The sequence below is a fragment of the Nostoc sp. genome (genome assembly GCF_036918015.1).
GTDB lineage: Bacteria > Cyanobacteriota > Cyanobacteriia > Cyanobacteriales > Nostocaceae > Nostoc.
Window position 1 is genome coordinate 57,672 of the sequence record NZ_JBALEO010000085.1, and the last position, 115,343, is coordinate 173,014.

A 115,343-nucleotide genomic window follows, 5' to 3' on the forward strand; every position below is an offset into this window, starting at 1 on the left:
TTACCTTTCCAAATCAGGAAAGTGGATTCGGTAGGGTCAAGGGAAGAACGAGTTTTAACCCAGTGCTGCGCTTCAAGTTCTTGAATTTGGGCAACCATCTAAAGCATCCTTAGTATTTGGATAACAAAAGGATAAGCTAACCAGCATTCAAGTTGCATCTTTGTTATTAGTCATTTGTCATTTGTCATTTGTCATTTGTCAAAAACTAATGCCCCATTACCAATACCTTCATCAATTAAACTGGTTCAGAAAGTTGCTCATCCAGACGACGAAACAAAAACAGCCAAAGCGGTAGAGAACTATTAATCGCAATTAGTCGCACCAAATGACCAGTTGTAACAATTTCAACATTATGATTCAATGTTAGGGAAACTAGGATCATTTCTGCCGATCCTCCTGGTGCTGTGACTAAAAGACAGGTTAACCAGTCCCAAGAGGTTAATTGCATCGCAAGTATAGCAGCGATCGCTCCGGCTACGAGAGTCATACCCACAGACATCAAAGCATAGGCGACAGTCCGCTTTCTAAAGTTGGGTTTGTCTCCCCAATATTCACCAATCGTAATTCCCAGGAGCATTTGGCCCAATAAGTTTATTATTGGCGGCGGACTAAAGCTAATATCACCCACAAAGGGCAGCCAATGTAGCAAAGGATTAAACCCGATACCAATCAACAATGCACCAAAGAAATCGCCAGCGGGTATTTTAAACAATATAGCTGGATAAACTACTAATCCAGTAATTAGGAGTACTAATAAGAGTAATTCTAGTTGAGATGGATCGAGATTGAGCCAAGCGGCGTTGATTGGGAGTGTTTGCGGATAATCATTACCAGCCGATGTCCTAGCGATGAAGGGAATTAGAACAACTACACAGGTAACGCGAATCGCCTGAACTAGGGCAACCAAGCTAACATTTTTATTGTAATCGGCTGCGATCGCTGCCATAATTCCTACACCACCAGGAACTGTAGCCAGCATTGCTGTAAATAGGTTGGTTTTGCTAACGCGAGAGTAAATGTAACCGATACAGCCTCCACTCAGTAGCAGAAATAAGGTAAGAAAAATAAATATAGGAATACCGGAAGCAACACTAGCTAGATTAGCGTGGGCATTGGAAGCGCCGACAGTTAAGCCGACAAGTGCCATTCCCACTTTTCTAGCAGTGCGGTTAGGTTGGGGAGAATATTGATAAAAAATCCGGCACCCTTGGAGAACCACTGTACCAGCGGCAATCCCGCCAAATATCCAGGCAATCCTGCCAATTTGGAACTTTGCCAGGAGTAAACCCAGAGGTAATGCCAGAAGCATTTCCAAGACAAGGACAATTAGTTGCTTCCCAAATAGCTGTTGTTTGGTAGCAACAAGATTTTCATGAGTGTGTTCTTCCAGGCTGGGAGTAGCACTTAGACTTTGATTCATCGATACTAAGCTTTTTTTTAAGTCTAAGCTATAGGCGTAAAAGTGGATCTCCAGTGGTGCGATCGGACATTACCAGAAACAAGCAAAATGATACAAGTGAAGGGTTTTAGTTCTAGTGGTGAGTTTATTTTAGATTTAGATTTAAGTCAGGTTTGGTAGCTCACCTCTTGCACCAGACAATTAAAATAGTGCCAGAGATATTCCACATCTACAGACAAAATTAAATATATGAACACAACTCCCTCTAAAAGAGAAACAGATGAAATACTCAAGTGGTTAAATCGTAACCGCCAGATGTTATTAGATTTATATAAAAATCAATATATCGCTTACAATGCGAATGGAATAATTGCTCGCAGCGAAAATTTGCGCGAAGTTTTAGCATTAGCTAATGCTGCGAAACAGCCTTTTTTAATTTACCTAGTTCCCCGTCGCACTGCTTCTATAGAAATAAATTTTACCAATTCGCTTCCGCACCGTGACTCGCCATGATTGGCAACCAAATTATAGAGTTATTTTAAAACACGGAGATATAGAATCTAATACAAAGATGTTAGTTGGATCTGGTGCTGAATTAAGTTTAATTTCATTAATTTAATTGCGTTGTGAGAGAGATAAATAGCAAGTTTTGTAAGAGAACATGGAACAGTGTAAAGTACAAACACTTATATTTATCGATATAGAATTGAATACTTTACAAAACTTTCGGTAAATTACCCAAAAATTAATTATAACCACTATTTTACCTAAACATACAAAATTTTGGTGCAAGTTCAGTGTTTATACAATTAAGTTTGTATGACGTTTTTTATATAGTTAGAAAACTAGGTCAAAACAAATAATTTATTTAGTTTTAGGTATTAACAAATCAATGTTTAAAAGAACATACAGGAAAGAGGCTCAACAGAGGCTACGCAGTGCAGTAGATAAATACGAAAACGCCTGTAAGTGTTTACAAGATGCGGCTGCAAGTCTTTATCAAAACCGAGTCAAGCGTGGGGTTGAGACTATTAAACTTTGCGAAAGTTACATAAACACACTGGCAAATTCACCAAAAGAATTTAGCAAAGTTATTGCTGAACTTAAATTTCAGCTTAAAGAAATTACAGGTAAAGACTGGCAGCTAATTGATGCAAACACCAACAAAAACTTTGTAGCAGGTTCTACTGCTGGTGCTGGCTTAGTCGCTGGAGCAGGAGTTGCCTTTCTTGGCCCGACAGCTGCAATGGCATTTGCAACTACTTTCGGTACAGCATCAACAGGTGTTGCAATATCTTCTCTTTCTGGTGCTGCGGCTACTAATGCTGCTTTAGCCTTATTAGGAGGTGGTGCGCTTACTGCTGGAGGTACTGGCATGGCAGGTGGAAGTGCATTATTAGCAATGGCTGGGCCTGTTGGCTGGGCTATTGGAGGTGCAGCTTTAGCTACTAGTGGATTATTTTTAGAGCATGAAAATAAGAAAATTGGCAAAGAAGCCAATAGCCGCGCCTTTGAAATTGAAGGTTTGATACCTAAAGTCAACGCATCAAAACAAGAAGTAGAACTTATTGAGAAGGAAACGATCAGATTAGCTGATCTCATTTATAGCGAAATCCAATACTTCCAAAAGAATGCTCCTAAAGATTACCCACAATTCAGTCAGCCTTTCAAAGAAAGACTGGCAGTTTTAATTAATTCTATCCATGTGCTGAGTCAGTCACTCAAAAAAACAGTAGACCTCAAGCTGTAGAAATAATTCGTAAGTTTATAGTGAGCTACTAACCTTGTTCCGTTGGTAGCTCAATTATTTTGCTAGGTCAACACATGAAAGGTTTGGTATATGGATAAATTGGAAAATAGACATCAGACAAATCAGTTTATTGCTGCAATTGTAGCAGAAGATAATCTGTATCAAGCAGAACAACTAGCTGCGGAACTCAGTAAACAAGATCAAGCCTTTTTTGCGGCTATTCAAGAAGTTGATAAAGTCCGTGATTTTTTAGCTACTCCTGAAAATATTTTGGGAAATACAAGCACAAAACACGGTGAAATAGCTGAACAAGTAGAAGTTGGTATTCGTAATGCTAAATCGCTCTTGAACTCTTCGACTCCTAGCGCCACATTTGAGGGAGTTGGAAGAACAGCACCAGAAGATTATTTAATTAACGGGGTTCAGGTACAGTCTAAATTTATCAATGGTACGGGAAATACTCTGGATCATGTTCTCGACCACATGAAAAAATATGACAATTTTGGAAGAGATGGGTCTTTTTACCATATACCTAAAGACCAGTATGAGACTATTCAAAAGATTTTGAATGGTGAAAATGTAGAAGGAATAACAACTCGTACTGCTCAAAAATTACAAGAAAAAGTTCAAGAAATAGAGCAAATGTCTGGTCATTCATTTAGCCAAACTGTTAGACCAGGATTATCTAATTATTCAGATGTACAAATAGGTAAAGTCGATGATACGCTAGCTCGCCATGACAAAGAATTAAAGAGAGATAACGTAGAAATTAAAGACAGAATACGTACCGAAGCTCAACCTAACATAACTGATTTTGGTCGGGTTGCCGTTAAAGGTGCAGTTATAGGAGGTAGCATTAGATTTGCTACTAAAATTTATGGAAAATATAAGGAAGGAAAAAATGTTTTTAAAGGTGAGTTAACACTTGAAGATTGGAAAGAAATTGGTATAGATACAGCTACAGGTGCAACACTTAGTAGTATATCAGCGACGGCAATTTATGGGTTAACTAATTTCGCCGATATGTCTGCACCCTTAGCTGGTGCATTTGTCAGTGCTGGTATGGAAGTTGCCAGTTTGGTAAAAAGTTGGAATCGCGGAGAAATTTCTTCAGAAGAATTTGTAGAATTGAGTTTATTTGCTTGTGCAGATTCTGCAATAGTGGCGACTGGAGCAGCTATAGGACAAGCATTGATACCTGTTCCTGTTATTGGTGCGGTTATTGGTTCAATTGCTGGTCGTATTGTTTCCGATTTCTGCAAAAATTTATTAGGAGAAAATACAAAACTGTGTAAGCAAGTAGAGCAGCATTATCAAAAGTTACTTGCTCAAATTGATCAGGATTACAAGACTACTGTCGCTAATATTATTGCTACTTATGAAAAATTGGGTAACTTAGCTCAAGCAGCTTTTAACCCTAGTTTAAATGTAGAATTGAGGCTGCAAGCTAGTATTAAACTAGCAGTGTCATATAATGTTCCTGATTCCAATATTATTCACAATGTAGATGAGCTAGACTTATTTATGTTTAGCTGAGTGCGACTGAAGGATAAAATTTTATAAAAATCAGGACTGAGAAATCAATCTCAGTCCCGATAAAAAAGCGGGCTAACCGCTATTTATATGGTTAACCCGTGCAGCTTTGGGAACGCGCAGAGAAATTGTTATTGCAATACCAATTTCACATTGGCGTTTTGCAAACCGCGCTGTTTCACTTCAGCCAAAGTTTTGTTAACGGCATACTTTTGGTTGATTGAGTTGATCAACTCGGTTTGGTTGTGCTTCTTAGCAACGCCCCACAAGTCAGCGATTAGGTCAAAAGAACCATCGCCATTGCGAGACCAGCCGAGATCATATTCGCCTTCCAACACGGCAACGATGTCAGAACGGACACGCTGACCGTTATAACCACGGACATCAGCTTCAGTCTTTACGCTGATACCGAGGTCGCGCAAGGAAGCCTTGAGGATTTCGGCATCGGTGATTTTGGTACGCAGGGTGCTAAAGTGAGACATTTGGGTTTCCTCCAATGAGAAGATTGAGAAAAACGACAACGGTTTGTTTTGGGCGAAGCCGCGCTTAACAGGATGCGGCTTTTTTTATAACTGCTAGCATTTTCAGCTAGCCTTTCCCCCTGGGATGGCAGAGGAAAGCTTTTAAAACTCCATTCGCTGATATTCAGCTACGGAGGATGCTGCGGGGCGTGCGCGCTGTCTGGCCCAATCTCTCAGAGCCGTTACTTGTTCTTGCATCGTTCGAGACAGCGGCAATGTTGCCTTTAGTGCAGCAATAATATCTAGTTGGGTGAACTCCCGATCTTGGGCAAAAGCTTCATACATTGCCGCAACGATCGCTTGCTCAACTTCTGCCCCAGAAAAGCCATCAGACATCTTGGCTAGTTGCTCAAGATCGAATCGAGAGATGTCTTCACGGCGTTTCGTCAGGTGAATATTAAAAATCTGTTGCCGTTCTTCCGGTGTTGGCAGATCGACAAAGAAAATTTCATCAAAGCGTCCTTTCCTCAGAAACTCGCCAGGTAAACGTTCGACTCGGTTGGCTGTTGCCATCACGAACACTGGTGATTTCTTATCTTGCATCCATGTGAGGAAAGAGCCGAAGATTCTACTGGAAGTCCCCCCATCAGAATCAGATGAACCTCCACTACCAGCAAAGGATTTATCTAACTCATCGATAAACAAAATCGCTGGGGAAATAGATTCTGCTGTTTTCAGGGCGTTTCGCAGATTTGCCTCACTTCGTCCCACCATTGAGCCGTCGTAGACTCGCCCCATATCCAACCGCAACAGTGGTAAACCCCACAGCCGGGAAGTAGTTTTAGCAATTAATGACTTACCGCAACCAGGAACTCCTAAAATTAACATCCCCTTTGGTTGAGGCAAACCATACTCTCTCGCTCTTTCTGTGAAAGCGTTAGAGCGTTGCTTGAGCCATCTTTTTAACTCTTCTAAGCCACCTACAGCATCAATGGTTTCATCTTCTTCGATATATTCTAAGATTCCATTGCGCCGAATTAGTTGCTTTTTCTCAGATAAAACGATATCTACTTCATCTTCCGTCAAACGCCCTGTAGTTACCTGTGCCTTACGGTAGACTTTTTCAGCTTCGTCTTTAGTTAGACCTAAAGCGGCTCTAAGAAGTTTTTCTCTGGCTTCTGTTGTCAGTCGGCGACCACGATTTTGGTCTATATGGTGAGTTAAGACTTTGTTCAACTCAGCCATATCTGGCAATGTAAAGTCGAGAACAACAACTTCTTTTTCCAGTTCTATAGGTACTTGTTGCATTGGAGACATCAATATGATGTTCTTCTGCATACCTTTGAAACTAGCGATCGCATCACGTAACGATCTGTTAGTCGCAGGCGCATCTATAAAGGGGTGTAAATCTTTAAGAATAAATATACTTGGTTCTTTCTGCCGAATTATCCACTCAATCGCCGCCTCTGGAGACACGGTATTATGTTGGGTGACATTCCGGGGTTGACCATACTCGACAATCCCGTGTGTTACTGTCCAAATAAATACTCGGCGCTGGGGCTTTAACAACTGGGCGATTGTGGAAACTGCTAGCTCGGCCCGCTCTTCCTCGGAGGTCACAAGGTAGATTAAAGGGTATTGAGCTTGAATTAGGATATTGAGCTCTTCTTTCATACTTCGACCTACTTGAGACCTTATAGAGACAGTAGAGACATTGCTTCTGGTAAAGACAACCAAATCATGAATATCTATTTAGCAAGGAACTAACTCTTCCTCGCCCTTGGGATTGGTTTCATCTTCATCCATCTCATCAATAGAAAGATGCTCTTGACCAACTACTCCTGGTTGATTGCCTAAAGTAACCAGTTCCCCATCACGTAATACTAGTGAGCTATCACAAGTCGGACATGAATAAACTCTATGAGTCCGCCCATAACTAGAATCTTCTAACTCGTCAACTAATTCTTGATTAGATAGGTAAAAACCAAGGGCACGCTCGGCAAGTTCTGACATTGGCTCGGAATCGATTGCTGAACGAATCTTCAGTTTTCTGTGCAACTCTGACGATAAATACAAAGTGACCTTTTGCTTAGTTTGCGTTTGCATATAACTCTTTAACGGTCTTACCCGGGTATGTATATCAAGTTATCGGTTCTTTTCTTGCTTGTCAAGACAGTAAAACGTTTTAACGTCATTTTCGTTACATTTATTTACATTTGCGTTACTTGCACCATAATATTTGATGGTTTATGGTTCATCACTAGTGGCTCTAGCCCTTGAAGTTGAGCGATTTATCGCTCACTACGAATCTCTGAAAATTGATGTGGCAGACGACTAGTTGGCTGACTGAGAATGGTGCAATATCGGAGTTTCTGGTATTTCTATAAAATCAGTAACTTTGGCAAAATGTGTGATGTAAATGGCTACTGCTAATAAAATCTCTAGTTTGGGGCGAAGAATTTATCGGTTTGCCGCCAGCATTAGCGGAGTCATTGCCCTGTTAATCATGCTGTGGGGTTGTACTGCAAATGATTTTAACGCTGGAGCGATCGCCTGGAAAACTTATAGCAACTCTCGTTATGGCTTTGAATTTCTATATCCGAGTAATTGGACTTCTTTAGTAGCCTCAGAAAATGGTGATGGAATTGCGTTTATTTCACCACAGGATAACTCAGTGGAAATTCGCGGGTGGGCAAGTCATCAGCTGCCAAACGATCCAGAGTCCATGAAAAAGATAAAATCCAACTTTCAGACCGCTCAAGGAGTAGCTGGGGTAATGCTTGTAGAAGTCGAACGAGGAGTAAGTTCGATGACACTAACGCTAACTCAGAGTCAAGTGAAATACCATTTACAGGGACGGAGTAAGAGCCAAGAATTTCAAAATTACTATCGTTTGTTTTATTACATTGCCCAGCAGTATCGGATTTCAAAGTTTTAATGGGCGTTAGGAGTTAGGAGTTAGGAGTTTTGTTTATCTCCTTCATCTCCCTCCAAAATCCACATCTCCCCCAGAATAATAATTAAGAGGGTACAGAAACCTGATAGATTTAGCTATCAGCGAGTAAAAACTGGTGAAGATGAAAGTCCTGGTTATTGGTGGTGATGGATATTGCGGTTGGGCAACTGCTCTTTACCTTTCCAATCGAGGTTATGAAGTTGGAATTCTAGATAGTTTGGTGCGGCGGCATTGGGATAATGAACTTGGTGTCGAAACTCTCACTCCGATCGCACTAATTCAACAACGTCTCCAGCGCTGGCAAGATTTGACAGGTAAATCGATCGACTTGTTCATCGGCGATATTACGAATTACGAGTTTCTCCATAAAACATTACAGCAATTTCAGCCAAATGCTCTGGTGCATTTTGGCGAACAGCGTTCGGCCCCATTTTCCATGATTGACCGAGAACACGCAGTTCTCACCCAGGTCAATAATGTAGTTGGGACGTTGAACTTACTGTACGCCATGCGGGAAGACTTCCCCGACTGTCATTTGGTGAAGCTGGGAACGATGGGCGAATACGGTACACCCAACATTGATATCGAAGAAGGGTATATCACCATTGAACACAATGGACGCAAGGATACCCTACCTTATCCCAAGCAGCCCGGTTCGATGTACCACTTAAGCAAAGTCCATGATAGTCATAACATCCACTTTGCTTGCCGGATTTGGGGATTGCGGGCAACGGATTTAAATCAAGGTGTAGTTTATGGCGTTTTAACCGAAGAAACGGGGATAGACGAACTATTGATTAATCGGCTGGATTACGATGGTGTGTTTGGTACTGCACTGAACCGCTTTTGTATTCAAGCAGCAATTGGACATCCGTTAACTGTCTACGGTAAAGGTGGACAAACTCGCGGATTTTTGGATATTCGGGATACAGTCAGATGTGTGGAATTAGCGATCGCTAACCCTGCCGAAGCTGGAGAATTCCGTGTATTTAATCAATTTACCGAACAATTCAGCGTTGGCGAATTGGCATTGATGGTGAAAAAAGCTGGTAATGCTATCGGATTGAACGTAGAAATCAATCATTTAGATAATCCCAGAGTTGAAAAAGAAGAACATTACTTCAACGCTAAAAATACAAAATTGCTTGATTTAGGTTTGCAGCCTCACCTGCTCTCTGATTCTCTCCTCGATTCTCTGTTAAACTTTGCCATCAAGTATCAGGAACGAGTTGATCACAAACAAATTCTGCCTAAAGTCTCTTGGCACAGAAATTAAAATAAACCCCAGTAAATCGTGGGTCTAAAAATGGTCGTCATATTTTAGCACAATATGACGACTAACTATTTATTATTTATCAGGCGTATCTTCCAGCTACTACTAAATTTAACGTGAGTTCGATAAACCTCTCCCTCCCAGCCTCCCTCTCCGAAACGGAAAGGGAGGAGCAACGAAAAATTCAGCTTTTTGCTCCCCTCTCCGTGTCGGAGAGGGGTTGGGGGAGAGGTCAAATAAGACTTGTCGAACTCACGTTAAATTTACTGTTTACTACAGTTATTTTGATTGTGGAGAGTTGATTACACCACGCGAGAGAGTTTACTCTGTGTTTGATACCGAAATGCAAGCAAAGCTGAGATTATCTGCCTGGACTGTATAGTTTTATATGAGAATTGCCCTATTTACCGAAACCTTTTTACCCAAGGTTGACGGCATTGTAACGCGCCTACGCCATACTGTTGACCATCTACAGCGCAGTGGTAATCAGGTGTTGGTGATTGCCCCTGATGGAGGCATCACAGAACACAAAGGCGCTAAAGTTTACGGCGTTACTGGCTTTCCTCTGCCATTGTATCCAGAGTTGAAAATGGCATTACCCCGCCCAGCCATTGGTTATGTTTTAGAAAAATTTAAGCCAGATATTATTCATGTCGTGAATCCAGCAGTTTTGGGTTTATCTGGCATATTTTATAGCAAAATCCTCAAAATCCCCTTGGTCGCTTCTTATCATACCCATTTACCCCAATATCTCCAGCATTACGGCTTAGGGATGCTGGAAGGTTTTCTTTGGGAACTGCTCAAAGGCGCTCATAATCAAGCAGCTTTAAATCTGTGTACTTCAACAGCAATGGTGGAGGAACTGACAGCACACGGTATTGAACGTGTAGATTTATGGCAGCGCGGGGTGGATACAGAATTATTTCACCCCAATTTAGCTAGTGTAGAGATGCGATCGCGTCTATCACAAAATAATCCAGAAAGCCCATTGCTACTTTATGTTGGGCGACTTTCCGCTGAAAAAGAAATTGAGCGCATTAAACCAATTTTAGAAGCAATTCCCCAAGCGCGGTTAGCATTGGTTGGCGATGGGCCGCACCGTCAAGCATTGCAAAAACACTTTGCTGGTACAAACACTTATTTTGTTGGCTATCTTATGGGGCAAGAGTTAGGTTCTGCTTTTGCGAGTGCTGATGCCTTCATCTTTCCTTCCCGTACAGAAACACTAGGCTTAGTGCTACTAGAAGCGATGGCTGCTGGCTGTCCCGTAGTAGCAGCCCGTTCCGGGGGAATTCCTGATATTGTCACAGACGGGGTAAATGGATATCTTTTTGAGCCAACAGCAGATGTTCAAGGAGCGTTAGCTGCTACTGTTCGACTCTTAGAACAAAAACAACAACGAGACATCATCCGTCAAAATGCCCGCCAGGAAGCAGAAAGTTGGGGTTGGGCAGCTGCCACTAGGCAGCTACAAGATTACTATCAAAAGGTGATATTTTCTGAACAGTTGGCAAAATAAAAGGTAGGGAGTGGGGAGATGAGGTAGCAGGGGAGGCAGGGGAAGAAGAATTAATAACCATGCCTTATGCCCAAAATCTAAAATCTAAAATCTAAAATTCCCATGACCGAAACAGACTCATGATACAAGCCCATTTATTTATGGGGATTATTAATTTTGAATTTTGAATTTTTAATTCGGAGCAAAGCGACGTGACACTCCCCAACTCTGGCAGCGTCTTGGCTACATTAACTGAACTGACTCAAGTTAATCGTGCTCACGCCTTACTGCGTCGCGTCAAAGACTTATCTGTTAATGAATTTGTTTGCTTACTCGACTTTATAACTGCTGAGTTCCAGCAATTTCTGAGAGCTATTGAACTAATCAATAATGAAGCTCTAGAAACTATGTTGGAGAAAGTATTAGAAGCTATCACACTCAAAATTGGTCAAATTCTCCAAGCAGAACATACAGCCATTTTTTTAGTTGATTATGACAAAGGTCAACTGTGGTCAAAAGTTCCTCAAGATAATACCCAAAAATTCTTAGAAATTCGTACTCCCATTACAGTGGGTATCCCTGGCCATGTTGCTAGTACAGGTCAATATCTCAATATATCTGAAACTTATACTCACCCCCTATTTAGCCCAGAACTTGAAAAACAAATGGGCTATAAAATCCGTAATATTTTATGTATGCCCGTTATCAGTAGCAAAAACCAGACTGTAGCGGTAGTGCAACTAGCTAATAAAACCGGGAATGTTCCGTTTAATCATGATGATGAAGAACGTTTTCGAGACTTTGCGGCTTCAATTGGGATTATCCTGGAAAGCTGCCAATCTTTTTATGTAGCGGCTCGTAATCAAAGAGGCGCAACGGCTTTGTTGCGGGCAACTCAGACACTGGGGCAAAGTTTAGATTTAGAAGCAACTTTGCAGATAGTCATGGAACAAGCTCGAATTTTAATGCAAGCAGACCGCAGCACACTGTTTTTATATCGTAAAGAGTTAAACGAACTCTCGACGAAAGTTGCAGTGGCAGCAGATGGCACAAACTTGATAGAAATTCGCATTCCTGCTAACCGTGGCATAGCGGGATATGTAGCTTCCACTGGTGAAGCCTTAAATATTTCTGATGCTTATAAAGACCCCCGCTTTGACCCGACTATAGATAAAAAAACTGGTTATGTAACTCGCAATATCTTATGTTTACCAGTATTTAATTCTGCAAATGAATTGATTGGTGTTACACAATTAATTAATAAGCAACAAAACAATTTTACTGCTTCTGATGAAGAGTTTATGCGGGCTTTTAATAATCAGGCAGGAATTGCCTTAGAAAATGCTCGGCTGTTTGAAAATGTGCTGTTAGAAAAACAGTATCAAAAAGATATTTTACAAAGTCTGTCAGATGCTGTGATATCTACAGATATGGCAGGACAGATTGTCACGATTAATGATGCAGCCCTAGAGTTGCTGGGTTGTCCGATAGTAGACGCTAATAGTAAAAACAACAAGATTTTGTGGGAACAAAATTTGATTGGTCGCCTAGTTTGGGAAGTTGTGCCAATTGAAAATCTCCAAATGCGACTAGAAGATAGTCTCAAAACTGGAGCTAAACATTATGTGCCAGAGCAAAGTTTGATGCTGGGAGTGCATCAAGTTATGAGTGAGGAGTTAGGAGTTAAAAGTGAAACTCAATACTTAGCATTCAGTACTTATCACTCGATTTTAGCATTGCGCGATCGCACGAACCCCGATATTTTTATTCCCTGGAATCAACCTCTGACTCCCCAATCTGAGTTTCTCACTTCTAATCAGGTACAAACATTAGAACGCAATATCAATCTTACTGTTAATCCCCTGACTAACCCAGAAGGCAGTGTACGCGGTGGTTTGGTGGTCTTAGAAGACATTACTCAGGAAAAACGGATGAAAACTACCATGTCCCGCTACCTGACGCCCCATGTCGCTGAACAAGTTATGGCACTAGGGGAAGATGCTTTAATGGTAGGCGAACGGAAGGAAGTAACTATCTTGTTTTCTGATATCCGGGGCTACACAACACTTACGGAAAATCTCGGTGCAGCTGAGGTGGTATTGCTGCTCAATCAGTATTTTGAAACGATGGTAGAGGCGGTTTTTAACCACGAAGGCACTCTCGATAAATTTATTGGTGATGCCTTAATGGCGGTATTTGGTGCGCCGCTACCATTGACAGAAAATCATGCTTGGAGGGCTGTGCAGTCAGCGTTAGATATGAGACGCCGCTTAGAGGAATTTAACCAACGGCGAATTATCCAGTCCCAGCCGCAAATTCGTATTGGCATTGGGATTAGTTCTGGGGATGTGGTTTCGGGTAATATTGGTTCCCGCAAACGGATGGATTACACCGTCATTGGAGATGGTGTAAATTTAAGTTCGCGCTTGGAAGCGGTAACTAAAGATTACGGTTGTGATATTCTTTTGAGTGAATTTACTTACCAATTGTGCAGCGATCGCATTTGGGTGCGCCAGTTAGATAAAATCCGAGTCAAAGGGAAACACCAGGCAGTTAATATCTACGAGTTAATTGGCGATCGCACTACTGAGTTAGATGCCAACACTCAAGAGTTTTTGTTTCACTATCATACTGGACGCACTGCTTATTTATCGCGCAACTTCTCACAAGCGATCGCTTGTTTCGAGTCCGCCAAATATATCCAACCCCAAGACCAAGCTGTTGATATGCACCTAGAGCGTGCGCGTAATTATCAACAAACGCCGCCTCCAGAGTCCTGGGATGGTATTTGGACAACGCTTACTAAGTAGTCATTGGTCATTTGTCATTTGTCAGTTCCCAATGTCCCCTACCCCATCTCCCCTTCAATCTTTAGTCTCTCCCTGGTCATCTTGAAACGGTTCTTCGCCAATTCCTAGCTCTTTTTTTGAGCGTTTCAACTGTTTCCACAGATCCTTTATTTGTTCGTAAGCTGCACCTGGAGGCACTTTTCCGCCTGTTTCTAAGTTGCAAATGTAACTTACCCGTTGAGCAAATTCCTGGAGATTTGCATTAAAAACCAAGTTTTCTGGCTTAACTTGACCGTAGTAGCGACCGCGAGGGAAGAGAAAATCATCCTTGTTCACTATTTTTTTCTCCATTTATTCAATTCACCTTGTGTTTGGGTTTATGAAGCTGAATTACTAGCTAACCTAATCTTTACTTTTGTCAGATTGGGGTAAATCAGGAATTGGTTAATTCAGATTTTGAGAGTAGATGATAAAGCTTGAAATGTTTTATGTGTTAAATGTTACAAGTAATTTCTCGCTAAAGTAACTAGAGAGAATATTTGATTTTCCTCACGGTTGTCAATTTATCTCATCTTAATTTATGAAGTTCAAATTGTAATTAGCTTAAATAGAAACCTTAAGGTATAAATTATTATGACATATCAGTATGTCTTGGTAACTTATTCTCTCAAAACTAATTAAAATCCTGATAGTAAAAATACTTAGGTGAGGATACTAGATACGAAAGCTAATTGTCCTCTGTTAAAAGTTAGAGATTTAGTTCTACATATTTGGCAATTAACTATTAAGCAGCGATCCAGAAGAGAAAATTGGGCTAGGTATTTGGTTATTAATTATTTTAACCTGCCCCTGCTTCCTCTTAAATAATCACCAATGGCTAATAGTTAATAACTAAAGATAAAATGGTGAAGCCTCAAAGGACAATTTTTGTCCATCGCCTAAAACACTACCTGCCACCATGTCTGTTAATTCCAAGTTATACGAAGGGAAAGCAAAAATTCTTTATACAACGGACGATCCAGAAGTCTTGTTGGCTGATTTTAAGGACGATGCCACGGCGTTTAACGCCCAAAAGCGCGGCAACATCGAAGGTAAAGGAAAAATTAATTGTAGCATTTCCAGCCAGCTTTTTAAACAGTTGGAGGCTTATGGTATAAAGACTCACTTTATCGATAGCCCTGCCCCGAATCAAATGCGGGTGAGGGCTGTAAAGATTTTACCCTTAGAAGTGGTGATCAGAAATATTGCTGCTGGCAGTTTGTGTCAGCAAACAGGTTTACCAGTGGGTACAATTCTGAAACAGCCTTTGGTTGAGTTCTATTATAAAAACGATCAATTAGGAGATCCTTTGTTGACACGCGATCGCCTGTACCTGCTAGAACTAGCGACTGCGGAACAAGTAGACGCAATTACCCATCTAGCATTGCAAATCAACGAATTTCTCAATAACTTTTGGCAGCGGTGTGGCATTACCCTAGTAGACTTCAAACTAGAGTTTGGTTTGGACTCACAACAGCAGTTGCTCTTGGCAGATGAAATTAGCCCCGACACTTGCCGTTTGTGGGATACCGCAGAAAAGGACTCAAACCGCCGGGTAATGGACAAAGATCGCTTTCGCCGAGACTTAGGAAATGTAGAGGATGCCTACCAGGAGGTCTTACAAAGAGTGCTAAAAGCAGTAGAAACTACAAGTTAACCAGGTAAAAACCAAAAGGTGAGAAGGAATTATATTTAACTTTTGCCTTTTGCCTTTTGCCTTGTAAAGTAAAAAAGCAAAAGAAAAAAATTATGTTTTGAGTTTTACCTTTGAGATAAGGGCATTATTGCCTTGTGATGGTGTGTGTGTGGTCGTGAAGAGGAATAATAAGTAAAATGCGTTTATCTCCCGTATTGCTGGCAGCAGTAGCAATTGCAGCGCCTTTGGGTGGCTCATTGAGTGCAAATGCAGAAACCGCCAACAGTTCAAAACAGACAACAGAAGTTTTGACACTAGAAACAAATCAGCAGCCAGAAAAGGACACTGGTCAGGTTAACTCTAGTAAAAGTCTAGAATCTAAACCTAAATCTACAGCAACTATAGAGGCAGAGCGTCCCCAATCCCGCGTCGTCGCAATTTACCCTGCCAACCCAGCAGCGAGCGCGAATCCAGAGGTAATTGTGCCAACCTCCACAACGCCAACAACTGCACAAACCCCTGAAATCAATCCCAGCCCTACTCAACAGCCGTCTCCGGCTCCAGAAATTCCAGCGCCAGAAATTCAACAACCAACGCCTTCCCCAACTCCTGAGACCACTCCAGTCCCAGAAAATGTCAATCCACCGACAACTGAACCTTTATTACCCACAACTCCAGAACCATCAACTGCTCCAGAAATTCCCCCCCCAGCTAGTCAAGAAAGAACACCTGCGCCATTCCCAGGCGTTACTCCCAGTCCACAGAATGTTAATCCACCGACAACTCCGGGCAATACTCCATTCCCAGGTACTACTCCAAGTCCCCAGAATGTTAACCCATCGACAACTCCGGGAAATACTCAACCCAACACAGCCCCAGAAGCCAATGACCCCCGCGTACTAGTATCAGAAGTAGTAGTTAGATCCCAAGCTGGGCAACTATCACCAGAACTGGAAAGCCAAGTTTACAGAGTAATTCGTACCCAACCAGGACAAACAACCACCCGCAGCCAACTGCAAGAAGATATTAACGCCATCTTTGGTACTGGCTTCTTCTCCAACGTCCAAGCAGCGCCAGAAGATACCCCCTTGGGAGTGCGGGTGAGCTTTGTTGTCCAGCCTAACCCCGTTCTCAGTAAAGTAGAAGTGCAAGCCAATCCTGGAACTGGTGTCGCTTCTGTACTCCCACCTACTACTGTAGATGAAGTATTTAAGGAGCAGTATGGCAAAATCCTCAATTTGCGTGACTTGCAAGAAGGTATCAAGCAGTTAAACAAGCGGTATCAAGACCAAGGTTACGTCCTAGCCAACGTGATTGGAGCGCCACAAGTCTCTGAAAGCGGAGTTGTTACCTTACAAGTAGCAGAAGGGGTAGTAGAAAACATTAGAGTCCGGTTCCGCAATAAAGATGGTCAGGAAACAGACGAAAAAGGACAACCAATTCGCGGACGGACACAGGAGTACATCATTACCAGAGAAGTGGAGTTGAAGCCAGGACAAGTATTCAATCGCAACACAGTACAAAAAGACCTACAGCGCGTGTATGGATTAGGACTGTTTGAAGATGTGAATGTGTCCCTTGACCCTGGTACTGACCCCAGCAAGGTGGATGTAGTAGTGAATGTAGCTGAACGCAGCAGCGGTTCTATTGCCGCTGGGGCAGGGATTAGTTCTGCTAGCGGACTTTTTGGAACAGTTAGCTATCAACAGCAAAACCTGAACGGTAGGAACCAAAAACTGGGGACAGAAATACAGGTAGGAGAACGGGAACTGCTGTTTGACGTGCGGTTTACCGACCCTTGGATCGCAGGAGATCCTTACCGGACTTCCTACACAACCAATATTTTCCGTCGCAGTTCTATTTCATTGATTTTTGATGGTAAAGATGAAGATATTAGGACGTTTAATCCTGGTAATCCCACCGATGTAGATTCTCAGGATCGTCCCCGCATTCTCCGTGTAGGTGGTGGTGTCACCTTTACCCGTCCTCTGTCTGCCAATCCTTATAAAACTTCTGTCTGGACTGCCTCAGCGGGCTTACAGTATCAACGAGTTTCCGCCCGTGATGCTGATGGCAATCTGAGAAAAACAGGAGCGGTATTTGATGATGATACTGGAAACCGCCTGAGTGATGAAATTCCACTGACCCTCTCTAGCAGCGGTCAAGACGATTTACTACTGTTGCAAGTGGGGGCACAGCGCGATCTCCGTAATAACCCCCTGCAACCCACTAGTGGTTCTTATCTCCGCTTTGGAGTCGATCAGTCAGTCCCTGTGGGGCTAGGCAACATCTTCCTGACCAGATTGCGGGGTAGCTACAGCCAATATTTACCCATTAAGCTGATTAGCCTCAGCAAAGGGGCACAAACCTTAGCATTTAACCTGCAAGCAGGAACCATCTTCGGTGACTTGCCTCCCTACGAAGCTTTTACCCTTGGGGGTAGCAACTCCGTTCGGGGTTATGAAGAAGGAGCATTAGGTAGTGGACGCTCTTATGTGCAAGCATCAGTTGAGTATCGGTTTCCAGTTTTTTCAGTAGTTAGTGGGGCACTATTTTTTGATCTCGGTAGTGACCTGGGAACTAGTACTAGGGCTGCTGAAGTGTTGAACAAAAATGGCAGTGGCTTCGGCTATGGTCTTGGCGTTCGCGTCCAATCTCCACTGGGGCCGATTCGGATTGACTACGGTATCAACGATGATGGTGACAGTCGGATTAATTTCGGTATTGGCGAAAGATTTTAACCAGTTAGGAGTTAGAAGTTAGGAGTTATGAGTTTTAATTCCTCACTTTTCACTGTTAACTCATAACTTTTCTGGATTAGCTTGCTAATTGTTACATTTACCTCAATACTGTTCCGATAAAGGGATTAATGACATTTTTCAGGGAATATCAGGGATTTTACCAAAACAGATGATGAACAATACTAAAGGAAATATATTAACTTTTCGGCTATGCGACAGCACACTCTAGCTGCCCAAATCACCCAAATAGGGGTGGGACTGCATAGCGGTGTGAATACCCAGGTGCGGATATTACCAGCTGAGGCGGGAAGTGGACGCTACTTTGTGCGGGTGGATTTACCGGATTTGCCAATAATTCCAGCCCAAGTTGCAGCAGTTAGTCACACTGTTCTCTCAACTCAGTTGGGTAAGGGTGAGGTATATGTTCGCACGGTAGAGCATTTGTTGGCAGCACTTTCGAGTATGGGTGTGGATAATGCCCGAATTGAAATTGATGGTTCAGAAGTTCCACTTTTAGATGGTTCAGCAAGTGTGTGGACAGCTAATATTGCCCAAGTTGGCTTAGTCTCACAACCCGTTAACAACCAAGTTCCCTTGGCTATTACAGAACCAATATGGGTCTATCAAGGGGATGCCTTTGTATGTGCCCTCCCAGCACCAGAAACCCGCTTTAGTTACGGTATTGATTTTGACCTGCCTGCTATTGGTAATCAATGGCATAGTTGGTTGCTAACTGCTGAACTAGAAAACGCTTCTGCTAGCTTTGCTACGGAAATTGCTCCTGCGCGTACTTTTGGGTTACTGCATCAAATTGAACACTTACAAAAAACAGGGTTAATTAAAGGTGGCAGTTTGGATAATGCACTCGTTTGTGGGCCAGAAGGCTGGCTAAATCCACCATTGAGATTTGCAAATGAGCCAGTCCGTCATAAAATCTTGGATTTAGTAGGAGATTTGAGTTTACTAGGAACTTTTCCTCGTGCTCATTTTTTAGCGTATAAAGCCAGTCATAATTTACACATTCAACTGGCTCAGAAAATTTTAGATTTTGGACTTCGGCTTCGCTCAGTCGAACGATTTTAGATTTTAGATTTGATCTAAAGTTTACATCCAGGATTATTAAGGCTTTGGATATACGCCTGCCTACTCAACTTTTAGATAAAAAATCAACTACACGCCCAATGTCAATCCTCACTGAAGTGAATACCATCGATACGACTACACCTACATCTACCGAACCACAGGGTATAAATGAGATTACAATCAGTTCTGAGATAAAAACAACTTTCACATCTGAAGAAATTCAGAAATTGCTACCCCATCGCTACCCATTTTTACTTGTAGACAAAATAATTGACTACGTGCCAGGTAAAAAAGCTGTTGGGGTTAAAAATGTCACTATCAACGAACCCCATTTTCAAGGACATTTCCCTGAACGTCCACTGATGCCAGGGGTGCTAATTGTCGAAGCAATGGCACAAGTTGGGGGCATTGTCCTAACTCAAATGTCTTCGGTAAAAGGCGGTCTGTTCGTCTTCGCTGGTATCGATAAAGTTCGCTTTCGCCGCCAGGTCGTACCGGGGGATCAACTAGTAATGACGGTGGAACTGTTATGGGTAAAACAACGTCGTTTCGGTAAGATGCAAGGTCGTGCCGAAGTTGATGGTCAACTTGCTTGTGAAGGGGAATTAATGTTTTCTTTAGTTAGCTAAAAGTTTGCTTTCGTGGTACGGGCATAGCCGTGAAATGCCCCTACTGAATCCTGTTTCAGGATAACAGTTAAAAAAAATCCACAACAGCATCTGATAATTTCTTGATTTTCGACGCCCTCTCTACGAGACGCACTCACAAACACACTTAACTTGCTTTGCCCGACACTTTCGTTCACTGAAATACTTCACGCTCAACAACGCCAGTCGCCTCAATGGGACGGCAGTCGGTACAACTCTCTTAACCAGAGTAACGCGCTGCCTCAAAAACCCCGCCTGGCGCTGGATTATTAAGACAGTTCTGGAGATTCACCCTTGAAAACGCTAATTCATCCAACTGCTGTAATTCATCCGAAATCGGAACTCCACCATACAGTGCAAGTCGGTGCCTATGCTGTGATTGGAGCGCATGTCAAAGTGGGCCCTGAAACAATAATCGGTGCTCATGCAGTGCTAGAGGGACCTTGTGAAATTGGGGCGCAAAATCAGATTTTTACAGGTGCAGCCATCGGCATGGAACCCCAGGATCTGAAGTTTGTAGGAGAACCAACCTGGGTCAAAATTGGTGATAACAACTTGATTCGTGAGTACGTTACCATTAACCGCGCTACCGGTGCTGGTGAAGCGACGGTAATTGGTGACGGTAATCTTTTGATGGCTTATGTCCATGTGGCTCATAACTGCGTCATTGAAGACCAAGTAGTGATTGCTAACTCTGTGGCGTTGGCTGGTCATGTCCATATAGAGTCACGCGCTAGGCTCAGTGGAGTTTTAGGTGTCCATCAATTTGTGCATATTGGTAGACAAGCAATGGTGGGAGGTATGGCACGTATTGATCGGGATGTGGCCCCATATATGCTGGTAGAAGGAAATCCAGCACGGGTGCGAACCCTCAATCTTGTCGGACTCAAACGGTCTGGTATGGACTCAGCAGATTTGCTTGTGCTGAAAAAAGCCTTCCGCATTCTCTACCGTTCTAATTTGTCTTTTAAGGATGCTTTGGAACAGTTGGAATTGTTAGGGGATAGCGAAGAATTGCAGCATCTACGACGCTTCCTGCTACTTTCTCAGATGCCTGGAAGACGTGGCTTGATTCCCAGTAAAGGGAAAAAAGGCGCAAGTGATGAATCGTGAATTAAAAGTTAGCAGTTAGGAGTTATGAGTTATGAGTTGATAAATTAATTTTTTTAACTCTTCACTCCTCATTCCTAACTCCTAATTTCTAACTCCTCACTTTTAATTCCTAACTCCTAACTTTAATTATCAAATGCGGATATTTATCAGCACTGGCGAAGTATCTGGCGATTTACAAGGGTCGCTACTAATTTCAGCGCTGAAGCGTCAAGCTGTGGCGATTGGGTTGGAATTAGAGATTGTGGCGCTGGGTGGCGAAAAAATGCTAGAGGCTGGGGCAACTCTGTTGGGAAATACCAGTAGTATTGGCTCAATGGGTATTCTAGAAGGGCTGCCTTATGTTTTACCGACTCTTCAGGTGCAACGTCAGGCGATCGCTTCCTTAAAGCAAAATCCACCTGACTTGGTAGTGCTGATCGATTATATGACTCCCAATCTGGAAATTGGGACTTATATGAAACAGCATCTGCCAGATGTACCTGTGGTGTATTACATTGCTCCGCAAGAGTGGGCTTGGTCAATAAGTTTGCGGAGAACTAACCGGATTGTTGGTTTTACAGATAAGCTGTTGGCAATCTTTCCACAAGAAGCCCGTTACTTTCGCGAGAAAGGGGCAAAAGTTAGTTGGGTAGGGCATCCTTTGCTTGACCGGATGCAAGATGCTCCCAGTCGGGAAGCAGCCCGTGCAACCCTGGGGATTGCACCAGAAGAAATTGCGATCGCACTCCTCCCCGCCTCTCGCCGCCAAGAACTAAAATATCTTTTACCAGTAATTTTTCAAGCTGCCCAAACTATTCAAGCGAAATTACCTGAAGTTCGTTTCTGGATTCCCTTATCGCTGGAAGTTTATAGACAGCCAATTGAAGAGGCTATTGAGCGTTACGGTTTGCGGGCGACAGTTATATCAGGTCAACAAATGGAAGTTTTTGCCGCTGCTGATTTAGCTATTAGCAAATCTGGTACTGTCAATCTAGAACTTGCCCTGTTAAATGTGCCACAGGTTGTAGTTTATCGCCTCAGTCGTTTGACTGCGTGGATCGCTCGTAAAATCCTCAAAGGTTCAATAACCTTCGCATCGCCACCTAATTTAGTCGTGATGAAGCCGATTGTGCCAGAATTTTTACAAGAGCAAGCCACAGTAGAAAATATTACCCAAGCAGCGATGGAACTGCTACTCAATCCCAGTCGCAGAGAGCAAATTTTGCTAGATTATGAAGAAATGCGGCAAAGTTTAGGAGAAGTTGGGGTTTGCGATCGCGCTGCTCAAGAAATTTTGCAAATGCGACCAAATAATTCGTAATTCGTAATTCGTAATTCGTAATTAAAAATAGGGAATCAATCAGTTTATTTATGAGTAAAATTAAGTTCGAACTACCTATTATTTGCCGAAACCCGCATTTATCCATAGGGTAATTACGAATTACGTTAGCGCAGCGTTAGCGAGTCTTCGTTCGCTTTTAGCGTCTCGTAGAGAGCGTCATTAGAAATTACGAATTAGATTAGGGTGTCATGGCTTATGAGATGAAAAAACAAAGAGCGATCGCAGTTGACTTATTCGCTGGTGCGGGCGGTATGACTCTTGGCTTTGAGCAAGCTGGTTTTGATGTGCTAGCGTCTGTGGAAATCGACCCGATCCACTGTGCAACACATGAGTTTAACTTCCCTTATTGCTCAGTGTTATGTAAAAGTGTTGTGGATACAACCGGGGAAGAAATTAGGAATCGGTCTGAGATTGGCGATCGCGATATTGATGTCGTAATTTGTGGCTCACCATGTCAAGGATTTTCCCTAATTGGTAAACGGGCCGTTGACGATCCCCGCAATTCTTTGGTGTTTCACTTTCATCGACTAGTTTTTGAGCTAAAACCGAAATTCTTTGTGATGGAAAATGTCCGGGGGATAACGGTTGGTGAACATAAACAAATCCTCCAAGCTTTAATTAGCGAGTTTAGAATTCACGGCTATAAAGTAGAAGAAAATTATAAAATTCTCAACGCTGCAAATTACGGAGTACCACAGTCCCGTGAGAGATTATTTCTTATAGGTGCAAGGGAGGATGTAGAGTTACCGAAATATCCCCAGCCGATTACTAAACAAGCTTTAATAAATAATTTAAATTCTAAAAAAATATCTGGTATTCCATCGAGTCCTACAGTATGGGATGCAATTGGAGATTTACCGGAAATAGAAAAATATCCAGAGTTACTAACAAGAGATTGGGTTGTTGCAGACTATGAAAAGCCTAGTAACTATGCTCTTGTACTTCGCGGTATCAAATGCCTAAATGATGATTATTCTTACAAACGAGAATATGATTTGCGAATACTTTCTTCAAGTTTAAGAACAAAACATTCTGCGGAAACTGTTAAACGTTTTCAGGAGACTCAACAAGGCGAGAGAGAAAAAATTAGTCGTTTTCATAAGCTACATCCTGATGGTGTCTGTAATACTTTAAGAGCGGGAACAGATAAGTATAGGGGTTCCTTCACATCTCCGAGACCGATTCATCCATCTACGCCGCGTTGTATCACCGTCAGGGAAGCGGCGAGATTGCATTCTTACCCCGATTGGTTTAGATTTCATGTAACTAAATGGCACGGATTTCGACAAGTTGGTAACTCTGTACCACCGTTACTAGCAAAGGCTGTGGCGTCAGAAATTATTCGCAGTTTGAATATTTCGCCTTTTAAGCCGAGTTTGGGATACCAGTTGGGAGAGGAGAAGCTATTACAATTTAATATGTCGCAAGCGGCACAATATTATCAGTGTGATTAGTAAGTTGTAATATCTGCAAGATTTCACTATCTAAACCCATCGTTAAACCTTTCAACTAATTAAACAGCCTCTCCACTACTACCCAGTTTTTTCTTGAGTATCTCTTCCATTGCCCTCAAATCCTCGTTAGTCTCAGGGAATGGATATGTTGGACTATTAGGATTTACACGGCGGATCAATGCTTCAATCGCTTCATCATCTTCACGATGAGCTAAAATATACGCTCTAAGTTCTTGTCGGGACATTTTGCTAAAGTTGGGCTTCGTCATCGTTAAACCCCCATTGACCATCGGAAAATGAATTTGGGCAATGTAAACCATACCATTTGGCTTAATTTGAGAGTTTGTGGCTTGATTTGGACATTTTTTATTCGGGTTAAGTCCAAGCACGGAAGAATGTACTATCTTCCCAGACATTAGCAGCCCGCCCTGCGATCGCTGTCAATTCTGGTTCCTTCAGGGGTACAAAAGCCCGCGCTATCTTGACATTATTCTCTAATTGTGGAACTGTCTGTGCTGCGATCGCGCAACAATGAACCCCAGGCTGAGACAGTGTGTAACCTAAAGCTTCCTCCATACCTGTCAACGCACCTGATTTAAACAGCCGACCATAAGCCAGGACTTTCATCGCAATCACACCAACATTTTTTTCTTGAGCAACTGGTAGAACCACTGGGATAAATGGACGTGGGTGGTGTTTGTCGGCGGCATTTACAGGAATCAGTGTAGTGTGGAAAGGATAGCGACGTAACCCTTCGGCAATTACTTGAGGGTCGTGATGTCCAGTGATACCAGTAAAACGCACCAATTTTTGTTCTATGGCTTCTTCTAAAGCTTTAATTGCACCAGATGGACTAAAGATGGTGTCGAGTTCTTCGGAAAAAGAGACGTGATGCAACTGCCACAAATCGAGATAATCTGTATTGAGACGTTTAAGCGATCGCTCCAATTCTCGCCATGCACCATCCCGATCTCTTTGAGCGGTCTTGCTGGCTATAAACAGCTTTGAGCGATGGGGTGGTAGCACTTTACCTAAATAATCTTCACTCGGCCCATAACTAGCGGCTGTATCAAAGTAGCGAATGCCAAGTTCCAGCGCTCTTTGAACAATCGCTGTCGCATCACCCTCTTTTCCTTCGCCGCCGGATAGTGGCATTTGTCCTGCTCCAAACCCGAAGATAGGCAGATTTACTTCCGTGCGTCCCAGTACCCGTTCTGGTATAGTTGCTGGCGGTGTTGCAGTGTTGGTAGTGTTTTGCTCAAAAGCATTAGTTGCCACAATACCTCCAGTTACAGCAATGCTAGTAATTAGGAAATTACGCCGTGTTTTTCCTTCTGTCATAATTGGCTTCGGGGGCGAAATAACTTTTATTATAAAATTTTAGCTAGGGGGGATTAATCTCAGAAAGCAAAATTACTGATAGTTTAGGAACACTGCGAAAGCGCCGATCGTTGGTTAGAAAAGTAGAACATTGAGTCAACAGTGCTGTTGCTGCATGGATAGCATCTGGTAATTTGATGTTAATACTGGCACGAAGTTGAGCAGCTTCAATTAAAATCTGACGACTGACAGGAATCACTGTTAAATTCTGTGAATTGCTAATCAGTTGTTGGTAAGTTGTCTGTTGAGCTAAGTCATGATTTTGGAAAGGTTTTACCAATACTTCAGCAAGTGATAATTCACTAGTTACTACACTCAAGTTCCCTCGATCAATACTTTGGAATAACTCAGTTAAATCTTGGACAAATGCTGGATATCCTTCTAAAGCATAGATCCAAATATTGGTATCGAGGTATACCTTTGTGCCTTGAATAGCATCTAGAATTCCCATGCATCTCGTTCTTGACGAATAAACTTATCCACTTCTTCCGGTGTCGCAAAACTGCCTTTAGAAGAACCGATAAAGCTAGTTAGGGACTTTTCAGAATGCTTTGGGGGTGACTCCAGAAGTACTATCACCTCTACAGTTGCACCTGCTGGAAGTTCTGGAGAAGAGATTTCTACTACACCACCAGGTTTGACGATCGCCTGTTGCCTGAGTCCATTAAGCATGATAATTTATCCTTATTAGCGTCGGAATATCGCACTCCTTTTTCTAGTTTAGCTTTGAGGTGCGATCCCTTCTCTACAAGACTCTACCCGTAGCAAGATCCCCGAAGGGTATGGCGGGCTTACACCTACGCGCTCACAAATTTTCTATAAACTCTTCTGGTGTAACCTTTGCTTGCTTCAGAACACCACTGAGTGTACCAACTTTTAACTCGCGGTGGAGTGGTACAACACAAACAATTTCTCCTTCGAGAGTTGGTTTTTTAAGTACAACATGACTACCAGTTTGTCTAGTTTGAATAAATCCTAAACGCTCTAATGCACGAATTGCCTCACTGCCTGATATTCTTGGCAATCTAGGCATAGTTGACCTCTATACTCGTTACAAATCTCGGACTAGTATCAGTGTCGAGCAAAGGACATTCTTCTAAATATAGCCTTGTAGCTTCTTTAAGATTAGTAAGAGCTTCTTCAATTGTTTCACCTTGGTCAACTGTGCCGACTTCGGGACATTCAGCAACATACATATCTTCTTCTTTGTGAAGAATAGCAGTTAATATTTTAGTCTTCATAGGATTTTATTTTGATAGGAATAGTTGAGCGATGCCTACGGCGGCAAGCAACGCACTCCTTTTTCTAGTTTAGCTTTGGGTGCGATCGCGTTACTTGTCAGCGACGGCATTTTTTTCAGCGTAGTTGATATTTTTCTGATATTCTTTAATTTTTTGCTGGGCTACTACATAATTTGGGCTAGAAGATGGCACAGTTTTCATAAGTGTGATCGCAGCTTGCCACTGACTCACAACTGTCTTCCACTCATCTGGAGATTTTGCTGATTGAGTAAGGTTAGCTGCATTAATTGCTTTACTTACTGCCTCTCGGAATGTATCAGTTTGGAGTAACACAGTCGGCGATTCTGAAGCTACTGGTGAGGGTGTAACTAATACAGGATTTGATGGTATTTGTGTTGAACGTTGAGAAGTTAAGGGGAGTATTTCTGAAAACCTTGAAGAAAAGTATATTCCTAGAGAAATTGAAAATATTATAAAAACTAACAATAACTTTTTATTTAAACTACGATTCTTCCGTCTAGTCTCGATAATCGTATTTTGTTCATTATTCGATAAAATATTTGATTTTATTTTGTGCAAACCCATTTCCCCGCGCAATTCATTAAGTTCTTTATCTGGATTTAAATTAGTGTTTAATTCGCTTGTATCTTTTTCTTTATTGCCAGAATAAGCAGATATTATTCGTTGTCTTACCAAATATTCAATTTGATAAACCAGTGCCCCAGCAGAAACATAGAACACCCCAAATACTAATATTATATTATTATTAACATTTTCCATTGGTGTATAGTATTCAATTTGTCTGGCGTAGCTAATATTAAAGAACGGTAGGAGTATTGTAGAAAACAAAGCTGCTATCAGTGTAGAAATTGCAATTACAAGCCAAGCGTACAATCCTTCCCACCAACTCATTATTCCTGGTAATAATCCTTGTGTTTTACCTATTTCGGGTGCTTGAATTTCTGACATAAACCGACTAATAAGCAAGTGTAAGCAGTGATGAGTCAAAGAAATTATCGGAATTGGAGATAAGATTAACAGTATTGTAAATATAGCCAATAATTCTGGACTGCGTACAAAATATGCGATACGGTAGCCTACCTTTCCAGGATTCTTGAGTATAAATATAATAGCGCTCAAAAATAGATTCAAAACCAATGCTTTTAACCAAGAAGTAGGATAAGGAAACCATAAAGGCCAGTAAAACCTTTGTAGCTTTTGCTTAGAAACTTCCTGAGTATTCGGCTGTTTCATAACCAATAAATCCAAAAAACTAAGATAATATCTTCTATCTCAGGGTTCCCCATTTACAGGTAAAAACAACATTTTCAAAATCTTTCCAGCCCTATGTTTAAGATTTACATAAATTGATTAAAATTATTACAAAAGTCCCGCTTTTATGATCTCTCTGCACGTCTGCGTGAGCCAAATTAAACATTAACGTTCCTTTGTAATTACAGAGCTACCATTACTAATACTTACTTTTTGAATAAAAACGTTAGTACAAGATGATAAAATATCAGTACTTATTTGATTAGCAATAAATTCAAAATCTTTATTTGTTAATCCCCGTGCAGTATCGCCGCTTAGGTTAATAGAAAGAGTTAAAGTTTGAGGATTACTAGAAGACTGTTCATTATCTACTGCTTCTATTTCTGCTATCCTCAAATCGAACTCTTTACTCCAAGCTGGAAACTCCTTACCCGTTTGTTGCCCGTAAACTTTCACTTTTTGAACAGATACAGCCCCTAAAGCGGTTAACCCTTTGCGGATAAATGCAACTAAAATTGGCTGATTTAGTACTTGGGCAGATTCTAATATTACCTCCAAATAAGCATCTTGGAAGGCAACTTTTGCAGTGATTCCTTTGGGGTGTAGGTGACGGTTCATCAGAGATGCGATCGCTTCTACATTTCCCTGTTTTGCAAGTTTTAGAATATTTGGCTGTGTCATAACCAGTAAAAGAGTAAATCTAGGAAAATAAACTTATATTCTTAGGATTCCCTCTTGACAGCCTTCAGTAACATTGTGATGCAAAATATCAGCTAACCTGGGCTAAAATATTTAGTATAAAGATAGTCTTTCACAGACTTTTACAAAAATATATTTCCCCTGTATCAACATCAAAAACTAGTGTTTTTGTGCTTGCCAAATTAACAGGATTAATATTAATCAATTTCATTCCAATTCTAAATATGAAATTTTACCGAGATCATGCTTGGCCCTCGACGCTAGAAGAAGCCATAGTTATCCAAGAAATGCTGCAAAACCAAGTAATTACTGAGGATCAACTGCAAGAACCTATCCAGTACGTTGCTGGAGTGGATATGGGTTTTGAAGCTGATGGAACAATTAGCCGTGCTGCTGTCGCAGTCCTGAGTTTTCCTGATTTGCAAGTAATCGAGACAAGCCTAGCACATCGTCCTACAACCTTTCCTTATGTTCCTGGGTTCCTGTCATTTCGGGAAATTCCAGCTGTCCTCGATGCCTTGGAGAAGATTAAAACAACACCAAATATTATCCTGTGTGATGGTCAAGGAATTGCCCATCCCCGCAGATTAGGTATAGCTAGCCATTTAGGCTTACTTATAGATATGCCGACAATTGGTGTAGCTAAGTCCAGGTTGATAGGTAAGCACGAAGAATTGGCAGAAACTAAAGGCAGCACACAACCACTAATATATAACGGTGAAACCATTGGGGCAGTTTTGCGATCGCGCACAGGAGTAAAACCTCTGTACATCTCCAGCGGCCATCGAATTAGTTTACCGACAGCCATTGACTATGTATTACGCTGTACGCCCAAATATCGACTGCCAGAAACAACACGCATTGCTGATAAATTAGCGTCGGATAGATAAAGCTTGTTGAAGTTTTTTCTAAATACTTGCTTCCACCTACTCAATCATGTTAGGAATCGCACAGAAAGAAGTTGAAGTAGCTAAATACGATTTACGAAGTTAGAACCATGAACGCACTAACTTTACAGTGGCACGATGCAGGTCAAGATAAAACTCAGAATATTTACGAACAACAGCCAAGTCAAAATCATGGCACTGTCCGCATCGGTCGTGACCCCCTCCGGTGCGACATTGTTCTGAGTCATCCTACTGTGTCTGGACTCCACATTGAAATATTTTTTCATCACCAGCAACAACGCTTTTATATCAGGAATTTGCGATCGCAAAATCCCCCCGTTGTTGATGGACGGCAATTAGTCCAAGGTGAAATGCCTTTAACTGAGGGCACTAGTATCTCTTTGGGACAAATAAAACTCAACGTTACAAGCATTTCCACGGGTAGCATTCCAGCAACAATTTTGCTACCACCCAATCCAGCAGTAAATCTCGGACATCACCATCATCCACAAACACCCCCCGCACCACCGCCAGGAGTTTATGGCTTAGAATGCCCCAAATGTCATAAAGTTTCCCCAGGAGAAAATCTACAAATTGGCTGTCATTGGTGTGGGACATCTTTAGCTGCGGCTGTGAGTGTGTTGGTAGCACGGGGTAGTTGAGAAGGAGGGCAGGGGAGGGGAGGCAGGGGAGGCAGGGGAAGAATTTCTAACTCTTGACCAATGACTAATAGACCTCTTGCATAAATTAAAAATAAGAACCCCACCCCGCCAAAGCTACGCTTTGTCTCCCCTCCCCGCAAGCGGGGAGGGGTTGGGGGTGGGGTGTTAGGGACTTTTGAAAGAGGTCTAATGACAAATGACAAATGACTTACAAATCCAATTAAGTTGGGACGAACCAGCGACGGGTGAACGGCGAGAACCACTGTTAAATATGCCGATCGCTTTTGGTCGAGAATTTGCTCGCTTACCTGCTGAACTCAGGGGAATGCGGGTTTCTCGGATGCTGCTTAACAGTAATGAAGTTTCTCGTTACCATGCCCTAATTGACTGGGAACAAGACCATTTAGTAGTGATTGACCAAGGTAGCGTTAATGGTGTCTATGTCAACGGTCAACCACAAACGCGCAGTGTCCTGGTTAATGGCGATACGTTGCAAATTGGCCCGTATCTGATCGCAGTGACATTTGGTGCTAGCGCCTCTGCACCAGATACCAGCCCCCCTTCAACGATTCACTTCAACGCAAATACCAATCGCCCAGACCCCAGTTTGCCTGTAGTCCAGCCGCTAGCGCCCGTAGCAAGTAATTTCCCGCCATTGGCATTTCAGGCACAAAAGGTTTCTGTGCAAGCACTTCATGCTACAGGATTACCAGTAGATGAATCTGATTATCTAGCGATCGGGGCGGGATTGGGTAGCTTTTTATGGGCTGATTTGTTGCGAATTAGTGGTGTACGTGCTGAAAAAATTGTGGCTTTGGGATTAGAGGCGGAACCTTATGCCCGTTACAAGCGCCTCTGTCTGAATTCGCAAATTCCCTTATATGAAAGACTGCGTTCTAATTCTGACTCTTGTCCCGATAATATTTGGGGTTGGCCTAGTTATGCCTTGCGAGAAGCTTGGGGAGACTTAGCCAAGGGAGAGATAAAGTCAGCATTCAAGTATTTGTGGCAAGTTTTTGCTGAACCAACATTTGCCGAAACTTATACTCCCCGTGCGGGTAATGTCTTTGATTCCATAGATAGGGAAACGAAGCGCATAGGCTGGAATCAAATTTATCGCTATGGGCGAGTTCGGGTAATTCGCAAAACTGATGATGGCAGATATTGCGTAGCCTATTCTCGCGGCCCAGGAAATTATGCTTTTTTAGTTAGTCGTTATTTACATTTAGCTACTGGGTATCCAGCAATTCAGTTTTTGCCAGATTTGCAAGCTTATAGGGAGAAATATCAAGACTTTAAATCTGTAGTCAATGCTTATGAAGCTCACGATCATGTTTATGAGCAACTAGAGCAACATGGTGGTACAGTCTTGATTCGGGGGCGGGGAATTGTGGCTTCGCGGATTGTGCAGCGAATTTATGAAGCTAGAAAACGAAATCGGAATATTGCAGTTTTGCATTTAATGCGATCGCCTAAACCCCAAGGTAACAAATTTCAAAATACCCAGCGCCTAGTCAAAAATCATTACGAATTTCAACCCTTTAACTGGCCGAAAGCCTGTTGGGGCGGCGAACTCCGGGCAATGTTAGAAAAAGCCAGTCCCGATGAACGCAAGCGTTTACTAGCAGACTGGGGTGGAACTACCACCGCCGACCGCCAAGACTGGCAGCAAATTACTGCCCAAGGGTTAAGCGAAGGCTGGTATCAAATTACCTTTGGTGAAGTGCTGGATGTGGAACGAGATGCCCAAAACCGGACTATTACCCGTATCCGAGAGCAAAGTTTTGGGGAAATGAAATTGCTAGCTGACTTTATTGTTGATGCTACTGGACTGGATGCCAAAGTAGATGCCAATCCCCTACTTGCAGATTTGGTAAAACATTACAATTTACCAGTGAATCATCTGGGGCGATTAACTGTAGCGAACAATTTTGAATTGGTAGAAATGCGTAGCGATAAAGGTCAAATGTATGCTGCGGGAGCTATTACTTTAGGTGGCCCTTATGCCGCAGTTGATAGTTTCTTGGGCTTGCAATACGCCGCATTAGTCGCCGTTGATGGACTAGCCGCAGTTCGTGCTACTGGAGTTCAAAGGTTGAGTACTATAAGTTCTTTTCGACAGTGGTTGAAGTGGGTGTTAAATCAGTCACCTTAGTATTAGGAGGCAGGGGGCAGAAGGGATAGAGTATTTACCTGAATGTTTTGAGTATCAAATCCCAAATTTGAGGTTCAAAGACTCAACGTTCGAGTAAAAAGGTGCAACGTTTAAGTAAAAAGGCTCAACGTTCAGGTTCAGAGGCTCAAGTCACGATCGCAGAATTCTTGTTCTCTGATATGGTGAGTTAAATCGGCGATTAGAAAAATACAGTTGGCGAATTAATGAGGGGTCTAACTCATCAGCCCCAATTCATCTTAATTTCTTTAATTTCAGTGCGTTTCAATGCACTTTAGCTATTAGCCAGCAATTTATTGCAGGGCGGGAAAGCAACGCAAACACAAGCTTTTAGGAATGGGGCGTTTAATCCATCATGAATTGACCAACAGTATTTTTAGTAAAGGGTAATATTTTTTACATTTTTATACCCTAGCTAACGTGACTAAAAATAATGTACTCTGCTAAAAACGAATAAGCAGACACAATTGGACTGCAATCCAGTGTCTGCTTTGCGTTTACACACTCAAGATGAGGTAAAAAATTGAATAAACTATTTGTTTTGTTCATTTATGCACACTTTTGCTCAGTGGGCATTTATGTAACTAGCGTTTCATTGGGCTTAGTATCTGCTTCTCTACCAGTTGGCTCTGCCTTGGTTATGCAACACAACAGTTTGATCTTACTGTCTTATGCCCATAACAAAAGGAGGAAGGACTGAGAAGAGCTAGATAGAAATTGATTATTCTTTCTATTCTATAAAAAGCCTAACAAAACGTTAGGCTTTTACTTTATTTAGTGTAACTCTGCCTTAAAAAAAAGAGATACCCTATAAGTAGAACGTAAGTAGAACGTAAGTAGAACGTAAGTAGAACGTAAGTAGAACGTAAGTAGAAATTATTAAACCTGTCTATGCAATGGGCTGATTTTCTAGCCAATGAAGCTGCTACAAATAGCTTATCCCCAGAGCAAACGGCAGCTTTTGTAGAGCGTTTGAAGACTGAAAACTCAGGGAAGAGTGAGGCAAAACTTGCCAGCGAATTAAACATTGGTGCGGCTGCTTTCAAAAAGCGGATGGCTGAGGTGTATGACAAATTCGCCCAGAGTTATCCTGAGTTAGCCAATTCTGAAAGCCGGGGAAAACTAGAAAAGTTACGGGCTTGCCTCACAGCGAAATATAATGCTGGGCAAGACTTCGGCGTGAGCGCTCAGTCGAACGCTGCCCACCCCACAATTAAAGAAATTCATCAAGATATTCCCCCTGCTGTTCCATTTGAAAAATTTGTGGGACGTGAGGCTGAACTACAAAACCTACACCAGCAATTACAAACATCTCAACAAGTTGCAATTCTAGCTGTTGCGGGTATGGGAGGAGTAGGCAAAACTGAACTGGCTGCCCAATACGCCAAACAGCATTTGCAGAATTATCAAGGTGGGGTTTGCTGGTTATCTGCACAAGGAATAGATGTCGGAATTCAGATTCTCAGATTTGCTGAATTGAAATTTAAACTCATTGCACCGGACGATTGGGAATTAGTAGATAGGCTGAGATACTGCTGGCAAAATTGGCCACAAGGTGAAGTACTGCTGGTGTTTGATGATGTCACCGACTACAAAAAACAGGTTCAGCCTTATCTACCCCCAGAATTACCCCGGTTTAAAGTATTGCTGACAACGCGCCTGGGGTTTGATAGAACTTTGCCGCAATTACCTTTGGGTGTTCTCAAACCATTGGCGGCAATGAAATTATTAAAATTGCTGGTTGATAGAGAACGGCTTCAAAGCGAACCTTGGGTAGCGAGAAGAATTTGTAAATTCTTGGGATATTTGCCTTTGGCGTTAGAGTTGGTGGGGCGATATCTGGATACAATGCCAGATTTGTCTTTAGAAACACTGCTAAAGCGGCTAGAGAAAAAGCGACTGGAACACGAAGCAGTTGCCAAGGCTAACTCATTGATGCGTTATGAATATGGTGTGGCTGAAGCTTTTGCATTGAGTTGGGAACAGTTGGATGAGAATGCACAAAGCTTAGGCTGTTGGCTGAGTTTGTATGCTTTGGCTGATATTCCGTTATCTGTTGAGGCGATAGAAGATGACGATGAACAAGAACTTTGGGAGAAAGATATAGCTGAGTTGCGGAAACTGCATTTAATACAATGGCAAAGTAAAGGAATTTATCGTCTACATCCACTGATTCGGCAATTTTTCCAAATAAAGTTGGATGAGTCAAGTGAGGGGGATAAGGTGAAAACAAACTTTACAGCGCAGATGATAAAGGTGGCAAAGCAAATTCCTCAACAGCCTAATCGTGAAGATATTTTCAACCTCACTCCCTTTATCTCGCACATTGCAGAAGTTGCAACCCACCTATCCCAATATTTTAGCGACGAGGATTTAATTTGGCCTTTCACAGGTTTAGGTTGGTTTTATGAAGGTCAAGGACTTTATCAGCAAGCAGAACCTTGGTACAAACTATGTGTTGAGGTAGCTAAAAATCGTCTTGGTTTAGAACATCCCAATGTCGCCACTAGCCTGAACAACCTCGCAGGACTCTACGAATCTACAGGACGCTACAGCGAAGCTGAACCCCTGTATCAGCAAGCTTTGACACTGTGGAAATGCTTACTGGGAGACAACCATCCCAATATCGCCACTAGCCTGAACAATCTCGCATTACTCTACGAATCTACAGGACGCTACAGCGAAGCCGAACCCCTGTATCAGCAAGCTTTGGAACTGTCGAAACACTTACTAGGAAACAACCATCCCAATATCGCCACTAGCCTGAACAATCTCGCATTGCTCTACGGTTCTACAGGACGCTACAGCGAAGCTGAACCTCTGTATCAGCAAGCTTTGGAATTGACAAAACGCTTACTGGGAGACAACCATCCCAATGTCGCCACTAGCCTGAACAATCTTGCAGGACTCTACCGTTCTACAGGACGCTACACCGAAGCCGAACTCCTGTATCAGCAAGCTTTGGAATTGACAAAACGCTTACTGGGAGATAACCATCCCAATGTCGCCACTAGCCTGAACAATCTCGCAGAACTCTACGAATCCACAGGACGCTACGGCGAAGCCGAACCCCTGTATCAGCAAGCTTTGGAATTGACAAAACGCTTACTGGGAGACAACCATCCCCATATAGCCGGTAGCTTGAACAATCTTGCAGCACTCTATCATTCTACAGGACGTTATAACAAAGCCGAATCGCTGTTTCAGCAAGCTTTGGCAATTTGTGAGCAGACTTTAGGTGTAGGTCATCCCAATACGATCATCGTGCGGGAAAATTATGCCATATTTTTAAGAGAAGCATATCGCTAATGATCGCACCCTTTCCCAAAATTACACCAAATGGATGCCACACAACAGTTGTAGTTCAAATTTTAGCAGCGATCGCCCATCACTTCTAACTTCAAATAGCGATCGCTCCTTCTTCTCTCTTCCTTTGCGCCCTTTGCGTCCTTTGCGGTTCGATTCTCATGCTCATTAGCAAAGTGCGATCGCTCATTCATCTCTAAATTAAACTGAAACATAGAGCGATCGCCATCAATTTTAACTTAAAATAGCTTTTGCTCCCTCTTCTCTCTTCCTCCGTGCCCTCTGCGTCTCTGCGGTTAGATTCTCATGCTAAGTAACAAAGTGCATAGGCGTAGCCCGTTGTAGACATCGCATAGCCATTTTGAGTACAAAACTCGAAACTTGAACTTCAAAGGCTCAAGTGACGATACCTAAAGGCAAGCCACTGCTTTGAAATATTTTTATCCAAATGGTATTTTTACTCCAAAGGGAGAATATTTACTAATAAAGACAAAGCTAGAATAAAAATAAACTTCACAAAGCTGTTTATGCAATGGGCTAATTTTCTAGCCAAAGAAGCTGCTACGAATGGCTTATCTCTAGAGCAAACGGTAGCTTTTACAAAATATCTTCAGACAGAAAACTTAGGTAAAACTAAAGTTAAACTTGCCAGCGAATTAAACGTTGATATTGCCGCTTTCACAAAGTGGGTGGGTGAGGTATATGACAAGTTTGCCCAGAATTCTCCTGAGTTAGCGACTTTCAACAATCGAGACAAACTAGAAAAGTTACAAGCTTATCTAAGCGTAAAATATAATAGCGAATTAGATGCCCTCAAACCATTGGCGGCGATGAAATTATTCAAATCGCTAGTGGTTCGAGAACGACTGCAACAAGAAGCTTGGGTTGCCAGAAGAATTTGTAAGTTTTTGGGATATTTACCTTTAGCGTTAGAGTTAGTGGGACGATATCTGGATAAAATGCCAGATTTGTCTCTGGAAACACTGCTGAAGCGGCTAGAGAAGAAACGAGTGGAACATGAACCAGTAGTCAATGCTAACTCATTGATGCCTGATGAATACGGTATAGTTGAAGTTTTTGAATTGAGTTGGGAACAGTTGGATGAAAATGCCCAAAGCTTTGGTTGTTTGCTAAGTTTGTGTGCTTTAGCTGACATTCCCCTATCTGTTGAGACAATAGAAGATAACAAAAAACAACAACTCAACGAGAAAGCCATAGCCGATTTACTGGAATTGCATTTGCTACAACAGAAAAGTAAAGGAATTTATCTTCTAAATCCACAGATTCGACAACTTTTCCGAATGAAGTTGGATAAGTCAAGTGAGGGGGATGAAGCAAAAAGTAAGTTTGCAGCCATGATGTTAGAGGTAGCAAAGCTAATTCCGCAACAGCTGAACCCTGAAGATATTCTCAACTTCACTCCACATATCCCGCACATTAGAGAAGTTGCAACTCACCTATCCGAATATCTAGGCGATGAAAATCTAATCACTCTGTTTACCAAATTAGCCTGGTTTTATCAAAGTCAAGGACTTTATCAGCAAGCAGAACCTTGGTTGCAACGGTGTGTAGAACTAACTCAAAATCGTCTTGGTTTAGAACATATTGATGTCGCCACTAGTCTGAACAATTTAGCAGTACTCTACGAAACTACAGGACGCTACAGGGAAGCCGAACCCTTGCTTGAGCAAGCTTTAGCACTGAGAAAACGCCTGCTAGGAGAAGAAAATACCGATGTCGCCACTAGTCTGAGCTATTTAGCATTAATCTACGAATATACAGGACGCTATAGCGAAGCCGAACCTTTGTATCAGCAAGCTTTAGAACTGTGGAAACGCCTAGTGGGAGAACAACATCCCCATGTTGCCACGAGTCTGAACAATTTAGGAGCATTGTACTGTTATACAAAACGCTACAGCGAAGCCGAACCCTTGTTCAAGCAAGCATTAAAACTGAGAAAACACCTGCTGGGAGATAACCATCCCGATGTTGCCACCAGCCTGAACAATTTAGCACAACTTTACGAATCTACAGGACGCTACAACCAAGCCGAACCGTTGTATCAGCAAGCTTTAGAACTGAGTAAACGCCTGCTGGGAAATAACCATCCCGATGTCGCCATCAGCCTAAACAATTTAGCAGCACTCTACCGTTATACAAGACGCTACCGGAAAGCCAAACCCTTGTTTGAGAAAGCTTTGAAAATTTGTGAACGGACTTTAGGTATAAGTCATCCGACAACTATGACGGTTCGGGCAAATTATGCCAGCTTTTTAAGAGAAGCATATCAGTAGCGATCGCTGCGCGTAATTCGTAATTCGTAATTCGTAATTCGTTAAAAAAATATCCCCCTCTCCACTAGCGAGGGGGTTAGGATTTACTTACATCCTAAAGATTTGCGAGTATCCACACCAGTTTTAGAATTTACACCACTTGCCTTAACACAAAGCTTTTTCACTTGTATCCCATCTAAAATTGCATTCGTAAAATCAGTCCCGGTGACATCCACGCCATCAAAAGTAGAACGTAGCATCATTGCATCAGTCAACACAGCATCACTTAAATCAGCATCCTTAAACCTTGTTAGATAGGCTATGCCTTCACTAAAATCAGCACCATGCAGATTTACTCCCTCCAATACGCTACCGTTAAATACGCCACCACGTAAGTCAGCATTGCTAAAATTAGCATTCTCTAATTTGAGATTGGTAAACTCAGTACCAATTAAACTTTGGCCAGAGTAATCCTTGCCCTTGAGTTCATCATTACCCACAGAACGGGTAATACTAGAAGAACTTGCAGCTTGCGCCGATAGGGGAAACAAAAAAAGAACCATAGCTAAGACAAAGCTAGCTAACAGTTGCCAATATTTCATAATCTCTTCTTAATAAATCTCAACACTTTTACTATTAACTATTAAACCTTACAGAAGGGGACAAGGAGAAAACCCGGATTTCTCACGCATAGTGGGCTTCAGAGGAAGAGGAGTGTGGGGAGTGTGGGGAGTGTGGGGAGTGTGGGGGGTAAGACTTCTTCCCCATCCTCCCACACCTCCCACACCCCTTGGATTTCTCAAAAGTGAGAAATCCAGGAAAAGGGGACAAGGGAATAGGGTACAGGTTACAGGGTAGAGATTATTCCCTATCACCTGTCCCCTGTCACCTCTTCCCTAATCTCTCGTAGGATGATAGATGTTGAGGTGCGATGCCTAACGGCAAGTTGCTCCGCATCTACGCAATAATTACCTGTGGCTAATCAAGAAGACAACGCCCAATCTCTGGCGCGAACCCCTTTATATCAATTGGGTGTAGAACTCAAAGCACGCCTTACCAGCTTTGGCGGCTGGGAAATGCCCGTGCAATTTAGTGGAATTAGCCGCGAACACGAGGCTGTCAGAAATACAGCCGGAATGTTCGATATTTCCCACATGGGCAAATTTACCCTCCAAGGTAAAAACCTAATTTCCCAACTCCAGTCACTAGTACCTTCCGACTTGAATCGTTTGCAAGCTGGTCAAGCACAATACACCGTATTGTTAAATCCCCAAGCCGGAATTATTGACGACATCATTGTTTATTATCAAGGTGAAGACACCAGTGGTATACAAAAGGCATTCATCATAGTCAATGCGGCAACCTCTGGTAAAGATAAAGCATGGCTATTGCAACACCTTGACCTAAATAAGTTGCAATTCCAAGACCTTTCACCAGATAAAGTCTTAATTGCCGTCCAAGGGCCAAAAGCGATTAAATATCTCCAGCCATTAGTGCAAGAAGACTTACAACCAATCAAAGCCTTTGGACATTTAGAAACAACTCTACTAGGTAAACCTGCCTTTTTGGCCCGCACAGGCTACACCGGAGAAGATGGCTTTGAGGTGATGGTAGACCCGGATGTGGGAGTAGAATTGTGGCGAAGTCTCCATAAAAGTGGTGTTATCCCCTGTGGACTCGGTGCGAGAGACACTCTGCGCCTAGAAGCAGCGATGGCACTTTACGGACAAGATATAGATGACACCACCACACCCTTAGAAGCAGGTTTAGGGTGGCTAGTTCACTTAGATACTAAAGGCGATTTTATTGGTCGGGAAGTTTTAGCAGAGCAAAAATCCAAGGGAGTGAAGCGTCGATTGGTAGGTTTACAAACCCAAGGACGCAACATTGCCCGTCATGGCTATCAAGTGTTATCCACAGGTAAAGTTGTGGGAGAAGTTACTAGTGGCACCCTGTCACCTACACTTGGTTATCCTGTTGCATTAGGCTACGTTCCCACCCAGCTAGCAACTGTTGGTCAGCAGCTAGAAGTCGAAATTCGCGGCAAAGCTTATCCAGCAGTTGTAGTTAAACGTCCCTTTTATCGGTCAAAAAATCGTGTTGCCAACTAATAAGCGCTGAGGTTTTTGAGGAATAATGTGTTGTGAGTTATTCAATCTACAGTCAGGTTCATTACCAAATATGGCTTGGATGACTATTGGGGCAATAATTTTTTTAATAAGGGAGAGGAAGTAATATGTCTTTTGAATATCCTCAAGATTTCAGATACCTGGATTCTCATGAATACGTGCGAATCGATGGTGAAATTGCCACCATTGGCATTACTGAGTTTGCCGTACAGGAATTGGGTGATATCGTCTTTTTGGAACTGCCAGAAATTGGCGACGCTCTTACCAGGGGAGAAAACTTTGGCACAATTGAATCAGTGAAAGCCGTTGAGGAACTGAATTCACCAGTGACAGGCACCGTTATAGAACGGAATGAAGCCTTAATTAATTCTCCCGAAGAAGTGTCAGAAGACCCCTACGGAGAAGGGTGGTTTTTGAAAGTGCGCGTCAATGACCCTGGCGAAGTTGAGGATGCCTTGACAGCAGATGAGTATCGCGCCCAAGTAGAAGGGGAGTAGGAGTGCTGAGTGAGGAGAGTTAAGAGTTAGGAGTTAAGAGTTAGGAGTTTTGTTTATCTCCTTATCCCCTTGTCTCCCTTTTCTCCTCATCTCCCCAGTCCCCAGCCCCCAGTTTAAGAGTATTTATTGCAAAATATGAAATAGTACCATCTGGAGAGTAATTTGTGGTATTGAACGCCCCTATTCTCAAGTCTAATGAGCAGCAAGTGCTGGACGAAAAAAGTCAAAAGTTAAGTAGTTTTGCGCCAAGACACATTGGCCCTAACTCCGATGACATCCAGCTTATGCTTAAGGTTTTGGGGTTTCCCAGCCTGGATGCCCTAATCGACCAAACAGTTCCACAGACAATTCGGCTGAAGCAACCGCTAAAGTTACCAAAAGCAGAAAGCGAGTATGCAGCACTGGCATCTTTAAAAAAAGTTGCTGCCAAAAATCAGGTTTTCCGCTCATACATTGGTATGGGATATTACGACTGTATCACCCCACCTGTGATTGGACGCAATATCTTAGAAAACCCCGGTTGGTATACTGCCTACACTCCTTATCAGCCAGAAATTGCCCAAGGGCGACTAGAAGCGCTGTTGAATTTCCAAACGCTGATTATCGACCTTACAGGTTTGGAAATTGCCAATGCTTCGTTACTGGATGAAGCTACAGCCGCAGCTGAAGCGATGAGCTTAAGCTATGGTGTCTCCAAAAATCAGGCAAATGCCTATTTTGTCTCTCGTGATTGCCATCCCCAAACTATCGACGTGTTGCAAACACGTGCTAAACCATTGGGGATTAAGATTATTGTTGGCGATCATCAAACATTTGATTTTGATCGAGCAATTTTTGGGGCTGTTTTGCAATACCCTGCAAGTGATGGCACCATTTACGACTACCGCGCTTTTATCGAAAAAGCCCATGCTAAGGGTGCATTGGTGACGGTAGCAGCAGATCCTTTAAGTTTAACTTTGCTCACCCCTCCTGGGGAATTTGGCGCTGATATTGCTGTCGGAAGCACTCAACGGTTTGGTATTCCGTTAGGATTTGGAGGGCCTCACGCGGCATACTTTGCTACGAAGGAAGAGTATAAACGGCTGGTTCCAGGGCGAATTGTGGGTGTATCAAAAGATGCCCAAGGCAAGCCTGCATTACGTCTGGCCTTGCAAACCCGTGAACAGCATATCCGCCGCGAAAAAGCTACTAGTAATATTTGTACTGCACAGGTGCTGCTGGCGGTAATGGCAAGTATGTACGCGGTCTATCATGGCCCAGATGGACTGAAGCAAATTGCTGAAAATATCCATTCTTTGACAGCGTTGATGGCGGAAGGACTGAAACGTTTGGGTTACAGCATCAGTTCCAAAGATTTCTTTGATACGCTGCGAGTAGAACTGGGAAGACGCAATTTAAAAGATATTTTGACAGCTAGCGAACAGCTTCAAATTAACCTGCGGGTTTTTGATGCAACTGCTGTTGGTATTTCGCTGGATGAAACAACTACGCCAGAAGACTTAATCGACCTCTGGCAGATTTTCGCTGGTACAGATGATTTACCCTTCACTTTAGAAGAATTAACTTCTTCCTCATCCTCACATCTTCCTCTCTCCCGTACAAGTACATATCTCACCCACCCAGTTTTTAACCGCTATCACTCAGAAACTGAGTTGTTGCGCTATCTGCACAAACTGGAAAGCAAGGACTTGTCGCTAACAACATCGATGATTCCTTTGGGTTCTTGCACAATGAAGTTGAATGCAACTGCTGAGATGATTCCGGTAAGTTGGGAGGAATTTGGCAAGATTCACCCGTTTGCCCCTGCGTCGCAAACGCAAGGTTATCAAATCTTGTTTGAGCAACTTGAGGCATGGTTAGCTGAAATTACTGGTTTTGCGGGAATTTCTTTACAACCAAATGCTGGTTCTCAGGGCGAATACGCCGGACTTTTAGTAATTCGTCAATATCACGAAAATCGGGGCGAAGCACATCGCAATGTTTGTTTGATTCCCACTTCTGCACACGGGACAAACCCAGCAAGTGCGGTGATGTGTGGGATGAAGGTGGTGGCTGTTGCCTGTGACTCCCAAGGTAATATTGATGTTGATGACCTGAAGGCAAAGGCAGAAAAACATAGCAATGAACTAGCCGCCTTAATGGTGACATATCCCTCAACTCACGGTGTCTTTGAGGAGCCAATTCAGGAAATCTGCGCTGTTGTCCATAGTCATGGTGGACAAGTTTACATGGATGGCGCAAATATGAACGCCCAAGTGGGAATTTGCCGTCCTGGAGATATTGGTGCAGATGTCTGTCACTTAAATCTGCACAAAACCTTCTGTATTCCTCATGGTGGCGGTGGCCCTGGTATGGGGCCCATTGGCGTTGCATCTCATCTTGTGCCTTTTCTACCCGGACATGCTGTGGTAAGGATTGGGGACTGGGGACTGGGGACTAGGAAAGAGGAAATTCCCAATACCCAATCCCCAATCCCCAGTACCCAGCATATTGGTGCTGTGGCGGCTGCGCCTTGGGGTAGTGCAAGTATCTTGGTGATTTCTTGGATGTACATTGCGATGATGGGTGCAGATGGTTTAACCCATGCAACTAAGGTGGCGATTCTCAACGCTAACTACATCGCTAAGAAACTGGAATCATACTATCCCGTTTTGTATCAGGGGAAAAATGGTCTAGTTGCCCATGAGTGTATTTTAGATTTGCGATCGCTCAAAAAATCAGCTGCGATCGAAATTGATGATGTCGCCAAGCGTCTCATAGATTATGGTTTCCATGCGCCGACTGTCTCCTGGCCTGTAGGGGGTACAATCATGGTGGAACCTACAGAAAGTGAATCTAAGCAAGAGTTGGATCGTTTCTGTGATGCGTTGATTTCTATTCGCCAAGAAATTGCTCAAATAGAATCAGGTAAGGTGGATGTTCAAGATAATGTTTTGAAGAACGCACCCCACACTGCCGAAAGCCTCATCGTTGGAGAATGGCAGCATCCTTATTCTCGCGAACAAGCTGCTTATCCTGCACCTTGGACTCGTGAGTATAAGTTCTGGCCTGCTGTTGGTCGCATTGATGCAGCCTTTGGCGATCGCAATTTTGTTTGTTCTTGTCTGCCAATGGATGCTTATTAAACTGAAGTGAAGAGTTAGGAGTTAGGAATTAAAATTCCTAACTCCTGCCTTCGATAAAAACTGATGATTTATCTGTGATTATCTAGTTGTAATACCTGGGAATTAAACGATTAGGCTTGTTGTATTTCTGGACGACCATTTTCAACCACAAATGAAGCCCGCTTACTAAGCGTGCCATTCGGGGTTGTGACGTTTGATAAAACTAGATAGTCTGTCTTGTAGGTTGTGGGAGTCAGCGCACAGCGAACATATCCCCGTTGACCGTTGAAGAACTTAATGTGTGGGTTATCGGGTAAGTAAGCTTCAACATTTGGGCTGGTATCTGCCCCATCTCCACCGGAGGTTATTGAGGTACAGACGAATTCACTCCCAACCGTAGCAGATTTTGGGTTATTAAAGTCAGCCTTTAAATTTATTGCCCAGTTGGAATGGACATCGCCTGATAAGACTACTGGATTAGATGGTTTGCGCTGTTCTAGGAAACGCATAAGGCGATCGCGGGAAGCCACATAACCATCCCACTTATCCATGCTGTAGGTTTCGCCAGGCCCTGCTTTTGTGTCTATCTGAGCGACTATAACTTGCTGGGCTAAAACGTTCCACTTAGCCTGTGAGCGATCTAAACCATCATATAGCCAATCTTCCTGACGCTTGCCAGTAATGGTTCCATTGGGATCTTCTCCACAAGGACGTTGTTTAGTACCATCACCGCAGGGCTGATCGGTGCGATATTGGCGGGTATCTAAGACATGGAAGGTGGCTAAGTTACCAAAAGAAAGCCGACGGTAAAGTTGCATATCGGGGCCAACGGGACGCGAGAAGGGGCGCAGTGGCATATGTTCGTAGTAAGCCTGATAAGCAACAGCCCGCCGTTGGAGGAAAATAGCCGGATCTTGATCTGGTTCAGTATCAACTTCTGAAATATAGTTGGCGTAGTTGTTTTCTACTTCGTGGTCATCCCAGGTAACAATCCAGGGAAAGGCTGCATGAGCTGCTTGCAGATTGGTATCGGTTTTATAAAGAGCGTGACGGTTGCGATAATCTTCTAAAGTCAAAATTTCTGCACTGTTGTGCTTTCTGGGGCGATTATTTGATATTCCTCCTTCATAGATGTAATCGCCAACATGAACTACTAAATCGAGGTCATCCTGGGCAATATATTTGTAAGCAGTATAGTATCCCTGCTCGTAGTGCTGACAGGAAACAAGGGCAAAGTTTAATTTATTTAAGTAGCCACCTGCTAAAGGCGCTGTCCGAGTGCGACCAATGGGGCTAGCGTCTTGACCGACAAGAAACCGATACCAGTACCAAGTATCAGATTGCAAGCCTTCTACTACAACTCGAACTGAATGAGCTAGTTCTGGAGTTGCAAGTACTGTACCTCTGGAGACAATACGCCTCATGTCTGGATCGGTTGCTATTTCCCAGCGAATTGGTACATTCACAGGTGGCATTCCACCTCCATTTAAAGGTTCAGGTGCGAGACGAGTCCAAATCACTACGCTGGTAGGATAGGGATCGCCCGACGCTACACCCAAAGTGAAAGGATAATTGGAAAATCTGCTGGTGGCAATCGCTCTTTGAGGAGAAAATTGGTTAGCGATCGCCAAACCAGATAATGCTCCTGCTCCAATAATTAAGTTGCGTCGTTTGATTCGACTGTGCAGGAACTGCTCAAAATTCCGGTAATCTACCATTCTCTACTCCTGGGTAACAGGTAAGTTAAAGTACAGCAACAGCTAACACAAAGAAGGTGGAGTAATTGTAGGAAAATTTCGTAATTATTCCCTGATAGCAATTCTTCATTAAGACCCATAGAAATAACCCCACTACCCTTGTTAAGGAGAGGTTGGGAGGGGTCATAATGTGCAGCTTCATAGAGAATTGCTATTATCACAATCAGATTTTAATTTCCAATTTTTCCCTCTGATATCAATGTGTTAGATGTTGTTTTCCCACATAAAAGCCTACTAATAAGAGATTAATCCTTGGCAAAGAAATTGTTAATATCAACTTAACCAAGGTTAGATTTTAATCTTTTTCATTGATGCTACCTTTCTCTTCATCATTGAGCCAAGGCTACAAGCAAAAAGAACACCAACTAAAGGTGTAGGTTCAGGTACTTGTCTATAAGAAACTGTACCTGATATAAGTTCAGCATTGGGAGAAGTTTTAGAGTAAATTGTAAAATTCTCACCAATAATTTCATAACTGATAGAACTGGAAGGATTAGCTTTATCATCAAACTGATAATCTAATCCAAAATACGTTTTTCCTGTCAAGGATGTGGTTTTAAAAACAAGAGGAAAATCTGGGTAATTTGCATCATCTTGTTTAGTGTAAATGGTAGAGTCGCCATCAAAGTTGAAAGAAAGTGACTGAATGGGAGCTTCGGGATTATAGTCATTGCTGAAGGTTGAGTCATCAAAGCTAAAAAAGCCATTCCCTTTTGTTAATGGACTATCAACGGTGAAAGCGTAATTAAGAATTGCAGCAGATGCAGATTTTACATCTACGCTAGCAAAACCTAAAGCAATAGTAGCAGCAACCAATAAATTTGGAACCAATTTCATCTCAATTTCCCTTACCATCAATTTCTGGAAGCAATGCAATTACAAGCTACAAAAATAGCTTTTATCTAACTTACTTATTTTCCCAATTGAAATTTATAACTGTTAGATCCAGTTATGAAATCAATATTTTTCTCTTTTTCAATAAGAAGCAAACAACTGCCCAAATTGTTTTGAGAACCCCATCTTAAAATTAGGAGTTTAAGCAGACTTTAATCAAAGGTAAAATTGAAGAAGAATTCAGAAGTCAGAATTCAGGAGTCAGAATCAAGACGCTCGTGACGCTCGAAGACTCGCTAACGCTACGCTATCGCCCTTGGCGTCTCCCCTTCTCCCAAAACTACGGTGTACACACAAGTCTGAAATAGTTTACTCACCTATTTTTTTGCGTCAGTTTTACCCCACCCTAACCCTCCCCTTGGAAAGGGGAGGGAACTAGATTTTCTTGTTTCCCCCCTTTATAAGGGGGGATTAAGGGGGGTAATTCGATTTGTGTGTACACCGTAGTTCTCCCAAAGGGAGAGGCTAGCGCCAAGGGACAAGACTCGCTTCCCTGGTTAAAGAAGGGCGGGGGTAAATTATCAATTACATTACTAAATTCTCAATAAAATAGGTTTTTCTGTTGCGATGCCTACGGCAAGTAACGCCTACGCATAGTGTACCAGAGGTAATCGCATTTCAAAATAGCCTATTCCTGTTTTTAGTTTTAACACTTAGTCTTAACTGAATTGTATTGCCTCTAATTCTTCCCTTACAGATAAAGGCTGATACCCCAATGCAAAAGCTTTAGAACTATCCAAAGAAACATCTGTTGGTCTAGGCGCTGCCATTTTCACATCTTGTTGTCGGCAGGATTTAAGACCAGTGCTAGGAAGTTGAAATACTTCTACTAATATTTGTCCAAAATCATAACGCGAAATCCGCTCTTTACCACCTAAATGAATGATGCCGTTAACTTTTTCTAATGCTAATAAAAGTCCTTTGGCGGCAGTTGTTCCACTTACTGGTGTGCGAAATTCATCTATAAATAAGCTTAGTTTTTTTTCGGCTTGTAAAGTTTGAATAAATGGCTGAATAAAGCTTTTAGCTGTAGGTGTTGCTGCACCAAACATCAAGGGCATTCGACACACTGCGGTCATGGGATACCTTTCTAGCATATCTGCTTCTGCGATCGCCTTTTGCTCACCGTAAAGATTGACAGGGCACACGGCATCTGTTTCTTGATATGGGGCATTTAAGCCATCAAAAACTAAATCAGTTGAAGTAAAAGCACAAGGAATAGAATTATCCGCGCAAAGTCCGGCAATATTGCAGGATGCGATAACATTAATTGCGTGGGATTCTTTGGGGTGGGTTTGACAAAAATTTGGTTGCGAATGTGCAGCAGTATGAATAACTGCCGTCGGTTGGACATCATTAAATATGCGTTTCAATTCCTGAAAATTTGTTAAGTTCGCTTTTAACATTTTCATGTCAGGAATTTCTAAGGGATGGGATAAATAAGTGCCATAAATCTCCCATTCTTCTTTTGCAAGCTGGCAAAGATGCCATCCTAAAAAACCACTTGCTCCGGTGATTAACAATTTTTTCATGTCTAATCGTAAACCGTTCAAGAAAAATACCTTTCTACAGCAGGCTTATATTCTAATACGCTTGGGTTTTATAGACGCGATAAATCGCCGTCTCTACAAGTGTTTTGGTCTTATCTGAACTGTATTGGCTTATATCCTACACTGAGCGGTGGTTACAACAGACTATTGCAGTAATTTCTGAAACTGCTTGTCATTACGCACTTTGCTAAAGTCGGAGTCAGTTTTTGCTAATTTCTTGTATTTATCAGGAACAAACTCGATTGCTTTGTCTAGGTTCTCAATTGCTAATTCTAAATTGCTTTGTAAAGCATAAGAGCAAGCTTTATTGTAATATGCTTGGTGCAAATCCGGCTTGATGGCGATCGCTCTATTATAAGATGCGATCGCATCCTTGTAGCGGTGTAGCTTTGTCAGAGCTATACCTCGGTTAATTAAGGCTTCATATTTGTCGGGTTTGATCGCGATCGCTCTATTATAGGATGCAAAAGCATCTTGGTAGCGTTGCAACGATGTTAAGGCGATGCCACGATTATACCAAGCTTCATATTTGTCGGGTTTGATTGCGATCGCTCGATCATAGGATGCAAGAGCGTCTTGGTAGCGTTGCAACGATGTTAAGGCGATGCCACGGTTAATCCAAGCTTCAGGACTCTCAACTTTGATGGCGATCGCTTTATCATAAGCTTTTATGGCATCTTCGTAATGTTGTGCATCTAATAAATTATTACCTCGATGAAAGAAATCTTCTGCTTTTTGCGTAGCCTTCGCTTCTATAAAAAATTGGGTTACATTGCTTTCTTGGACAACTTGTGTAGTATTTTCTGCCGATGAGTTTGCCCCACCACTACAGCCAAATGCGAAGAATGCTATCAAGCCAGATGCAACGAAGCAGTGCCGAAAAACCATGCTGTACCTACAAAAATTATGAGATGATGTTAAAATTTGTTAGTTTTTTGAGTATTATCAAAATACACTAGTTTTTACCCATTAATTTACTTACTTATATTTTCAGAAAGAACTTTGTTGACGATGCATAAAGTTCTGTTAAAATCAAGCGTACATAACATTATCATATTAAATACACATAAAGCAATTCCTTAGAACCTATTTCAATCAAAAAACGACTATTTGTGTTGCTATATATAAGTTGCGTAGGTGTAGCTCATCCTAGACATCGCACCCATGTAGTAATTCACCTTGATGAAAAGCCTCTTCAACTCGCCAATGCCGACGATATAAATCAGCTACTATCATAGGCAGATAATATCACAGGGTTGAGGACATAAGTAATGTAAGAATAGCTACTTTCCCCAATCTTCATCTCTATTAATTACCTTTATTTTTTCTTAAAAATAAAACTGAAAGTTAACTCTACATTTTTAATAACTGTAGAAATAATTTGTATTAAATATATGGAAAATTACAGGTTTAATCTTATTTAAGAATTTAACGACATAAAAAATTATTAATATAAAGTTTTCGTGAATTTACTAATGCCATTAGATAATTTTTGGGCATTAGTTTGTATATTTTATATTCATCATTTTCTATTAAGGATCTAAAGCTATGTCTATTTTTTCCCCTGATGGTCGGACAAAAGTTAGCAACACCACAACTTTTCCGTTTGGAGCTGTAGGAAAGATGAGAATACATTGGAAAGGCCCAGATGGGGTTATTGATACTGCCGATGATATTATCCTCAACGGCTCTGGTGCTATGATTTCTCCCTACCACTTTTTAACAGCAGGGCACTCTGTGTATGACACGAGATATGGGGGTTGGGCAGATAAAATTGAGGTGATGCTTGGTTCTAAAGGGAATATCATTGCTGGTACAAACCGGGCTGACTACGAGTACTATGGTGAAGCCAAATCTGTTTATACACGTTCTTTTGAAGGATGGATTCAAGGAGATCAGACGAAAAGCGAAACTTTTCAATACGATATAGGATTGGTGACTCTTGACCGCAATATTGGAAACTTCACTGGCTGGTTTAACTATGGATATGACGATAATCTCAGCAGTGGAACTTTAATGAATGTTACCGGATACCCTTCTGATAAGTTTGATTCCAATAACGATGGGAAATTTGATAACTATGATATGTGGACTCAGAGTGGAAAAATCACAAGTACAACTGACTCGATCTTGCGTAGTAATGAACTAGATATCTTACCTGGAAATAGTGGAGGCCCTCTCTGGCTTAATAATTCCAACACAAATAAACCGACTATTTATGGAGTAGCTTCAAATGAGACAACCTCCAGCGGAACTCCGCTTTACAACGAGTTTGCCCGAATTACAAGCACTCGATATAATGAGATTAAAAACTGGATCGACGAAGATACTGCTACACGCAAACCCACCGACAAAGCTGATTTAGTAGATTCTGATGTGTGGTTTAACACCACTCTTGGAAGTTTTAGTAATAACAATATTAAAAATGGGGAAAATTTTAGCATCACAGTTTATCCTCGCAACAATGGTACAGCCGCGACAGGCAATTTCTCGGCTTCTTTTTACGCTTCTACTGATACCAATATCACTAATAGTATTGGCTCTCATTACTTAATTGGTAATACAACTATTTCTTCGATTAATCCATTCAATTCGGGAACAGCGACTTGGAACGGTGCGTTTCCTAATATCCCAATTGGAAATTACTATGTTATTTCATTTCTAGATCCAACTAATTCAATCCAAGAGTTTGATGAAAGTCTAACCAGCAACCAAAAGGTATTTAGAACTTTACTCAGTGTTACCAATAGTGCGCCCATTTCGACACCTCTGACTGTTTCATCAACCGTTAGCTCTCCTTTAACAGCCCGTGAAGAAAATCTCAGCACAGGTACAGCCAATATTAATGGGACTGGTAATAATCAGCTAAATGGTGGAAATAGCAATGACATCCTTATAGGGGGAAGTGGTAACGATACTTTCGTTGGAGGTTTAGGTAATGATACCCTAACAGGAGGAACTGGATCTGATGTTTTCATTATTAATACCCTTTCTGAGGGTATTGATAACATTACAGATTTTTCGTCCTTAGATGACACAATTTATGTTTCTAAAATAGGGTTTGGAGGTGGACTTAGTGAGGGTATACTTCAAGCCACGCAATTTTTTATCGGTTCGGTAGCACAAAATAGCAGCGATCGCTTTATCTACAATAATAATACAGGGGGTTTATTTTTTGATGCTGATGGTACAGGCTCATCCGGTCAAATCCAAGTTGCTCAACTAGGAATAGGTCTAGCCATGACTAATACAGATATTTTCGTGATTGCCTGATAAATAAAGACGCGATTTATCGCGTCTCTACATGAGGGTTTTGGGTTTATAGCGGTTCTCAGTTGATTGAGGTATAAGAACCCCACCCCCAACCCCCTCCCCGCAAGCGAGGAGGGGGCTATGGTGTACCTCATTTGATTAGGAAACGCTATATCTGTGCAAGGCTTAATTAATGCCAAACACTGACTCGACAGTGGACTTAATCGAATCCCGCGCATCCTTCAAAGTTTGGCTAATGGGATGTTTTGCCTGCAAAAATGCCCGCGCACAATTGCGTCCCGGCATTCCCGAAATCGAACCACCTGGATGAGTCCCTGCACCAGTCAAAAATAAATTATCAATTGGCGTTTTGTAGTTGGCTATTTCTGGCAAGGGACGGAAAAATATCATCTGATCTAAAGTCATGTCAACATGATAATAATTCCCTTTGTACGCACCTAATCTTTCTCCTAGTTCTGCTGGACTTTCTACCCGGCGAGCGATAGTTGCATTTTTGACATTGGGTGCATAGTCTGCCAATTTATCAATCACTCGATCTGCAACTTTGTTTTTCAATTCATCCGTCCAACCAGTACCTTTTAAACCAGTACCTTCTGCACCAGCAATTTGATAAGGGGCAAAAAACTCAATCCATAGGGTGTGTTTACCTGGTGGTGCTAATGTAGGATCTAAATAACTAGGCATCACCAAATACATTGAGGGGTCAGCATCAGGAATTTCTCCCAAAGTGCATTTACTATGAGCCTGTTCTACATGAGCCACAGAATCAGCAATCAAGATAGAACCAATGAGATATTCATCTTTATGAGCGTGGTGTGGAAAGTGCAGTGGTTCGTCTAAAGCTAAATCTATTTTGAGGATGGTTTCGTTATTGTTAACGATGCGGCGTTCTAATCTTTCCCATAAATCTGGGTCGGCTGCGTTAACATCGCTTTTATCTGTCATTTGTAAGAACAACCGCTTGGCATCAATATTAGAAATAACCCCGTGTTTAGCGCGATATTCTTTCCCACCACCAACCCGCACACCTACAGCTTTGCCATCATCAATTAAAACTTTTTCAACGTGCTGATCTGTGAGAATAACGCCACCTTTACTTGTGACTAAATTCACCAAAGCTTGTACAAGTGCGCCAGTTCCACCGCGAGGTCTGGCCATCCCCGGATTGTGACGCATTGCCATCATAATTGCACCAATAGCAAGGGTTTTTTGTGATGGCGGCGCACCCAATTCTGATGCTAGTCTGGCTAGCGGCGCTTTTAGAAATTCTTCATCAAACCACTCGTTAAGTAAATCTTCCGCGCTGGTTAACATTGTGCGAATGAAGTCCAGCGTTTTGTTAGGGGAACCAATAACCGAAAATAAATCTTTCAGTTTTGTAATGTCGTAGTTACCAAGGATATCTATAATTGACTTTGGCGGTGCATTAAACATGGGAATCATTGCACCAAGCGATCGCTGCCAAAAGTCTACAAATTCTGCATATTTTTTGGCATCACGTTCGTTGTAACGAGCGATTTCTGCACAAGTCTTTTCCACTGACTTATGTCCTAAAAAATACTTACCATCAGAATGAGGACAGAAAACAACTGGATCGCACTCCAAATAATGCAGTCCGTATTTTTCGAGTTCTAATTCTTCAACAACTGGCCCTAAGTGAATAAATTCATGGTCAATAGCACACAAATTGAATTTAAATCCAGGAGCTTCTTGAGGTAAGCATTCTTCAGTTGTGGCTGCGCCACCTGGTACAGAACGCTTTTCTAGTAACAGAACGCTATAACCAGCTTTTAGCAAATAAGCTGCACAAACTAGCCCATTATGTCCAGCACCGATTAGGACAACATCATACTCTTGCATAGTTGGAATTTAGAAATAATCAGTAACTTTCCAAATTTTAGAAAATTTTTATTACATTGACATCATCCCTCAGTAACAAAATTTATCTTTAACTAGTGTCAATCCTACGAAGGAGAGATTAAACTTGATGATGAGGGTATTTGTTTTACCTGAGCTTCTAACATAAGTATTAGAGTACCTTTTTGCACTTCTATATCTTTGATAGAAAACGATATATCCTCCCATTTAAAAGATGGTATGTTCATCAGTTCTTTAGCTTTCTGCATGAATGCTGTAATTAATTCTATGGAAATCCCCTCTCCCTCAGTGCAGTTAAAACCCTCTAGCATCGCGGGTTGTGAATTAGTGCGTGGACGAGCGATCGCAGTGTAAGCTAAAGGGCGAGTATTTCCCATTTCCTTTAACAACACCTTTCCCCTAGATTCTATTTTGCCATTACCAAGTAAAAATACTTGAATTTCCTCTGGCTCAAAACTGACAATTTCCCCATCTACATTCAACTCAAAGTTTTGCATCTGGCTACGAATAAACTCTGAGGTTAAGGCGCGGTTAATATCTACTTCTGTGAGTAGAACCCGAATAATAGTATTTACTGGCTCATTAAGTTCTATTTGACCAAAAAGAGCGCTAAAGGGATTGATGGCTATACTATCTGTTTGCAGTTTTATTTCTTGTATGCGGATGTCTTCTTTAATAACTAATCCTTGACCTGCAACTGAAACCCCATCCGACTGTCCCTGAAGTATTTTTAACAGATCGGTTTTTACATCTATTTCTATTTGTTCTACTTCATCTAGCCGATCGGATATTTGTTTTTCAGCTTCTTGGGATAGAAATTTTTCTTCTAACCGATGCTCATCAGGCATGAATTATTAATTCTCCTAAATGTCCTCTTATTCGTAACTGTAAAGGCTAATTCTGGAGAGTAAATCTATATTGGGGTATATGTAATTTGTGATTTAATTTATAAATAGGGCTGCAATATTAAAGCAGCGATCGCAATTCTTCTCTCCTCTATCTCGTTTCCATGAAGAGCGTGGGAATGCCCTCATTGAGGCTCTGCCTGCGGTCTGGCATTGAGTCAGAGAGTCAATGAATGCATTCCCAGTCGGAGACTGGGAACGAGGATGGGGTTTTCCGCGATTTCTGATAAATTTTTTCGCTACTTAATACTTTTTTGCTACTTAAGCTAATTGAAATTTTAGTCGCATAACCATTTAAAGTACTTATTCTAACGTTGCAAAAAAGCAATAAACTGTTACAACCTCGAAGATGTAAAATTTTGGTTAAATTCAACGAGCATCTACAGTTTCACCTCATCGTCAAAAGGTACTCAGCATGACTGCAATCTCCGCAAAGGCATCTTCAGCGCTTCCCAATTTTTCTGAAGGGATTCAATATTTTGGTGAAGCTTTACCAGATTTTGAAACTTATGGTGCAACTCCTGCTATAGAGTCGGGCAAAATTGCGATCGCATCCACCACAGACAAAGCAGCTGTATATCAAACTTTACTTGCTGCTGATGCCTTACGCTACCTAACCTTACAAGTTACTGCTAGTAAGGCTTCTGGGCATCCCGGCGGATTCGCCAGTCAAGCAGAAGCTTACGCATCTCTTGTCATGCTGGGATACAAGAACATTATTACCGAAGTCGGACACCACGCCCCCGGATTTTATAGTGCCATGTTCTTGGATCGTTCGCTAGAGGACATGGGAATTTTTACAGTTCAACAATTGCGCGATCGCTTCCGAGAAAAGCACGGATTATTAGGACACCTTTCTGGTTTTATTCCTGGTATTCTCGCACCTGCGGGGCCATTAGGACAAGGGCAACACTTTGCAATGGCGGCTGCACTGTTGCACAAAGATAAATTGTTCCCCTTTACAGTTGGGGATGGTGGATTAGGTGAGCCTTATATTGTCAGTGCGATCGCGCATTTCCATACTGCTTATCCTGCTGTCACCAACTTCTTACCGGTGTTGGTGTGGAACGGTTACAGCCAAGAACATCACAGCATGGTTTCCCTTAAAACCAACGAACAGATGCAAGCATATTGGCAAGGTAACGGTTTTGATGAAGTGGTGTTAGTGGATGCCAAAGATTTCGACGATCAAAACCAGCCAGGGGATTACGTTGATAGTACCGCCTTTTCTTTTGATAAACGCCTAGAATTCACTCAAGCAGTACTTTCGGGTGTAGATAAAGCAGCGCGTTTTGCACTCGGCGGAAAACTTACCGTCTTCATTATTAAACAACTCAAAGGTGCAGGAGTCCACGCGCGGGGTGCAAAATCTCACAACTTGTATCCTAAAGATACGTTGGATGCGCCACATATTATTAGTGCATTGCAAACCCGCGCTTTGTCTGCGGAAGCTTGGCAATTAGTCAGAACAAATGCCGAACGCGCTGGTGGTGGCCCAGCCGCAAAAACTGTAGTGACAGAATTTGAATTGCCATTACCAGAATTAGGCGAATTACCTTTAGAAGAATATGCAGTTGGTGGCGAACCAAAAGTTTCCACAACCGCGATGGGACGATTGGTAGGAATTGTAGGAAATAAAGACCGGAATTTCCTTGTCACCAACGCCGATGGTAACGAAGCATCAGGAATTGCTAACATCAACCAAGCATTAAAGATTATCCACCCCACAACCGACGACTTATATTTCCAAGCACCAAATGGACAAGTTTATGAGCCATTGAGTGAAGATGCTTGTGCCGGTTTAGCTGCGGGTTTGGCGTTAATGGGTGCGAGAACTTTGTGGTGTTCTTACGAATCTTTTGCCATCAATGGATTACCAATTTGGCAAACTGTTACCCAAGCAATGGCAGAATTACGCCGTCAAACTCCCTCGACTATTACTTTATTCACAGCAGGTGCATTAGAGCAAGGGCGCAACGGTTGGACTCACCAACGTCCAGAAATTGAAGCTTACTTTGCTTCGTTGATGCGAAATGGAAATGTTTTCCCTTTATTTCCGCCTGATGCTAATAGTATTCAAGCTTGTTATGATTGGGCGTTGAAAACTAAGAATAAGGGAATTGTGATTACAGCAAGTAAATCGCCATTGCCAATTCGCACAACTTTAGAACAAACTCGTCAAGGGTTGCGCGATGGTGCAGTGTTATTACATGAAGTTGCTGGTGATAGACAAGTTGTATTTGCTGTGATTGGCGATTTAACATTAATGCCAGTATTTGAAGCTGCTGCTTTCTTAGAAACTGAAGGTATTGGTGCGAAGATAGTTTCTGTTATCAATCCTCGGCAATTGTACCGTAGCCATGATACTGCTTGGGATACTTGTTCTGAACCCGAAGGCGGTTTCTTGGATGATGCGAAATTTGCCGAATTATTTGATGGCGATGCGCTAATTGCTGTTACTGGTGGCGCTGCGGGGATGCTAGAACCAATTTTGTTACGGAGTACAGCCAAGCGCGATACTTTTGCGTGGAAGCGTGGGGAAACTACAGCGAGTGCTGGCGAGTTGATGGCGTTTAATGGATTGACTGCGGAAGCGTTAACAAAACGTGCGATCGCGTTAGTCCATTAAATGATGTTGCATAAATGCGGGATGATTTTATTGAATTTTCCTTTGCGTTTCATCCCTAGATTCAGCAACGCCCATTAAATATAGCGGTTCTCGCGTGGATACAATACACTCTGACCTCTCTCCAAACCTCTCTCCTAAAAGGAGAGAGGCTTTGAGTCTTGCTCCCCTTCCCTTGTAGGGAAGGGGCTGGGGGTTAGGTCTGTATTGGACTCAACCGAGAAGCGCTATAAAGCTGGAATTGTTTCTACTTTTATCGCATTTATACGTATAGAAACGCTGAAATTGCGTCGGAATGCGTATACTTGCGTTTTTTTATTGAAGAGAACTTAGCAGACAGGAAAAATGGGAGTAGATTTGCTGAAATTCTTTGACAAAAGCTGGTTTTGGAGTTGCAAAAGCTAGTTTTGAAGTCGCAAAAGCTAGTTTTGAAGTCGCAAAAGCTGGTTTTGAAGTCGCAAAAGCTAGTTTTGGAGTCAGAAACTTAGTTTACAAGTTGCAAAACTTGATTTTTAAGCTAGGACGATGGGTGATATTTTTATCTGGAAGCGTGCGCGATGTGGAGACTTGAGAAAAAGTGCGATCGGGTTAGTGCATTAAGAATTTTCAAACCGCAGATGTACGCAGTTAAACGTGGATCATTTTGTGTTTATTTGCGTATATTTGCGGTTTTTATTATATAGCTTTTGATGTTTCTATAAAGCATAATTCAAAATATATATCTTTTATTTATGGGTATCTAATTTTGTTAGAAAAAATCAATATATTTGAATTACCATCAGTTTTATTGTTGGACAAAGATCGTCTTCCTAATTGTGCAGCTATCTACTTTGTCTTTGACAGTAAAGGTCAGATTATTTATGTAGGTAGAACTATTAATTTAGTTGAAAGATGGAAAGCACATCATAGATTTAATCAGCTAAAAAGATTTAATCGCAAAAATACTCTTAGTATTAGTTGGTTGACTTGTAGTAGTGATATAGAAAATCTATCAAATCTCGAAAATGAGTTTATAAAGTTATATAAACCACCCCTTAATTGGTCTAAAGTAGTAGTACCAATTAGAAAAATAACTCCAGCCGAAACGGCTTTGCAGCAAAGTCTTCAGCAGTTAGCCAAGTTCAATGTTATGATAGTTGGCTTTGATCCAATATCAGATGAAGAACCACCAACAATATATTTAGTATATCCTGTTTATGGGATGAAAGGATTATCTGGAAGTATTAGAACTGCATTAAAAAACATTAACAAAAAGGCTAGTTCATTAAAATGGAAAGAATACAAAACTTATCCTAAATCTTACGGTAAATTCGGGTTATGGGAGACTGAATACAACGGTTTAAGAATAGATTTATCTCCATTTGATAGTTTAGTTCCCTTCATGGAACACTCAAACCGTCAGACTCTAGCTGGAATAGAACTTATGGCATTTAGTAGAGAACAGCTAGAATTAATTTTAGATAAAAAAGAAGAAAATGATGAGAATACATCAGGTTTAGAAGCATTAGAAGATGATCCTATTCCAGTAGAAAATATTTATAAAAATCAACGTTTAAATAGTAATTATAAAAACATAGTTGAAGTTGAACCTTGGGAGGAATTAGAACCAATGGCTGAAGGTGAAGTTAGAATAATGACTCGTCAGTTTGTTTATGTGGATGATATAGAAATAGAAGTATGCACTAACGACAATGGAAAGCATTTTGTTAGACACAATGTTTACTGGTGGATAATGCACAATCAGAAAAATCCTAGTTTTGAGTATAATAGAATAATAGAAAATTCCAAACATTCAGTTGATAGACTACCTACTATCAGGTGGTCTGGTTATAAATTTAGATTTGAGATGATTAGGTTTAGTGAAGATGATGTAGAAGTTGAGAGTATACTATTTCCACTAGCTATGTTTGAAGACCTCATGAAAGATAAGTCAAGGTTTAATAGTCAAGTTCTAGAACAAATTTTAAAAGGTGAGTATAAATCAACTGACTATGATAGGGGAAGTATAAAACTATTTGTATGGCTACAATCTAATTCTATATCTTCGCTCCTTCAAACCAACAACAATAAGTAGGTTTATTTGAGAAAACCCAACAATCGTGATCGCGCAATTTCTCTTCTACCGATTGGACGTACTTGTATGCTGTAGAGTGAAACAATTGCCACAGTTTCCCCATCTAATGTGACAAATTCAACCTCATATCCTTTGCCACCCTGATGTACTAAAACAACTGTACCTATATCCCCCTCTTCTAAACTATATTCTGGTATATCACTAGTCAGAATAACCCTATCAAGTTCTTGAATCATTCTTCTCTCCGTTTCAGTGGGTATGAAGTAACAAACTTAGGAATAGTTTCCCCTGTTTCAATAAACCAAGCAGAAAGAACCACAGGATTTCTGCCATCTGGTGAAAGCAGTGTACCTTCTACAGCATATCGAGTTCCGAATGGTGAATCTTCAATCTTTGTAACATCGTTATCAGCAACATGATTTAGTAATGCCTGAGCAAAAGTTTCCCAATCCTCTATTGAAAAACCAAACGCAGTGAAAAACTTTTCCTTGCTGCGTCCATCGGGGTGAGTTGGCGACAACAGATACTCAGTGATTTTTCGCTGTGGCACAACTGCGAGTTCATAATTCGGCAGTTTCAATCCGTTTTTCCTACCTTCTTATCTTTACTTTATCGCCTTTCTGAGCGTTATAGAAAGGCTTGATGCCATAAAATGGCAAAAACTGCCATAATGTAGAAAAACAGATTCAAAAACTAACACTTGTGAAAAGTATAAATATTTCCTTACCTGACACCATGCGAACTTATATAGAAGAACAGGTAGCTCAAGGTGGTTACAGCAGTGTCAGTGAATATTTTCGTGAATTAGTGCGACAAGACCAAAAACAGAGAGCTAAAGAACGTCTAGAAACAATGCTTCTGGAGGGATTAAACTCTGGGAATGCAACAGAAATGACTGTTCAAGATTGGGAAGATATCCGTCAAACAATCCGAGAAAGAATGAACAAACATCAAGATGCAATTTAGCCGTGATGTTTGAAATAAAAAAAAGACCTCAAGTTATCCGGGACTTAATAGACTTAGCAACGTACATAGCACAAGATAACTTAGATGTTTCAGACCGCTTTTTAACAGCAGCCGAAGCAACATTTAAACAATTAGCAAAAACCCCAGCTATTGGTAAACAATGTCAGTTTATCCATCCCAATCTAGCAGAAATTAGACAAGTATCTATCAAAGGATTTCAAAAATATCTCATCTTTTACCGCATCACTGAATCAGCAATTGATATTCTCCGAGTCATTCATGGTGCAAGAGACATTGAATTAATCTTTGATGAAGACTTAGAACTATAGCCTATTCTGCAAATCATCAATTTTTTTCATGTAGTTAAGATTTTAAACAAGGATGGAACCATGACTAATACTCAAAAGATGGTTCGCTTAAACTTAGATTTGTCACCTGAACTAAATCAGATATTAGAGGAACTAGCAAATAAAATAGGCACGAGTAAAAGTGATGTTCTGCGTCAGGCGATAACCTTGATGCAAATTATGGTTATAGCTAAAGAGGAAACCAAAAAATTAGGAGTTACAGAAGCAAATCAATTGATAGTGAATGAAATAATTCTCTCATCTGAGCAGCAGCCAAAACCCCATACATCAGAAGCTTTTTTAGAAACCTTTGGAACTTGGGAAGACACACGCACCGCAGAAGAAATTGTTGATGAAATATATTCAAGTCGTACTATAAGCGATAGCAATTACAGCTTGTGAACTATTTACTCGACACTGATACGTGTATTTATTGGCTTAATGGTCGTCAGTCAGTCAGAGATAAATTATTAGCCGTCGGATGGGATGAAGTATGCATTTGTGTCATCACTGCTGCTGAATTGTATTATGGTGCATACAATTCTAATCGAGTTTCAGAAAACTTAAGTAATGCAGAAGAATTTATTCAAAACTTACCCGTTCTACCTTTAACCGATCCTGCCCTTAGAAAGTATGGTGAATTAAAGGCAGAACTCCGTAGAGTTGGACAAACTATTGCTGAATTTGATTTACTAATTGCTAGTGTTGCAGTTGTAGAAAATTACACTTTAGTAACAAACAATATTCGTCACTACAGCCGCATTTCTAATGTGCAGTTGGAAAACTGGATTTCATCTTAAAAAATATTAAGTATTCTTACACTTTTGACTTAACTGCTTGCTGTGATGCCTGTAAAGTCTGAGGCAAACTCCAGTCGGGACGCAAGCTAGCGGCGTTGCGTAAATAAATATGATGAATTGAGGCGGAGGCTGGCAGATAGGCGTGGATTAAGAAGCGAATGCAGCGCTGTAAGCTGCCTTCGACGTGCATTTGCTGCACATCCAACATAGCCACATTATCCCAACCAGGACGCGCTCTTGCGATCGCAGCTGGAAAAACTGCATCCAAATCGCGTGTCACTGAAAAAGTCACACTAATAATGTCCTTTGGCTGGAATTGATTCCGGTTTTCCAGTTCATTTAGTAGTTCTGTAACTACCTCTTGGATTGTCTCAACAGTATTTTCTGAAGCGGTTGTTGCTCCGCGAATAGCCCGCATTTGCCAGTCCACGCCAAAATCCTCCTTAAAACACAAAGGTGAGGAGTTAGGAGTTGAGAATGAGAAGTTAAGACTGTTAACTCATAACTCCTCACTCATAACTCCTAACTCATATTAGGGTCGATATAACCACAGAGGTAAACCACTAGTAGACATTTCAAATTCGAGCCAATCAATACCGGCCCCAATTCCTGATGAAAATTGACGACTCCCTGGTATAAAGCGACTCAATAAAGGTTTACGCTCTTCTAGGGTATAGCAGAGAGTTTTTTCTGGATCGAGACCAACCAGTTCTGCTGTCCAACGACGGGCATCTTCTTCTGTGCCCAGGCGGTCTACAACACCCAAAGCTAGGGCTTGCTGTCCAGTAAAAATCCGACCATCGGCGAAACTTTTCACAGCTTCTACCGTTAAAGAACGTCCATCAGCTACCGTTTGGACAAACTGCTGATAACTTGTGTCAATCAACTCTTGCAGGATGTGTTCTTCTGGTTCGGTCAGTTGCCGATCGAAAGCCAAAATGTCTTTGTAAGGGCCAGACTTAATTACCTGGAAGGAAACGCCGATTTTTTCTAGCAAGCGTTCCAAGTTATTCCCACGCAAAATCACACCAATACTACCCGTAATCGTACCTGGGTTGGCAACGATGTATTCGGCTCCCACGCCGATGTAGACTCCTCCAGAAGCCGAAATATTGCCAAAGCTAGCAACTATTTTGATTTTCTCGCGCAAACGCTTCAGGGCACTGTAGATTTCTTGAGAATCTCCGACTGTACCGCCAGGGCTATCGATACGTAGCAATAATGCCGGAAACTTTTTTTCTTCTACAGTTTTCAGAGCTTCTAGGACGCGTTTGCGAGTAGCACTACCGATCGCACCAGTAATTTCAATCCGCGCAATTTGTTTTTTAAACTTGGGCTTAAACGGCCAAACCATGAGCTGTCAACATACCTCGTAATAAATTCAATATAAGATCCCCGACGGTCAGACGACCTGCTTTCCTCTGTTAAGAAACATGAGTAGGCATTGCGATCGTCAGAATTTTAAGGAAATTTTTATATTTTTCAGTGAGTTTTATTTGATATTCTCGATTAATACTAATCAAATCCTCAAAGATTGCAGCTAGCATAAAATGCCAAACTCTAGTTTAGCGTTAACCTGATGATTTAGAAAGACTATTTTAGCTATTTTGTAAAATTAAAAGCTCTCAATGCCTTGTTATTCTGGCTTTTTGAATATTTGAGGACTGGTTTTACTCGCGATCGCACACGTTTACTAGTTGTCAGTAATTAATCACTAATAACTAATGAATATAGAAATATTTAATCAATTACTTCGACACTCAATTTAATTAATACAAATTCATTCAGCAACACTAATCTCTATTTAGGTTAAGACTAGTAGTACTTTCACTCCGGGAAATATCACTTTTTCCTGTCTTCTACAGCCCAATAATCTCCTGATGAAGCGATTCCACTACTCAAGGATCTATACGTAGAATTTGATACCGATAATATACGAACATATCAAACAGTGCGCCAACGAAACTAAAGGTCAAGCTAATTACAAATAATCCGCGTAGGGGAGTTCCACTACCGAAGGTGGCGAGAAAATGCATAATCTGAGTTGCGATCGCCTCGCTTAACTCTTGTAAGCCAGGGATGTTACCGATGAGGGATAGAAAAAGGAATCCGCCGCCAACGAGGAACATGGGAACGACAAAACTAAAAATGATTGTGAGTAATAGGGAGCGGAGAAAGTTAGTAAAAATAGTCATTTAAGACAAACTCCGTGAGTAGAGATGACAAAAGCAAGATAGCGGTTTGTCATTTTCTACAATACGAGCGATCGCCCCAGAGCAGCGAATCTGTCAAAAATCTTAAGTTTTCATTAAAATAAACGGGTAGCAGTTACAGCCTATGCTGGGGATATATAAAGAGATTTAAATCTACAAAAGCCTTGCACAATAGACATTATAGCCAAGTGTACTACTTATTTATTGCTTTGCAACACGTTTAAGAACAGCTTCATTTTCTGAGAACATCTTTAATCTAAGTTAATATTCAGCCGTCTTGAGGGAGTAGGGAGATGAGGGCAGAGGGGCAGAGGGGCAGGGGAGCAGAGGGGCAGGGGAGCAGAGGGGAGAAAAGTTTAGAAATTGCAACAAGTCTTTCCCCTTGTCCCCTTGTCTCCTTGTCCTCTTCACCATTCCCCATTCCCCATTCCCATGACTTCCGCTATTCTTAAGGCAGTTACCGAGTTAGCTACAGAACATTGAACCAGACTACATCCAAATCCAGTTTAGGGGAATGGAGTCAGCGTTTGCTGGCGGCGATTTTTCTGGGTGGGCAAGTACTAGTTCACCTATTGAGAGGCAAAATCCATCGGCGTAACACCTTAGAACAAATGGCAGCAGTTGGGCCAGATTCCTTATTTATTGCCCTATTGACGGCTATTTTCGTTGGTGCGGTGTTTACCATTCAGGTGGCGCGGGAATTTATCAACTTTGGCGCCGGAAACATTATCGGCGGAGTGCTTTCTATAGCGTTGACACGAGAACTCTCTCCTGTGTTGACAGCAGTGGTTTTGGCGGGACGAGTCGGTTCTGCCTTTGCAGCAGAAATCGGTACCATGCGAGTCTCAGAGCAAATCGATGCCATGTTGATGTTAAAAACAGATCCAATCGATTATCTAGTTATTCCCCGCGTTATTGCTTGCTGTTTAATGTTACCAATTTTAACCCTCCTGTCTTTGATAACGGGGATGTTCGGAGGATTCATCATTGCGACAAATGTCTACAACCTATCTGATACAGTATTTCTAGACTCAGCCCGTAACTTTCTTGGTATCTGGGATATTCTAAGCGCCATGATTAAGGCGTGTTGTTTTGGCATTTTAATCGCTGTAATTGGTTGCAGTTGGGGGTTGACGACAACAGGAGGTGCTAAAGGTGTAGGACAGTCAACTACAACTGCTGTTGTGACTGCCTTGCTGATTATATTTGTGAGCAACTTCTTTCTTTCTTGGTTAATGTTTCAGGGGACTGGTAGTGCATTCGTAGGGCTATAGAAGTTAGGAGTGAGGAGTTATGAGTTATGAGTTATGAGTTAAAATTCCTCACTCTTAACTCTTAACTCTAACTTCTAACTCCTGACTCCTAAAATAGGAGAGATGCCTACTAAATAAAGCAGGATTTAAGACTGTGACCAGTTCATTTGCTTCTAACTCCACATCAACTGTGGAACTCAAGCCTAGTTACAATATACCCATAGTGTTGGTGATTGCCGCGATTCCACTACTGTTGGTACAACCTTGGGTAGGCTCCGTTTTCACGCTGTTTGGTTTGTTTCTCATGTTTCAGGCGTTAACGCTGCGTTTGCAATTTACCGCTACCGACTTAGATATTTACAGAGGCGAGAAATTGATTCGGCGCTTTCCCTACCAGGAATGGCAAAACTGGCGGATCTTTTGGAATAGAGTCCCCATTTTGTTTTACTTTAAAGAAATTAAAAGTATTCACTTTTTGCCGATTTTATTTGACGCCAACACCTTGAAAATTTGTTTAGAACAACGTTGTCCGCGTATTTAGCACTGAGTACCATCTGTGCTGAGTCGTTTTGATATAGACTCAGAACTCAGCACTCATGCTCAGGACTTTTATGGCAGGTCAATTGTAATATTTCTGAAAGCTATTTATTCGCGTCATAGGAATTACACTATTGTTTATGAACCCAGAGGCATCTCAAACCCCAGAACCAATTGATGAGCGGTTGGCAGAAAAACTAGAAGAGAACAATGCAGTTGAACATCCAGTAAATCCATCAGTTGAGTCAGAGGTAGACACAAAAGCCATTAGCTCATCAGAGGACTACACAAATTTTGAGCCACTCATTTCCAATGCAGAAGTGGTAGATTCTACAGTAGAGCTAACAGAAAATTCAAATGGCGAGTTTGTAGCACAGTTAGAGGCAGAAAATGTCGCCCTGGGATCTGAAATAGGATCGGGAAATCATTTATTATATGTAGAAGCAGAGCAACGCATAGCAGAGTTGCAGAGTGCTGAAGTAGCTCTCAAGTCAGAAATAGCCAAGCTGCAAGCTTCTTACGAAAAGCTTCAGACACAGGTGAGTGAAACTCAAACCTCACTGGGGCGACTCGTGCAAGAGTCACTAGTGCAGTTAGAACAACGCAAACAAACTCTGCAAATTTCTGTAGAACAACTAGAACGCCGACAAGAACGTATCCGCAATGAGATGCGAACCACTTTTGCTGGTGCATCCCAAGACTTGGCAATTCGGGTGCAGGGTTTTAAAGACTATCTCACAGGTAGCTTACAAGATTTGGCCTCTGCCGCCGAGCAGTTGCAACTAACGCCAAGTGTAGTGGAACGAGAAAAACCACCTGTAAAAGAGGCTAAACCAGCTGAACCCCAACCTGGAATACCCCAATTTGCCCAACAGCAGTTTCAAGATACGACAAAGCAAATTCGCCGCCTAATCGATCAATACCGCAATAAACCAGATTACTACGGCCCACCGTGGCAACTACGCCGTACCTTTGAGCCAATCCACGCTGAACGAATCTCCAACTGGTTTTTTACCCAAGGAGGACGGGGTGGTTTGCGGACAATGGGTAGCCGCTTGCAGAATATCCTAATTGCCTCAGCTGCAATTTCGATATTACACAAGCTGTATGGCGATCGCGTCCGTACTTTAGTCTTAGCTAATACACCGGAGCGATTAGGCGAATGGCGGCGTGGCTTGCAAGATTGTCTAGGAATCGGTCGCCCAGATTTCGGCCCAGACCGGGGTGTGGTATTATTTGAGGCATCTGACGCTCTCGCTCAAAAAGCAGAGCGATTGACGAAAGCCAATCAATTGCCTTTGATTATTATTGACGATTCAGAAGAACAAATCAGTTTGTCACTGCTGCAATTTCCCCTGTGGTTAGCCTTTGCTCCTGACCCCAAAACAGTGAGAAACTATGATGATGACTTTTAAATGAGTCATTGGTCACTTGTACTGAGTTTCGACTGCGCGGTAATCGAGCGAAGTCGGGATTCAACTACCGCGTAGTCGAAGTATTGGTCATTGGTCATTGGTCATTAGTCGAGAGATATTACTCTTGACTTTTTTGAATTTTGTTAGCGCAGCGTTAGCGAGTCTTCGTTCGCGCAGCGTCTCGTAGAGAGCGTCATTTTGAATTTTGAATTGTATTATGGCTATTTGGTTAACTCTGTGCGGAGCAATTGTGGTCATAGCCTACCTGCTGGGTTCTTTTCCCACTGGCTACATTGCTGTGAAACAGTTAAAAGGTATTGATATTCGGGCAGTTGGTTCCGGTTCCACTGGCGCAACTAATGTACTAAGAACCTTGGGCAAAGGGCCAGGAGCATTAGTTTTAGTACTTGATTCCTTAAAGGGAGTATTAGCGATCGCTCTAGTTTATTGGTTGTTCAACTTTGAACCAATTAAAAATTATATCCCTCAAACAGTAGATGTACAACTGTGGCAACCGTGGTTGATAACAATATCTGGGTTAGCTGCCATTCTGGGACATAGTAAATCAATTTTTTTAGGCTTTACTGGTGGTAAATCCGTTGCTATCAGCTTGGGGATTTTGTTGGCAATGAGTTGGCAGGTAGGTTTAGCAACAGCGGGTGTATTTGCCGTCGTTGTGGCGATATCGCGGATTGTCTCTTTAAGTTCAATTGCAGGTGCGATCGCAGTTTCCATTTTCATGGTACTTTTGCATCAACCTTTACCCTATATTCTGTTTGGGATTGCTGGTGGGTTATATGTGATTTTGCGTCATCGCGCTAATATTGAACGACTGTTTGCGGGAACAGAGCCAAAAATTGGGCAACCTGTAGCGACAGAACCCGAACAAACTGCATGATAGGTAATCGGGAGCCAAACTCAAAACTCTTCTCTCAGAAGAGGAGAGCTTCTTTCAATAGACTTCTTGCATAAATCAAAAAAAGAACCCCACCCCGCCTTTGACTTACGTCAAACTCTCCCCTCCCCGCCTGCAGGGAGGGGCTGGGGGTGGGGTGTTAGGGACTTTTGCAAGAGGTCTAATATTAATGTTTTAGGCTTACGAACGAACATTGCCTTTAATTAAACGGTGGAAAAGGCGGCAAGGCCACAAAAAAGCTCCACAAATACTGACTGAGGCGATGGCGGCCACAACTCGCCAACTTGAACTCGACCCAGTGTCAGACTCTGAAGGATGAGCTTGTGTGTTTTTAGCTAATTCTGGCATTGAATGAGATAGCTGACTGGCTGCACTCACCCCTTCAATCGCTGCTCCAATTAGATAAGCTACTAGGGCAATTACTAGCCAGTTATTCATAATATTCCACTGTTTCAACTCTGAGCGTATGCTTGGCAGCGAGCAATAATTTGATTCTTCGGACTAATGATTGCCGCCTTGTCCTCAAGATAATCGGCCTTCAGCCGTATCACGAATTAGGGGCAGTTTAGATTTTATATAAGTATTGAGAGTACTATCTGACTGAGCATCAAGCCCCTGCTTCGCTTTTAACTGCTGGAGAAGCAATTGTACTAAAGCAGCATCGTCAAACTGGAGCAGGGTGTTGACTTGGGTAGACTCGATTACAGCCCAAAGCTGTTGCATCATTTTCGCTGTTACCATGAGTCTGTAACCTCTTAAGCTTTTCTTTATATTTACACGGATTTAGAAATTGTGGTTAGTTTTTATCTGAAGATTTATAAAGATGTAGGCGTAAAAATTCCTGAGTCAGTTAAATCTGTTAAGTTATAGCGTTTTTCAATTGATTGAACTACAGGACTAGCCCACAGGTTATCTTAACCGTGCTATGTAAAGAAATAAAACTACCCAAAGACTTAAATCTTCCCTAACTCTTTTTTATAGTGAGGGAATTATAGCAAGGCTTGCGATCAGCCACAATGCAGACATACGTAGGCATCAACGCTTTTTGTTGAGGGGAAACTTCTGTGGCTATCGGGTAATTTTGCTAGAACTTTATTGTAAAACTCTCGCACAAGCTCCTTCCTGACCAGAAGGATCGGGAAAAATTGCTAAGGTGTGATATTCAGGATTATCTGTTTTATATATCACTCGAAAAGTATACAACTTGTTTTTACCTTGCGCTTCGGTAACAACTGTTAAAAGTGTATTGCTAGTGGGAGGAAGTCCAGGAATATCCAGTTTTTGAATTCGTCTGAGTTGAATTACATTTGCTGAGGAGTTTTTACAATCTCCTGAACTACTATTAGCTTCTTGACCAAACTGCATACATACTGGCCCATCAAAATCCATAGTTACCTGTGATGGGTCATTTAACCAAACTTTTTTAATTATTTCTCCAGCCGGAATAAAACTTAAGTTTGTTCCTTGTTGATACCAGACATCAACCGTAGGTACTAGTCCCCCTAAACCTTGTGCTTGGCAGGAAAAGATGGAACGCAGAACGGCGTTATTAGCTACGGCGCGACCTACCAAGAAGAACATAGCAACCGAGAAAATTAAGGAAGCTATAGGTAGGAAATAAGAACGTTTTGGATTATTTCCTGACAATTTAATATTCTTTTTCATGGTTGCAAATATCTAAAATTGGTATAAATATTACCCCTTAAAACTGAGTTACTTGATTAACATATATTTCAATATTTGTGCCTGCTGGCAAAAACCAAACACCACCTTGTTGAGACATTTGGGCGATCGCCTGTTGATTGCGTTGGGCAATTTGGGGTACTACAGAGTTCATACCACCTTCTGCAACCCCAGCTAAAAGGTTGCGTCTGTTCTCAGTGATAGTAGTATAACCAGTAACGTAGCCGTTGTTGCCGTTGTTGCCGTTGTTGCCGTTGTTGTCGTTCTCGATAGGATTGCCGTTAGAGTCGAGGTTGCTGAGGTTACCGCCATATAAAGGCAGAACTCTGGTATCAGGGCGATTTATTAACTCTGCTGCTTTAGCAATACCTCCCAAAACGAATAGTCCTGTATCCATCGAGGCTATAGACGAACTTTGACCGGGATATTTATTTGCTATTAAAGGTTTACCTTGAGTACCGCGAAGAATAATTGCATTGTTGGGTAAGCTTCGTTCTATAGGGTTGCCATTATTTTGCGAGATAACTTTGACTACATTCATCTGCAAAAGACCTTGTTCGGAAAGCGAACCAATTTCAGTTAGGAATTCGGTGTTTGCGGGTAGAGCGATCGTACCATCGGTAGACTTTAGTGCTTCTTTCAATCGGATCACAAATACGTTTTTCGCTTCATCTGCATCACCACCACCACCACCAGATTTATTACTAGTTTCTCCAAATATTGCTGTCGCCAACACAGCTTTGGCACTACTCCCAACTGCTACAGATTTCTGTCCCTGCGGTTGGGCTTGACTGACGGCAGCATTGTCCTGTTGTGGGGTTTGTGGGGTTTGTGAGGTTTGTTCGGGATTGGGATTTGTCGCCTCTTGCTGCGGCGGCGCATTGGTTGCAGGTTCCAAAGTAGCTATATTACTAGTAGGTTGATTGCTAGCATTAACTTGACCATAGCTACCCAATTTTGCTAGCCTTGCCCACTCTTCAAATGGGCTTGGTGGAGTTGGTGGAGTTACATTAACTACTGGTTGAGTGGGGTTCACAACTGGTGCCTGGGGTGATAGCGAAGGTTGAGAAGCAGGTACTCTAATGAAGCGCTCAACTGTCACTGTCCGAGGGACGTAAGCTGTTGGTGGGGGTGTTGGGATCACTTTTTGTCTAACTGACGGTTGTTGTAAGGCTACTGTCGGCGTTGATTTGGCAATTCTCAGCTGTTGTTGGGCAGCTCTTACCATCTGTGCTTGTTCAGTCAGAGCTAATTTCGTTTTGAGAGTATCTACTTGGGCTTCCATCTGTTGAGATATGGATTCATCAGTAGGCTGCTCTTGCACTGGTGGAGAAACAATAGTTTTTGGCTTTTGATTGCTGCTACTCATCAACTGAGACAAAAACACACCACCCACCAAAACGATCGCTAAGGTAGCAGCCCCTACCAAGCCTAACTTGGCAAAGGGATTAGATGAGAGTGCTTGCTTAGTCTGAACTTCTTGTGGTTGAGAAAGAGGCTCTGGCGGCGTTGCAGAGTCTTCCGATCCTTCGGTGTCACTAGAAGAAGATTCTTCTTCAAAGCCGACCAACCTTGACATCCGCGATTCCCAATCTACAGATTCTACTTCTGGTTGGCGATCGTCGGTAGTTAGAGTAAATCCATTTTGGGGAGGCGTTTGGGCAGGAATTGAGTATCGGGTCATGGTAGAGCCTAGTTTGGATTTCCAGAACAATTATTATCTTTAATTTCACATATATTATAAATTTCTAATCTAGCTTCCCCAAGGCGGTAAGCTGCAAACTGCGACGGTAGTGCTACATTTGGTAGTGAAGTTACAGGTCGATCTATTGCTCTAACTAAAATTTGTTTATTAAAGGAAACTGATTTACCTAATTTATCATAACTGTTAAAAATTAATTGATTGGCAAGTATATCTACTTTCCATTTTCCATTACTTATTTCTTTCGGTTGAGAAACTTTTTGGATTACTAAGACATTCTCGGCTCCTCTATTAACATTTTCAAATTGGCTATCTGGATTTAAATTAGTAATTTCTGACTTAAGTTTTTCTTTAAAATCATCAGCTACCAATTGGGAGGTAATTTCCCAGACTTGTGTTGGTGGCTGTTGTTGTGACCAAGTAAGCATTAAACTCATAGTTTCACCCACAAAGCGCCGAATCGTCTCTGGTTGCCGCTCTAAATTGGGTTGGGGGTCTACCGTTATAGAATGACCATCAACAAGTTGCACTAAACTTTGAGGTGTGAGTTGTCGACCTAACTGTTGTAACATAGACCCGTGAAATATTAGTAACAGCAAGGTAAATAGGTGTAAACCAAACGTTCCTACTGCCAAAAGGGGTAAGGGACTATTTTTCTTATTTTCTGGCTTGAGTAATTGCATTAATAATTGATCGTATAAATTGAACTGTCTTCACGTAAAAAAGCGATTATCTGATAAAACTATCAGATGTTTGTCCAGTTCCGCATTGTTTTGATTTATCTTGGTTCGGGTTGTAGTCATCCAGCAAACATAAGTTACGAATTTCATAAATTTCTAGTCTATCAGCGCGGACACTATAAATTGCTTTTTGCAGGTCGGTGCTATTGTTGGCTTGGGGATTAGCGAAATAATCTGCTGCACGTACAAGGAAATCTTTATTAAAAGGAGTTATAAGTCTTGCACCACCAACTCGATTTTTTTGAACTAAGTCGGCTACCATACCCACTTGCCACTTTCCTGGTGCAATTTGTTTTGGCGGATAAACTCTCTTAATTACTAGTTGCGAAGTCATCGCTTGGTTGGGATTTTCAGAGAAAACTTCTGGCGGTGTCATTTCTGCAACTGTGCTTAAGAAACCTTTACGAAAGTCTTCTGATAAGGCAAAACTAGCTACCCAACTGCTGGTACTAATTTTTTGGCTACCACCTTGAGGTGTGTTAATCAGTATTCCTAAATCTGGTTTGGGGGTTGCAACTTCTTCAATAGTTTGTGGTGGTAAGGTTCCAGACCAGCTAAACATTGATATCATCGTTTTACTGATAAATTGGCGAATTGCTTCTGGTTCTCTTGCTAAATCATCAATATTAGCTACTGGTTTGCCATTGATTAATTGTACAAAGTTGGGAGGTTTTCTCAAACTGAGTTGGCGAATATTTAGTCCTTGTAATAAAAATAAAAATAAAACTAATATATGTAAACTGAAGGTTGCGATCGCAAAAAATGTCAAAACACTTCCCGTTCTTTGTCTTTTTTCTAATAAACGCACCATTTCCTCACCTCCTCCTGCAAAAACTTCAGCTATTATATATGATGTTTTGCATATACTTAGTAGTTACAAGTGTTGTAACTAGTTTATTAATTTTGAATTTTGAATTTTGAATTTTGAATTTTCTATATCCTCTCCTTTACTAAAGAAGCTGTACTGCTGATAGCGCTGAAGACTGCAAAACCACCAGCAGCAGCCACAAGTAAAGATAAAATTGGTGCTAAAATCCCCAGAAATATTATGAACCACATTAAATCTGGATCGACATTAGCATTTTGACCTGGGCCATTGACAATCACTGCGGCAGTCAGCACTGCAATAATATTGAATGAAATTTTGGCGATTCCAATCGATAGAAATCCAGTCAGCCACGCAAAAATTGGTTTACCAGCTACAGGTAGTAAAGATCCACCTACAGCAATTGGGCCTAAAGCTGCTATTAACAACATAGTAGCTTCTATCAAATTCTGGAAGGCATATTGTAAGGAAACTAAAAAGTTCTTGATGCTCGTTTGGACTGTAGAACCTAACAGAGAATTAAAAGAGGTTTCTGATACAATGCCAGTGCCATATCTGATATTATCTACCTTAGTTTGTAGTCTATTTATCCAGCTTTTATTCCCATAAGTATTTCTATATTTCTGCCAGAGAACATTAACTTTTTCAGCAGCTTTCACAAAGCATTGACTTTGTTGTTCGCCAGTAAGAGATTGGCAAGGACGTAGTAAAGAACCAGCTACTTCTTCAGCAACACTCATATTCAGTGCTTGCTGATATATTTTATCCGCATCTGCTGATACCACTACTTGCTGATTCACAGTGTTTAAAAAATTCCGCACTCCCAGCGTCAGATTAGACAGGATACTTCCATTGCCGGAATTACTTAAGAGTACTACCACAATAAAAGGCCAAATTAAAGCTGATATGGGACGGGTGTATTCGTAGGATATTAAGTCTTTGAGGAATTGTATCATAAAAAATAACAGGGTTCCTACAGCAAAAAAAATACCCAGATTTGTCAGCGCCCCATACAAGTTATTACTGGTGTTATTTTGTAATAAATCCAGCCATTGTTTGTCCCAACCTTCGGCAATACTTTGGGAAGTTGCGGCACCAGTATCGATAATCTGATCGATGTCTGCTTGGGCAAAAACTAGTTTAATAGCAAGTTGCATTTTGAGTTTATTGACTGTTTTTTTAGATTTCCTGTTGGTTGGTTTATCAGAAGTTAAAGGATTTTAAAAGTTGTCTAAAAATTGAGAGTTTTTTTCTCAAAATCCTACTTATTAACTTTTCTGCCAAACAAATCTAGTTGAGAAGTCGCTCGTAAAAGTCGCGCTGCTTCTGTAGATGTTTCTACTCTCCGAGCGCGATTTGCCTCTTCTGTCTGCTGAGAAATGTTTGCTAAATTTAAGTTAGAGTATTGCAAAGCCTGATTATTTTGTAAAGTCTGGCCAAATGTTTCAGCTACAATTTTTATTTGTTCCTGTTGAATTTTCATCATTTGCACTTGACTAATACCTAGCAATTCCGCCAATCCAGAAATAGCACTTACTGTTGGATCGGTTTTTCCAGCTACATTAATACCGTTTTTAATTTGTTGGATAAATGCATCATTGCTAGTCTCTGTTGCCTGGGCTAATGTCTCAATATCTTCCAGACTTTTCTCAGTATTTTCTAACTTAGTTTTTGTCCGAGTTTGTCCATTTTTACCAAGAATACCTACCGCTACTCCACGGGTAATTACACGATTCAGTTCGCTGCTAACTAAATTTCCGCGCACTGCTGAATTATTCTCAAAACGACTTGATTTTGCATCTGAATTATAAGAGTAGTTAATTACATCATCACGAATTTTTTGCCCCGCCGCGACGGGGTTAGGTATCTTCAAATCTCCCTTGGCATTCTCAATAGCAATTCGACCCTGGCTTTGTTCTAAAGGGGTTAAGGTATCCTTCAAATTATATTGAAAGTAATCTTGCATATCTTTAGAATATGATTGAAAGTCAGTCCAAACCTGACCTAATCCGCCCGTTTGAATTTGTGCTACAGCTGGTAGTATTGCCAGGGATAGCAAGGTAAAAGTTAAAATGGTAGTTTTTCGCATACATCTGTGCCTGAAAAAGGTAGACTACATTATTATAGTGAGATAAAAATTTAGCTTTTCAACCATGCTAATTTAGATTTTGGATTTTGGATAATAGAATTAGTTTTTCAATTCAACCCCCGACGCTATTCTAAAATCTAAAATCCCTAAGCTGCAACGCAGTAATGGGTGCAGTAAATCTAAAAGACGTTGATAACTAGCTAACATTACGCTATCGGAAATCTAAAATCCAAACTTGTTTGATTCACTATTAACGACTTACATAACTCGCTTAACTACTACGTAGGTTCGCCACTAACTGACGCGCAAAGGCAGAAATTGCTTCATATTTATCACTGTGAAGTTGCATCATTTGGCTACGTGCAGTTTGTTCATAAGGGTTATTAGCAACTGCTGCCAATTGTTCGTAACCTGGATAGTAACGGCAGAATGTATAAATACCGTTATCATCTAATAACCATTGGCTATAAACGCCTTCTTTGCGGGGAAAAAAGCTTTCTGAGGCATTACGAGAAATAACTTGGCGGGGATATTTCAAGATGTCTGCAAAACTATCTACTGCAACTGGCTGAATGCGTCCAATCAACCGTGTTGTCAGGTTTTGCAATATTTTCGATGCAGCTTTAGATTTAGCAATGGTGTCAGGATCTTGTCCTGATAAGATGACTCTGATACCGGCTTTAGCGCCGTTGGCACAAATTCTACCAACTAAATCAGAAATTTGCTCGAACTCAAATAAAATTGGTGCTTCGTCGATAAAGAATATGGAAGCTGGACTACCTAATGCGCGTCGGAGTGCGGCTGAATAAGCACTCAAGGATAGTACGGCTGCATCTTCACTATCTGATAGGTTTCTGAGAGCAAAAACTAAAAGTTGCGCATCGGTAGGAAAGCTAGATGGTGCAGAAATGGCTTGTCCCACGCGGCTAGAAAGCCAAAAGCGTAAGCGCAACTGAATTTGACTGAGGGCGTCTTCGACTCTGCCAGTTAAAGAACTTAGCTGCAAGTGTTCTGGTGAGCAGAAAAAGAGAAAATCTTTTAAAGTGGGGGTTTTTTGCCAAGCAAGAGTACCAAATCCGCCCTCCATCGCCTGTCGATATCGCTCTTTGATGCCCTCATCTCTAAAAAAGGCTTCTAAAGCCAAATTGAGCAGCGATCGCACGGTTTGCGATAAAATTTGACTTTCAGTGGACGATCCTAAAACCATTGTCATTAACGCTGATTCCAGGAAGGCGGTATAATCGTTAAAGCGATCGCGCTGTTGTTCTGCTTCTAGCGATCGTAAATCTGGCTGCTCAAACAAGTTATTCGATTGTTTGGAAATATCAAAATAGGCTCCATTCCCCTCCATAAACTCTGTGTAGTCTGTGAAAGTAGATGTCCCATCAGGTTTAGGGAAATCTAACGCCACAACCGGAATCCCATGTGCTAAAGCCTGAGTTAAAATCCCTGATACCAATACCGATTTACCAGCACGAGTGGTCGCAAACAAAGCTAAATTTTTGTGCTGATTAAATAAATCTAAATGTATAGGTGTTCCGCCTTCTTCAGCAATCAACTCAAAGCCTTGTTTGTCACCTTTTTTGGTTAAAACTAGAGGCATTAATCCCGGAACTTCACTGGTTAAGTATAGCTGGCGACGGTTAAAGGGTGTTGCTAATAGACCCTCCCAAACTATTGGTAGAGTTTGCAGCCAAATTTTCCAGGCATATTCAGTTTCCCTAATTACTCTGGCTGGACGTTGAAAACAGTTTTCAATATATCTTGTTGCCTCATCTAATTTTTCTAAAGTTGGACGATGTACTAAAATAGCGACACTTGTATAAATCGGGACTGCACCTTCAAATAACTGCTCTTGTGCTGCTACCGACTTCTTCAACTTTAATTGAGCGTTGACATCAATAGTTTTACTTTTTTCTTGAGCCATAATCGTTGTCATGTTTGACTGCTTCAGCACTCGTTGCAGAGTAGTTTTTACCAATGCTGGATTGGCAGCAGTCAACTCACAAAAAATTTCTGTATCTACTACTGTTTCTCTGGCCAACAGTTCCCATAAATAGCGCAGTTGAGACGATTTATTAACCCAACCACCAGGTTTTTCCAGAAATGACAGTGCGCCAATATAACGATTATTAACATTCACCCAGCGGCGATCGGCACAAGGTACACTAGATTCCATCAGCAAAGTTGTGCCGTGGATATTGTCTAGAAGTAATTTAGTACTAGCTAAATCGGAATTAACTTGTTCGTGTAATCCTTCTTCATCTAAAGTCATTAACTGGGGAATAGCTATTGGCTGCGTATCATTAAACCTTTTCCAGATTTCCCCCCACAGTTCATCAGCAGTCAAAGGTTTTACATCCAATCCCATCTTGTTAGATAAGATTTGTTCCCAGCGAAGAAAACCCTGGTTGTAAGCATTTGTAATCAGGGTTTCAATACGTTGATTTTCTACTTCTAAAAGATCGCCTTTAAATTTCAACCACCAGGATTCAGCTTTGACTAAAAGCTTTTCTATCCAATCATCTGCGTGTTGTGAGTTAGATTCAATGGTGTAAGTTACATAAATCCGCAAAAATTTAGGTTTACGAATCCCAGAAATAGTCAGTTCTTTAATTCTGGCTCTCTCCGCCATCAACAAATATTTGATGTCTCGCGATGATGTATTTTTGATTAACGTTGCTAACTCTTTTTGGCGCTCTTTATCTGAACTAAAAGAACCCAAGTGTATAGTCATCCTTTCACCACTAGGAATGTCTTTTAAGCCAGCTTCAATGTTATTAAAAAGTGTATCAATTTGTTCAGGTCTTAAGGTGGTATGAATTCCCTTACAATCAAAACCAAAAACAAAGCAAAACCGATCTTTTTGAGTACCTTTTGTCAACAGGTAAGCGCCAATATCACGTCCATTCATTGCAACACGTAGCATTGTCGCCAAGTGCAAAGCATCTTCAAATGGCGTTAATCTACTTTCATTTCCGGCGATGCCGACGCTTTGTTTTCCGATTTTTTGCTTCATGGTTAACTTCCAATAAGCTTTGATAACGAGCAAAGCCTCTTGTCCAAGCGGGAACGCCAATAAATTTGCTTAAAAAACTCCAACTCCTACCACCAGTTAAAATCCACCAAGTTCCTATTCCCCAACCAGTCATTAGTACTGTCCACAACCATTTTTGAAACTCTTCTTCAAAAAGACCCCCAAAAATCCCATTTATAATAAAATAGGAGGCTAAGGCTATTACCGTCCAAGGAAGAATTTGATCGGCAGGAATTGGCCCTAATGAAGGTTGGCTTCCCAGAACCTGATTGACTGGACGAAATTCTTGTTCCCGCTCTTGAGACATTTTAAATATCTGAATTATTTACTGCTATCGCCAATTACAAAGCGTGTGAGTACATCAGCAATGGTAACAGCAACAACCACTAATAGGGGAGTTCTGGCGATGCTTTGCCAATCTTCATCTTTACGCACTGCATTAATCACACCAACTAGGGAGATTGCAATATAAAGTAAGTAAATCGCCCGCAACACATTAAATATCAAACTTACTGGTGTGTCGCTACCACTAGCATTGGTTCCTGAACCACTTTGTAAGGTTTTTTTGAAAAACTTTTCAGCTTCCCCAAAAAACTGTGCTTGTGCGGGGGCTGCAAACCAGTCTAACCAATATAAACTCAGAACGATCGCTGCTGCTAAAATTTGTAATAATATTAGCGATCGCTTTGGTAAATTTACTTGCTGACCAATTTGCTGGGTGATGACTGCAATTAAACTACCAACAAGTAAACAAAAGAGCAAGATCGGACTTTTGAGGCTGATAACGCTAACCAATACAGCACAAGCAATCAAAAAAGGTACAGATTCAAGCAGAAAAGTCAGACAGGATTTAAATGCCAGTCTTAACTTGTGAGATTCTTTCGCCGCACTAACAGTTAAAGCTTTGAAAAAGTTTCTCCCGTGAGAACTTTGTCTAAACATTTGCTAATTTTCCTATGGTGTACTACAATCTATCCTTGCTTGTATCAAATTTTACAACTACTACAATTCAACATACTTTAACATCATTATTAATCAAATTATCAACCTGTAGTAAAGTTATATATTCTACATCAGTATTCTGAAGTTAAGTTAACATGATATTAAGATTTATCTAAAACTAAATTTCTCTGATTTCAGAAGCTGGATTGCAAATATCGAGATTAAACTGGTAGATTTCTCTCGACTTTGAGAATTTTCTCAATCTTCTCATACAGATAGCCTCGATCAACCAACTTCAAAGCCTTGACTTTCTCTACCTCACAGGTATCTGAGCGAACTGCTATAAATATTTCAGACTTATATGTAGACCGTAGGCTTGCTCTTAGTGCAGACTAAGGGTAATTTTGGCTCTTTAGGGTTCTTCGGAGCGAACATGATATGAAACAGTATTGAGCCACCAAAATTCAAATATCTGTCTTGAAAAGTTTACATCGATTGTAGAAAAATGGTAGACGTTCAAATGTACGTTTTACCATTTTCTACACACCGATTAAATTTGCAACTAGATTACAAACTTAAACACAGTTCCTAGATTAGAACTACCGCCAAAAGAGGCAGTACCGTAAAAGGAACCATTTGAGAGCTGAATTAGTGTGGACTCTGGCGTTGCCCCATTAGTACCATTAAAACTAATTAAGCCGGTGATGGTTGCTCCAGTCAGCTGATAGATAACTCCTTTGTTATTTGCCCCACCAGCAGAAGCTGTGCCATAGAAATTACCATTGCTTGCTTTGATGAGTGCAGCCGTTGGGTTAGCCCCATTAGTGCCATTAAAACTGGCAACTAAAACGGGTGTACCGCCACCTACCTGAACCTTGAATATAGCTCCTTTATTGTTGGCTCCACCCAGTTTAGTAGTGCCATAGAGGAATCCATCAAATTCAATTAATCCAGACTGTGGATTTGCCCCATTGGCGCCATTAAAGCTATATGAAGTAAGTATTCCTGCGGGAGTTAACTTGAATACAACTCCTTTAGCACTTAGTCCACCGGCTGAGGCGCTGCCGTAGTAGTTTCCATCGGTAGCCAATTGCAATCTTGCTAATGGAGTTGCTCCATCAGTACCGCTGAAGCTTCTAATGGTGGTGAGTGCTCCGGTGGTGGGCGAAACCTTGAATATAGTTCCTTTATTATTGGCCCCACCTGTAGAGCTTGTCCCCCACAAATTGCCATCAGTACCTGTAATCAGTCGGCCTGCTGGGTTAGCCCCATTAGCGCCTGTGAAATTTGTAAGAGTTGTCAGGGTTGTAAAAGCTGTTTTCGCCAACTTAAACACACTGCCGAGGTCACTTGTACCACCTGTAAAGGTTGCCCCATATAAATTGCCATCGGCTGCTTGGAATAATCTAGCAACTGGATTAGTGCCTTTGTTGATTCCAGAGGTTCCGGTGAAGTTTATCAGTGTAGTCAGAGTAGTGAAAGCAGTAGGAGTTAACTTGAATGCAGTTCCTTTGCCAGAAGTGCCACCAGCAGAAGTAGTTCCATAAAGATTGCCATCAGTACCGTTGCCTTTAAGTACACCAGCTCTTGGTGTAGCTCCGTTAGTGCCGTTGAAATTTACAACAGTAGTCAATGTTGCTGCAAAAGCTTGTTGCAAAGGTAGTACTAATGAAGAAGCCAAAACAGTCAAAGAAGTAAAAATCAATACCCTATTTTTGGTCTGGTGTTGTTTGTACAGATTAATCTTGTTCATTGAATACCTCAAAAAAGTTTGGTGGAGACGGAATAGTAGCTAGTTCTAACGGATTTTGTGATGGATGCTACTCATGACTAATACCAATTTGAAAAATGATTGCTACAAAGTAGGTTAGGAAGCCACTGACGCCGAAGGGTTTCCCAGCTTTTCTGCGTTTAAGCAAGCTACGCCTAACCTCTGCCTTCACCCAAAGGCAGAAGCAATTGGCGTTTAAAGGACGAAACCCAAAACCCCAACATCTTGTATATGTTGAGTTTTATCCCGTAATCTACGAGATATTGCTACGACTCAATCTACGTATTGAGCGCATTTTTATCTAAAATTGGTATAATTTGTCAGCTTAGGCATTAACGAGAAAATGCCTTAAATGTTGGTATAGCCCGATTTGAAAAGGACTCAGAAAGCCTGTTTTACCTACACCACAAAAACCGTACTAGCACTGAGTCAATAACGTGAATGGCACGATTAATGATTTCGTTCGGTAGCATAAAGCATTATTTATGTTTTTGATGTCGTGAAAAACACAAAAAACAGTGAGAAATCCACGATTTTGACAGAATATAGTCACAAGAATCGATTACGAATAACTCAGATGGAGTGTTTTTTGTCAAGTAGTTAGTAAATTTTATTAAATACTGATTAAAACCTCTAAAAAAATCTTAATAAGCAAAATCACATATTAAGTGAAAGGTTTTTATTTTTCTCTGGTGAAAGTAATAAAAGTGCTATAAAAACTACTTTTCAAACACCTCTAAATTCCCAAAATATATTTAAGCTTTTTAATCATTTCATAATGGAATCATGACTTAAGCTTTACCTTCACATTATACTGTTGATTCCGTTGGCAAAATTTAACAGCTATTATCTATAGCAGTTATAAAAAAAATTGTGGAATCCTAAATTTCTTTACTTCGCACTTAGTGGTAGTTTGTAATAAACTGCTGCATATTTACATTAAAGAAACTGATTTCCATAATTCAAATAAAATTGCCATCTTAAATAAGTAAGTGGGTAAAATTAAACATGGCTTTTAAAAGTAAAGAAGAGAGTGAGAATAGTAATTTAAGTATTATTCATAGTACCTAATAACTACTCTCTTATAGTAAAGCCACTGAATATTTATACAAACTTACTTTATAAATGTAGAGTTTTCAAATAGTAAATAATCATGTTTTAGGGTTTATTAGCAATAGCTTAATGCTCTCTATGACTTGAAAATATTGCCTTAAACTCGCTCTAGTTTTTTCACCATTTTGTGTCAGTGTTTAATTTATTAATAACCTTTGTGGTGCTAATTATTTATGCATATAAAAGGTTATTTACAATCGTCAATTTGACACTTGATTTTGATTTGATAGGCGTTGAACCGGAAATTAATTTGAAGGAGCTTGACATGACTTTTTATCCTAATCGTCACTTGACCTATTTAGCAAGTTCAATTTCTGTACTTGCCATAGCAACTGGTTTAGTAGTAGGTCAATCTGCTACTCATAAATCTCTAGCTCAGACCTCTACCACTCCTCCACCAACTGGAGTAACTTCCATAAATGGTGCAGGTGCAAGCAGTATAACTACTTTGTTTATAGGTACAGGAACTACCTCTCCTTTCGATCCGAAAGGCTCATGGTTTAACACTTACGGTGTTGGAAATCCTTCAAGCCTCAATCCTCCCGGCCCAGTAAATGCGGCTGTCACATTCAGATATGCTTCGGTTGGTAGTGGTAAGGGCTTAACAGCTTTTTTCACTCAAGCTGTACCAGCTGGTAGTCCTACTATCAATCGCCCTGTCTCTTTTGCAGCTAGTGACGACCCCGTATTAGGAACAGAAAAAGTTAGTGGCAGTCCCAATAACGCTGGTACGCCCGCAACTGCATACGTCCAAGTACCTGCAATCACCGTTGGCATCGCCTTAGCTTATAACCCCACTGGTCTAAAGGTGCCAGCTGGTGGAATTAAGCTTTCACGAGCTACTTACCTTGGTATTCTTCAAGGCAACATCATAAATTGGAATGATGCCAAAATCAAAGCAGATAACGGCGGCGCAACAATAGCAAATAAGCCCATCGTTCTAGTGTATCGTAGCGACGACAGCGGTACTACTTTTGCTTTAAGCAGTCATCTCAAGGCGGCATTTCCTACATGGAACAGAGGAACTGGTAAAAAAAGTATTGTTGGCTCTGTACCCTCAACAATACCAGCCGATACAGTCGTTTGGCCAGTCGGTTCCAAAGGTGCTACAGGAGGTGGAGGTGTAGCCACCACGATCGCTAGCACTCCTGGTGCAATTGGTTATGTGGATAGTGCTACGCAGTTAGCTAAGAATCTGAAAGCTGCTCTCTTGCAGAACAAGGCAGGTACTTACAATGCCATTTCACCAACTACAATTTCAAATGCTTTTGTCGGTGCGAGTGACCAAGATGCAAATGCTCAACGGATTAAACTCGTAGTTACCGATCCAACAGCTGCAAATGCTTATCCCATTGTTACCGCAACTTACGTGCTATTTTATAATAAATACGCAGACGCTAAAGTAGCAGCTGGTATTAAAGGATTGATCGGTTGGGCTTTCGGAGCAGCCGGGGACACTATCGCTAAAAACCGGGGATATGCTCCTCTTCCCGCTGCCATTAAAACTCTGTCTCAAAATGTTGTGAATACTTACGTCAAACCATAATTGGGTGGATACTGTTTTTGGTATTTCTCCTCCTTTGTATCCTTTAGATTTTTACATATCTTGACAAAGATATGAAAGTTATACCCCAGGATTATAAATATAATCCTGGGGATTTATTAAGGCGATAATTTGATCTCAATAACTGCTAATAATGCTCTGATTTAGCAAATTTAAGGCATTATTAGCATTAATAGTCAAGGGTTTTAGAAGTTTATCTTATTCAACTAGAGATCGGAAATTGAGTACCCTTGAAGTTTATAAGTTGATGGGTATAAATAAATATTCAGATAGTTTGCGATCGCGATCGCTTTTAGGCATTCACCAATGCTGTCAGTGGAGCGATCGCAGAATTTGGCGTCAACTATGTTATGATTTTATTATGTTGAGAAATATTTTCGGTTATGTAACTGACTATATAGACCCCTCTCCGAATCTAAATCTCTACACCCTTTGATTCTGAAGGTGTTTGATGTCATAAGTATTTCAAAAATTGAAATTTTAGTTAGTCGCAATGTATTGCAATGTGTCGCTTGACACTAATACATCTAACTGTCAAAAAAATGTGCTAAGAAGAACGGACAAGTCTAGTGTGTCACACACGCAGACAACATACTGATAGTACTGGAATTTATGCCCACGGATATAATTACTCGTCCTGAGTCCCTCACAGAAGATTGCTTTTTTACTTACGCCCTTGGGACTGATTTGCATGATACTAATTTAACAGCCAAATATTTACGCCGAATCAGAAAAGAAGATAAACCATATATCGACATAGCTGTTTCTCCCAGACCTGGCTATCGATTTGAGGTTTGTCTTATCCCTGTTGAAGGGTTCGCTCAAGAAACAATATTGACAAAAGACGGGTTCGCCAAAGCTTTAGCGATTATTTGTGCTGTATCTAATAAAGCTAGGAAACGATTCCCTTCAGGAAATGGACAAGAAATAGTCCGGTGTCAATTTAGTAACTTAGCTGATGCAGTCGCTGTAGCGAATAGACTGTCTGCATTACCCTCTGATATGTATGAAACTCTCGTCAAGGTACCAAATGCTTTGTAATATATTTTGTAATATATATTGCATCCGCTGAAATATTTATTATTAAAACTGACATCTGGACATTTTAATGGTAAGTAGCTAAATGGACTTGAGACAAAACTTCAATGGGTCATATTTTGTCTGTTGAGAAAAGACTTGTCATACAAGACTTTTAACCTTAATGTACAATTTTGACGTTTTTGTACGCTAACCTGTAAATTCAAAGTGAGTTTTTTTTATGCCTATAAGTCCTTTACGTGAAGAACCTCGTAACCAGCGAGCGCCTGTAATTCGTACAAGTAATGAGTTTATTCTCTTGGAATGGCTGAAGTCAACTGGTCGTCTAATCGAACGCGAACATCAAGAATCTGAGTATCTAACTGAAGTAGAAGAAATTTCCGAAATGATAGACCTTGACGATATCCCTTACGATCATGACGATGATGATGGTGAAATGGATTTGGAAGCCTAGTAGCGTAATTTGTAATTTGTAATTCGTAATTCGTAATTACTATGTCGCAAGCGTTCCATTGATTTGGAATGGTGAGGCAGTCCGGTCTTCTCCCAAGGGGGAGACGCCAAGGGCGATAGGGGTTCCCCCCATGAGGAACTGCCGAACCCGTTAGCGCAGCGTTAGCAACGCAGGAGCGTCAGGGGTGCTTCATTTGCACCAAAAGGTAAGATTCCTGACTTTTTAGAGAAGTCAGGAATCTTAGTATTAAAATCGCAGTGTGTTTAATTCTTTGACTTGAGTAAGAGATAAAATAATTGTCCATTGCTAACTGTAACACCAGCGCGATCGCCTGCTATTTTCCCAGTACCTAAAAAATAATCCACTCTACCTGCACCTTTAATTGCGCCTCCAGTATCTTGGTCAAGAACATAGCGACTAATTATGCGCTCCTGCATTTTTCCGGTAGGATTAACGAAGGGAATAGAAGCGCGAATCAACGCTAAAGCACCGGGAGGCATGAGAGATTTATCTGTAGCAATAGAACGCTCTGCTGTTAGTGGTACATTGATAGAACCTTGGGCTGGCTCACCGTGATTTTCTTGAAAAAAAACAAAGCTGCGATCGCGCGGAATATAAATATTTAATTCTTGGGGATGTTTTTGGAAATAATCGAGAATAATCGGCATCGTTACACCTTCTTGCGGTAATTTGCCATCATCTATTAATTCTCGCCCAATACTTTTGTAGTTATAAGCAGTATTACCCGCATAGCCGATTGTTGTTTGAGTACCATCGGGAAGCTGAAGTTTTGCTGAACCTTGAATTTGAGTTAGATATGGTTCGAGGCGATCGCGAAACCAAAATAACTCTAATCCTCGCAATTTCCCTTTTGCACTTTGTAAAGCATCTGCTCCTTCTAACTCCTCGCGTGTCGGATGAGGTTTCGGCCAGGAGTTGAAATCAGGAGGTAATCGATAAACAGGATAGCGATATTCTGTTGTGGGGACGCGACTAGCTGCGTAAAGTGGTTCATAATAGGCGGTGAATAAAACGGAACCTTGGTTATCTTTCCCGACTGACTGGTAAAGAACAAATTCCCGCTCAATGGCTTGATGTAATTCTGTTGCAGAATTGGTTTTTAATAAAAGTTCGCGGAATCTTTGCAAGCTTTTGATGACGCGCAATCGCGTAATCCCAGCCACCGGATAGTTTTGATAAGCAGCCGCAGCATTAGCTGTTTGCAGATATTGCAGACTGCGAGCGATCGCACCGATCAGTGCCTTTTTGTCTGGTATTTTGCCATAAATTACTTCATCTAAACAAGAAGTATCACTTTGACAACAAGTAACTGGTAGTCTCTCGATTAATGGTGCTTTTTGCTTTTGTGTAAAGGATACTGGTATATCCCACTTTTTCATGCGACATTCTGGCGGACTGAGTTCCCGATGCGTCAAAGATTCCATACGCACTAAGAAAATCGACAGAAGCACCGATAGGCTGATGGCGATAAATTTGTTTAGCTTTCCTAACCCAGCAAGTGTCTTTTTCATCAAAATTCAAAATTTTTGAGATTATCCCACTTCACTCAAATTCAAAAATCAAAAACCAAAAATACAGTAGACCTAATATGTTTTTATATACTTTATAAAAAAAGACTAAAAAAACCCATCACTTTTTTCAAGCGTGAGTACATTTGAACTAAATTGTCTCAATTTGGTAGTAAGCCCTGACTCCATCAAACTACCTACACCCAAGAGTTCTAAGCGCCTCCCCCAACGCACGCGCAAGGGAGAGGCAAAGAAGCACATAAAGTCCTATTTACTGTCCGTTCGTTTATTCTGTAACTAGTTGCTTACGTTTGCGAAGAGAGGTGATGCCAAAAGCACCTAAGCCTAAGATACCGATGAGAGAAGTCGGTTCGGGAACAGCTTGGGTAACTACGTCAAATTTGAAATTTGGGCCAATCCTACCGTTACCGGCTGTTACAGTTGAAGGAAAACTAAACCCTTGGGATGAACCATTTCTGGCGCTACCGGTGAGAGTAATTTCTGGAGCCGTATTTACTGATGCAGGAACAGTATAAATATCACTAAATGGACTAGTTATTGCTGCACCAATAACGTATGACATTCCAGCAAGAAGATTGACTGATGTAATATCCTGGTAACGAAAGCTTCCAGTTAGTGGACTTGTGGTTTGGACAGTTGTTGAAGCTAGTAAATTCCCGTCCGATGTCCACAACCCAACTAAGTGGGATTGTGATAGAGGATTCGCAGGAGTTTGATCGTAAAAACCTAATGCAGTAACTGAGAGGTTGTCATTAGCAGTAAATGACCAACCGATTGTTTGATTTGTACCATTAAAAGCTGGGAAGTTAGATCCACCTGTCAAACTCTGTATCGCTTCAGATGCGTATACAGATGGTGCAGAAACTAAAGCTGTTGTCAGGATAAAAGGAGAAGCTATTGATAACTTTTTTAGTACATTTACGATTGTCACGATCTTATTTCTCCGATAAACATTTAACATTCGAGACTCTCCACAGCAATGTAACTTTCTTATACTTATAGTGTCAATAATTTTCAGTAAATTCACGCAATCTTTAAATAAAGACTAGTTTATTTAGCGCAATACCTTCGTCAAAAGAAGAAGATATCTGACTTTTCACGGCATATGGAAAAACTCATTTTAAAGATTTCCTAAGCCCTGATTTTTCTGTTAGCTCCTTTCATTAACTCAAAGCTATTGAGAATTAGCTTGTGGAAAAAGCCACGCTTTTTCGAGGTTTGAGGGCTTACCGTGAAAAGTCAGGTCATCTCCTCTCAGATTTTCGTCTCCTTAAGGGATTTCCAGAAATTAAATTATTCAATTTTGGGAGCGAAGATGATCGATGGTTAGATTCTTCCTCCCCTGCAACGCCAGAGCGATGGGATATTTTTTTAGTTGGAAGTCCCTAATCCCGACTCCGGCATTATTGACCTTAAGACTAACTAGCGCGGTTTTCGATATGTCCGTGAAATCTTAAAAATGCTTTCTGAAATGCCTGAGCCTATTTTATTAACCCAGATTTTGCCAAGCTTACTGCTTTAGGTCGTCTTCATCCTGTTTCTACGAGTGTTGAACCTTCGTAATTTGGCAGAGGTATTGTTGCTTTAACTTAGGATGCATCCCAATTTGGCAGATTTATTTTGTAATGCGAGCATCTTGCTCGTTGCCATCTATATATGCGAGCGTCTCACTCGCACTACATATTCCAAAATGGGATGCTCCCGTAAGTTAATTGTTTTACTAAAATTTTTCCCACCCAATTCCTATTCATTCATATTACGGTAAGTCGCAACAGCAGAAGGCGATATCCGGTTCAAATATCGGAAGATCCAATACTTAAAGATAGTATCTAAAATCACCGGAAATGTAGCGATAAATAAGAAGATAAAATCTCTATTTGCTGGCAATCCCCAATGGCGTGATACTCCTTCTAGCAGCACTTCCCAGCCATGAGGAGAGTGGAATCCTACAAAGATATCAGTAAACAAAATAATGATAAATGCCTTCGCACTATCGCTAAGTCCATAGACAATATTATCAAAGAAATCTTTGAGTACAGCAATAGAAGACTTACTAACTAGCAAAAGCCAGATAAAAGCAACCACCGAGAACATATCAGCAAAAACATTTTTGATAGCACCAGAGCTTTCGTGACGAAATTCTTCAGCAAGCTCTTTCGCTTTGTTTTTCATTTCAGTCTCCATCTGCTCAGGTAACAGTGGAGGGGCTTTGATAATAAGATTTTCAAACTTGAGTTTCTCTTCAAATCTTTGTAATTCTACAAGGGCTTCCTCTTCCATTTCAGAATTGAGAAATATCTGCATTTCCTGAGTGCTTCTAAACTTCTCAATAATTGGGCCGACTACAAAAGCTTTTGCTATTTGATGTGTTAAAAGTGGTACAATAATTAATAGTAAAATAAACCTGAGAGAGATTATTGTTCTTTTTTGAGTTTGACGAAAACTCTGAATTACTTCTTGTTCCGAATTAGGGTCTAATTCAACTTGCAGACGACTGATAGTACTTAAAATAGAGCGAGGTAAAATACCCGTTGTATCGGTTTTACTCTTGGCTTTTGGTTTATTATTTAAGTCTTGATTTGGTATTTTAGGTGGTAATGCTGGAGTTTTGACGAGCAGCGATTTTTCGTCAGATGTGACAGAGTTAACTGGGAGATTTGGAGGTTGTACTACTAAAGCTTTGGAAGTTGTTTGATCTGAACTTGTTGTGTATTTAGATATAACTTGGTCGATATAGTTTAGCTTTTCTAAAACTAAAGAAGGACTTAGATACTCTATACCTGCTTTCTCGGCAGCTTTTTGATTCTCTTCATTTAGAAACCAACGGCTTCCTCTAAACTCCGTCAACCGCATCCTGGCAATTTTTAATAGCTTGTTGAGGTCTGACTCAAAATAATCCATCACACTGTTACTGTACATGGCCGAGTCAATGTCTATTTTATTACCATTGAAATGCTTATCTTCTATTTCCTGAATTTTTAATGCTGCATTGTAAGCTTCATCTAAAGAACGTTCAGGAGTCTGTAAGTACCATCGATAAGCAGCAAGTAAGAAAGAATAGATTTTTTGACTAAAAACAGAGTTTTTCATTGCAGACAATCATTCAGCATTGTTTGATGACTATTAACCTTAAGTTAACGCACGAGGTATACTAACAAATCTACAAGGAGAAAGTTTGTGGTTTCTCATTCGGTTTGGATTGTTGGCACTAGCCGTAGTGGTAAGACAGCTCGCTTGGTAGAGCAATTTTGTAATTGGGTAACATCAGAAAAACAATATACTGAATCATTTTATACAAAAAAAACAGGACGTAAAAAAACTGGTCATGTACCCGAATTTTTATATCTTAAACAAACAGAGCCGGGAGTTTTAGTTTTAGCTGCCAATGATGATAATCGTCGAGAATTAGGAGATATAATTGTTACCTCAACTTTGGGTAAATATCCGGTTCGAGCTAAGACGCCACTAGGTTTTTTTCAGGATGAAGTCATTTTATTTTGGCCGTTGCTGATTAACTCGTTGAACTTGAAAGCACAGTTTCCGGTAAGATTGCGACCAGAAACCGAACAAGAGTTAGCAACCAAACTTTGGCGTCCGCAATTAGACGAAGAAATTTTACGTATTGCGGGAGTAAATGAATCTCGTTTGGTGCGTCGCATCCTAGACTTATTGCAATTAGCAGCTTACAGTGGTATGCCTTGCGAAGATATTGCCCAGATTTTAGCCAAGGGTCTAGGGGAAAATACCACAACTTTAGAGCCGGAATTTTTAGCATCTTTGCTGCTAGATTGGCGTAATTGGTGTTTAGAGAGGGGTTTATTGACTTATGGGATTATTACCGAACTTTATAGTCAGCACTTATTAAGCGATCGCAATTACCAACAGCACCTAACTAAACGCTATCAGGCAGTACTGGCAGATGATGTCGATGACTATCCTAGCGTAGCGCGTCTTTTGTTTGAGTTGCTATTAGATCGAGGTGCAGTTGGCGCGTTTAGCTACAATCCTGACGGTGCAGTGCGATTGGGATTGGGAGCAGATCCCAACTATCTAGAAGGGTTAGCAGAGCGTTGTCGGGTAGAAATCTTAAACGGGCCGCCTCCAGAGTCTCTGAGCGAGCAACTGACGAAACAGATGGTGGAATTAGTCACAGAACCGATGGTAATGTTGAGTTTACCAAAAACAGTGTATTCAATTCAAACCACCTCCCGCGCCCAATTATTGCGGCAAACAGCAGAGGAAATTGCTAATGCCATCCAATCGCAGCAAGTGCAACCGGAAGAAGTGGCGATTATTGCACCAGGTTTAGATGCGATCGCTCGTTATACTCTAGTAGAAATCCTCGTTAAACAAAATATCCCAGTAGAATCGCTGAATGACCAACGTCCCCTAATTAGTTCGCCCGTCATTCGCGCCTTACTCACCATGCTGGCCCTAGTTTATCCCGGCTTGGGACGCCTCGTAGATCGGGATGCCGTCGCAGAAATGCTGGTTGTATTAAGTAGGAAGCAACAACCACCAGAAAACTCTACAGACGCGATGAATCGGGTATCTACAACAGACGCGATGAATCGCGTCTCTACAAATATTGATCCGGTACGTGCTGGTTTGATTGCAGATTACTGCTTTGTACCCCATCCCGATCGCCCCAACTTGCTACCAGTATCAACGTTTGAGCGCTGGGATCGAATCGGTTATGCAGCGACTACAGCCTATAATGGGATATTAGAGTGGTTAGAACAGCAGCGATCGCAACAAGAACTGCGGTTAATTCCTAGTCCTATTTCCCTTTTAGATAGAGCAATTCAGCGTTTTTTGTGGAATGGTAGTAATCTTCCCTACGAACAACTAGCAGCATTGCGGGAATTATTAGAAACCGCCCAACACTACTGGGAAATTGACACCAGATTACGACAAATTGCCCCAGTTGAGACAACGCCTCACACAACTATTATTGAATTCATTCAACTACTACGACGTGGGACGATTACCGCCAACCCTTACCCTGTACGCCCCATTGGTGGAGCGAGAAAGGCTGTCACCTTAGCAACTATATTTCAATATCGATCTAGTAGGCGATCGCACCGTTGGCATTTTTGGCTAGATGCTGGTTCACCACTGTGGGCGAAAGGTGGTGCAGCTACTTTATTCGGTGCGCCGTTTTTTCTGCGAGACAGATTAGGCGAACCTTGGACAGCAGAAGATGAGAAATTGGCAGAAGAACAACGACTGCAAAGGATTTTGACAGATTTACTATCTCGTGTATCCGAGAGAGTTTATTTGTGTCACAGCGATTTAGCTGTGAATGGACAAGAGCAATTAGGGCCACTGTTACCCTTAGTGAATGCTTGTGTAACGGTTATTTCTGAATCTACTGAGAAGTTCAGATCCCCGACTTCTTGAAGAAGTCGGGGATCTAGTTGTTCACGAATGATTAAGCCCACATTCCGCACTTCAAAATGTATCATCTCTCTTTTCAAGAATTATTCCTAATAATGCTCAAAACCTTAAGTATTAATATTTAAATATATTGGGAATTTGTGTTGTTCATTTAACCATTGTTAGTGATATTTTGGAAATCTACGCGTATTACATGATGAAGTGCGGAAAGTCGGATTAAGTAGAGTTATGGCCGATTTCTCTACCCAAAAATCTTATGACTTATTAATCACTTTTAATTATCAATTAAACAAACAAAAACATTTGTTTCTATTAACGGAACTTCCTAGAATATTTAGGGGTGAAATCAACCAAGCAGCAATCAGGTTGAATTTCGCTTTCTAGTCTCAAGCAAAAAAGTTTGTGGCGGGGGAAGCAATTTGAACATCCTAGAATTTTCTCTATTAGTATGGTTCGGCTCGTTTGTTGCCGGATTTTTAGGGGCACTAACCGGGTTAGGTGGTGGAGTAGTAATTGTCCCCTTTTTAACATTGATCTTTGGGATTGATATTCGTTATGCGATCGGTGCTTCATTAGTATCTGTAATTGCTACATCTAGTGGAGCCGCATCTGCTTACGTTAAAGAAGGCTATACAAATGTGCGACTGGGAATGTTCCTAGAAGTAGCAACAACATTTGGTGCAATAGTTGGGGCAATTGTAGCAGCGAAAATTTCTACGCGATCGCTTGCTGTTGCCTTTGGAATCGTTTTACTCTACTCCGCCTACTTATCTCGTCAAAACCCACCTGAACACCTCAACAATTTGCCGCCAAATTCTCTGGCAATCCGTCTTAAGCTGAATAGTACTTATCCCACTCCCACAGGAGAACAGGCTTATAACGTGCGCGGTGTTCCTTTTGGATTTGGATTGATGTTTGTCGCTGGCATACTTTCAGGATTGCTTGGTATTGGTTCGGGAGCGCTTAAGGTGTTAGCAATGGATAAAATTATGCACATTCCTTTTAAAGTGTCAACTACCACCAGCAATTTCATGATTGGGGTGACAGCCGCGGCTAGCGCTGGCATATATCTGAACCGAGGTTATATTGACCCCGGATTAGCAATGCCTGTGATGTTAGGAGTACTGTTTGGTGCTTTATTAGGAGCGCGGGTATTAGTCAGAGCTAATGTAAATATTTTACGAAATATTTTCAGCATTGTGATTTTGGTACTAGCGGTGGAAATGATTTACAAAGGTCTAACGGGGAGGCTTTAGAATGGCGAAAAGCAGGCGTAATAAATCTGAGCAGCGCTTTGAGCAATTTCTCGGCAACCTGTTAAGAATTGGGGTCATTCTTGCCACCACTTTAGTTTTGCTGGGGGGAATTTTGTATTTAATTCGCCACGGAAATGAGGCTCCCAATTATCAGTTTTTTCGGGGAGAATTACCAGAGTTTCGTAGTCCATCAGGGGTAGTGATATCTGTTGAATCTGGTCGTCGCCGTGGCATTATTCAACTTGGCCTGTTGGTATTGATTGCTACTCCAGTTGTGAGAGTAGCCTGTTCGCTATTAGCATACTTGCAACAACGAGATTTTACCTATATTATTGTGACTCTAATTGTACTGTTTGGATTGTTATACAGTCTGATTGGCGGATATTTATAAATTGATCCAGTTTCAGTTAGCGCCGAAAACCTTAAAATTCAGGTTGCTATACCGTTACTATCGTCAAAATAGCCTGTATTAATACTTCTAGCTCAATTGGTTTAGAAATATGATGTTGAAATCCGGCGGCTAGTGCTTGTTGTCGATCGATTTCTCCCGCATAGGCAGTCAGGGCGATCGCTGGAATTTCTCCACCTTGTTCGGGTGACTGGTTTCTAATTTGACGAATTAGGGTGTAGCCATCCATATCGGGCATACCAATATCACTAATTAACAAATCAAATTTTGTTTGCATCAAATTGTTCAGAGCATTATATGCTGAGTCTGCTTCAGTCACTTGTGCCCCGTATTGTTGTAGCACGAAGGCAATGAACTCCCGCGAATCTCTGTCGTCGTCTACAAGCAGCGTTTGCAATCCATTGAGATTTAAATCTGAGCGATCGCCATCGGCTGTATTAACTTGATTCAATGTTGAAGCAGCGATCAGTGGAAGTTTAACTTTAAATACTGCTCCTTGCCCTTCTCCAGGACTGTCTGCTTGAACAGTTCCGCCGTGCAATTCAACCAAATGACGCACGATCGCTAACCCTAACCCCAACCCGCCAAATTTTCGCGTCGTTGTCCCATCGGCTTGGCGGAAGTAGTCAAAGACGTAGGGCAGAAACTCATCAGAGATGCCCCTACCAGTGTCGCTGACAGTGATTTGGGTATATTCCGCAGTATGAGTATCTACTTCATCCTCGATTGTTTCCAACCGCACCTCTACTCGACCACCGGGTGAGGTAAATTTAATCGCGTTAGAAAGTAGATTCCAAATAACTTGTTGCAAACGACCAGAATCACCTAACACTGGCCCAACATTCGGTTCAAATATTGCTTGAATCTGAATAGATTTAGCTTCAGCAGCCAGCCGCACGGTTTCAAGGGCAGCTTTGATGGTATAAGTTAGACCGACTGGAACTGTGTTTAAAGCCAACTTCCCTTGGAGAATACGCGACACATCGAGCAAATCTTCGATTAGTTGTGCTTGCAGTTTCGCGTTGCGCTCAATCGTTTCGAGGGCGTACTGAGTTTTGGCTGCATCCTGATGACTCTTTTGGAGAATTCTTGCCCAACCCAGAATTGGATTTAGGGGCGATCGCAATTCATGAGACAGCACTGCCAAAAACTCATCTTTGATGCGGTTGGCTTGCTGCGCTTGTTCAGTTTGTTGCTGCAAAGAAATCATTAGTTGATTGAGGCGATCGTTTTGCTCTTGCAGCAAAGCTTCCGATCGTTTACGTTCGGTGACATCAGACAGGATGAAAACGGCACCTGTGAGAGTCCCATCCCCATCAATTACTGGGTCGATGGTTTTGGCAAACCAGCGTTCTTGGGACTGAAATTCGAGAATTTGCCGTTGGTGAGTTTCTTTCGCACGGCGAAAACAAGTGCCATCGCCGATTCCCAATTTTGCGCCCATCAGTTCATGGTGAGCATAACCTAAGATTTCGTCGGAGGGCTTGCAAAAAAGCTGCATCATCGCTCGATTACAGCGCATAATTCTACCTTCTCGATCAACCAGAGAAACGCCGTCGTTCATCGAGTCAAAGGTGGTTTGCCACTCCCGCGCTGAGGACAAAGCAGCTTCCTCCGCCCGGCGAATTCGCAGCAGCGATCGCACGGTGGCAAGCAGTTCAATTGGTTCAACAGGTTGCACCAGATAAGCATCAGCACCACTATCCAAGCCCTCCGCTTTATCCTGGCTTTGGACAAAACTTGCAGAAAGTTGTAGCACGGGAATAAAAGTCGTTTCCGGGTTTGCCTTAATTTGACGACAGACTTCAAAGCCACTGATATCTGGTAATTGGACATCTAAAATTACTAAGTCAGGCTGAAAGTTAGCAACGGCTTCTAATCCTGTTGCTCCAGTTGCCGCTTCCACGACACTAAAGCCTGCATTTTGCAAAATCCGGTTAACAACGTAGCGATTGGCTTCGTTGTCGTCAACATGCAGGATTGTAACCCGTGGCTCAGACATGACTTTTCCTTTAAACTTCTAGAACAAGTCCGGCTTTGACAAGCGCATCTTGAAGTTGAACAATCGCCGTGGTTTGAGAGCCTGTTTCTTTGGAAACAATGGCAATGCTTTGTTTCGCTAACTGGCTTTGCGCTTCTGCATCCAGTTGGGCAGATGAGTGAATAATCACCGGAATCGACTGAGTGACGGAATTGTTCTTCAGCTGCTTGAGTACATCAAATCCGCCGATCTCTGGCATCTCCAAGTCCAGTACGATCGCGTTTGGCTGCTCCCGTTGTGCCAAATTTAATCCTTCTTGTCCGTTTGCGGCTTCTAAAATACTCAATGGTGTATTTATTAACAACTGTTTCACAAGATACCGATAGGCAGGGTCATCGTCAATTAACAAGATTTTTTGAGGCTTGTTCTCAGTAATTAGCCTATTAAGTTTGTTCAACAGCGGCAATCTGTCTACCGGCTTAATTAGAAAACCGTCTGCTCCTAACGCCAGAGCTTGTTTTTCGTTATCAACGATGGTAATAACGAGTACAGGGATAGTGCGGGTTGTTTCATCCCCTTTGATTTCTCGCAAGAACGTCCAGCCGTTTTGCCCCTCCAGCAGAATATCTAGCATAATCGCCGCCGGTCGAAGTTTTTGTAAGGCCAGCCTTGCCTGAGCTAAGGTACGGGTAGCAATCAATTGATAGATTGATTCCTGAAGGTGCTTTTCGTAAATAAAGAGGGTTTCTGGATGATCTTCAACCACCAGAATGGGCAGGCGAGTTGGCTCAACTGATGCGATTGGTTGCAGTCCGGTGGGAAATTCGCTGGCATTTGGGTAGACGATGGGAATCAAGGCTATAAAGGTAGAGCCTTCACCCAGCTGACTTTTCACCGAAATGCTGCCGCCGAGTAGCTCCGCTAGCTTGCGCGATAACGGCAATCCTAACCCGGTTCCCTTCACCTGCTTTTGCAGAGGGGACTCAATTTGCATAAAATCCTCAAAAATCCGCTCGCGATCGGCGGGAGCAATGCCGATACCTGTATCAGATACAGAGAAGGTGATGTTATGACCCGTTTGCACAGCGCTGACACGCACCTCTCCCTGCTCGGTAAATTTGAGGGCATTTGAGACAAAGTTTCGCAGAATTTGAGCGACTTTGCCCTCATCGTTATAGAGCGGCGGAATACCTTCAGGTTCCTCGACAATCAGCGTCACAGAGGAGCCTTGAACCAATAATGGGCGTAGCATCCCCCGCAGCGTGCCAAACAAATCACTCACTTCAAAGGAACTGGGATGCACTTCAATTTTTCCAGCTTCCACCTTTGCCAAATCCAGCAAGTCGTTAACCAATTCTGATAATCCACTCGCTGCCTTTTGGATGAATGTCACCTGCTTTTCTTGCTCGATGGTCAAATCGCCATCCATCCGTGCTAGCAGCATCCGAGAGAGGGACAAAATCGAGTTGAGGGGTGTACGAAACTCGTGGCTCATGTTCGAGAGAAAGCGGGTTTTTAGCTCGTTTACCTGTTGCAGAGAACTGGCTTTCTCATCCAGTTCTGCATAGAGAGCAACTACACCGCGATTGGTATCTTCCAATTCCTGATTGAGTTGGCTCAGTTCTTCCTCGCGCTTCCGTAGCTCTGCCATAGCCCGGAGTAATTCCTGGTTTTGCTGCTGAATTTCTTGATAGGGATTTTCAGGCGATCGCCCAATTACGGTTTCTCGAATCAGCTGCAATTGCAAATCGGTAAAATTAGGTGTGCGCTTCGACAACCTTTTGCCGATTGTTACCGTTGTTCCTTGCTCCGGCAGAGATTCAATCTCAAAGAAATCCATCAATCTCCGAGTACCCACGATGCCTAACCCTGCTCCCGTATCAGAGGTGTAGCGTCCTGCCAAAACATCAGCTAAATCAGGAATGCCCCCACCCCGATCTTGAATCCGAATCAGAAACGCTTGCGGCTCTCCCGCCACAGAAAATTCAACCGTTCCACCTTGGGCATATTGAAAGGCGTTGCGGGCAATTTCGGAAACTGCCGTTGCCAATCGCGCCCGATCTTGAGCATCAAAGCCCAACTGCTCGGCGATCTCACGAGTTCGTTGCCGAGCTTGCACAACATCCTCTTCGTACTGAATGGCGATCGTGAAAACAATTGTCAAGTCGCTTCACTCCATGAGTAATGAGTAATGAGTAATGAGTAATGAGTAATGAGTAAATACCCATTACTTATAAAGTAAATTTTCAGGGGTTAAAAATTCATGCACAATCCAAGGCTTGAGTAAAATTTGCAGTGGAAAAAGTTATTTTTCGCGTTTTGTGAGTAATAAGTAATGAGTGAATACCCATTACTTATAAAGTAAAATTGAACTACCACATTCTTTTTTACTCGTGATTAATTATAACGCAAATATCAGTATTCAAGAAAAAACAGAAATTTTGCAATAAGAGTTATCAAAGCTTATTCTGAGCTAAATAAAAGACCTTTTGACGACGCTGGTAAAATCTTGTCTAAACAATTTTTAAGAAGCGGGACATCAATAGGTGCAAACTGTTCAGAAGCTAAATATGCACAATCAAATAAAGACTTTATCAATAAGTATTCTATAGCCTTAAAGGAAGCCAATGAAACCCTTTATTGGATAAAAATAATGATAAAGTCGGAGTTGGTGTCAAAATCAAAATTTCAAAATCTGATAGAAGAGAATGAAAGAATTATTAAGATATTAACAACTTAAATCAACAAATTGAAAGAAAAATAAAAAATAATCCACTCATTACTCATTACTCATTACTCATTACTCATTACTCATTACTCATTACTCATTACTCATTACTCATTAAATTTGGTTCACCAATGATGACACCCTGCCTTAACTGCCCATTCCTTTCGCAACTAACACTGTTACATCGTCCCGCTCTCGGTTAAAGTCTCGGTATAGCACCCCTGCAATCAGGCTGGGATGTTTTTGCATCAAGCCGGGATAGCGATCGATCTGCCACTTAGCGCTTAATCCGTCAGAATGCATAATTAAAATTCCGTTGGCATACCAGGGATAGCTAAACTCTTGAATTTTGCGGATTTCATGTCCGACCGTGCCATTGTGAGATAGCAGATGGCGATGCTCAGTAAAGGAGAAAATGCTAGCAGCGATATTGCCAATTCCAGCAAAGCGGACAGACTGTTGTTCAAAGTCGATTTCGGCAATGGCGAGTGCTGCGCCTCGCGTACTTCGCAAGGCCGCGTGGGCAGCTTCGACGATCGCCCCCGGAGAACGATGAAGATTTTCTTGAAACATTCTCACAGCTGCTTCTGATGCTGACGCAGCCGCAGGCCCATGCCCTAAACCATCGGCTACTAACAACAGACTACGACAACTATCGACTTCCGATGCCCAGGTATCTCCTGAAACCTCTTCTCCTCGTATGGGCAAACAGATCGCTCCAATTTCTAAAATCTTCTCAGGTTGATGGGGTGCTGAGTCTAGCCAGATATGGGCGAGAAGGGCTGTACCTTGGTTGGGAACGGAGTAAATTTCCAATAAACCAGAAAGGCGAAGAATTGCACCCATACCATTGCCCAAGGTTCCGGCTGTGGAAAAGCCATCTTGCAAACACTCATCCACATCAACCATTCCCCGTCCTTTATCTAGCGATAAGATTTCAATGCCAATTCTAGAATCTTCCTTGAGCGATCGCAGCAGCACTACTCCGCCGTGGGCGTGCTGTACCAAATTGTTCGCAATTTCTGTCACCACAATCCCAACCTTGCCCCGTTCTGTTTCCTGAAAACCCAGCCGAGTTGCTAAACCCATCGCTACCCGTCTGGCTTCCCCAGTCTGGCTAGATTCAGTAATTGTCACGGCGACAGATTCTCTCATTTATTTCCATCGTACAATTATTATCCGTGTCCCTTCTCCCACCGCAGACTGAATCTCAAACTCGTTAGCAAGTCGTTTAGCACCACCCAGCCCCATACCTAAGCCGTTGCCCGTGGTGAACCCATCCTTTAGGGCCAGATCGATATCGGGAATACCCGGCCCCCGATCTTCAAAGGTCAGCCGGAGTCCTCGTCGTCGCCCTTCCTGAAGGGTTTCTAGCTTAACAGTGCCGCCTCCTCCGTAGTCTAGGGTATTGCGGGCTAACTCACTGGCGGCGGTGATAATTTTAGTTTGGTCTACTAAGCCAAAGCCAATTTCCACGGCTAGCTGGCGCACGGACTGCCTGACTAAAACTACATCTGTAGAAGATTGAATATCAATCGTTTCAGTCTTCTGCATCGTCATCTGCACGCCATTTAGTAGCAGTAATTTGATTTGTGGTTTCATTGAATGACGATCGCAACAATGCCATACCTTTTTCGACGTTTAGGGCAGTGCGAATTCCCGTCAGAGACATCCCCAATTCCACTAAGGTGATTGCCACAGCAGGCTGCATCCCGACGACAACTGTCTCAGTATCCAGCACCCGTGATATTCTGGCAATGTTGGCTAAAATCCTCCCAATGAAAGAATCAACAATCTCTAATCCCGAAATATCAATCAGGACACCGTGAGGATGAGTTTGAGTGATGCGGTTGGTCAGGTCTTCTTGTAGCGTCATGGCGAGGCGATCGTGCATATCTACTTGGATTGTCACAAGTAGAAAATTGCCCATTTGGAGTATAGGAATTCTTTCCATTGCTTTCTTCCAGCTATTTGGATTGAGAGCGGTTAATGGTCGTTCCCAACCGTTTTAGCGCCGTCAAAAAGGCATCGGCTAAAGTTGCTTTTGTGACTACATTGGTCAAATCAATGCCGAGATAGACGATTGTTTGGGCAATTTGAGGACGAATGCCACTGATCATACAATCAGCTCCCATGAGACGGGCGGCAGTAATAGTCTTGAGCAGATGTTGAGCAGTCAGGGTATCGACAGTGGGAACCCCGGTAATGTCAATAATGGCAACTTCTGAACCAGTTTCGACAATCTTCTGCAATAACGACTCCATCATCATTTGAGTCCGGGTACTATCCAGAGTACCGATTATCGGCAATGCCAAAATTCCCTCCCAGAGTTTAACTACTGGGGTAGACAGTTCCATCAACTCTTCCTGCTGCCGCAAAATTACCTCTTCTCGCGTCTTTTGATACACTTCAATTGTCAGCAATCCTAGCTGATCCAGTAAGTTTGTGGCTAACCAGATATTTTCACCCAACTCAATGGGGTCTTTCAATTGGTGACGCATTCGGTTGAAGAGGGGTTGCTTGAACGAAAAGACGAATGTAGCTATTTCTGAGGGTGTGAAGCCATTTTGCGATCGCGATCGAGAAATGCTGTTGAGCATCTCCCGCATTTCCTGCCACTGCGCTGCCTGAATATTGGTAAAGTTGCCCCGCCCAACAGCAATCCGAAACAAACTAAGGAATTCCCGGCACTCCTCCTTTAGCTGTGCTTCTTTAATCAAGCCTCTCCGAATATTCACAGTGGCTAGTTCTTGAGTCCACTCCGACAGCAAGTCTGCCTCGAAGGTTTCTAATATCTCTGATATCTTACTTTCGCTCATCGTTTCTGTAAGGGCAACCGCTTTCATTAGTTCAAAATCAGTGTATGACGATTCAGCCCTAGCTGAAAACGACGATTACAAAAAGTCTAAAAGCTTGCTAGATATCAAGTGCGATAAATCCAAGGGGTGTGGGAGGTGTGGGAGGTGTGGGAGGTGTGGGAAGAAGTCTTACCCCCCCACACTCCGCATACTCCGCACACTCCCCCATTGGTGTCAACTTAACGTGAAACCGCTCGTCCGCCGGGAATTGAAATTCCCGTCTCATAGCTAAAGTCATCTGAAGATGACTAAATATTGCCAAAAATCTCCAGTCTACTGAAGTAGACTTAAGCTAAAAGCCAAAAAAATTTATTTCCGGGCGGGCATGGAAGCCAACAGATAAGTTATTTCCAGCTTAAGTTGACACCTATGCACACTCCCCGCACTCCTCTTCTATGCGTGAGAAATCTGGGCTGGGTTGGGCTACGGCTACCCTAAGATTGATTGAGGATCGGCAAAAAAGTTACAAAAAATGCGTCCGTATAAAAAGTGTATTCTGACTCCTGAATTCTGACTCCTGCTGTATTTAATGCAAATTTCGGGACTGTGGTTGAATCGGAAGCGGAGAACGAGAAGGTACTTTATCGCGCCTTAAGAGTAAAGGAAGACTGAGAAACCCCAAAGTAATTACTACTCCAGTCATGATCCAAACCATTAACCTATTTGGTCTATAGTTCCCTGTTTCAATTTGCCAGAAAACTTGGTTGTATCGCCACGCAGCTAAGGCAATAATCGAAATTCCAAAAATTACCAAAGCAACACCCAAGTTTTCCGAGTTAGATAATGGACTTACCGGAGGTTCTTGTTGAGTAATCGCAATATTCAACTGACGCAGAAATATACCAAATCGGGCAATGGCAAAACCAAAGCCAATCAATGCAATGGAAGTGCGTAGCCAAGCCAGAAATGTCCGTTCGTTGGCTTGATGCTCTCTTTGGCGGTCAATTTTCGGTATTTTATCCATGAGTAGCTTTGAACACCAAGTTCCTCTTGAAAAGTATTCGTAATATTGATGAAGTTTCGTAAAAGTCTAATGCAAAAGTGTCCTTATATTTTGGGAAAACTCATTCTATATCTATAAAAATCTTTACTATGCTTGATGACAACGATTTGGCATTAGCCTCGGCTGTTGACACCTCGGTTGTAGTGCTTGAGGAGCTATCTTTACATCCTCAGCCAGAAGTTCGTGAGGCTGTAGCTAGAAATCCGAATACGCCCACGGAAGTGTTGCTGAAATTAGGTAAGGAGTTTCCAGACGCAATTACGGCGAACCCGATTTTCAATCTTTTGCTGTTGGAAAATCCTGAGAGTCATTTCGTTAGGCTCTCTTTAGCGCGTAGCACAACAACTAGTGAAAGTGCGATCGCTCAGTTATCTAAAATCGAGAATGAGGAAATTCTTTGTGCCGTGGCTAGAAATCCAAAGACACCTCTTCACATCCTGGAACAACTTGTAAGCCCGCCTCTTTATCCCGATCCAGAGTATGCTACTGAATGTGATTTCGATCGCCTCTTTATCGCGATCGCTCAAAATCCGAACACTTCTGAATCGTTATTGCTTCAACTAGCCGAGCGTGGAAGCAGCTATGTCGAAATGGCGATCGCTCAGAACCCCAAAACACCCTTATCCCTGCTAAATAAGTTTGCAGATTGGGAAAATTTTTCGATGCATGAAGCAATTGCTCGAAATCCTCAAGCACCAAGCGCAATGTTGGAAAAACTAGCGGGAGAAAATGAAAAAGAAGTTCGTGATCTGGTCAAGAACAATCCAAATGTTTCAGAAACTGCGATCGCTATCATCAATTTTATTGAGGGAAAACCTGGAACATCCATCGACTTGCTAGAGCGGTTAGCTAGCGATCGACGAGCCTCTGTCCGGCGATTGGTTGCTGCTCATCCCTCAACCCCTGCAAAGGTTTTAGAAAAACTCGCGCAGGATACAGATGAAGATGTGCCCTTCAAAGCCGCAAACAATCCCAATGCAACCTCTACTGTTCTAGAGTTTTTTGCAGAGTCCTTGGTCAAGCAAATTCAACGACTCTCGTCATCAAATGAAATCATGCTTAGACAACGTGCAGTTCAATTGGCGAGAAGTTCTGACATCACGCCAAAAGTGTTAGAAACTCTGTCGCAGATGAAGAATGACTATCATGTATTGGTGCAGATCGCATCCTCTTTGAAAACACCACCCACTATACTGCTTGCAATTATCAACGATCAAGCCTCGGCTCACGTACACATTGAGCTTTTCATAAATCTCGCTGAAAACCCCAATACGCCTTCAGATGGGCTGGAGAAGCTTTATCCAAAAGTAAACCAATCACAGCATGAATGTAAGGGTTCTGCTTTAGACGCTATTGTTACTCATCCAAATACTCCTGTCCATTTGCTAGAACAATTCGCGGTTGATTCTGACCGCTATCTTCGCAGAAAAGTTGCCACAAATGTCAATATACCGATTTCAATTTTGGAGCGGTTAAGCCGTGATTCGGACGACTGGGTTAGTTCTATTGCAAAACAAGCGCTGAAGGCAAGAGCTTGATTTAAGTCCAGGGAGACTCTGAGAAGACCCCAAGCGATCGCCAGAATCTTTACAATAGTAAGTAAGGTAAAGATATATATTCAGAGTCAAAATCAATGGCACTATTCGGATTTGGCAAAAAGTCAGTTATGCCCACACCTGAAGAAGCTTTGTCAGGAAGGGCACAATCTATGTCAGTACCCGCCGCTCATTATGTCAACAAGAATTCCTTAAAACCTCCTTTTCCCGATGGATTAGAAAAGGTAATTTTTGGCTTGGGCTGTTTTTGGGGTGCAGAACGCAAATTCTGGCAACTTAAAGGAGTTTACACCACCGCAGTCGGTTATGCTGCTGGGTTAACACCCAACCCCACTTATGAAGAGGTATGTAGTGGGCGAACCGGTCACAATGAAGTGGTGTTGGTTGTGTTCGATCCCAAAGTGATTAGTTATGCCGAACTGCTCAAAGTCTTTTGGGAAAGCCACAATCCAACCCAAGGGATGCGCCAAGGTAATGATGCTGGCACTCAATACCGTTCGGGAATTTATGTATATTCCGAAAATCAAAAGCAGCTAGCAGAAGCATCGCGTGAAGCTTATCAGCAAGCCCTCAACAGCGCAGGTTATGGCAAGATTACTACAGAAATCTTGGATGCACCTGAGTTCTACTACGCTGAAGCTTACCATCAGCAATACCTGGCTAAAAATCCCAATGGATATTGTGGTTTGGGAGGGACAAACGTATCTTGTCCCGTGGGTGTAGTTGAATCGCAAGTTAGTTGATAGAAATGGAATTGGTAGGGTAGTCAACTTAACCTGAGTTTGACAAACCTCTCCCTGCCTTGAACTAAAGTTCAAGTCTGTCCCTCTCCGACTCGGAGAGGGATATCTTTTGTCTAGTTAAGAATATTTGTAGTATTTGTAGGTTGGGTTTCGCAAAGCCTCCACCCAACCTACAATTTTTTTGCAACATTTTAGCCTTGCCACGCTACTACAAGATTACGAATTACGAATTAAATGAGCGAGGTGCTTTAACACTTTCAGGACAATATATATATCATCACGACTATCTAAAGCAAACAAATCAGATAGAGCATATTGTGGAGTTTCAGTTTTTAGCAGTTTGATAAATCTGAATTCATTACCATTGGTGATAAAGCCAAAAACAGGTTTAGCTGAAGTTGCATCTGCCAACATATAAGCCAATGCTTGTGAAATTGCTGGCACTAACGAATATTCTGCTCGTTTTGCCTCAATAACGATAACCCAAAATGGAGGATGGAACACCAAAATGTCAATACGTCCTCTGATAATCGTGCCTTCGTCTTCAGAAGATATTTTTACCTCTTGTTCTGAGGCAATGTAGAAAGGTGGTTGATAAAAACCTGCTAGACGTAATAGTGGAGATAGCACCACCATTTTGACTACAGGTTCTAAAACAGGATATTTCGATAGATGCAAATATTCTGCCTTGACTTCGTTGAGAGATTCCTTTTCTAAGTCACTCAACTCAGCTAAATCATGCCGCCATTCTAAAAAAAAATCTTCGTCGTCTGCAAGTTGTAGACCAAATTCATCAATCAGTTGGGCTATGGTGATATCTTTTCCTTGAAGAATTTGAACCATTTGTTGAACCCTTATACTTATCTGGCTAAAAAATCTTCGCTTGAGATTTACCCAAAAGACTGCCTTAAAATACAGATTTCAGCAAAGCGATCGCTCGAACCCACATCATAATACTAATAGGCGCTCCAATTAGAATACCAGCGATCGCCCAGCCTCTTTGATGGGCTTTGAATTGTTCAATACTGCGCCACTGCCTACTTTTCCAAGCCCATTCATTGCCTTTTGCACCAACTGCGATCGCCATTATCCACCAAGCATTAGGTACAAAACAGAATAAACCATACCACACTTGATTCGGCCACATCCACAACCAAGGCATCAGAAAAGCACCCCAATTCCAACCGAGAATTTCCTCTGGAACTGTTTCATCTAAATTATTGATCCCGCATCCAGAATTGTTGATTATTTCTTTTAGTGGCAAAAGCTGATTCTTGTTTGCAGATTTGACAGTCAAACCAGATTTAAGAGCATTTATCGCTTGGTTAGCACTAGTAAATCTTTGTTCGGGAGCCGGTTCTATCAACTTTTGTAGCCAACTGACGAAACTAGGACTGAGATTAACTCGGTCTGTAAATTGCAGTCGCAAATCCTGCTGCGGTAAATCAGAGGGGGAAGTTCCAGTGAGCAAATGAATTAAAGTCGCTCCCAGTGCATATAAGTCTGAAGCCGCAACCGCTCGACCACCAAATTGTTCCATTGGGGCATAACCATAAGTACCCACAACGGTAAAAGTAACGCCCTCTCTTGCCGCTTTATCCTGAACTGCGCCAAAATCAACTAAATAAATCCGATTATCTTCGCCCCAGATTAAATTACTTGGTTTAATATCTCTATGCAACACTCCCGGATTCAATTCATGTAGATAGGTGAGAATATTTAAAACCTCAACAGCAATTTTTCTCGCTCGCTTTTCACTAAACCTTTTGCCAACTGCAAGTTTTTCCTTAAGCGACTCACCAGGGATATATTCTTGGATTAAGGCAAACCAGAGTGTGCGATCGTCGATACAAAAATAATCTATATATCGAGGGATGCGGGGATGATTTAACTGTTTAAGAATTTGTGCTTCCCTTTCAAAAAGTTTTAGGTCATCCCACTGCACAGTACCGCCAAAGGCCAAAAGTTTGACCACAACGATAGAATTTTCGCCATCAGAGGCTTGTAAATCCAATGCTTGCCAAGTTTGGCGAATTCCATTGTTACCAAGTTGGCGCTGGATTTGATAACGATCTTGTAATATCTGTTCTGGTTGCAGCATTTTAACACCTGCTGGCAATTTACGTTGATCTGATTCCCTTATATTCAAGGATAGTCATTATCTACAAAAACTGTCGGAGCCAGATAATTTTATTAAAAAAGGAGTATCTCAGCCGTGAGAAAATTTAGAACACTTGATGAATTTGAAGAAAAGTACTTCCGCAAGCACCCGGAAGAAATTGACGATTATTTGACCGAGATATTTCAGGAATATTCACAAGACAACGATTCCGGCGCGTTGTTGGCATCCTTGCGCGTCGTTGCTGCTGTGCGGGAAATTAGTGACACTATTGGGTGCAGAATGTGGGTTACAAATAATTTTTGCGATAGTAAGCTTGATATTCCGCAGATAGCAGAGGTTCCCACCAATCACGATGATTGAGATACCATTCAACTGTTAAACGTAAACCCTCCGCAATTGTTACTGAAGGTGTCCAACCAAGCTGAGTTTTTATTTTGTTTGCATTAATTGCATATCTCCTGTCGTGTCCTTGTCTATCCTTAACAAAAGTAATCAACTGCTTGGCTGGATGTATTGGTAAATCAGGTGCTAATTCATCCATCATTTGACATAAAAGTTGGACGAGGTTAATATTTTCCACCTCATTATTGCCACCAATATTGTATGTTTCTCCTGGTTGACCATGATTGATTACTACATCTAAAGCACGGCAATGATCGCCCACATAAAGCCAATCCCGTACATTTTTACCATCACCATAAACAGGTAATGGTTTCCCGATCAAAGTGTTGATACACATTAGGGGAATTAGTTTTTCAGGAAACTGATAAGGGCCGTAGTTATTAGAGCAATTTGTGATAATGGTTGGCAGTTGATAAGTATGATAATAAGCACGCACTAAATGATCGCTACCCGCTTTGGAAGCTGAATAGGGACTATTGGGAGCGTAAGGTGTCGTTTCACAAAAAGCTGCGTCATCTGCACCCAGACTACCGTAGACTTCATCAGTAGAAACGTGTAGGAAACGAAAATCAGATGGTTGTGCTTTCGCCTCCCAATATTGCCGAAAAGCTTCTAGTAGGGTGAAAGTTCCTACCACATTAGTTTGCACAAAAGCAGCCGGCCCAAGAATCGAACGATCGACATGAGATTCAGCGGCAAAATGGGCGATGGTATCAATATTTTCCGTTGATAATAGGTTGTCTATGGTGGTGCGATCGCAAATATCCCCCTGCACAAACCGAAAATTCTCTCTTCCCTCAACCAGCGCCAAATTCAGGCGATTCCCCGCGTAGGTAAGAGCATCTAACACCACCACGCGATCGCCTGGGTAAACCTGACACCAGTGATGTACAAAATTTGCCCCAATAAACCCCGCACCCCCAGTAACTAATAACCGCCGACTCATTCAATTTCCTCTCTTCTCTCTGTGAACTGTGCGCCTCTGCGGTTTGTTTCCATTACTTAAAATATTTCTTCCTCAGTTTCCCATATATCCTCTGAGAAAGTAATTTCACCATCCGTATTTTCGTCAAACTCTTAATATTAGATGGCTGCTGAATTTTATGATCAAAAAACTCATTCAACTCATCCAGAATAACTTGGAAACGCTGAATAATATTTTCAGTCCGATGTTCAACCAAAAATTCTTCAGATAAGCTAACTGCTCCCGAAGACTCAATTACCTTGAGAATACGTTGGACATCATATTCTTGAGAATATCCAGCAATTTTATAGCAATTAAATCCCGGATCTAAGTAATCAGCCAATCCACCGTTAACACTAGAAAATACTTGACAACCACAGGCAAGAGCTTCCATTGGTTGTAGACCAAATCCTTCACTAACGCGCTGTTGTGCCCAGTACTCAGCAGAATCATAAAGGTAAACCTTAGCTCGGTTGAATAGTCCAGGCAAATCCTCTATGTATGAATCAACAACCAATACTTTACAACGTTTTTGCAACGCTGGAATCAATTCTTTAATTAAATATTCAGAAGACTTCCGAGCTTGAACTAAAACATCAATATCTCGTTCCAGACCTAAATTTTGAAACTCATCAGAAATTTGATTGGGCAAATAATAAATTAGAGAATTGGGTGATTTTTCTCCCCAATATCCCATTGTATAGCGGCTAACAGCCATGATTGGAATACTTGCAGGTAGCCTAAATCGATAACCTGGACTATGTGCATGATAAACGACATTATATTGCTGAAGTTTTGCCACGAGTTGAGGTATATCAAATCCCCAACTGATCACAAAAATTACATCATTTAAATTTTTCTCTTTTAACAAATCATCAATAAAAAGCTTATCTTTTTCCCGTTGACGGTAAGTTACAACTTCAGCGCTACAAAACTGCTGAACCAGATTAAGGGCTTTTAACTCAGCCCAAAGACCACCACAGGCAAATTTGCTATCTGTACCGGGAAGTAAGAAGTAAAGTTTTCTCATAATTTTTAAGGAAATATTTAACCTTGTGTTCCTACATCCAGGGAGTATTATCCATCAAAGTATCTAACATCTTCTGAAAGTTTTGACGGAACACTACGGCTAATAAACCGCAGAAAATTGTAGTTCCTGCCATCACCCACCAAAAGTGAGTGACGTGCCATAAGCCACCGAACAGGGCAAAGATGATTAGTCCAGCGCCAGCGCCCCCTGCAAACAGTAGAGTTGTTTCTTTAGCAGTTTCTTTGAAGGTACGTGGTTTTGATTCCATAAGATTACTCTTGCCAGCCCACTTTAACAAAATGTGCCTCACGCCCCCAAACATCGCGTGTACGGGTAATATTTTCAATTGCTAGGTTAAAAGGAATGGCAGTTGTTAGGTAACGCTGTGCCATAGAACCTAAATCAGGTGCGAGTTCGGCGGCTGTCGTTGCCGCTAACCCTAAACCTATAAGTTGCTCGATTGGTCGAAATGGTAGCAACAGATGCACACCGACAGCTAGTCCAGCCGTTAAGAGCATTGCTACTGATAAATTTGTGCCACAACGGGGATGTACGGCCAAATCCCATTCTCCACTGGTGATGCGATGTCGAGCAAGTGTGACTGCACGCCGCAAATCACTAATGTTTACCTCACCATAAAGGTAGAATCCCTGCTCAGTAGATAAACCGCCTAATAGTTCATTATCTAGTTGAACATTAGTGGATTCTGCTGGGGCAAAATAGGCGCTTTTTGATTCGCTAAGAACCCAAACAGTAGCATGTTCTAAAGCATGAACCTGCCGCAGCATCAAAATTTCTTTCAACCCTGGAATAAACGATAGCTGTCTGAGTAAGTCGGCATCTTGTGTGGTTTGCGGAAAGTCTGAAGATTGCTCTTCCAGACTTGGAACCTTCTCAGATACAGGTATCGTAAAATCAAAGTTAAAAAATTCAAAGGGAGACGAGCTACCCTGAAAAGAAGCGGAAGTATTCATTGGTACACTACTCCCAAAGCCGATGGGGCAACATAGATTTCTTTCAAATGTAACGCTTGCACCACTGAATTGTTGCTAATTTTTGTAGATGATTGTTTAGCTGGGGCATGGGGCATTGTAGATTGTTCTCCCATCCCAGTCCCCAGTCCCCATTCCCCATTACCCCTTATCCCCAGAGGGGGCCCCACCTTCCCCAATCCCCAGTCAATTTGCAAAAGAATTCTAATCTTTGATAGTTTCCGAGTCCGAGGGTCAGCTGGCTCCACTTACATAAACTCCGGCTGAGTGAAGGACTCGGAACTTTTGGTAGAGTGTTCACACTGAAAACTTAGGCGTAAAAAGGGGAACAATCAGTAAAACTCAAAATTGGCTTGTAATTTACTAGACCAAAGCAATTACGCTTCTACTAGTAAATTGTTCATTCGATCTGGTTCGGTAGAGTACAGCAATTGACATCATTCAAACAGACTTTGCCCCACTGTAAAGCCCAGCGGACAAGAGCTACTCGATTATCTGTCTCGGTCTTGGTGAGAATATTACTGATATGGTTATCAACTGTACGCTTGCTAATCTCCAGTTTTCCTGCAATCTCTTGGTTAGTTAAGCCAGCGGCCACTAGGTCGATAATTTGCAGTTCTCTGTCTGACAGACTAACGGGGGTCTCAGACTTGCCACCAGCCATGACTATTTCTATCCTCGCTTGGTATATGTACTTAATCGCTCTTTCTAATTCTAGAAGATTCTTTTCTTGGTAGGGGTTTCAAGTGTTAGCAGTAATATGATTGTCAATATTTTCTTTGGATTTCAAGTTGGCAAAAATATAAACTACGCGACATTTTAAGTAATAAATATAGCTCATTTTGATAAATATGTCCTCTAAGCACTTAGCCCAAATAATCGAGGATTAAAAGCATATACAGGCTATATAAGTAGTAAAAATTGCTATTTAATTCTATGAAGGACTGGCGACAGATTAGTAGAAACTATTGTAGATTTTATACTGTAAATTCCTAATCCCAAATCGAAATCTAAAATTGAAAATGAGATGAGCAATCCCCGTGTTTTGTGCCTTGGTGAAATTTTGTTTGATTGTTTAGCCGATCAATTAGGGCTAAAGCTGGAAGAAGTGAAATCTTGGACTCCTTACCCAGGAGGGGCACCAGCTAACGTCGCCTGTGCTTTAGTCAAGCTAGGAGTATCAGCGGGATTTATCGGAGCTGTTGGCGAAGATGAGCCAGGAAATGCACTGGTAAAGCTATTACAAGATGTAGGTGTAGAGACTACGGGAGTACAACGCCATCCCACAGCACCAACGCGGCAAGTTTATGTTACACGGGATCTGGCTGGCGATCGCACCTTTGCCGGATTTGGTCAGTACGATACCGCAGAATTTGCCGATACTCGCCTGCAAGCTAAACAATTGTCAGATTCGCTGTTTCAACAAGCAGATTTTCTAGTTTTGGGTACTTTGGAATTAGCCTATCCTGAAAGTGAAGAGGCAATTCACCGCGCTTTAGAGTTAGCAGAACATTTTGACTTAAAAATTGTGCTGGATGTCAACTGGCGTCCTGTATTTTGGAAGGAGCCAAACATCGCCCATCAAAAAATTCCAGAATTATTTAATCGAGTTGATTTCCTCAAACTCTCCAAAGAAGAAGCTGAATGGCTATTTGAAACCGCAGATCCCGGAGCCATCACTTATCGTCTAGCTTCAATTGAGGGAGTACTGGTGACAGATGGGGAAAACGGCTGCACTTATTGTCTGGGTGAGAACGAAGGCAAATTACCCTCGTTTTCCATCCCTGTAGTTGATACAACTGGTGCAGGAGATAGCTTTTTGGCAGGATTCATCTACCAACTGAGTCAGTATGGTATCCACAGTTTGCGGGATGCAGAAATAGCAAAACGCATTGTTACTTATGCCAGTGCTGTTGGGGCACTGACTACTATTAAAGCAGGTGCGATCGCTTCTCAACCTACTGCTACTGAAGTCGAAGCTTTTCTCGCCGCACATCAACTCTAGGAACTAACATAAGCCACTGGGATATCAGCCACCACAGGCTGATACTCCTGGCTAGAAAATGGGCGAAAATCTTCATGCCATTGTGCGGTCATATTGCACAATAAACGCAGTTGGAGAAGTTTTGGTGTTAGGTTAATGCACTCAATTTTTACTTTTAGAAGTTCTGAATTATCCTCAGTGCATAAGAGGAATGCACTCAGGTCAGATAGATTTTGAAATTCGTTAGCTAAATACAGCAGAATTCAGTAGTAAAACACGCTTTATACCTGGGTAACAGACAAATATAGCGTTTCCTAATCACATGAGGTACATCTTAGCCCCCTCTTCGCTTGCGGGGAGGGGGTTGGGGGTGGGGTTATTGTACCTCACAAGGGCCGAGAACCGCTATAGTTGTGTACCTCACTTTCCTTGAAATCTGCAACAGTTCACCCGTTTGTAATAGATTAATCGGTTCAGTTGCACCAACAAGAAGATGTCGCAGTCTATGCGCAAAAAATATTAAATCTTTACACTTTTATTATCTGCATAAACAGTAATACTGATATCTATAAGTGAATAGAAAGTATAAGTGAATAAAAAGTTTAGATTAGCTTAAGGAATTGGTGAAGCATTATGAAAAATATCACAAAATGCCTTTTGGGTTTGGCGATTGTTCCTGCAAGTTTGGTATTGGCATCTAGTCATGTTAAAGCCAGTCAAATTGCTGGTGAGTGGTTCTTTGGTCTCTGGGATTGTAATATTGACGGTAGACCAGCGAAAATGCAGTGGAAAGTAGTCGATGATCCACAAACTAGTTGTAACGGTGATGTTTGCTCTACTAGTTCTGGTGTCCGTCTCGTCGGGCGGTTTAGTGATAACGGTAGTGCCTGGGTTCCTCTAGGAAAACGTTTTTCCAGCAGACAAAAACAGGATTTAGGTATTCGTTATTTAGGTGCAGAACAAGATAACTGGTATCTCAAATACAACAGTAGTACTAAAATAGCAGATGGTTGGACGACATGGCGGGGTAAGCGCTATCCACTACAATGTCGTAATCGCAGATAAACATTTGCCAAATTATGCAAAATATCTAAATAAGCGATCGCTAACTTTGAGTACTAAACACACTAGCACCACATTTTTATTTAAGACAGGCTAATCTTTTAGTTGGTCTTAGTTTGCTGCCATAGAGTATCAACACTCACAAACTCATAACCTTGTTGTAGCAGTTGTGGAATGAGAATTTGAATAGTGGCAGCAACATCTTGTCCACCGCAAGCACCATCATGCAAAACAATTATTGAACCATTTTTCACCTGCTGCATAATTCGCTGTACCACGGTGGTGACACCTGGACATACCCAGTCTTCTGGGACAACACTCCACATTACTGGGCGGTAATTCCACTGAGAAAAAAAATTTAAAGTAGCAGGTGTAAAGAAACCATTAGGCGGGCGGACATCTCGCACTTGTTGAGGTTGTAGGTTGCAGGAATTATAAATGGCAATTTGGGTTTTTTCTAAACTGTCCTTCAGGTCATTTGGGGAAAGCATGGGAAAAGAGCGATGATCGTAGCCATGCAATCCGATCCAGTGTCCGCGATCGCCAACGGCTTTAGCAATGGCTGGTGAACGGTTGACGCAAACACCCAACCAAAAAAAACTTGCTGTAATCTTGTAACGATCTAACACTGCCAAGACTTCGGGTGTGTATTGCGGATGGGGCCCATCGTCAAATGTGAGTGCGATCGCTTTAGCATGAGAATTTCCAGTCCAAAGACAGTTGGGAAAACTCGGCTGGAGAATGCGGTAGATAATTGGGAACAGGGGAGCTAGTTGCATTTTGCGTTTATCTGCTGCTGACAACTTTTTGTAGGTGTTGCTTAGGAAACTGCGTAGGCGTAGCCCGTCGTAGACATCGCATACAATGCCTCAATATTCTAGCCAAATTGGATGCCTTGGTAAGCGATTGCCACAGGAGGGGCAAGGAAGCACAGGATATCTTTCAGCAGTTCTCATAAGAGTGAAATGATCTTGATTGATTCCATCTCCAAAATATGGATCGATAAGCATAGGATTAGCTGTTTTTCCTCGCCAATTACAAGAATTACAGGCTAATGTTTCCAAGTGGACTCTTTGGAAGTTTGATTCTATTTCAACAAAAATATATGGCATCCATTTCTTCTTCCTCATCGATATGTTCCAAGCCCCAAGTGAAGCTCAGGGTATTTCTGAGTAAACTCAAGCCATGGCCAAAGCAAATCTAAAACAGCCAGTGGCATCTCATCAATCAAGGGGTTTAATCGCAAAGTGTCCCAGTCTTCTTGGCTGGGGAATAAGATTTCTTGACCGTCAATATAAGTGTGTTTGATGCTGGGTTGATTTGAGTTCATGAGCTTGTGACATACTTTTATACTAAACCTCTCTCCCTTTTACCAAGAAGATGCGGAGAGTTGGGATGCTTTGTAACAAAATCTGTAACAGTAATGCTATTTTTCCTAGCACTCGTCTAAATTGATGAGAAATCTACGGGGAATCCCTGAATAAAAGGGTAATGTTGCTCAAAGATATACGAGATTATCAAATACTATTTCTCGGCTTATTCCTAGTTTTGGGAATCGGTACACGAGATTGGACGCTGCGACCAGAATTGATTGGGGTAGCGATCGCCACAAGTCTAGCAACTCAATGGATATTGTCATTAGTCACTTGTCATTGGTCATTAGTAAATGACATAGACGCCCTAGCGGCTTCCCGCAGGGTAGGACAAAGCCCAAATTTTCGCAGTGCCTTAATTACCTCACTGGGACTCAGTTTACTGTTGCGGGCTGACCACTGGACGACAATGGCAATAGCCGCAGCACTTGCGATTGTCAGCAAATTTATCTTTCAAGTTGGCGATAAACATTTCTTCAATCCCGCCAACTTTGGCATCATATCTGCCTTGATTCTCACTCCCGATGCTTGGGTTTCGCCGGGACAATGGGGTGAAGAGTGGTGGTATGGGCTATTATTTCTCGGCACTGGTGGCATGATTTTGCAGCGCATTGGTCGTTGGGACACCACAGCAGCTTTTTTGGGTTCTTACTCTTTGCTGGAAGCTATTCGCAATTTGTGGCTGGGTTGGACTTGGGATGTTTACTGGCATCGATTGATGAGCGGGTCTTTGCTGCTGTTCGCCCTATTTATGATTACAGATCCGCGATCGATTCCTAATTCCCGAATTGGGCGTGTAGTTTGGGCAATCGGCATCGCCGGATTGACTTTTATCCTGCGAAATTATTTCTTTGTTTCCACAGCAGTTTTCTGGGCACTATTTGCCCTTGCACCCTTGAGCATCCTGCTAGATGTTCTCTGGTTAGCGCCAAGGTTTGCTTGGCAAGAGAAAGATGAGGAAGCAGGGGAAGAACTTCTAACTCAGCACTCCTAACTCTTGTACAGACGCGATTCATCGCGTCTCTATTCTCTAGCACTAATAAAATATAGAGGTATAAAATAATGAAATTTTTTCGACTTTTAACACCATTATTGTTAGCAATTGTAGCTGTTTTGTGCTTTGCCCCCGCAGCTTGGGCATTTTGTGGATTTTATGTAGCCAAAGCTGATACAAAACTGTATAACAAAGCTTCTCAAGTAGCGATCGCGCGGGATGGCGATCGCACTATCATGACAATGGCAAACGATTTTCAAGGCGAAGTCAAAGATTTTGCAATGGTAGTACCAGTGCCAACGGTGCTGCAAAAAGAACAAGTTCGCGTCACTGAAACCAAGATTATCGAGCGGCTAGATGCTTTTAGTGCGCCGCGATTGGTAGAATATTTCGACCCAGATCCTTGTGCCCCAGTTTACGATAGAGAGTTATCAGCAGCACCAGCACCAGCAGCAGCGAGAAGTGAAGCGGGGGGTGCAAGGGACGATGCTAGTTTGGGTGTGACGGTTGAAGCACGTTTTAACGTTGGCGAATACGATATTTTGATCCTCAGTGCGAAAGAATCTGGTGGATTGGAAACTTGGCTAAAACGCAATGGCTACAAAATCCCCAGAGGTGCGAAACAGTTACTTCAGCCTTACATTCGCTCCTCAATGAAATTCTTTGTTGCTAAAGTCAATTTGGATAAATTCGAGCAATCTGGCTACCAGTTTCTCCGTCCACTACAAATTTCCTACCAATCGCCTAAATTCATGCTGCCAATTCGTTTAGGCATGATCAATGCTAAGACAGAGCAGGATTTGATTGTCTACATTCTCTCGCCCCAAGGACAGGCAGAAATCACTAACTATCGGACGGTAAAAATTCCTTCCGACGCGAACATTCCCTTATTTGTCAAAGATGAATTTGGTGAATTCTACAAATCCATGTTTCAAACTATCTACACCAAAGAAGACAGGAAAGTTGGTTTTTTAGAATACGCTTGGGATATGGGTAGTTGCGATCCTTGTTCTGCCGAACCCCTGACTCCAGAAGAACTCAAGCAAGCGGGTGTATTTTGGCTAGATGATAATTCTACAAGTAATGTGCCAGTACCCCCCAGCTTTCGTCGTCCCTCTCCTAGAAGTAACGTCTTCATCTCTCGATTGCATGTTCGCTATACCCGCGACAAATTCCCTGAAGACTTGATATTTCAACAAACTGCCAACAGTGAATCTTTTCAAGGACGCTATGTTTTACAACATCCGTTCCAAGGGG

At 41.8% G+C, this 115,343-nt stretch carries 104 protein-coding genes and 4 pseudogenes (2 of these 108 cut by a window edge); 49 read left to right on the top strand and 59 right to left on the bottom strand.

Features of this window, described 5'->3' with window-relative positions:
- On the bottom strand, nt 1-98 hold the 5' portion of the coding sequence (locus V7K61_RS25705; RefSeq protein WP_335057752.1) for a DUF1838 domain-containing protein. 718 nt of this gene lie to the left of the window's left edge; the window shows 98 of its 816 coding nt (coding positions 1-98); its start codon is at nt 96-98; its stop codon lies beyond the left edge, outside the window.
- A 137-nt stretch (nt 99-235) separates the two neighbouring features.
- Nucleotides 236-1,420, bottom strand: a complete 1,185-nt coding sequence (locus V7K61_RS25710; protein WP_335057754.1) for an AbrB family transcriptional regulator — start codon at nt 1,418-1,420, stop codon at nt 236-238.
- A 228-nt stretch (nt 1,421-1,648) separates the two neighbouring features.
- Between V7K61_RS25710 and V7K61_RS25715 the strand changes: the two genes are divergently transcribed.
- The 3 genes from V7K61_RS25715 (at nt 1,649) to V7K61_RS25725 (ending at nt 4,685) form a co-directional block, all read left to right on the top strand.
- On the top strand, nt 1,649-1,912 hold the full coding sequence (locus V7K61_RS25715) for a DUF5678 domain-containing protein (RefSeq protein WP_335057756.1): 264 nt from the start codon (nt 1,649-1,651) through the stop codon (nt 1,910-1,912).
- Between the two features lie 379 nt (nt 1,913-2,291).
- Nucleotides 2,292-3,149, top strand: coding sequence for a hypothetical protein (locus V7K61_RS25720; protein WP_335057758.1), 858 nt, complete (start codon nt 2,292-2,294; stop codon nt 3,147-3,149).
- Between the two features lie 90 nt (nt 3,150-3,239).
- Entirely contained in the window at nt 3,240-4,685 is a 1,446-nt protein-coding gene (locus tag V7K61_RS25725; protein WP_335057760.1) for a hypothetical protein, read from the top strand.
- Nucleotides 4,686-4,813: 128 nt separating this feature from the next.
- On the opposite strand, the gene V7K61_RS25730 is transcribed toward V7K61_RS25725, so the two are convergent.
- From V7K61_RS25730 to V7K61_RS25740, 3 genes are all read right to left on the bottom strand, one after another.
- Nucleotides 4,814-5,164 carry a DUF1257 domain-containing protein gene (locus V7K61_RS25730; RefSeq protein WP_094350625.1) on the bottom strand — a complete coding sequence of 117 codons (351 nt, stop codon included), beginning with the start codon at nt 5,162-5,164 and terminating at the stop codon, nt 4,814-4,816.
- Nucleotides 5,165-5,305: 141 nt separating this feature from the next.
- Nucleotides 5,306-6,817: a stress-responsive protein Ycf46 gene (gene ycf46, locus V7K61_RS25735; RefSeq protein WP_335057762.1), complete on the bottom strand. Its 1,512-nt coding sequence runs from the start codon at nt 6,815-6,817 to the stop codon at nt 5,306-5,308.
- A gap of 78 nt (nt 6,818-6,895) precedes the next feature.
- The gene (locus V7K61_RS25740) at nt 6,896-7,249 is read right to left on the bottom strand and encodes a hypothetical protein (protein ID WP_094350627.1); all 354 of its coding nucleotides are present in this window, start codon (nt 7,247-7,249) and stop codon (nt 6,896-6,898) included.
- Nucleotides 7,250-7,562: 313 nt separating this feature from the next.
- On the opposite strand from V7K61_RS25740, the gene V7K61_RS25745 reads away from it, so the two are divergent.
- From V7K61_RS25745 to V7K61_RS25760, 4 genes are all read left to right on the top strand, one after another.
- Nucleotides 7,563-8,081 (top strand): hypothetical protein, encoded by a 519-nt coding sequence (locus tag V7K61_RS25745; protein ID WP_335057764.1) that lies wholly within the window; start codon nt 7,563-7,565, stop codon nt 8,079-8,081.
- Nucleotides 8,082-8,220: 139 nt separating this feature from the next.
- Nucleotides 8,221-9,375, top strand: a complete 1,155-nt coding sequence (locus V7K61_RS25750) for an NAD-dependent epimerase/dehydratase family protein (RefSeq protein WP_335057766.1) — start codon at nt 8,221-8,223, stop codon at nt 9,373-9,375.
- 385 nt (nt 9,376-9,760) lie between these two features.
- On the top strand, nt 9,761-10,891 hold the full coding sequence (locus V7K61_RS25755) for a glycosyltransferase family 4 protein (protein WP_335057768.1): 1,131 nt from the start codon (nt 9,761-9,763) through the stop codon (nt 10,889-10,891).
- Nucleotides 10,892-11,082: 191 nt separating this feature from the next.
- Nucleotides 11,083-13,680 carry a GAF domain-containing protein gene (locus V7K61_RS25760; protein WP_335057770.1) on the top strand — a complete coding sequence of 866 codons (2,598 nt, stop codon included), beginning with the start codon at nt 11,083-11,085 and terminating at the stop codon, nt 13,678-13,680.
- A 54-nt stretch (nt 13,681-13,734) separates the two neighbouring features.
- On the opposite strand, the gene V7K61_RS25765 is transcribed toward V7K61_RS25760, so the two are convergent.
- Nucleotides 13,735-14,010, bottom strand: a complete 276-nt coding sequence (locus V7K61_RS25765) for a DUF7219 family protein (protein ID WP_335057771.1) — start codon at nt 14,008-14,010, stop codon at nt 13,735-13,737.
- A gap of 607 nt (nt 14,011-14,617) precedes the next feature.
- Here V7K61_RS25765 and purC point away from each other — a divergent pair.
- The 7 genes from purC (at nt 14,618) to V7K61_RS25800 (ending at nt 23,693) form a co-directional block, all read left to right on the top strand.
- Nucleotides 14,618-15,355, top strand: coding sequence for a phosphoribosylaminoimidazolesuccinocarboxamide synthase (purC, locus tag V7K61_RS25770; RefSeq protein ID WP_094350633.1), 738 nt, complete (start codon nt 14,618-14,620; stop codon nt 15,353-15,355).
- A 176-nt stretch (nt 15,356-15,531) separates the two neighbouring features.
- Nucleotides 15,532-18,075 carry a BamA/TamA family outer membrane protein gene (locus V7K61_RS25775; protein WP_335057774.1) on the top strand — a complete coding sequence of 848 codons (2,544 nt, stop codon included), beginning with the start codon at nt 15,532-15,534 and terminating at the stop codon, nt 18,073-18,075.
- A gap of 210 nt (nt 18,076-18,285) precedes the next feature.
- A complete protein-coding gene (gene lpxC / locus V7K61_RS25780; protein ID WP_335057776.1) occupies nt 18,286-19,158 on the top strand; it encodes a UDP-3-O-acyl-N-acetylglucosamine deacetylase in 873 nt (290 codons plus the stop codon).
- A gap of 98 nt (nt 19,159-19,256) precedes the next feature.
- Nucleotides 19,257-19,787, top strand: a complete 531-nt coding sequence (fabZ, locus tag V7K61_RS25785) for a 3-hydroxyacyl-ACP dehydratase FabZ (protein ID WP_335057778.1) — start codon at nt 19,257-19,259, stop codon at nt 19,785-19,787.
- A gap of 312 nt (nt 19,788-20,099) precedes the next feature.
- Nucleotides 20,100-20,918, top strand: coding sequence for an acyl-ACP--UDP-N-acetylglucosamine O-acyltransferase (gene lpxA / locus V7K61_RS25790; protein WP_335057780.1), 819 nt, complete (start codon nt 20,100-20,102; stop codon nt 20,916-20,918).
- A 133-nt stretch (nt 20,919-21,051) separates the two neighbouring features.
- Entirely contained in the window at nt 21,052-22,218 is a 1,167-nt protein-coding gene (gene lpxB, locus V7K61_RS25795; RefSeq protein WP_335057781.1) for a lipid-A-disaccharide synthase, read from the top strand.
- Nucleotides 22,219-22,439: 221 nt separating this feature from the next.
- Complete coding sequence (locus V7K61_RS25800; RefSeq protein WP_442936364.1) at nt 22,440-23,693, top strand: DNA cytosine methyltransferase; 1,254 nt, start codon at nt 22,440-22,442, stop codon at nt 23,691-23,693.
- A gap of 59 nt (nt 23,694-23,752) precedes the next feature.
- Here the strand turns inward: V7K61_RS25800 and V7K61_RS25805 are convergent, their stop codons facing one another.
- The 8 genes from V7K61_RS25805 to V7K61_RS25840 all read right to left on the bottom strand — a co-directional run bounded on the left by V7K61_RS25805 (nt 23,753) and on the right by V7K61_RS25840 (nt 28,267).
- On the bottom strand, nt 23,753-24,082 hold the full coding sequence (locus V7K61_RS25805; protein ID WP_335057785.1) for a DUF6887 family protein: 330 nt from the start codon (nt 24,080-24,082) through the stop codon (nt 23,753-23,755).
- Nucleotides 24,069-25,034 carry an aldo/keto reductase gene (locus tag V7K61_RS25810; RefSeq protein WP_335057787.1) on the bottom strand — a complete coding sequence of 322 codons (966 nt, stop codon included), beginning with the start codon at nt 25,032-25,034 and terminating at the stop codon, nt 24,069-24,071. The genes V7K61_RS25805 and V7K61_RS25810 overlap by 14 nt, the downstream gene beginning before the upstream one ends.
- Nucleotides 25,035-25,077: 43 nt before the next feature.
- Nucleotides 25,078-25,524 (bottom strand): type II toxin-antitoxin system VapC family toxin, encoded by a 447-nt coding sequence (locus tag V7K61_RS25815; RefSeq protein WP_335057789.1) that lies wholly within the window; start codon nt 25,522-25,524, stop codon nt 25,078-25,080.
- Nucleotides 25,512-25,745 carry a hypothetical protein gene (locus tag V7K61_RS25820; protein ID WP_335057791.1) on the bottom strand — a complete coding sequence of 78 codons (234 nt, stop codon included), beginning with the start codon at nt 25,743-25,745 and terminating at the stop codon, nt 25,512-25,514. The genes V7K61_RS25815 and V7K61_RS25820 overlap by 13 nt, the downstream gene beginning before the upstream one ends.
- 133 nt (nt 25,746-25,878) lie before the next feature.
- Complete coding sequence (locus V7K61_RS25825; protein ID WP_335057793.1) at nt 25,879-26,106, bottom strand: type II toxin-antitoxin system HicA family toxin; 228 nt, start codon at nt 26,104-26,106, stop codon at nt 25,879-25,881.
- On the bottom strand, nt 26,099-26,314 hold the full coding sequence (locus V7K61_RS25830; RefSeq protein ID WP_335057795.1) for a type II toxin-antitoxin system HicB family antitoxin: 216 nt from the start codon (nt 26,312-26,314) through the stop codon (nt 26,099-26,101). The genes V7K61_RS25825 and V7K61_RS25830 overlap by 8 nt, the downstream gene beginning before the upstream one ends.
- A gap of 90 nt (nt 26,315-26,404) precedes the next feature.
- Entirely contained in the window at nt 26,405-27,568 is a 1,164-nt protein-coding gene (locus V7K61_RS25835) for a hypothetical protein (RefSeq protein ID WP_335057797.1), read from the bottom strand.
- A 183-nt stretch (nt 27,569-27,751) separates the two neighbouring features.
- Complete coding sequence (locus V7K61_RS25840; protein WP_335057798.1) at nt 27,752-28,267, bottom strand: hypothetical protein; 516 nt, start codon at nt 28,265-28,267, stop codon at nt 27,752-27,754.
- 242 nt (nt 28,268-28,509) lie between these two features.
- On the opposite strand from V7K61_RS25840, the gene nfi reads away from it, so the two are divergent.
- From nfi to V7K61_RS25860, 4 genes are all read left to right on the top strand, one after another.
- A complete protein-coding gene (gene nfi, locus V7K61_RS25845) occupies nt 28,510-29,175 on the top strand; it encodes a deoxyribonuclease V (RefSeq protein ID WP_335057800.1) in 666 nt (221 codons plus the stop codon).
- 107 nt (nt 29,176-29,282) lie between these two features.
- Nucleotides 29,283-29,834, top strand: a complete 552-nt coding sequence (locus V7K61_RS25850) for an FHA domain-containing protein (protein ID WP_335057802.1) — start codon at nt 29,283-29,285, stop codon at nt 29,832-29,834.
- Between the two features lie 196 nt (nt 29,835-30,030).
- On the top strand, nt 30,031-31,989 hold the full coding sequence (locus V7K61_RS25855; protein ID WP_335057804.1) for an FHA domain-containing protein: 1,959 nt from the start codon (nt 30,031-30,033) through the stop codon (nt 31,987-31,989).
- A 909-nt stretch (nt 31,990-32,898) separates the two neighbouring features.
- The gene (locus V7K61_RS25860; protein WP_335057806.1) at nt 32,899-35,316 is read left to right on the top strand and encodes a tetratricopeptide repeat protein; all 2,418 of its coding nucleotides are present in this window, start codon (nt 32,899-32,901) and stop codon (nt 35,314-35,316) included.
- A 62-nt stretch (nt 35,317-35,378) separates the two neighbouring features.
- On the opposite strand, the gene V7K61_RS25865 is transcribed toward V7K61_RS25860, so the two are convergent.
- Complete coding sequence (locus tag V7K61_RS25865) at nt 35,379-35,528, bottom strand: hypothetical protein (protein WP_335057808.1); 150 nt, start codon at nt 35,526-35,528, stop codon at nt 35,379-35,381.
- A gap of 312 nt (nt 35,529-35,840) precedes the next feature.
- Here V7K61_RS25865 and V7K61_RS25870 point away from each other — a divergent pair, with 312 nt between their 5' ends.
- Nucleotides 35,841-37,607: a tetratricopeptide repeat protein gene (locus V7K61_RS25870; RefSeq protein WP_335057810.1), complete on the top strand. Its 1,767-nt coding sequence runs from the start codon at nt 35,841-35,843 to the stop codon at nt 37,605-37,607.
- Nucleotides 37,608-37,690: 83 nt separating this feature from the next.
- Here the strand turns inward: V7K61_RS25870 and V7K61_RS25875 are convergent, their stop codons facing one another.
- Complete coding sequence (locus tag V7K61_RS25875) at nt 37,691-38,188, bottom strand: pentapeptide repeat-containing protein (protein WP_292816853.1); 498 nt, start codon at nt 38,186-38,188, stop codon at nt 37,691-37,693.
- 372 nt (nt 38,189-38,560) lie between these two features.
- Here V7K61_RS25875 and gcvT point away from each other — a divergent pair, with 372 nt between their 5' ends.
- The 3 genes from gcvT (at nt 38,561) to gcvP (ending at nt 43,337) form a co-directional block, all read left to right on the top strand.
- A complete protein-coding gene (gene gcvT, locus V7K61_RS25880; RefSeq protein WP_335057812.1) occupies nt 38,561-39,697 on the top strand; it encodes a glycine cleavage system aminomethyltransferase GcvT in 1,137 nt (378 codons plus the stop codon).
- Nucleotides 39,698-39,822: 125 nt separating this feature from the next.
- A complete protein-coding gene (gene gcvH, locus V7K61_RS25885; RefSeq protein WP_094350648.1) occupies nt 39,823-40,212 on the top strand; it encodes a glycine cleavage system protein GcvH in 390 nt (129 codons plus the stop codon).
- Nucleotides 40,213-40,376: 164 nt separating this feature from the next.
- Nucleotides 40,377-43,337: an aminomethyl-transferring glycine dehydrogenase gene (gcvP, locus tag V7K61_RS25890; protein ID WP_335057814.1), complete on the top strand. Its 2,961-nt coding sequence runs from the start codon at nt 40,377-40,379 to the stop codon at nt 43,335-43,337.
- Nucleotides 43,338-43,447: 110 nt separating this feature from the next.
- Here the strand turns inward: gcvP and V7K61_RS25895 are convergent, their stop codons facing one another.
- The 4 genes from V7K61_RS25895 to V7K61_RS25910 form a co-directional block, all read right to left on the bottom strand.
- Complete coding sequence (locus V7K61_RS25895; protein WP_335057816.1) at nt 43,448-45,034, bottom strand: alkaline phosphatase D family protein; 1,587 nt, start codon at nt 45,032-45,034, stop codon at nt 43,448-43,450.
- 327 nt (nt 45,035-45,361) lie between these two features.
- Nucleotides 45,362-45,910, bottom strand: a complete 549-nt coding sequence (locus V7K61_RS25900; RefSeq protein WP_335057818.1) for a PEP-CTERM sorting domain-containing protein — start codon at nt 45,908-45,910, stop codon at nt 45,362-45,364.
- Nucleotides 45,911-46,626: 716 nt separating this feature from the next.
- Nucleotides 46,627-47,499 carry an SDR family oxidoreductase gene (locus V7K61_RS25905; RefSeq protein ID WP_335057820.1) on the bottom strand — a complete coding sequence of 291 codons (873 nt, stop codon included), beginning with the start codon at nt 47,497-47,499 and terminating at the stop codon, nt 46,627-46,629.
- Between the two features lie 162 nt (nt 47,500-47,661).
- Entirely contained in the window at nt 47,662-48,405 is a 744-nt protein-coding gene (locus V7K61_RS25910) for a tetratricopeptide repeat protein (protein ID WP_335057822.1), read from the bottom strand.
- Nucleotides 48,406-49,065: 660 nt separating this feature from the next.
- Here V7K61_RS25910 and V7K61_RS25915 point away from each other — a divergent pair.
- Nucleotides 49,066-50,790, top strand: a complete 1,725-nt coding sequence (locus tag V7K61_RS25915) for a trypsin-like serine protease (RefSeq protein WP_335057824.1) — start codon at nt 49,066-49,068, stop codon at nt 50,788-50,790.
- Nucleotides 50,791-50,955: 165 nt separating this feature from the next.
- Here the strand turns inward: V7K61_RS25915 and crtO are convergent, their stop codons facing one another.
- Together crtO and V7K61_RS25925 are read right to left on the bottom strand one after the other, a co-directional pair.
- Nucleotides 50,956-52,650 (bottom strand): beta-carotene ketolase CrtO, encoded by a 1,695-nt coding sequence (crtO, locus tag V7K61_RS25920; protein WP_335057826.1) that lies wholly within the window; start codon nt 52,648-52,650, stop codon nt 50,956-50,958.
- A gap of 104 nt (nt 52,651-52,754) precedes the next feature.
- The gene (locus tag V7K61_RS25925) at nt 52,755-53,516 is read right to left on the bottom strand and encodes an LmeA family phospholipid-binding protein (protein ID WP_335057828.1); all 762 of its coding nucleotides are present in this window, start codon (nt 53,514-53,516) and stop codon (nt 52,755-52,757) included.
- Between the two features lie 472 nt (nt 53,517-53,988).
- Between V7K61_RS25925 and V7K61_RS25930 the strand changes: the two genes are divergently transcribed.
- The 3 genes from V7K61_RS25930 to V7K61_RS25940 all read left to right on the top strand — a co-directional run bounded on the left by V7K61_RS25930 (nt 53,989) and on the right by V7K61_RS25940 (nt 58,273).
- Nucleotides 53,989-56,202 (top strand): phosphoketolase, encoded by a 2,214-nt coding sequence (locus V7K61_RS25930; protein WP_335057830.1) that lies wholly within the window; start codon nt 53,989-53,991, stop codon nt 56,200-56,202.
- Between the two features lie 367 nt (nt 56,203-56,569).
- On the top strand, nt 56,570-56,770 hold the full coding sequence (locus tag V7K61_RS25935) for a hypothetical protein (protein WP_335057832.1): 201 nt from the start codon (nt 56,570-56,572) through the stop codon (nt 56,768-56,770).
- 174 nt (nt 56,771-56,944) lie between these two features.
- Nucleotides 56,945-58,273: a GIY-YIG nuclease family protein gene (locus V7K61_RS25940; protein ID WP_335057834.1), complete on the top strand. Its 1,329-nt coding sequence runs from the start codon at nt 56,945-56,947 to the stop codon at nt 58,271-58,273.
- A 2-nt stretch (nt 58,274-58,275) separates the two neighbouring features.
- Here V7K61_RS25940 and V7K61_RS25945 read toward each other — a convergent pair whose 3' ends face one another.
- Both V7K61_RS25945 and V7K61_RS25950 read right to left on the bottom strand, forming a co-directional pair.
- Nucleotides 58,276-58,509 carry a DUF4926 domain-containing protein gene (locus V7K61_RS25945; RefSeq protein WP_335057836.1) on the bottom strand — a complete coding sequence of 78 codons (234 nt, stop codon included), beginning with the start codon at nt 58,507-58,509 and terminating at the stop codon, nt 58,276-58,278.
- Nucleotides 58,506-58,853, bottom strand: coding sequence for a DUF6883 domain-containing protein (locus tag V7K61_RS25950; RefSeq protein WP_292848361.1), 348 nt, complete (start codon nt 58,851-58,853; stop codon nt 58,506-58,508). The genes V7K61_RS25945 and V7K61_RS25950 overlap by 4 nt, the downstream gene beginning before the upstream one ends.
- 122 nt (nt 58,854-58,975) lie before the next feature.
- Between V7K61_RS25950 and V7K61_RS25955 the strand changes: the two genes are divergently transcribed.
- The 4 genes from V7K61_RS25955 to V7K61_RS25970 are packed head-to-tail and all read left to right on the top strand — an operon-like array spanning nt 58,976 to nt 60,386.
- The gene (locus tag V7K61_RS25955) at nt 58,976-59,239 is read left to right on the top strand and encodes a type II toxin-antitoxin system ParD family antitoxin (RefSeq protein ID WP_323202438.1); all 264 of its coding nucleotides are present in this window, start codon (nt 58,976-58,978) and stop codon (nt 59,237-59,239) included.
- 5 nt (nt 59,240-59,244) lie between these two features.
- Nucleotides 59,245-59,568, top strand: a complete 324-nt coding sequence (locus V7K61_RS25960) for a type II toxin-antitoxin system RelE/ParE family toxin (RefSeq protein ID WP_335057840.1) — start codon at nt 59,245-59,247, stop codon at nt 59,566-59,568.
- Between the two features lie 60 nt (nt 59,569-59,628).
- Nucleotides 59,629-59,988: a hypothetical protein gene (locus tag V7K61_RS25965; protein ID WP_335057842.1), complete on the top strand. Its 360-nt coding sequence runs from the start codon at nt 59,629-59,631 to the stop codon at nt 59,986-59,988.
- Nucleotides 59,985-60,386 carry a type II toxin-antitoxin system VapC family toxin gene (locus tag V7K61_RS25970; RefSeq protein WP_335057843.1) on the top strand — a complete coding sequence of 134 codons (402 nt, stop codon included), beginning with the start codon at nt 59,985-59,987 and terminating at the stop codon, nt 60,384-60,386. The genes V7K61_RS25965 and V7K61_RS25970 overlap by 4 nt, the downstream gene beginning before the upstream one ends.
- Nucleotides 60,387-60,402: 16 nt before the next feature.
- On the opposite strand, the gene aroH is transcribed toward V7K61_RS25970, so the two are convergent.
- From aroH to V7K61_RS25985, 3 genes are all read right to left on the bottom strand, one after another.
- Nucleotides 60,403-60,816 (bottom strand): chorismate mutase, encoded by a 414-nt coding sequence (aroH, locus tag V7K61_RS25975; protein ID WP_292735923.1) that lies wholly within the window; start codon nt 60,814-60,816, stop codon nt 60,403-60,405.
- Nucleotides 60,817-60,918: 102 nt separating this feature from the next.
- Nucleotides 60,919-61,740, bottom strand: coding sequence for a signal peptide peptidase SppA (gene sppA / locus V7K61_RS25980; RefSeq protein ID WP_292735920.1), 822 nt, complete (start codon nt 61,738-61,740; stop codon nt 60,919-60,921).
- A gap of 544 nt (nt 61,741-62,284) precedes the next feature.
- On the bottom strand, nt 62,285-62,581 hold the full coding sequence (locus V7K61_RS25985; protein ID WP_335057846.1) for a hypothetical protein: 297 nt from the start codon (nt 62,579-62,581) through the stop codon (nt 62,285-62,287).
- A gap of 497 nt (nt 62,582-63,078) precedes the next feature.
- On the opposite strand from V7K61_RS25985, the gene V7K61_RS25990 reads away from it, so the two are divergent.
- The 4 genes from V7K61_RS25990 to plsY all read left to right on the top strand — a co-directional run bounded on the left by V7K61_RS25990 (nt 63,079) and on the right by plsY (nt 66,702).
- Nucleotides 63,079-63,873, top strand: coding sequence for an MlaE family lipid ABC transporter permease subunit (locus V7K61_RS25990; protein WP_335057847.1), 795 nt, complete (start codon nt 63,079-63,081; stop codon nt 63,871-63,873).
- A gap of 133 nt (nt 63,874-64,006) precedes the next feature.
- A complete protein-coding gene (locus V7K61_RS25995; RefSeq protein ID WP_335057849.1) occupies nt 64,007-64,393 on the top strand; it encodes a DUF3119 family protein in 387 nt (128 codons plus the stop codon).
- 136 nt (nt 64,394-64,529) lie between these two features.
- On the top strand, nt 64,530-65,804 hold the full coding sequence (locus tag V7K61_RS26000) for a DUF3086 domain-containing protein (protein WP_335057851.1): 1,275 nt from the start codon (nt 64,530-64,532) through the stop codon (nt 65,802-65,804).
- Nucleotides 65,805-66,021: 217 nt separating this feature from the next.
- Nucleotides 66,022-66,702 (top strand): glycerol-3-phosphate 1-O-acyltransferase PlsY, encoded by a 681-nt coding sequence (gene plsY / locus V7K61_RS26005; RefSeq protein WP_335057853.1) that lies wholly within the window; start codon nt 66,022-66,024, stop codon nt 66,700-66,702.
- A gap of 198 nt (nt 66,703-66,900) precedes the next feature.
- On the opposite strand, the gene V7K61_RS26010 is transcribed toward plsY, so the two are convergent.
- The 12 genes from V7K61_RS26010 to V7K61_RS26065 form a co-directional block, all read right to left on the bottom strand.
- A complete protein-coding gene (locus V7K61_RS26010) occupies nt 66,901-67,158 on the bottom strand; it encodes a hypothetical protein (protein WP_335057855.1) in 258 nt (85 codons plus the stop codon).
- An 84-nt stretch (nt 67,159-67,242) separates the two neighbouring features.
- Entirely contained in the window at nt 67,243-67,461 is a 219-nt protein-coding gene (locus V7K61_RS26015) for a hypothetical protein (protein WP_094350677.1), read from the bottom strand.
- A 351-nt stretch (nt 67,462-67,812) separates the two neighbouring features.
- Entirely contained in the window at nt 67,813-68,385 is a 573-nt protein-coding gene (locus V7K61_RS26020; protein WP_335057858.1) for a hypothetical protein, read from the bottom strand.
- Nucleotides 68,386-68,422: 37 nt separating this feature from the next.
- Complete coding sequence (locus tag V7K61_RS26025) at nt 68,423-70,087, bottom strand: hypothetical protein (protein WP_335057860.1); 1,665 nt, start codon at nt 70,085-70,087, stop codon at nt 68,423-68,425.
- Between the two features lie 8 nt (nt 70,088-70,095).
- Complete coding sequence (locus tag V7K61_RS26030) at nt 70,096-70,788, bottom strand: hypothetical protein (RefSeq protein WP_335057862.1); 693 nt, start codon at nt 70,786-70,788, stop codon at nt 70,096-70,098.
- 46 nt (nt 70,789-70,834) lie between these two features.
- Nucleotides 70,835-71,656 carry a hypothetical protein gene (locus tag V7K61_RS26035; protein ID WP_335057864.1) on the bottom strand — a complete coding sequence of 274 codons (822 nt, stop codon included), beginning with the start codon at nt 71,654-71,656 and terminating at the stop codon, nt 70,835-70,837.
- A 122-nt stretch (nt 71,657-71,778) separates the two neighbouring features.
- Nucleotides 71,779-72,828 carry a hypothetical protein gene (locus V7K61_RS26040; protein ID WP_335057866.1) on the bottom strand — a complete coding sequence of 350 codons (1,050 nt, stop codon included), beginning with the start codon at nt 72,826-72,828 and terminating at the stop codon, nt 71,779-71,781.
- A 104-nt stretch (nt 72,829-72,932) separates the two neighbouring features.
- A complete protein-coding gene (locus V7K61_RS26045) occupies nt 72,933-73,760 on the bottom strand; it encodes a hypothetical protein (RefSeq protein ID WP_335057868.1) in 828 nt (275 codons plus the stop codon).
- A gap of 271 nt (nt 73,761-74,031) precedes the next feature.
- Nucleotides 74,032-76,779 carry a hypothetical protein gene (locus V7K61_RS26050; RefSeq protein WP_335057870.1) on the bottom strand — a complete coding sequence of 916 codons (2,748 nt, stop codon included), beginning with the start codon at nt 76,777-76,779 and terminating at the stop codon, nt 74,032-74,034.
- Nucleotides 76,733-77,104 (bottom strand): hypothetical protein, encoded by a 372-nt coding sequence (locus V7K61_RS26055; RefSeq protein ID WP_099101832.1) that lies wholly within the window; start codon nt 77,102-77,104, stop codon nt 76,733-76,735. Before V7K61_RS26055 ends, V7K61_RS26050 begins: the two co-directional genes overlap by 47 nt.
- A gap of 14 nt (nt 77,105-77,118) precedes the next feature.
- Nucleotides 77,119-77,739, bottom strand: coding sequence for a hypothetical protein (locus V7K61_RS26060; RefSeq protein WP_335057872.1), 621 nt, complete (start codon nt 77,737-77,739; stop codon nt 77,119-77,121).
- Between the two features lie 562 nt (nt 77,740-78,301).
- Nucleotides 78,302-79,492 (bottom strand): choice-of-anchor tandem repeat GloVer-containing protein, encoded by a 1,191-nt coding sequence (locus V7K61_RS26065; RefSeq protein WP_335057873.1) that lies wholly within the window; start codon nt 79,490-79,492, stop codon nt 78,302-78,304.
- A 1,396-nt stretch (nt 79,493-80,888) separates the two neighbouring features.
- Between V7K61_RS26065 and V7K61_RS26070 the strand changes: the two genes are divergently transcribed.
- The 4 genes from V7K61_RS26070 to V7K61_RS26085 all read left to right on the top strand — a co-directional run bounded on the left by V7K61_RS26070 (nt 80,889) and on the right by V7K61_RS26085 (nt 83,679).
- Complete coding sequence (locus V7K61_RS26070) at nt 80,889-82,169, top strand: substrate-binding domain-containing protein (protein ID WP_335057875.1); 1,281 nt, start codon at nt 80,889-80,891, stop codon at nt 82,167-82,169.
- Between the two features lie 238 nt (nt 82,170-82,407).
- Nucleotides 82,408-82,623 carry a hypothetical protein gene (locus V7K61_RS26075; protein ID WP_335057877.1) on the top strand — a complete coding sequence of 72 codons (216 nt, stop codon included), beginning with the start codon at nt 82,408-82,410 and terminating at the stop codon, nt 82,621-82,623.
- 176 nt (nt 82,624-82,799) lie between these two features.
- The gene (locus tag V7K61_RS26080; RefSeq protein WP_292735864.1) at nt 82,800-83,228 is read left to right on the top strand and encodes a hypothetical protein; all 429 of its coding nucleotides are present in this window, start codon (nt 82,800-82,802) and stop codon (nt 83,226-83,228) included.
- Between the two features lie 217 nt (nt 83,229-83,445).
- A complete protein-coding gene (locus V7K61_RS26085; RefSeq protein ID WP_292745509.1) occupies nt 83,446-83,679 on the top strand; it encodes a DUF3134 domain-containing protein in 234 nt (77 codons plus the stop codon).
- Between the two features lie 263 nt (nt 83,680-83,942).
- Here the strand turns inward: V7K61_RS26085 and mltA are convergent, their stop codons facing one another.
- The 3 genes and pseudogenes from mltA to V7K61_RS34235 all read right to left on the bottom strand — a co-directional run.
- Nucleotides 83,943-85,211, bottom strand: coding sequence for a murein transglycosylase A (gene mltA, locus V7K61_RS26090; protein ID WP_335057880.1), 1,269 nt, complete (start codon nt 85,209-85,211; stop codon nt 83,943-83,945).
- 283 nt (nt 85,212-85,494) lie between these two features.
- Nucleotides 85,495-85,587 (bottom strand): annotated as a pseudogene (locus tag V7K61_RS34230) (PEP-CTERM sorting domain-containing protein); the annotation flags it as partial.
- 147 nt (nt 85,588-85,734) lie between these two features.
- Nucleotides 85,735-86,190: pseudogene (locus V7K61_RS34235) on the bottom strand (DUF4082 domain-containing protein); the annotation flags it as partial.
- A 426-nt stretch (nt 86,191-86,616) separates the two neighbouring features.
- On the opposite strand from V7K61_RS34235, the pseudogene V7K61_RS26100 reads away from it, so the two are divergent.
- Nucleotides 86,617-86,792: pseudogene (locus tag V7K61_RS26100) on the top strand (IS4 family transposase); the annotation flags it as partial.
- A gap of 180 nt (nt 86,793-86,972) precedes the next feature.
- On the opposite strand, the gene V7K61_RS26105 reads toward V7K61_RS26100, so the two are convergent.
- Nucleotides 86,973-88,328 (bottom strand): proton extrusion protein PcxA, encoded by a 1,356-nt coding sequence (locus V7K61_RS26105; RefSeq protein WP_335057884.1) that lies wholly within the window; start codon nt 88,326-88,328, stop codon nt 86,973-86,975.
- Between the two features lie 78 nt (nt 88,329-88,406).
- Here V7K61_RS26105 and V7K61_RS26110 point away from each other — a divergent pair, with 78 nt between their 5' ends.
- From V7K61_RS26110 to V7K61_RS26120, 3 genes are all read left to right on the top strand, one after another.
- On the top strand, nt 88,407-90,632 hold the full coding sequence (locus V7K61_RS26110; protein WP_335057886.1) for a recombinase family protein: 2,226 nt from the start codon (nt 88,407-88,409) through the stop codon (nt 90,630-90,632).
- 416 nt (nt 90,633-91,048) lie between these two features.
- Nucleotides 91,049-91,885: a sulfite exporter TauE/SafE family protein gene (locus tag V7K61_RS26115; RefSeq protein ID WP_335057887.1), complete on the top strand. Its 837-nt coding sequence runs from the start codon at nt 91,049-91,051 to the stop codon at nt 91,883-91,885.
- A gap of 1 nt (nt 91,886) precedes the next feature.
- Complete coding sequence (locus tag V7K61_RS26120; protein ID WP_335057889.1) at nt 91,887-92,276, top strand: DUF1634 domain-containing protein; 390 nt, start codon at nt 91,887-91,889, stop codon at nt 92,274-92,276.
- A gap of 46 nt (nt 92,277-92,322) precedes the next feature.
- On the opposite strand, the gene V7K61_RS26125 is transcribed toward V7K61_RS26120, so the two are convergent.
- Entirely contained in the window at nt 92,323-94,296 is a 1,974-nt protein-coding gene (locus V7K61_RS26125) for a hybrid sensor histidine kinase/response regulator (RefSeq protein ID WP_335057891.1), read from the bottom strand.
- Between the two features lie 10 nt (nt 94,297-94,306).
- Nucleotides 94,307-96,439, bottom strand: a complete 2,133-nt coding sequence (locus tag V7K61_RS26130) for an ATP-binding protein (protein ID WP_335057893.1) — start codon at nt 96,437-96,439, stop codon at nt 94,307-94,309.
- 261 nt (nt 96,440-96,700) lie between these two features.
- Here V7K61_RS26130 and V7K61_RS26135 point away from each other — a divergent pair.
- Nucleotides 96,701-97,015, top strand: a pseudogene (locus V7K61_RS26135) (four helix bundle protein); the annotation flags it as partial.
- Between the two features lie 135 nt (nt 97,016-97,150).
- On the opposite strand, the gene V7K61_RS26140 reads toward V7K61_RS26135, so the two are convergent.
- The 5 genes from V7K61_RS26140 to V7K61_RS26160 all read right to left on the bottom strand — a co-directional run bounded on the left by V7K61_RS26140 (nt 97,151) and on the right by V7K61_RS26160 (nt 100,825).
- Nucleotides 97,151-98,158 carry an ATP-binding SpoIIE family protein phosphatase gene (locus tag V7K61_RS26140; RefSeq protein ID WP_335057895.1) on the bottom strand — a complete coding sequence of 336 codons (1,008 nt, stop codon included), beginning with the start codon at nt 98,156-98,158 and terminating at the stop codon, nt 97,151-97,153.
- Entirely contained in the window at nt 98,159-98,557 is a 399-nt protein-coding gene (locus tag V7K61_RS26145) for an anti-sigma regulatory factor (RefSeq protein WP_335057897.1), read from the bottom strand. It lies immediately after the preceding gene.
- Complete coding sequence (locus tag V7K61_RS26150; RefSeq protein ID WP_335057899.1) at nt 98,544-98,957, bottom strand: STAS domain-containing protein; 414 nt, start codon at nt 98,955-98,957, stop codon at nt 98,544-98,546. The genes V7K61_RS26145 and V7K61_RS26150 overlap by 14 nt, the downstream gene beginning before the upstream one ends.
- 13 nt (nt 98,958-98,970) lie before the next feature.
- On the bottom strand, nt 98,971-99,849 hold the full coding sequence (locus V7K61_RS26155) for an STAS domain-containing protein (protein ID WP_335057901.1): 879 nt from the start codon (nt 99,847-99,849) through the stop codon (nt 98,971-98,973).
- A gap of 538 nt (nt 99,850-100,387) precedes the next feature.
- On the bottom strand, nt 100,388-100,825 hold the full coding sequence (locus tag V7K61_RS26160; protein ID WP_335057903.1) for a YidH family protein: 438 nt from the start codon (nt 100,823-100,825) through the stop codon (nt 100,388-100,390).
- 128 nt (nt 100,826-100,953) lie between these two features.
- On the opposite strand from V7K61_RS26160, the gene V7K61_RS26165 reads away from it, so the two are divergent.
- The gene (locus V7K61_RS26165) at nt 100,954-102,402 is read left to right on the top strand and encodes a hypothetical protein (protein WP_335057904.1); all 1,449 of its coding nucleotides are present in this window, start codon (nt 100,954-100,956) and stop codon (nt 102,400-102,402) included.
- Nucleotides 102,403-102,497: 95 nt separating this feature from the next.
- Complete coding sequence (gene msrA / locus V7K61_RS26170; RefSeq protein WP_335057906.1) at nt 102,498-103,163, top strand: peptide-methionine (S)-S-oxide reductase MsrA; 666 nt, start codon at nt 102,498-102,500, stop codon at nt 103,161-103,163.
- Between the two features lie 216 nt (nt 103,164-103,379).
- Here msrA and V7K61_RS26175 read toward each other — a convergent pair whose 3' ends face one another.
- The 8 genes from V7K61_RS26175 to V7K61_RS26210 all read right to left on the bottom strand — a co-directional run bounded on the left by V7K61_RS26175 (nt 103,380) and on the right by V7K61_RS26210 (nt 109,337).
- Nucleotides 103,380-104,006: a type I restriction enzyme HsdR N-terminal domain-containing protein gene (locus V7K61_RS26175; protein ID WP_335057908.1), complete on the bottom strand. Its 627-nt coding sequence runs from the start codon at nt 104,004-104,006 to the stop codon at nt 103,380-103,382.
- Nucleotides 104,007-104,070: 64 nt separating this feature from the next.
- Nucleotides 104,071-105,264, bottom strand: a complete 1,194-nt coding sequence (locus tag V7K61_RS26180) for a serine/threonine protein kinase (protein ID WP_335057910.1) — start codon at nt 105,262-105,264, stop codon at nt 104,071-104,073.
- Nucleotides 105,265-105,571: 307 nt separating this feature from the next.
- Entirely contained in the window at nt 105,572-106,633 is a 1,062-nt protein-coding gene (gene rfbB, locus V7K61_RS26185; RefSeq protein WP_335057912.1) for a dTDP-glucose 4,6-dehydratase, read from the bottom strand.
- Between the two features lie 52 nt (nt 106,634-106,685).
- Nucleotides 106,686-107,681, bottom strand: coding sequence for a glycosyltransferase (locus V7K61_RS26190; protein ID WP_335057914.1), 996 nt, complete (start codon nt 107,679-107,681; stop codon nt 106,686-106,688).
- 31 nt (nt 107,682-107,712) lie between these two features.
- Entirely contained in the window at nt 107,713-107,949 is a 237-nt protein-coding gene (locus V7K61_RS26195) for a hypothetical protein (RefSeq protein WP_335057915.1), read from the bottom strand.
- A 4-nt stretch (nt 107,950-107,953) separates the two neighbouring features.
- Nucleotides 107,954-108,655, bottom strand: coding sequence for a DUF6391 domain-containing protein (locus V7K61_RS26200; protein ID WP_335057917.1), 702 nt, complete (start codon nt 108,653-108,655; stop codon nt 107,954-107,956).
- Nucleotides 108,652-108,921: a hypothetical protein gene (locus V7K61_RS26205; RefSeq protein ID WP_335057919.1), complete on the bottom strand. Its 270-nt coding sequence runs from the start codon at nt 108,919-108,921 to the stop codon at nt 108,652-108,654. The genes V7K61_RS26200 and V7K61_RS26205 overlap by 4 nt, the downstream gene beginning before the upstream one ends.
- Before the next feature lie 152 nt (nt 108,922-109,073).
- A complete protein-coding gene (locus tag V7K61_RS26210; protein WP_099103136.1) occupies nt 109,074-109,337 on the bottom strand; it encodes a helix-turn-helix domain-containing protein in 264 nt (87 codons plus the stop codon).
- 363 nt (nt 109,338-109,700) lie between these two features.
- Between V7K61_RS26210 and V7K61_RS26215 the strand changes: the two genes are divergently transcribed.
- A complete protein-coding gene (locus tag V7K61_RS26215; protein WP_335057921.1) occupies nt 109,701-110,678 on the top strand; it encodes a carbohydrate kinase family protein in 978 nt (325 codons plus the stop codon).
- Between the two features lie 612 nt (nt 110,679-111,290).
- A complete protein-coding gene (locus V7K61_RS26220; protein ID WP_335057923.1) occupies nt 111,291-111,722 on the top strand; it encodes a DUF6006 family protein in 432 nt (143 codons plus the stop codon).
- Between the two features lie 98 nt (nt 111,723-111,820).
- Here the strand turns inward: V7K61_RS26220 and V7K61_RS26225 are convergent, their stop codons facing one another.
- On the bottom strand, nt 111,821-112,498 hold the full coding sequence (locus V7K61_RS26225; RefSeq protein ID WP_335057924.1) for a polysaccharide deacetylase family protein: 678 nt from the start codon (nt 112,496-112,498) through the stop codon (nt 111,821-111,823).
- Between the two features lie 712 nt (nt 112,499-113,210).
- Between V7K61_RS26225 and V7K61_RS26230 the strand changes: the two genes are divergently transcribed.
- Complete coding sequence (locus V7K61_RS26230; RefSeq protein ID WP_335057925.1) at nt 113,211-114,086, top strand: RnfABCDGE type electron transport complex subunit D; 876 nt, start codon at nt 113,211-113,213, stop codon at nt 114,084-114,086.
- A 68-nt stretch (nt 114,087-114,154) separates the two neighbouring features.
- On the top strand, nt 114,155-115,343 hold the 5' portion of the coding sequence (locus V7K61_RS26235; RefSeq protein ID WP_335057927.1) for a DUF2330 domain-containing protein. 188 nt of this gene lie beyond the right edge of the window; 1,189 of the gene's 1,377 nt are visible here — the first part of the coding sequence; the start codon lies at nt 114,155-114,157; its stop codon lies off the right edge, out of view.

Bases quoted from the DNA above. Each gene is read 5' to 3' on its own strand.
- V7K61_RS25710 (WP_335057754.1), bottom strand. From the start codon at position 1,420: ATGAATCAAAGTCTAAGTGCTACTCCCAGCCTGGAAGAACACACTCAT.
- V7K61_RS25715 (WP_335057756.1), top strand. From the start codon at position 1,649: ATGAACACAACTCCCTCTAAAAGAGAAACAGATGAAATACTCAAGTGG.
- V7K61_RS25720 (WP_335057758.1), top strand. From the start codon at position 2,292: ATGTTTAAAAGAACATACAGGAAAGAGGCTCAACAGAGGCTACGCAGT.
- V7K61_RS25725 (WP_335057760.1), top strand. From the start codon at position 3,240: ATGGATAAATTGGAAAATAGACATCAGACAAATCAGTTTATTGCTGCA.
- V7K61_RS25730 (WP_094350625.1), bottom strand. From the start codon at position 5,164: ATGTCTCACTTTAGCACCCTGCGTACCAAAATCACCGATGCCGAAATC.
- ycf46 (WP_335057762.1), bottom strand. From the start codon at position 6,817: ATGAAAGAAGAGCTCAATATCCTAATTCAAGCTCAATACCCTTTAATC.
- V7K61_RS25740 (WP_094350627.1), bottom strand. From the start codon at position 7,249: ATGCAAACGCAAACTAAGCAAAAGGTCACTTTGTATTTATCGTCAGAG.
- V7K61_RS25745 (WP_335057764.1), top strand. From the start codon at position 7,563: ATGGCTACTGCTAATAAAATCTCTAGTTTGGGGCGAAGAATTTATCGG.
- V7K61_RS25750 (WP_335057766.1), top strand. From the start codon at position 8,221: ATGAAAGTCCTGGTTATTGGTGGTGATGGATATTGCGGTTGGGCAACT.
- V7K61_RS25755 (WP_335057768.1), top strand. From the start codon at position 9,761: ATGAGAATTGCCCTATTTACCGAAACCTTTTTACCCAAGGTTGACGGC.
- V7K61_RS25765 (WP_335057771.1), bottom strand. From the start codon at position 14,010: ATGGAGAAAAAAATAGTGAACAAGGATGATTTTCTCTTCCCTCGCGGT.
- purC (WP_094350633.1), top strand. From the start codon at position 14,618: ATGTCTGTTAATTCCAAGTTATACGAAGGGAAAGCAAAAATTCTTTAT.
- V7K61_RS25775 (WP_335057774.1), top strand. From the start codon at position 15,532: ATGCGTTTATCTCCCGTATTGCTGGCAGCAGTAGCAATTGCAGCGCCT.
- lpxC (WP_335057776.1), top strand. From the start codon at position 18,286: ATGCGACAGCACACTCTAGCTGCCCAAATCACCCAAATAGGGGTGGGA.
- fabZ (WP_335057778.1), top strand. From the start codon at position 19,257: ATGTCAATCCTCACTGAAGTGAATACCATCGATACGACTACACCTACA.
- lpxB (WP_335057781.1), top strand. From the start codon at position 21,052: ATGCGGATATTTATCAGCACTGGCGAAGTATCTGGCGATTTACAAGGG.
- V7K61_RS25800 (WP_442936364.1), top strand. From the start codon at position 22,440: ATGAAAAAACAAAGAGCGATCGCAGTTGACTTATTCGCTGGTGCGGGC.
- V7K61_RS25810 (WP_335057787.1), bottom strand. From the start codon at position 25,034: ATGACAGAAGGAAAAACACGGCGTAATTTCCTAATTACTAGCATTGCT.
- V7K61_RS25815 (WP_335057789.1), bottom strand. From the start codon at position 25,524: ATGGGAATTCTAGATGCTATTCAAGGCACAAAGGTATACCTCGATACC.
- V7K61_RS25820 (WP_335057791.1), bottom strand. From the start codon at position 25,745: ATGCTTAATGGACTCAGGCAACAGGCGATCGTCAAACCTGGTGGTGTA.
- V7K61_RS25825 (WP_335057793.1), bottom strand. From the start codon at position 26,106: ATGCCTAGATTGCCAAGAATATCAGGCAGTGAGGCAATTCGTGCATTA.
- V7K61_RS25830 (WP_335057795.1), bottom strand. From the start codon at position 26,314: ATGAAGACTAAAATATTAACTGCTATTCTTCACAAAGAAGAAGATATG.
- V7K61_RS25835 (WP_335057797.1), bottom strand. From the start codon at position 27,568: ATGAAACAGCCGAATACTCAGGAAGTTTCTAAGCAAAAGCTACAAAGG.
- V7K61_RS25840 (WP_335057798.1), bottom strand. From the start codon at position 28,267: ATGACACAGCCAAATATTCTAAAACTTGCAAAACAGGGAAATGTAGAA.
- nfi (WP_335057800.1), top strand. From the start codon at position 28,510: ATGAAATTTTACCGAGATCATGCTTGGCCCTCGACGCTAGAAGAAGCC.
- V7K61_RS25850 (WP_335057802.1), top strand. From the start codon at position 29,283: ATGAACGCACTAACTTTACAGTGGCACGATGCAGGTCAAGATAAAACT.
- V7K61_RS25855 (WP_335057804.1), top strand. From the start codon at position 30,031: ATGACAAATGACTTACAAATCCAATTAAGTTGGGACGAACCAGCGACG.
- V7K61_RS25860 (WP_335057806.1), top strand. From the start codon at position 32,899: ATGCAATGGGCTGATTTTCTAGCCAATGAAGCTGCTACAAATAGCTTA.
- V7K61_RS25865 (WP_335057808.1), bottom strand. From the start codon at position 35,528: ATGTTTCAGTTTAATTTAGAGATGAATGAGCGATCGCACTTTGCTAAT.
- V7K61_RS25870 (WP_335057810.1), top strand. From the start codon at position 35,841: ATGCAATGGGCTAATTTTCTAGCCAAAGAAGCTGCTACGAATGGCTTA.
- V7K61_RS25875 (WP_292816853.1), bottom strand. From the start codon at position 38,188: ATGAAATATTGGCAACTGTTAGCTAGCTTTGTCTTAGCTATGGTTCTT.
- gcvH (WP_094350648.1), top strand. From the start codon at position 39,823: ATGTCTTTTGAATATCCTCAAGATTTCAGATACCTGGATTCTCATGAA.
- V7K61_RS25895 (WP_335057816.1), bottom strand. From the start codon at position 45,034: ATGGTAGATTACCGGAATTTTGAGCAGTTCCTGCACAGTCGAATCAAA.
- V7K61_RS25900 (WP_335057818.1), bottom strand. From the start codon at position 45,910: ATGAAATTGGTTCCAAATTTATTGGTTGCTGCTACTATTGCTTTAGGT.
- V7K61_RS25905 (WP_335057820.1), bottom strand. From the start codon at position 47,499: ATGAAAAAATTGTTAATCACCGGAGCAAGTGGTTTTTTAGGATGGCAT.
- V7K61_RS25910 (WP_335057822.1), bottom strand. From the start codon at position 48,405: ATGGTTTTTCGGCACTGCTTCGTTGCATCTGGCTTGATAGCATTCTTC.
- V7K61_RS25915 (WP_335057824.1), top strand. From the start codon at position 49,066: ATGTCTATTTTTTCCCCTGATGGTCGGACAAAAGTTAGCAACACCACA.
- crtO (WP_335057826.1), bottom strand. From the start codon at position 52,650: ATGCAAGAGTATGATGTTGTCCTAATCGGTGCTGGACATAATGGGCTA.
- V7K61_RS25925 (WP_335057828.1), bottom strand. From the start codon at position 53,516: ATGCCTGATGAGCATCGGTTAGAAGAAAAATTTCTATCCCAAGAAGCT.
- V7K61_RS25930 (WP_335057830.1), top strand. From the start codon at position 53,989: ATGACTGCAATCTCCGCAAAGGCATCTTCAGCGCTTCCCAATTTTTCT.
- V7K61_RS25945 (WP_335057836.1), bottom strand. From the start codon at position 58,509: ATGATTCAAGAACTTGATAGGGTTATTCTGACTAGTGATATACCAGAA.
- V7K61_RS25960 (WP_335057840.1), top strand. From the start codon at position 59,245: ATGTTTGAAATAAAAAAAAGACCTCAAGTTATCCGGGACTTAATAGAC.
- V7K61_RS25965 (WP_335057842.1), top strand. From the start codon at position 59,629: ATGACTAATACTCAAAAGATGGTTCGCTTAAACTTAGATTTGTCACCT.
- sppA (WP_292735920.1), bottom strand. From the start codon at position 61,740: ATGGTTTGGCCGTTTAAGCCCAAGTTTAAAAAACAAATTGCGCGGATT.
- V7K61_RS25985 (WP_335057846.1), bottom strand. From the start codon at position 62,581: ATGACTATTTTTACTAACTTTCTCCGCTCCCTATTACTCACAATCATT.
- V7K61_RS26000 (WP_335057851.1), top strand. From the start codon at position 64,530: ATGAACCCAGAGGCATCTCAAACCCCAGAACCAATTGATGAGCGGTTG.
- plsY (WP_335057853.1), top strand. From the start codon at position 66,022: ATGGCTATTTGGTTAACTCTGTGCGGAGCAATTGTGGTCATAGCCTAC.
- V7K61_RS26010 (WP_335057855.1), bottom strand. From the start codon at position 67,158: ATGAATAACTGGCTAGTAATTGCCCTAGTAGCTTATCTAATTGGAGCA.
- V7K61_RS26015 (WP_094350677.1), bottom strand. From the start codon at position 67,461: ATGGTAACAGCGAAAATGATGCAACAGCTTTGGGCTGTAATCGAGTCT.
- V7K61_RS26020 (WP_335057858.1), bottom strand. From the start codon at position 68,385: ATGAAAAAGAATATTAAATTGTCAGGAAATAATCCAAAACGTTCTTAT.
- V7K61_RS26025 (WP_335057860.1), bottom strand. From the start codon at position 70,087: ATGACCCGATACTCAATTCCTGCCCAAACGCCTCCCCAAAATGGATTT.
- V7K61_RS26030 (WP_335057862.1), bottom strand. From the start codon at position 70,788: ATGCAATTACTCAAGCCAGAAAATAAGAAAAATAGTCCCTTACCCCTT.
- V7K61_RS26035 (WP_335057864.1), bottom strand. From the start codon at position 71,656: ATGGTGCGTTTATTAGAAAAAAGACAAAGAACGGGAAGTGTTTTGACA.
- V7K61_RS26040 (WP_335057866.1), bottom strand. From the start codon at position 72,828: ATGCAACTTGCTATTAAACTAGTTTTTGCCCAAGCAGACATCGATCAG.
- V7K61_RS26045 (WP_335057868.1), bottom strand. From the start codon at position 73,760: ATGCGAAAAACTACCATTTTAACTTTTACCTTGCTATCCCTGGCAATA.
- V7K61_RS26050 (WP_335057870.1), bottom strand. From the start codon at position 76,779: ATGAAGCAAAAAATCGGAAAACAAAGCGTCGGCATCGCCGGAAATGAA.
- V7K61_RS26055 (WP_099101832.1), bottom strand. From the start codon at position 77,104: ATGTCTCAAGAGCGGGAACAAGAATTTCGTCCAGTCAATCAGGTTCTG.
- V7K61_RS26060 (WP_335057872.1), bottom strand. From the start codon at position 77,739: ATGTTTAGACAAAGTTCTCACGGGAGAAACTTTTTCAAAGCTTTAACT.
- V7K61_RS26065 (WP_335057873.1), bottom strand. From the start codon at position 79,492: ATGAACAAGATTAATCTGTACAAACAACACCAGACCAAAAATAGGGTA.
- V7K61_RS26070 (WP_335057875.1), top strand. From the start codon at position 80,889: ATGACTTTTTATCCTAATCGTCACTTGACCTATTTAGCAAGTTCAATT.
- V7K61_RS26080 (WP_292735864.1), top strand. From the start codon at position 82,800: ATGCCCACGGATATAATTACTCGTCCTGAGTCCCTCACAGAAGATTGC.
- V7K61_RS26085 (WP_292745509.1), top strand. From the start codon at position 83,446: ATGCCTATAAGTCCTTTACGTGAAGAACCTCGTAACCAGCGAGCGCCT.
- mltA (WP_335057880.1), bottom strand. From the start codon at position 85,211: ATGAAAAAGACACTTGCTGGGTTAGGAAAGCTAAACAAATTTATCGCC.
- V7K61_RS26120 (WP_335057889.1), top strand. From the start codon at position 91,887: ATGGCGAAAAGCAGGCGTAATAAATCTGAGCAGCGCTTTGAGCAATTT.
- V7K61_RS26125 (WP_335057891.1), bottom strand. From the start codon at position 94,296: ATGTCTGAGCCACGGGTTACAATCCTGCATGTTGACGACAACGAAGCC.
- V7K61_RS26140 (WP_335057895.1), bottom strand. From the start codon at position 98,158: ATGAGAGAATCTGTCGCCGTGACAATTACTGAATCTAGCCAGACTGGG.
- V7K61_RS26145 (WP_335057897.1), bottom strand. From the start codon at position 98,557: ATGCAGAAGACTGAAACGATTGATATTCAATCTTCTACAGATGTAGTT.
- V7K61_RS26150 (WP_335057899.1), bottom strand. From the start codon at position 98,957: ATGGAAAGAATTCCTATACTCCAAATGGGCAATTTTCTACTTGTGACA.
- V7K61_RS26155 (WP_335057901.1), bottom strand. From the start codon at position 99,849: ATGAAAGCGGTTGCCCTTACAGAAACGATGAGCGAAAGTAAGATATCA.
- V7K61_RS26160 (WP_335057903.1), bottom strand. From the start codon at position 100,825: ATGGATAAAATACCGAAAATTGACCGCCAAAGAGAGCATCAAGCCAAC.
- V7K61_RS26165 (WP_335057904.1), top strand. From the start codon at position 100,954: ATGCTTGATGACAACGATTTGGCATTAGCCTCGGCTGTTGACACCTCG.
- msrA (WP_335057906.1), top strand. From the start codon at position 102,498: ATGGCACTATTCGGATTTGGCAAAAAGTCAGTTATGCCCACACCTGAA.
- V7K61_RS26175 (WP_335057908.1), bottom strand. From the start codon at position 104,006: ATGGTTCAAATTCTTCAAGGAAAAGATATCACCATAGCCCAACTGATT.
- V7K61_RS26180 (WP_335057910.1), bottom strand. From the start codon at position 105,264: ATGCTGCAACCAGAACAGATATTACAAGATCGTTATCAAATCCAGCGC.
- rfbB (WP_335057912.1), bottom strand. From the start codon at position 106,633: ATGAGTCGGCGGTTATTAGTTACTGGGGGTGCGGGGTTTATTGGGGCA.
- V7K61_RS26190 (WP_335057914.1), bottom strand. From the start codon at position 107,681: ATGAGAAAACTTTACTTCTTACTTCCCGGTACAGATAGCAAATTTGCC.
- V7K61_RS26195 (WP_335057915.1), bottom strand. From the start codon at position 107,949: ATGGAATCAAAACCACGTACCTTCAAAGAAACTGCTAAAGAAACAACT.
- V7K61_RS26200 (WP_335057917.1), bottom strand. From the start codon at position 108,655: ATGAATACTTCCGCTTCTTTTCAGGGTAGCTCGTCTCCCTTTGAATTT.
- V7K61_RS26210 (WP_099103136.1), bottom strand. From the start codon at position 109,337: ATGGCTGGTGGCAAGTCTGAGACCCCCGTTAGTCTGTCAGACAGAGAA.
- V7K61_RS26215 (WP_335057921.1), top strand. From the start codon at position 109,701: ATGAGCAATCCCCGTGTTTTGTGCCTTGGTGAAATTTTGTTTGATTGT.
- V7K61_RS26220 (WP_335057923.1), top strand. From the start codon at position 111,291: ATGAAAAATATCACAAAATGCCTTTTGGGTTTGGCGATTGTTCCTGCA.
- V7K61_RS26225 (WP_335057924.1), bottom strand. From the start codon at position 112,498: ATGCAACTAGCTCCCCTGTTCCCAATTATCTACCGCATTCTCCAGCCG.
- V7K61_RS26230 (WP_335057925.1), top strand. From the start codon at position 113,211: ATGTTGCTCAAAGATATACGAGATTATCAAATACTATTTCTCGGCTTA.